Annotated in this window: 86 protein-coding genes and 3 pseudogenes (1 of these 89 only partly in view); 35 read left to right on the forward strand and 54 right to left on the reverse strand. The window is 37.8% G+C overall.

Features of this window, described 5'->3' with window-relative positions:
* Window positions 1-63: 63 nt before the first annotated feature.
* The gene (locus ANA7108_RS0100180) at window positions 64-735 is read left to right on the forward strand and encodes a restriction endonuclease PLD domain-containing protein (RefSeq protein ID WP_016948726.1); all 672 of its coding nucleotides are present in this window, start codon (window positions 64-66) and stop codon (window positions 733-735) included.
* Between the two features lie 514 nt (window positions 736-1249).
* On the opposite strand, the gene ANA7108_RS0100185 is transcribed toward ANA7108_RS0100180, so the two are convergent.
* The 4 genes from ANA7108_RS0100185 to ANA7108_RS29990 form a co-directional block, all read right to left on the reverse strand.
* Window positions 1250-2374 (reverse strand): site-2 protease family protein, encoded by a 1125-nt coding sequence (locus ANA7108_RS0100185; protein WP_016948727.1) that lies wholly within the window; start codon window positions 2372-2374, stop codon window positions 1250-1252.
* Window positions 2375-2599: 225 nt separating this feature from the next.
* Window positions 2600-2989 (reverse strand): hypothetical protein, encoded by a 390-nt coding sequence (locus ANA7108_RS0100190; RefSeq protein WP_016948728.1) that lies wholly within the window; start codon window positions 2987-2989, stop codon window positions 2600-2602.
* A gap of 190 nt (window positions 2990-3179) precedes the next feature.
* Window positions 3180-3605 (reverse strand): hypothetical protein, encoded by a 426-nt coding sequence (locus ANA7108_RS0100195; RefSeq protein ID WP_016948729.1) that lies wholly within the window; start codon window positions 3603-3605, stop codon window positions 3180-3182.
* Window positions 3606-4018: 413 nt separating this feature from the next.
* Window positions 4019-4657 (reverse strand): hypothetical protein, encoded by a 639-nt coding sequence (locus ANA7108_RS29990; protein ID WP_016948730.1) that lies wholly within the window; start codon window positions 4655-4657, stop codon window positions 4019-4021.
* 200 nt (window positions 4658-4857) lie between these two features.
* Here ANA7108_RS29990 and ANA7108_RS0100205 point away from each other — a divergent pair, with 200 nt between their 5' ends.
* The 4 genes from ANA7108_RS0100205 (at window position 4858) to ANA7108_RS0100220 (ending at window position 8248) form a co-directional block, all read left to right on the forward strand.
* Window positions 4858-5082 carry a hypothetical protein gene (locus ANA7108_RS0100205; protein ID WP_016948731.1) on the forward strand — a complete coding sequence of 75 codons (225 nt, stop codon included), beginning with the start codon at window positions 4858-4860 and terminating at the stop codon, window positions 5080-5082.
* The gene (locus ANA7108_RS0100210; protein WP_016948732.1) at window positions 5082-5495 is read left to right on the forward strand and encodes a type II toxin-antitoxin system VapC family toxin; all 414 of its coding nucleotides are present in this window, start codon (window positions 5082-5084) and stop codon (window positions 5493-5495) included. The genes ANA7108_RS0100205 and ANA7108_RS0100210 overlap by 1 nt, the downstream gene beginning before the upstream one ends.
* 120 nt (window positions 5496-5615) lie before the next feature.
* Complete coding sequence (locus ANA7108_RS0100215; RefSeq protein ID WP_016948733.1) at window positions 5616-7202, forward strand: ATP-binding protein; 1587 nt, start codon at window positions 5616-5618, stop codon at window positions 7200-7202.
* 194 nt (window positions 7203-7396) lie between these two features.
* On the forward strand, window positions 7397-8248 hold the full coding sequence (locus ANA7108_RS0100220; protein WP_016948734.1) for a M90 family metallopeptidase: 852 nt from the start codon (window positions 7397-7399) through the stop codon (window positions 8246-8248).
* A 151-nt stretch (window positions 8249-8399) separates the two neighbouring features.
* Here the strand turns inward: ANA7108_RS0100220 and ANA7108_RS0100225 are convergent, their stop codons facing one another.
* Complete coding sequence (locus ANA7108_RS0100225) at window positions 8400-8957, reverse strand: TetR/AcrR family transcriptional regulator (RefSeq protein WP_016948735.1); 558 nt, start codon at window positions 8955-8957, stop codon at window positions 8400-8402.
* Window positions 8958-9061: 104 nt separating this feature from the next.
* On the opposite strand from ANA7108_RS0100225, the gene ANA7108_RS0100230 reads away from it, so the two are divergent.
* The 4 genes from ANA7108_RS0100230 to ANA7108_RS0100245 all read left to right on the forward strand — a co-directional run bounded on the left by ANA7108_RS0100230 (window position 9062) and on the right by ANA7108_RS0100245 (window position 11700).
* Window positions 9062-9664, forward strand: a complete 603-nt coding sequence (locus ANA7108_RS0100230) for a glutathione S-transferase family protein (protein WP_016948736.1) — start codon at window positions 9062-9064, stop codon at window positions 9662-9664.
* Between the two features lie 3 nt (window positions 9665-9667).
* The gene (locus ANA7108_RS0100235; RefSeq protein ID WP_016948737.1) at window positions 9668-10003 is read left to right on the forward strand and encodes an alcohol dehydrogenase catalytic domain-containing protein; all 336 of its coding nucleotides are present in this window, start codon (window positions 9668-9670) and stop codon (window positions 10001-10003) included.
* A gap of 253 nt (window positions 10004-10256) precedes the next feature.
* Window positions 10257-11219, forward strand: a complete 963-nt coding sequence (locus tag ANA7108_RS0100240) for a pyridoxamine 5'-phosphate oxidase family protein (RefSeq protein WP_016948738.1) — start codon at window positions 10257-10259, stop codon at window positions 11217-11219.
* Between the two features lie 64 nt (window positions 11220-11283).
* Window positions 11284-11700 (forward strand): nuclear transport factor 2 family protein, encoded by a 417-nt coding sequence (locus tag ANA7108_RS0100245; RefSeq protein ID WP_016948739.1) that lies wholly within the window; start codon window positions 11284-11286, stop codon window positions 11698-11700.
* A 152-nt stretch (window positions 11701-11852) separates the two neighbouring features.
* Here the strand turns inward: ANA7108_RS0100245 and ANA7108_RS0100250 are convergent, their stop codons facing one another.
* The 4 genes from ANA7108_RS0100250 to ANA7108_RS0100270 all read right to left on the reverse strand — a co-directional run bounded on the left by ANA7108_RS0100250 (window position 11853) and on the right by ANA7108_RS0100270 (window position 16711).
* On the reverse strand, window positions 11853-12635 hold the full coding sequence (locus ANA7108_RS0100250; protein ID WP_016948740.1) for a peroxiredoxin-like family protein: 783 nt from the start codon (window positions 12633-12635) through the stop codon (window positions 11853-11855).
* Between the two features lie 145 nt (window positions 12636-12780).
* Window positions 12781-14586 carry a bifunctional 3'-5' exonuclease/DNA polymerase gene (locus tag ANA7108_RS0100255; protein WP_016948741.1) on the reverse strand — a complete coding sequence of 602 codons (1806 nt, stop codon included), beginning with the start codon at window positions 14584-14586 and terminating at the stop codon, window positions 12781-12783.
* A 101-nt stretch (window positions 14587-14687) separates the two neighbouring features.
* Entirely contained in the window at window positions 14688-15590 is a 903-nt protein-coding gene (locus ANA7108_RS0100260) for a hypothetical protein (RefSeq protein WP_016948742.1), read from the reverse strand.
* 425 nt (window positions 15591-16015) lie between these two features.
* Window positions 16016-16711: a hypothetical protein gene (locus ANA7108_RS0100270; protein ID WP_016948744.1), complete on the reverse strand. Its 696-nt coding sequence runs from the start codon at window positions 16709-16711 to the stop codon at window positions 16016-16018.
* A gap of 531 nt (window positions 16712-17242) precedes the next feature.
* Between ANA7108_RS0100270 and ANA7108_RS0100275 the strand changes: the two genes are divergently transcribed.
* From ANA7108_RS0100275 to ANA7108_RS0100285, 3 genes are all read left to right on the forward strand, one after another.
* Window positions 17243-17548 carry a hypothetical protein gene (locus ANA7108_RS0100275; protein ID WP_016948745.1) on the forward strand — a complete coding sequence of 102 codons (306 nt, stop codon included), beginning with the start codon at window positions 17243-17245 and terminating at the stop codon, window positions 17546-17548.
* A gap of 376 nt (window positions 17549-17924) precedes the next feature.
* Entirely contained in the window at window positions 17925-19844 is a 1920-nt protein-coding gene (locus tag ANA7108_RS26500) for a M23 family peptidase (protein ID WP_237741465.1), read from the forward strand.
* 141 nt (window positions 19845-19985) lie between these two features.
* Entirely contained in the window at window positions 19986-20714 is a 729-nt protein-coding gene (locus ANA7108_RS0100285; protein WP_016948747.1) for a hypothetical protein, read from the forward strand.
* 307 nt (window positions 20715-21021) lie between these two features.
* On the opposite strand, the gene ANA7108_RS30410 is transcribed toward ANA7108_RS0100285, so the two are convergent.
* The 10 genes and pseudogenes from ANA7108_RS30410 to ANA7108_RS0100335 all read right to left on the reverse strand — a co-directional run bounded on the left by ANA7108_RS30410 (window position 21022) and on the right by ANA7108_RS0100335 (window position 29465).
* Window positions 21022-21234 (reverse strand): hypothetical protein, encoded by a 213-nt coding sequence (locus ANA7108_RS30410; protein ID WP_192815403.1) that lies wholly within the window; start codon window positions 21232-21234, stop codon window positions 21022-21024.
* Window positions 21146-21424, reverse strand: coding sequence for a PIN domain-containing protein (locus ANA7108_RS28370; protein ID WP_016948749.1), 279 nt, complete (start codon window positions 21422-21424; stop codon window positions 21146-21148). Before ANA7108_RS28370 ends, ANA7108_RS30410 begins: the two co-directional genes overlap by 89 nt.
* 8 nt (window positions 21425-21432) lie before the next feature.
* On the reverse strand, window positions 21433-21780 hold the full coding sequence (locus tag ANA7108_RS0100300) for a UPF0175 family protein (RefSeq protein ID WP_016948750.1): 348 nt from the start codon (window positions 21778-21780) through the stop codon (window positions 21433-21435).
* A gap of 412 nt (window positions 21781-22192) precedes the next feature.
* The gene (locus ANA7108_RS0100305) at window positions 22193-23278 is read right to left on the reverse strand and encodes a DUF5895 domain-containing protein (protein ID WP_016948751.1); all 1086 of its coding nucleotides are present in this window, start codon (window positions 23276-23278) and stop codon (window positions 22193-22195) included.
* Between the two features lie 211 nt (window positions 23279-23489).
* Window positions 23490-24424 (reverse strand): annotated as a pseudogene (locus tag ANA7108_RS26510) (N-acetylglucosamine kinase).
* 7 nt (window positions 24425-24431) lie between these two features.
* Entirely contained in the window at window positions 24432-25091 is a 660-nt protein-coding gene (locus ANA7108_RS0100315; protein ID WP_016948752.1) for a hypothetical protein, read from the reverse strand.
* A gap of 160 nt (window positions 25092-25251) precedes the next feature.
* Window positions 25252-25611 carry a hypothetical protein gene (locus tag ANA7108_RS0100320; protein ID WP_016948753.1) on the reverse strand — a complete coding sequence of 120 codons (360 nt, stop codon included), beginning with the start codon at window positions 25609-25611 and terminating at the stop codon, window positions 25252-25254.
* Window positions 25592-25942, reverse strand: a complete 351-nt coding sequence (locus ANA7108_RS0100325; protein ID WP_026103907.1) for a DUF5674 family protein — start codon at window positions 25940-25942, stop codon at window positions 25592-25594. Before ANA7108_RS0100325 ends, ANA7108_RS0100320 begins: the two co-directional genes overlap by 20 nt.
* A 158-nt stretch (window positions 25943-26100) precedes the next feature.
* Window positions 26101-28830 (reverse strand): DEAD/DEAH box helicase, encoded by a 2730-nt coding sequence (locus ANA7108_RS0100330; protein ID WP_016948755.1) that lies wholly within the window; start codon window positions 28828-28830, stop codon window positions 26101-26103.
* 224 nt (window positions 28831-29054) lie between these two features.
* Complete coding sequence (locus ANA7108_RS0100335; RefSeq protein ID WP_016948756.1) at window positions 29055-29465, reverse strand: hypothetical protein; 411 nt, start codon at window positions 29463-29465, stop codon at window positions 29055-29057.
* Between the two features lie 394 nt (window positions 29466-29859).
* On the opposite strand from ANA7108_RS0100335, the gene ANA7108_RS0100340 reads away from it, so the two are divergent.
* The gene (locus ANA7108_RS0100340; protein ID WP_016948757.1) at window positions 29860-32124 is read left to right on the forward strand and encodes a dynamin family protein; all 2265 of its coding nucleotides are present in this window, start codon (window positions 29860-29862) and stop codon (window positions 32122-32124) included.
* 167 nt (window positions 32125-32291) lie between these two features.
* Window positions 32292-33542 (forward strand): hypothetical protein, encoded by a 1251-nt coding sequence (locus tag ANA7108_RS0100345; RefSeq protein WP_016948758.1) that lies wholly within the window; start codon window positions 32292-32294, stop codon window positions 33540-33542.
* 162 nt (window positions 33543-33704) lie between these two features.
* On the opposite strand, the gene holA is transcribed toward ANA7108_RS0100345, so the two are convergent.
* The 4 genes from holA to ANA7108_RS0100365 form a co-directional block, all read right to left on the reverse strand.
* Window positions 33705-34700 carry a DNA polymerase III subunit delta gene (gene holA, locus ANA7108_RS0100350; protein ID WP_016948759.1) on the reverse strand — a complete coding sequence of 332 codons (996 nt, stop codon included), beginning with the start codon at window positions 34698-34700 and terminating at the stop codon, window positions 33705-33707.
* Window positions 34697-36214, reverse strand: coding sequence for a DNA polymerase III subunit gamma/tau (gene dnaX, locus ANA7108_RS0100355; RefSeq protein WP_016948760.1), 1518 nt, complete (start codon window positions 36212-36214; stop codon window positions 34697-34699). The genes holA and dnaX overlap by 4 nt, the downstream gene beginning before the upstream one ends.
* A 676-nt stretch (window positions 36215-36890) precedes the next feature.
* Window positions 36891-37337: a type II toxin-antitoxin system VapC family toxin gene (locus ANA7108_RS0100360; RefSeq protein WP_016948761.1), complete on the reverse strand. Its 447-nt coding sequence runs from the start codon at window positions 37335-37337 to the stop codon at window positions 36891-36893.
* On the reverse strand, window positions 37334-37579 hold the full coding sequence (locus ANA7108_RS0100365; RefSeq protein ID WP_016948762.1) for a hypothetical protein: 246 nt from the start codon (window positions 37577-37579) through the stop codon (window positions 37334-37336). Before ANA7108_RS0100365 ends, ANA7108_RS0100360 begins: the two co-directional genes overlap by 4 nt.
* A 239-nt stretch (window positions 37580-37818) precedes the next feature.
* Between ANA7108_RS0100365 and ANA7108_RS26515 the strand changes: the two genes are divergently transcribed.
* Complete coding sequence (locus ANA7108_RS26515) at window positions 37819-38007, forward strand: DUF1257 domain-containing protein (RefSeq protein ID WP_016948763.1); 189 nt, start codon at window positions 37819-37821, stop codon at window positions 38005-38007.
* A gap of 214 nt (window positions 38008-38221) precedes the next feature.
* Here the strand turns inward: ANA7108_RS26515 and dnaN are convergent, their stop codons facing one another.
* Window positions 38222-39748 (reverse strand): DNA polymerase III subunit beta, encoded by a 1527-nt coding sequence (dnaN, locus tag ANA7108_RS0100375; protein WP_144052327.1) that lies wholly within the window; start codon window positions 39746-39748, stop codon window positions 38222-38224.
* 743 nt (window positions 39749-40491) lie between these two features.
* The gene (locus tag ANA7108_RS28375; RefSeq protein ID WP_084776853.1) at window positions 40492-40923 is read right to left on the reverse strand and encodes a helix-turn-helix transcriptional regulator; all 432 of its coding nucleotides are present in this window, start codon (window positions 40921-40923) and stop codon (window positions 40492-40494) included.
* Between the two features lie 436 nt (window positions 40924-41359).
* Here ANA7108_RS28375 and ANA7108_RS30415 point away from each other — a divergent pair, with 436 nt between their 5' ends.
* Together ANA7108_RS30415 and ANA7108_RS26520 are read left to right on the forward strand one after the other, a co-directional pair.
* Window positions 41360-42154, forward strand: a complete 795-nt coding sequence (locus tag ANA7108_RS30415; protein WP_016948766.1) for a hypothetical protein — start codon at window positions 41360-41362, stop codon at window positions 42152-42154.
* Window positions 42151-42651, forward strand: a complete 501-nt coding sequence (locus ANA7108_RS26520; RefSeq protein WP_016948767.1) for a hypothetical protein — start codon at window positions 42151-42153, stop codon at window positions 42649-42651. Before ANA7108_RS30415 ends, ANA7108_RS26520 begins: the two co-directional genes overlap by 4 nt.
* Window positions 42652-43038: 387 nt before the next feature.
* On the opposite strand, the gene ANA7108_RS0100400 is transcribed toward ANA7108_RS26520, so the two are convergent.
* Complete coding sequence (locus tag ANA7108_RS0100400; protein WP_016948768.1) at window positions 43039-44412, reverse strand: ATP-dependent RecD-like DNA helicase; 1374 nt, start codon at window positions 44410-44412, stop codon at window positions 43039-43041.
* A gap of 440 nt (window positions 44413-44852) precedes the next feature.
* On the opposite strand from ANA7108_RS0100400, the gene ANA7108_RS28385 reads away from it, so the two are divergent.
* On the forward strand, window positions 44853-45143 hold the full coding sequence (locus ANA7108_RS28385; protein WP_016948769.1) for an HNH endonuclease: 291 nt from the start codon (window positions 44853-44855) through the stop codon (window positions 45141-45143).
* A gap of 458 nt (window positions 45144-45601) precedes the next feature.
* Here ANA7108_RS28385 and ANA7108_RS0100405 read toward each other — a convergent pair whose 3' ends face one another.
* The gene (locus ANA7108_RS0100405; protein WP_016948770.1) at window positions 45602-46852 is read right to left on the reverse strand and encodes an alpha-L-fucosidase; all 1251 of its coding nucleotides are present in this window, start codon (window positions 46850-46852) and stop codon (window positions 45602-45604) included.
* Window positions 46853-47361: 509 nt separating this feature from the next.
* On the opposite strand from ANA7108_RS0100405, the gene ANA7108_RS0100410 reads away from it, so the two are divergent.
* The 5 genes from ANA7108_RS0100410 to ANA7108_RS31145 all read left to right on the forward strand — a co-directional run bounded on the left by ANA7108_RS0100410 (window position 47362) and on the right by ANA7108_RS31145 (window position 51111).
* A complete protein-coding gene (locus ANA7108_RS0100410; RefSeq protein WP_016948771.1) occupies window positions 47362-48153 on the forward strand; it encodes a ParA family protein in 792 nt (263 codons plus the stop codon).
* 2 nt (window positions 48154-48155) lie between these two features.
* Window positions 48156-49277 (forward strand): ParB N-terminal domain-containing protein, encoded by a 1122-nt coding sequence (locus tag ANA7108_RS0100415; protein ID WP_016948772.1) that lies wholly within the window; start codon window positions 48156-48158, stop codon window positions 49275-49277.
* A 368-nt stretch (window positions 49278-49645) separates the two neighbouring features.
* Window positions 49646-50587 carry a ParM/StbA family protein gene (locus tag ANA7108_RS0100420; protein WP_016948773.1) on the forward strand — a complete coding sequence of 314 codons (942 nt, stop codon included), beginning with the start codon at window positions 49646-49648 and terminating at the stop codon, window positions 50585-50587.
* 83 nt (window positions 50588-50670) lie between these two features.
* Window positions 50671-50967 carry a hypothetical protein gene (locus tag ANA7108_RS0100425; protein WP_016948774.1) on the forward strand — a complete coding sequence of 99 codons (297 nt, stop codon included), beginning with the start codon at window positions 50671-50673 and terminating at the stop codon, window positions 50965-50967.
* Between the two features lie 15 nt (window positions 50968-50982).
* A complete protein-coding gene (locus tag ANA7108_RS31145) occupies window positions 50983-51111 on the forward strand; it encodes a hypothetical protein (RefSeq protein WP_016948775.1) in 129 nt (42 codons plus the stop codon).
* A 267-nt stretch (window positions 51112-51378) separates the two neighbouring features.
* Here ANA7108_RS31145 and ANA7108_RS0100435 read toward each other — a convergent pair whose 3' ends face one another.
* The 5 genes from ANA7108_RS0100435 to ANA7108_RS0100455 all read right to left on the reverse strand — a co-directional run bounded on the left by ANA7108_RS0100435 (window position 51379) and on the right by ANA7108_RS0100455 (window position 65082).
* Window positions 51379-56850, reverse strand: coding sequence for a DEAD/DEAH box helicase (locus ANA7108_RS0100435; protein ID WP_016948776.1), 5472 nt, complete (start codon window positions 56848-56850; stop codon window positions 51379-51381).
* Window positions 56851-57116: 266 nt separating this feature from the next.
* Entirely contained in the window at window positions 57117-57569 is a 453-nt protein-coding gene (locus ANA7108_RS0100440; protein WP_016948777.1) for a type II toxin-antitoxin system VapC family toxin, read from the reverse strand.
* Window positions 57570-57615: 46 nt separating this feature from the next.
* Window positions 57616-57840, reverse strand: a complete 225-nt coding sequence (locus tag ANA7108_RS0100445) for a hypothetical protein (protein WP_016948778.1) — start codon at window positions 57838-57840, stop codon at window positions 57616-57618.
* Window positions 57841-58007: 167 nt separating this feature from the next.
* A complete protein-coding gene (locus ANA7108_RS0100450; RefSeq protein WP_016948779.1) occupies window positions 58008-62045 on the reverse strand; it encodes an N-6 DNA methylase in 4038 nt (1345 codons plus the stop codon).
* 103 nt (window positions 62046-62148) lie between these two features.
* Window positions 62149-65082, reverse strand: coding sequence for a helicase-related protein (locus tag ANA7108_RS0100455; protein ID WP_016948780.1), 2934 nt, complete (start codon window positions 65080-65082; stop codon window positions 62149-62151).
* A gap of 933 nt (window positions 65083-66015) precedes the next feature.
* On the opposite strand from ANA7108_RS0100455, the gene ANA7108_RS0100460 reads away from it, so the two are divergent.
* From ANA7108_RS0100460 to ANA7108_RS0100470, 3 genes are read left to right on the forward strand one after another with little or no spacing between them, the layout of a single operon-like run.
* Complete coding sequence (locus ANA7108_RS0100460; RefSeq protein ID WP_016948781.1) at window positions 66016-68580, forward strand: sacsin N-terminal ATP-binding-like domain-containing protein; 2565 nt, start codon at window positions 66016-66018, stop codon at window positions 68578-68580.
* Window positions 68573-74455: a DarT ssDNA thymidine ADP-ribosyltransferase family protein gene (locus tag ANA7108_RS0100465; RefSeq protein WP_016948782.1), complete on the forward strand. Its 5883-nt coding sequence runs from the start codon at window positions 68573-68575 to the stop codon at window positions 74453-74455. Before ANA7108_RS0100460 ends, ANA7108_RS0100465 begins: the two co-directional genes overlap by 8 nt.
* Complete coding sequence (locus ANA7108_RS0100470) at window positions 74436-75119, forward strand: macro domain-containing protein (protein ID WP_016948783.1); 684 nt, start codon at window positions 74436-74438, stop codon at window positions 75117-75119. Before ANA7108_RS0100465 ends, ANA7108_RS0100470 begins: the two co-directional genes overlap by 20 nt.
* Window positions 75120-75163: 44 nt before the next feature.
* On the opposite strand, the gene ANA7108_RS0100475 is transcribed toward ANA7108_RS0100470, so the two are convergent.
* The 8 genes from ANA7108_RS0100475 to ANA7108_RS0100515 all read right to left on the reverse strand — a co-directional run bounded on the left by ANA7108_RS0100475 (window position 75164) and on the right by ANA7108_RS0100515 (window position 87856).
* Window positions 75164-75880: a hypothetical protein gene (locus ANA7108_RS0100475; RefSeq protein ID WP_016948784.1), complete on the reverse strand. Its 717-nt coding sequence runs from the start codon at window positions 75878-75880 to the stop codon at window positions 75164-75166.
* 252 nt (window positions 75881-76132) lie between these two features.
* Entirely contained in the window at window positions 76133-77791 is a 1659-nt protein-coding gene (locus ANA7108_RS0100480; protein WP_016948785.1) for a TrbI/VirB10 family protein, read from the reverse strand.
* Between the two features lie 34 nt (window positions 77792-77825).
* Window positions 77826-78551 carry a hypothetical protein gene (locus ANA7108_RS0100485; RefSeq protein WP_016948786.1) on the reverse strand — a complete coding sequence of 242 codons (726 nt, stop codon included), beginning with the start codon at window positions 78549-78551 and terminating at the stop codon, window positions 77826-77828.
* 75 nt (window positions 78552-78626) lie between these two features.
* On the reverse strand, window positions 78627-79742 hold the full coding sequence (locus ANA7108_RS0100490; protein ID WP_042490019.1) for a hypothetical protein: 1116 nt from the start codon (window positions 79740-79742) through the stop codon (window positions 78627-78629).
* A 478-nt stretch (window positions 79743-80220) separates the two neighbouring features.
* Window positions 80221-81021: a hypothetical protein gene (locus tag ANA7108_RS0100495; protein ID WP_042490043.1), complete on the reverse strand. Its 801-nt coding sequence runs from the start codon at window positions 81019-81021 to the stop codon at window positions 80221-80223.
* Window positions 81022-81619: 598 nt separating this feature from the next.
* The gene (locus ANA7108_RS0100500) at window positions 81620-84871 is read right to left on the reverse strand and encodes a hypothetical protein (RefSeq protein ID WP_016948789.1); all 3252 of its coding nucleotides are present in this window, start codon (window positions 84869-84871) and stop codon (window positions 81620-81622) included.
* Between the two features lie 171 nt (window positions 84872-85042).
* Entirely contained in the window at window positions 85043-85666 is a 624-nt protein-coding gene (locus ANA7108_RS0100510; protein ID WP_016948791.1) for a hypothetical protein, read from the reverse strand.
* A gap of 90 nt (window positions 85667-85756) precedes the next feature.
* Window positions 85757-87856 (reverse strand): hypothetical protein, encoded by a 2100-nt coding sequence (locus tag ANA7108_RS0100515; protein WP_016948792.1) that lies wholly within the window; start codon window positions 87854-87856, stop codon window positions 85757-85759.
* A 273-nt stretch (window positions 87857-88129) separates the two neighbouring features.
* Here ANA7108_RS0100515 and ANA7108_RS30655 point away from each other — a divergent pair, with 273 nt between their 5' ends.
* Both ANA7108_RS30655 and ANA7108_RS30660 read left to right on the forward strand, forming a co-directional pair.
* Window positions 88130-89860 (forward strand): sacsin N-terminal ATP-binding-like domain-containing protein, encoded by a 1731-nt coding sequence (locus ANA7108_RS30655; RefSeq protein WP_016948793.1) that lies wholly within the window; start codon window positions 88130-88132, stop codon window positions 89858-89860.
* Entirely contained in the window at window positions 89838-91286 is a 1449-nt protein-coding gene (locus tag ANA7108_RS30660; protein ID WP_016948794.1) for a protein NO VEIN domain-containing protein, read from the forward strand. The genes ANA7108_RS30655 and ANA7108_RS30660 overlap by 23 nt, the downstream gene beginning before the upstream one ends.
* Window positions 91287-91358: 72 nt before the next feature.
* Here the strand turns inward: ANA7108_RS30660 and ANA7108_RS0100525 are convergent, their stop codons facing one another.
* The 4 genes from ANA7108_RS0100525 to ANA7108_RS0100540 all read right to left on the reverse strand — a co-directional run bounded on the left by ANA7108_RS0100525 (window position 91359) and on the right by ANA7108_RS0100540 (window position 97912).
* Window positions 91359-91892: a hypothetical protein gene (locus ANA7108_RS0100525; protein WP_016948795.1), complete on the reverse strand. Its 534-nt coding sequence runs from the start codon at window positions 91890-91892 to the stop codon at window positions 91359-91361.
* On the reverse strand, window positions 91892-92461 hold the full coding sequence (locus tag ANA7108_RS0100530) for a hypothetical protein (protein ID WP_016948796.1): 570 nt from the start codon (window positions 92459-92461) through the stop codon (window positions 91892-91894). The genes ANA7108_RS0100525 and ANA7108_RS0100530 overlap by 1 nt, the downstream gene beginning before the upstream one ends.
* Before the next feature lie 228 nt (window positions 92462-92689).
* Complete coding sequence (locus ANA7108_RS0100535; protein ID WP_016948797.1) at window positions 92690-96091, reverse strand: hypothetical protein; 3402 nt, start codon at window positions 96089-96091, stop codon at window positions 92690-92692.
* A gap of 855 nt (window positions 96092-96946) precedes the next feature.
* Window positions 96947-97912 (reverse strand): tyrosine-type recombinase/integrase, encoded by a 966-nt coding sequence (locus ANA7108_RS0100540; protein WP_016948798.1) that lies wholly within the window; start codon window positions 97910-97912, stop codon window positions 96947-96949.
* 137 nt (window positions 97913-98049) lie between these two features.
* Here ANA7108_RS0100540 and ANA7108_RS0100545 point away from each other — a divergent pair, with 137 nt between their 5' ends.
* Window positions 98050-98625: a hypothetical protein gene (locus ANA7108_RS0100545; protein WP_016948799.1), complete on the forward strand. Its 576-nt coding sequence runs from the start codon at window positions 98050-98052 to the stop codon at window positions 98623-98625.
* 124 nt (window positions 98626-98749) lie between these two features.
* Here the strand turns inward: ANA7108_RS0100545 and ANA7108_RS0100550 are convergent, their stop codons facing one another.
* Window positions 98750-98941: a hypothetical protein gene (locus ANA7108_RS0100550; protein ID WP_016948800.1), complete on the reverse strand. Its 192-nt coding sequence runs from the start codon at window positions 98939-98941 to the stop codon at window positions 98750-98752.
* 134 nt (window positions 98942-99075) lie between these two features.
* Between ANA7108_RS0100550 and ANA7108_RS0100555 the strand changes: the two genes are divergently transcribed.
* Together ANA7108_RS0100555 and ANA7108_RS0100560 are read left to right on the forward strand one after the other, a co-directional pair.
* On the forward strand, window positions 99076-102369 hold the full coding sequence (locus tag ANA7108_RS0100555) for a DEAD/DEAH box helicase (protein ID WP_016948801.1): 3294 nt from the start codon (window positions 99076-99078) through the stop codon (window positions 102367-102369).
* Between the two features lie 6 nt (window positions 102370-102375).
* Window positions 102376-103215, forward strand: a complete 840-nt coding sequence (locus ANA7108_RS0100560) for an SWIM zinc finger family protein (RefSeq protein ID WP_016948802.1) — start codon at window positions 102376-102378, stop codon at window positions 103213-103215.
* A 491-nt stretch (window positions 103216-103706) separates the two neighbouring features.
* On the opposite strand, the gene ANA7108_RS26530 is transcribed toward ANA7108_RS0100560, so the two are convergent.
* Window positions 103707-104429 carry an RNA-guided endonuclease InsQ/TnpB family protein gene (locus ANA7108_RS26530; RefSeq protein ID WP_369750689.1) on the reverse strand — a complete coding sequence of 241 codons (723 nt, stop codon included), beginning with the start codon at window positions 104427-104429 and terminating at the stop codon, window positions 103707-103709.
* Between ANA7108_RS26530 and tnpA the strand changes: the two are divergent.
* Window positions 104389-104724: pseudogene (tnpA, locus tag ANA7108_RS26535) on the forward strand (IS200/IS605 family transposase); the annotation flags it as partial. The gene ANA7108_RS26530 and the pseudogene tnpA overlap by 41 nt on opposite strands.
* Window positions 104725-105136: 412 nt before the next feature.
* Here tnpA and ANA7108_RS0100575 read toward each other — a convergent pair.
* Window positions 105137-106765: a TAXI family TRAP transporter solute-binding subunit gene (locus tag ANA7108_RS0100575; RefSeq protein WP_016948805.1), complete on the reverse strand. Its 1629-nt coding sequence runs from the start codon at window positions 106763-106765 to the stop codon at window positions 105137-105139.
* Between the two features lie 353 nt (window positions 106766-107118).
* Between ANA7108_RS0100575 and ANA7108_RS0100580 the strand changes: the two genes are divergently transcribed.
* Entirely contained in the window at window positions 107119-107352 is a 234-nt protein-coding gene (locus ANA7108_RS0100580; protein WP_016948806.1) for an EF-hand domain-containing protein, read from the forward strand.
* A 62-nt stretch (window positions 107353-107414) separates the two neighbouring features.
* Here ANA7108_RS0100580 and ANA7108_RS26540 read toward each other — a convergent pair whose 3' ends face one another.
* The gene (locus ANA7108_RS26540) at window positions 107415-107603 is read right to left on the reverse strand and encodes a tyrosine-type recombinase/integrase (protein ID WP_084776854.1); all 189 of its coding nucleotides are present in this window, start codon (window positions 107601-107603) and stop codon (window positions 107415-107417) included.
* On the opposite strand from ANA7108_RS26540, the gene ANA7108_RS26545 reads away from it, so the two are divergent.
* Window positions 107589-108353 (forward strand): HlyD family efflux transporter periplasmic adaptor subunit, encoded by a 765-nt coding sequence (locus ANA7108_RS26545; RefSeq protein WP_016948808.1) that lies wholly within the window; start codon window positions 107589-107591, stop codon window positions 108351-108353. The genes ANA7108_RS26540 and ANA7108_RS26545 overlap by 15 nt on opposite strands.
* On the opposite strand, the gene ANA7108_RS0100595 is transcribed toward ANA7108_RS26545, so the two are convergent.
* From ANA7108_RS0100595 to ANA7108_RS0100615, 6 genes and pseudogenes are all read right to left on the reverse strand, one after another.
* Window positions 108343-109572, reverse strand: a complete 1230-nt coding sequence (locus ANA7108_RS0100595) for a sorbosone dehydrogenase family protein (protein WP_016948809.1) — start codon at window positions 109570-109572, stop codon at window positions 108343-108345. The genes ANA7108_RS26545 and ANA7108_RS0100595 overlap by 11 nt on opposite strands.
* Window positions 109573-109953: 381 nt before the next feature.
* Window positions 109954-110961 (reverse strand): annotated as a pseudogene (locus tag ANA7108_RS0100600) (transposase); the annotation flags it as partial.
* Entirely contained in the window at window positions 110843-111397 is a 555-nt protein-coding gene (locus ANA7108_RS31285; protein WP_369750690.1) for a DUF4158 domain-containing protein, read from the reverse strand. The pseudogene ANA7108_RS0100600 and the gene ANA7108_RS31285, both read right to left, overlap by 119 nt.
* Before the next feature lie 74 nt (window positions 111398-111471).
* Window positions 111472-113799 carry an AAA family ATPase gene (locus tag ANA7108_RS0100605; RefSeq protein ID WP_016948811.1) on the reverse strand — a complete coding sequence of 776 codons (2328 nt, stop codon included), beginning with the start codon at window positions 113797-113799 and terminating at the stop codon, window positions 111472-111474.
* A 278-nt stretch (window positions 113800-114077) separates the two neighbouring features.
* A complete protein-coding gene (locus tag ANA7108_RS28390) occupies window positions 114078-114623 on the reverse strand; it encodes a GIY-YIG nuclease family protein (RefSeq protein WP_016948812.1) in 546 nt (181 codons plus the stop codon).
* Window positions 114616-114846 (reverse strand): hypothetical protein, encoded by a 231-nt coding sequence (locus ANA7108_RS0100615; protein WP_016948813.1) that lies wholly within the window; start codon window positions 114844-114846, stop codon window positions 114616-114618. Before ANA7108_RS0100615 ends, ANA7108_RS28390 begins: the two co-directional genes overlap by 8 nt.
* Window positions 114847-114926: 80 nt before the next feature.
* Between ANA7108_RS0100615 and ANA7108_RS0100620 the strand changes: the two genes are divergently transcribed.
* Window positions 114927-115343 carry the 5' end (the start) of a hypothetical protein gene (locus tag ANA7108_RS0100620; protein WP_144052329.1) on the forward strand. The gene runs 429 nt beyond the window's last position, so the window shows 417 of its 846 coding nt (coding positions 1-417); its start codon is at window positions 114927-114929; its stop codon lies beyond the right edge, outside the window.

The following is a 115343-nucleotide window of genomic DNA, read 5'->3' on the forward strand; positions in this document are numbered from 1 at the left end:
TGCAAGATGTGAGTATAACAACATTGTTCAATTTCATTTACAGGATGTTTGAAAATTATTAATATGAAAAATTTATTTGATAATGAAAACGAATCTTTTTTAAAAAAACTAAATGAATTGATCAAAAATTCTATACAAGTTGATATTTGTGTTGGTTATTTTAAATTTAGTGGGTGGTGTTTAATTGTAGAATCTTTACAAGATATTTTATATATAAATAATGGTACTATTAGATTGTTAGTAGGAACAGGAGAAAATAATGATATTAATAAAACATTATTTTTTGATGATTTTTTCCACAAAGATATTAATCTAAAAAAAGAAACTCAAAATTTAAATAAATTAGTTCAGTTTCTACAATTTGGTGAACAGACAAAGAAGTTAACTGTTAAACTTATACCAAATACTCATTCTAAAATATATATTTTCACACATGAAAATCTTGAGAACGAAAATAGTATTTTTATAGGGAGTAGCAACCTTACAAGAAATGGGTTAACAAACACTATAAGAGAACTAAATTGTTATTTCACAGATAAACATATTTGCGACGAAGCAAAAAATTGGTTTGAACAAAAATGGAATCTTGATTTAAGCAAAGATATTACTTCAGAGTTATGGAATTCTGTATATGAAAAAAATCTTTTGAAATGTGATGAATATGATGAATATTATGATGTTATAGAAGATGAATTAGAAAAATACTACTATGAACATTATTATGATATGAACTAAAACTATAAGATATCGGCTGCTATGTTGTTTTTAGACAAAAATTAACAGCCGCAATATGGAATATATCAGCTTCTCGATAAGATAAATTAGAACAAGTCAGTTTTCTAGTCAAAGAATTGCCACGTTTGGTGGTGTTGGTTGTGAACCTCTACCTGTACCTGTGAAGAAAAAGTGATTTTTCAACCTAAATTCATGTCTGGAGTTCCGTCCATGACGTAAATTAACCATACATTCAAATGTCTTGTTTATCCCGATGTATCTAGTTTTGAGTAAGTTTTTTAGAGCGGATATATAGCTGTCTTCTTAATTCAATAATTACAGCTTTGTAGCCGCATATTTTTTGAACAAGCTAATCAGCATTTAATTTACATAAAACTTGGCTAAAAACCCATACTAATAGGGAATTGGCCGGGAAACATAGATAACGATTAGCTTACTTAGCTACAAACATAAAAACTCAAAACTGCTTTCTTTTCAAGGCAATTTTGAGTTTTTATTTGGAGAATTGAAGAGGTTATGCAAATTTTGTTTGTACTTTCTTCTGAAGTAAGTTGATAATTGCAGCTTTTTCTAAAATGCCAACCAGAAAACCATTATCACGAATTACAGTCAGTGCTGATAATTTTTGTGTTTCGAGTAACCGTACTACTTCCAGCAATGGTTGATCCGATTGTATGGTGCTAGACTGCTCAATTGGTTTCATTACTTGGAAGACTTGAGTTTCTGACCATAATGTATTTGGGATGGTTCGCAAGTCATCAACTGATATTGCTCCCAGCAATTGTCCTTCCTCATCTGTCACCAAGAAACGACGGTATTCCTGAGCATTTAAGAGATGTTGATCAGCAAACTCTCTTAAACTCAAATTCGCTTTGACAATGGGACTATCGTTGTTTACAGCGTCCGCTGCTGTTAACCCTGTGAGTTTTTCTTGCACTCTAGCAAATTGGGCAGCATTACCAGCATTTTGCAGCAAGAAGAAGCCAATTAACAAGTTCCAGAAGTTAACAAAGCTGCCAAACAATAGTAAAGGAATTAAACCAGAAGCGATCGCTAACCAACCAAAGATTTGTCCAATTCGGCTGGCAACAACCACTCCTTTATAGGATTTACCAGTAATTTTCCAAACTATTGCTTTAAGTATATTCCCTCCGTCTAAGGGCAAGCCAGGAATGAGGTTAAACAGAGCTAATGTCAAATTAACAGAAGCTAGTAGACCCAGGATAGCTGCCAATGGTCCAGATGCAGCAGTTGCAAAACCAACTGTTGTTGCTGTAGCGAATAGCAAGAAACTAACTAATGGTCCGGCAATAGCTACCCAAAAAGCTTCCCCCGGAGTTTGTGATTCTTTTTCTAAGCTGGCCAGTCCACCAAATATAAACAGTGTAATTGATTTAACATCAATTCCTTGGCGAATAGCGACAAAGCTGTGTCCTAATTCATGGGCGACAACTGAGCCAAATAACAACAGTGTCGTCATCAATCCTAGTACCAAAGGCAATCCCCCACCTAATTGGGGAAATTGTGCCGCTAGTCCACTGCTATAGCTCCAAGTTACCAAACCTAGAACTAAAAACCAGGACGGATGTATATAAAAAGGTATTCCAAAAAGGTTGCCAACCCGAATTGTGCTATTCATGGCGTTTACCTGTGACATGGGCATTGAGAAGTTTGTTTTTTCTCTCAATGCCCTTATCGTAACGAAATATTAAGTAAATTTAATTTTTGTAACGGTAGTGGTGTCCGTCCGTTCAGGTGTGGTTATGCGAATTTAGCCTCGAAAATACAGTTTTTACGGGTGAGGGTGGGTGGGCAAAAAGTTACCCCACTAAAATGTGGGGCTGCTGTTTTCACCAGTAGATACTTAAGATGCTTCAGCAAATCTAGCTGCACGTTGTTGTTTGTGAGCCTTGCGTCGTTCGCGTACTGCGTCCAAATCTTTTAATCCATAGAAACGTTTAGCGTAAGCTAACAGTTCATTGATGGGAGTATCAGCATAATCCTGGCGAAACTCTGTGTTGTGTTGATTCCAATCGAATTCTTCTTGATTAAACCGGGCTTTAGCAGCAAGTTCTCGTCCACTTTCCTCTCGTAAAACTTCGAGTACCATTAATCGTACTTTATCTTGATATCCCATTACTTTTTCCAAAGCTTTGGTTTCTTGTTGATTACGTTTCCGTTTAATTGGATTTTGCTGACCTTGATATTCCATCGCTTTTTCTAAAACTTTAGTTTGTTGATGATTACGTTTCATAGTATTGTCCTTTGATTAACGAATTACTTACTTGGATCTCGCATAGATAGCATCGACAGATGCCTTCTGAATTAAAATTCACTTTTTGATTGCTAAAATTCAGTTGCAATTATTGTCTTCAATTCTGTTGGTTGTATTAGCTACGCTCTCCAATGAAATGCCCCGAATTATTGGAATCGGGGCATAATAATTAATCTTCAACCTCTAAATCTTCGTCATCTTCATCCTGTTCAAAATCGTCATCTATCCAGTCATCTGAGTTATTACTTAAACCATTAAGTCCCTCCATGCGTTTAGAACGAGCAGCTTTATGAGCAGCACGTCTATCTCGAATTTCATCCAGATTATTCAAGCCGTAAAGTTTGCGGGCATAATTCACCAATTCTTTCAATGGTGTGTTTAGATAATCGTTACGAAACTGTGTGTTATGTTTTTCCCAATCAAACTCTTGTTCATTAAATCGGGCGGTAGCTGCTAATTCTCTCCCCGATTCTTCCCGTAATACCTCAATTACCATCAAGTGGACTTTTTCCTGATAAGTAATTACTCGCTCTAAAGCTGGAATGTGTTTTTTAGTTTTAGAGGCTGTTTTAGTGGCTTTGCGAGTCTTAAGCATGAGAATTACTCCTTAATATTTTCTGTTTTTCTCATAGAAACCGCATCGAAAGATGCAATTCGCTGAAATTTCCATTCGTTGATTCTTTCCAAAGTTTTACTAGATTTAGTTTTTTATAGGCATTCCTGTTAGCATAACTTGGCGGATGATTCTTACTTGGTCATACAAGCTATGGCTCATGGGATAAATTTTTGTGTTTTTAAACTGAAATTAGATGATTTTAATTTCTAATTTATTCCACATTTAGACAATGACAATTTATAAATTTAAAAAAATGTTTGAGATATTTAAAAACCTGATAATTCTGATTTTTCTGCATTATTTTGTTCAAAATCAATAAAAAAATAACCTGTATTGTTGGTAGCAATACATGGTTATTTGTAGTTATAATTCTGTCACTTGTTGAGAATCAATTATTCGTCATCGTCATCATCCTCATCATCTTCATCTAAATCGTCATCTTCATCCAAGTCCTCATCGAGTTCATCGTCATCATCCTCATCTTCGTCCAAGTCCTCGTCAAATTCATTATCTAAATCATCCAGTTCTTCCACTTCTTGTTCTTGGAATGAGTTGCGACGTTCTAGTGATGCCCGGTTGAATTCGACTAAATCAGCTATTGCTTGCTCCGGGTCTTTGCTGATTGTGTCGTACAGCATACTCATGAAAATAGCAACTACTTCTGGTGGATATTTGAGGGCATCTGGTTGTCCAAACAATTTAGGAAATAATTTGCTGTTCCATTTCTGCCAATCGAACTTTTTATTACCGCCTTTCTTTTTGACTTGAGCAGCAATATCAAGTCCGAGTTTTTCACGGGCTGCATGACCGATTTTGGTAGAAATTCTGGAGTCTCGTAACTGTAATTTAATCCCGTACTCTTTGAAGATTAAATTCCGCAATTCCTTCAATAAGGCTAATGCTTCCTGTTGTGGTGAAGCCTTTACTGCCTTAGATTTAGTTGCGGTAGCTGTGTTATTTGTTTTCGCTGATACTTTACCATTAGCTGTATGGCGAGTATTGCCGTTAGTACGAGTTTTGGCGATTGCCATTTAACAAACTCCTTTAAAAAAGTGAAATTTTCACCTCCTTGCCGCAATCGCGGCTTTCATCTCCATTTATTTCCAATTTCATGATGGAAATTTCAAATCTATCTTTGCTGTGACAACCATTTAAACTACTCGAATGCCAGCAAAGTGCTATCATTTAGGTAATGATCTGGTAGTAGACCAGCACTAGCAAAGGAGGCAGTATGGCAACAATTACGATTCGCAATATATCTGATGAGTTGCTTGAGCGCATTAAACGCTTGGCGGCACAAAAGGGGGTTTCGATGGAGCAAGAAGTCCGCGATTTGTTGCAAAAACGTTATGGGCAAAGGGATGAAGTGCTTGCTCGTATTCGTCAACGAGCGGAGGTATTACCGATGGAAGCAGAAATTCGGGTGCAGTCTTGGAAATCAGAAGGACGACCTTGATGGTAATTGATACGATGGTTTTCGCCTATGCCCTCTTGCACGTAGAGAATAAGTATGAACAGGCGCTCGCTGCTTTAGAAAGTGTAGATCAGATTGTGGTGCCTGATTCGTTGTTTGCCGAGTTGGGCAATGTAATTTGGCAATGGATACAATTTCGACAATTACCATTGCAAATGGGATTAGATACAATGCAAGATGCTGAAGCATTGGTTGATGTCATGATTTCCAGTTCTCAAATTCGAGATGTTGCTCTAAAACTAGCAGTCCAGGAAAATCATTCATTCTACGATACTTTATTCGTGGCAGCAGCAATTCAATCTGATACTCAGGTGTTGACTTATGATAGCGAAGCGCTCCGTAGGAATCGCAAACTGGCGGCTAAGTTTGGTGATAGGGTTCTATTACTGGAATAGATATCGCTGTTATTCAGGTAATAAACATAGCCCACTGGTCACTAATAATTGTCCATAAGGCTAAGGCATCAGTAATCAATTTGCTCTACAAGGGGAAAGGAAGTCGTTAAAATCAAACTCATGAAGTTGACAGACTGGCCTGCTTTAGCTAACCAAAATACGGCAATTGTGGCTGTGGAATATCATACGCCTGACAGAATGCAGATTTTAGAGCAGTATTACCATTGGGGTGAGGAGCAATCTTTGTCAGTCTTTCTCTGGAATCCCGGTTACTGCGAACTACAACAATTAATTCAGCATCAAGGTCAGTACATCTTACAGTCAACTGATAGGGGTAACAATAAGGATATTCTTCAGTATCTTTTGTCAGACTATCAACCAGGTATTTATTTGTTGGAGGGAGTGTTACAGGAAGATAATGGTAGCCAAATTAGTCAAAAACTTAGCTATCAATTACTGAATGCTTATCATCAAGCCTTGTGGAGTCAGCAAGATAATTATTGGGTATTACTAGAAACTTACGTTCAACTACCTCTAGAATTACAGCCTTTTATTCCTGTACTGTCTAATCCATTGCCAAACCAACAGCAGGTAGAACTGATTGTACAGCAGTTTTTTGATTGTTGTTCGCACTCGACTTTAGCCAATGGCTATCCTTACTCAAAAACAAATTCAACCAACCAAGCACTGCAATTGCTAATTCGTGCCTGTCAGGGGTTGCCTGTAGGCGAGATAAATTTGCTACTGAAACAATGTTTAGGTTTTGCAGATCAACTTGAGGATATCGCCCAATTAGTTCTTAATCATAAAGTTAACAAATTAAAGGGACGGGGTTTAGAGTACATTGCTCAACCGGATATCCCTTCATCTGCGGGGTTAGATTTATTGGCAACAAGGTTGGAGACTATTACCTGTTTGCTGCAACCAGAAGCACAAACATATAATTTGCAGTTTCCCACAGGAATGTTGTTATGGGGACCACCAGGAACAGGTAAAAGTTTATCTGCCAAGTTAGCAGCCAAGAAAATGGGCTTGCCACTGTTAGCCGCTAATTGGGGTGTACTATTGGGTAGTCCTCATCCTGACCGAGCTTTAAAGGAATTTATTGCTTTGGTAACATCCCTTGCTCCCTGTGTTCTCTACTGGGATGATTTTGATAAGGGTTTTGCTGGCTGGGACTCGAATGCAGATGGAGGTGTTGCCCGGCGGTTGTCTGCGGGATTGTTAACTTGGATGCAGGAACACCAAGAACCTGTTTATACGATTGCCACTATCAACCGTCTAGAAATGCTACCTGCGGAATTAGTCCGTCGTTTTGATGATGTGTTTTTTGTAGATTTACCCCATGAGGGGGCAAGATACGAAGTTTTCAATTTACATTTAGCTAAGTATTTTTCACTTTTTCTAGGTAATGATTCACCTTGGAGTGATGAGCAATGGCGGAGGCTGTTGGCTGAGTATAGAATTTGCACTCCAGCCGAAATTGGTAATGCTGTCCGTCGTTGTGCTGAGAATGCTTTTGCTCAAGGTAGACCGGGGCAAATTGAGTTTGAGGATTTGCTACAACAGCGATCGCAATTTACTCCGGCAATGGAACGAGAATCAGAACAGATGCAAGCGATTCGCAATCAGGCTATTTATGCTCAACCTGTGTCGAGTCAGGATGTTTCACGCTTTGCTTATCAGCATCGGGAGTTATTTGAATAAGCTGGTTTTATCCTCAACAATTTAGCTAATATAGAATTGGTATTTGATTTGTGAAATTATCTGTGTAGAGAGTGAACAGGGAACTTTTAACAGGGAACAGAGGAAGTGTACAGAGTGTTTTCAATAATCAAATATAATTCCTATATATGATTTTAAAATTTCATAATTTATGGCAGTAATGCGACCAAAAATCAATGATTGAAACAATAATTCTCTTTTTAATCATTGGGCTAATTATTACGGGAATTTTAGTTAATCCCATTCTCATTAAAAGGAAAAGAAATGGTCTCAAACATCGTCCTTTTCCTCCTCTTTGGAATGCCATTATTGAAAATAATTTTCCCATATATCTCTATCTATCATCAGATGAAAGAAGGCGACTTCAAGGACATATTCAAGTATTTTTAACAGAGAAGCAATTTATTGGCTGTAGAGGATTACAGGTAACAGAAGAAAAGAAAATAATCATTGCCGCTGTTGCCTGTTTACTTTTACTCAATGAACGAGGAGAATACTTTCCAAAATTGCGTTCAGTTCTGGTTTATCCCAGCGCCTATATTGTTAAAGAAACGGCTGCTATTAGCAATTATGTTGTTGAGGAAAGGCGTGTCGCCAGATTAGGGGAATCATGGACAAAAGACCAGTTAATATTGTCTTGGGAACAGATAAAGCATGATACTCTTAATTGGCAAGATGGACATAATGTTGTCCTGCATGAATTTGCCCATCAATTAGATCAAGAGGATGGTAAAGCTGAAGGTGTACCGATTTTACAACGCAACTCAGACTATCCGATTTGGGCTAAAGTGATGAGCGAAGCATATCAACAACTTTGTAACGATGTTCTCCAAGGAGTCAATAATGTTATAGATAGTTATGGGGCAACGAATCCCGCAGAATTTTTTGCTGTAGCGACTGAGACTTTCTTTGAAAAACCACACCAATTGTTATCTCATGATCCGGCAGTTTATCAGCAGCTACAACTTTACTATCAATTAGATCCGGTGCAGTGGAATTATCATTCTTCTGTCAATTTTGGCAAATAAGAAAGCGATACAAGAATTGAGGATTGAGCAAAAGAAGCGGTAGCAAGCACTGGTTTTTTAATACCTCTGTTGTCACCCCATCAGATAAAATCGCTCTCCAAATTCGCCTAACTACCCCCTTTTTGATGCCTTCACAAGAACAATAATTCTGTCAGCTTTGAATATCCCGACAGAGTTGTTGCGGTAATTGTTTAATTATTCGCTGAAATGGAGCAAAATCTCGCAATCCGTGGGAAAGAATCAATGCGCCCTGAATGGCAATCATGGCATCTTCTCCGCGTTCCTTGGCTAAGGTTTCATCTAATCCTGCGGTGATGAGAACTTTAGCGATCGCCTCAATCCACCGAGAAAATGTCAAACTAATCTGTGAGTGAAACAGATCATCACTCGATTGTGCCAAGACCAAAGCTGCCAACAGGCAGGAATTTTGCCCTTCATTGAAAAAGTAATTCGCTTCCTTACACATAGACTGGAATTTTGCGATGGGGATTTCCTCTCCATTGAGGATCTGCAAAATGCTCGTCTCTAGCCACTGATTAACATGAGTGAGCGCCGCTTCCGCCATCTCAGCCTTACCACCTGGAAAATGATGGTAAAGACTCGCTTTTCCCAACCCTGTCGCTTGAGAAATTTTTGAGAGGGTTACACCTTCATAACCAAACTGGCGAAATAGTTTTAGCAGCGTTGGTACATAGGTTTCTTTAGACATGGAATAGAAATTTGATTTATCTATTGACAATTGTACCGTTCGTTCGATATATTTTAGTTGTACCGAACGAACGGTATAGAGCAATAATCAAAAGAGAAACCACAATGATTCAACTGCATGGTCACGAAATCTCTGGTAACAGCTACAAAGCCCATTTAATGCTGTCACTGCTCAATCTTGAATATGAATGGATCAGAGTTGATTTAATGAAGGGTGAACACAAATCACCAGAATACTTAGCAATCAATCCATTTGGACAAGTGCCTTTGTTAGTAGATGGAGAAACACAACTTGCTGATGCACAAGCAATTCTGGTCTATCTAGCTCGACAATATGGCGGTGAACAGTGGCTACCTGTGGATGCACTACCGATGGCACAGGTAATTCGTTGGTTATCAACGGCTGCGGGTGAAGTGCGTCAAGGTCCAGAAAATGCTCGTCTCTACTATTTATTTGGGGCTGGAACTAACATAAATATTGAACGGGCAACCCAAAAAGCCGAATTTATTCTCAAGCAACTTGAGCAGCATTTAAGTACACGCAATTGGTTAGAATTTGAGCATCCTACAATCGCTGATGTTGCTATCTATCCCTATATTGCTCTAGCAAGAGATGGCAAGATTGAACTTGATACCTATCCTCATGTTTTGAATTGGATTGAACGGGTTAAACAACTTCCTGGTTATATTCCCATGTTAGGAATCTAGACAATGAAAGCCATAATCTTGAATTCATCTCAATCTATCAATTCTTCAGAATGGTTTGCTGAAACTGAAATGGCAACTTCAATACCCGAACCCAGGGACTTACTCATTCGCGTTCAAGGCATTTCCGTCAATCCAGTGGATTACAAAGTTCGCGCATCCCCTCAGATGCAACATCCCTCACAGATTTTAGGATTGGATGCAGCCGGAATTGTTGAGGCTGTTGGCAAAAAAGTCACTCTATTTAAACCCGGTGATGAGGTCTACTATGCAGGCAGCTTTACCCGTCCTGGTAATAATAGTGAATATCATGTAGTTGATGAGCGGATTGTTTGTTGGTAAAAAACCAACCAGGCTTCCAGCCGTAAAACGTGCCTATGGGAAAGCAGAGGAGATCCGATGAAAATCTTGGCAATTTCCGGCAGTCTAAGCTCTCAATCTTCTAACACAGCAATTTTGTACTAAAAATATAGGCGTTTTGAATATCACAAATCTAGCAAAGGCACATAGCTTATTAGAGTTTGGAAGAGCGATTAGCAAGGTGATCTTATCTGAATTACGGTAGAAGTTTCTTTAATTTCAGGAGCAAAACACGATGGCAAACCCAGGCTGGTCACGTACCGAATCACCCTTTCACGCAGGTGAACTGGCAATTCAGGCTCGATTTGGAGCGCAGGAGCAGATAGACAAGCAAGGACGGCGAATGATTCGAGACTATCTCCCCGATCAGCATCGGCAATTCTTTGCCCAACTGCCATTAGTGATTGTCGGAACAGTTGATACAGCCGATAATCTTTGGGCTTCGATTCTAGTGGGAAAACCGGGCTTTATTTCCACAACTGATAGTCGTACCGTGCAGATTGTGTCCAAACCGCTCTTTGGCGATCCCCTGACAACCACACTCGCTGCCGGCATTAACATTGGCTTTCTCGGCATTGAACTACACTCTCGTCGTCGGAATCGTCTAAATGGGACAGTCATACAAACCCATGTAGATGGCTTTGAGGTACAGGTGGGGCAAAGCTTTGGTAACTGTCCCCAATACATTCAGTCCCGGATGTTTGAGCTAGACGAGTATGATGCCGCAGTACCCAAACCAGTTTATCAGGTGACAACCTTGGGAGACGTGGAACAAGCCATGATTAGGGAAGCTGATACATTTTTCATTGCCACTGCCTATCAAGATGAATCGGCGGGCGTGGCTGGAGGTGTAGATGTTTCCCATCGCGGTGGCAAAGCTGGTTTCGTGCGGGTGGACGACGATTGCACCTTGACTATTCCTGATTTTTCAGGCAATTGTCATTTTAATACTTTCGGTAACTTGGAGTTAAATCCCCGTGCGGGATTACTGTTTGTAGATTTTTCTCAGGGTAATTTGCTTTACCTCACAGGCACCGCCAAAGTAATTTGGGAAGGGGCTGAAATTAGCAGATATCAAGGGGCAGAGCGATTGTTACGCTTCTATGTTGAGCAGGGATATCGGGTGGAAGGTAGTCTTCCCCTCCGTTGGTCAAATCCTGAATTCTCACCCTTTCTCGCTCATACTGGTTCTTGGTAAGAAATGATTAATCGAGTATAAGAAATAACTATTAAGCTGCACACAGATTCAGGAACATGGCTTCATGGAAACTAAACCCCCTCTGCCTCCGTTTACCTTAGAAACCGCTCAAGCCAAAGTCCAAGCGGCTGAAGATGCCTGGAATACCCGTGATCCAGAGCGGGTTGTCCTGGCATACACGGAAGATTCTCAGTGGCGGAATCGCTCCGATTTTTTTAGTGGCCGAACCGCTATTAAAGAGTTTCTTCAACGCAAATGGGCAAAAGAACTAGACTACCGCTTAAAAAAAGAACTCTGGTGCTTTATGGATAATCGGATTGCGGTGCGATTTGAATATGAATGGCACGATGATTCTGGTTCTTGGTATCGCGCCTATGGCAATGAAAACTGGGAATTTGCCGAAAACGGGCTGATGATGCGGCGTTTTGCCAGCATTAATGATATCTCTATTCAGGAGAGCGAGCGAAAATTTCGATGGTGATTAACCATCTTTGGCATTAAGCAGAAATCAGGGCAACCACTGAAATAAAACCTGAAAAAGCTTATCATATATAGCTTTCAGATTTTGAGTATCTCCCCTTTTCCCCAAACATTAAGAAGGCTACAAGCAGACATATGTACGTAGTCAATAGTTTACGCACAGTTTTCGATCAAGGATAAAAATGATAGGGGTTGGCTCATATTAGCAGCAAAGCCGAGAATTCCTGGATCTCGATGTTCGTAAAGTAACTCACCTTTGCTATCAAACAAAAAAGTACCACCACGCTGAGTTAAGTAGGCAGAATTCGGCACATAAGTCTGCCAATTTCTGAGAACTTCCACCATATTCCGTAGCCGCAGAGTAGCTAACTCAAAGGGGCGTTGAAAGCCACTTCCGCCGGCTAATTGGAAAAACGAGCCTTGGAAAGCAGGTAGAGGAGTACCTTGAATGATTTCATCATCCCCAATGAGTTGAGGGGCTTTGCGGTCTCCCTTGTATCCCCGAAAAACTTCCGCCAGCGTTCCCGGACTACCAATCCCTGCACACATCAAAATTAGATTTAGCCAAGCTTTCCCAGACTCAGCAAGCCCAGGGAGAGAAATATTCAGACCAGAATAGAGATTGAGTTGGCGATGTAGTTCTCCATTCGGTTCAACAAATAAATTTTCCGGCGGAAATCCTGTATATTCACAGAATTTTGTGCCAGAAGCGAGATTGCCTATGCCCACCGCACGAATAGCGAGTTTTTTATCTGTCAAATTTTTAGCTTCGCGCTGTAACCACCACGCATATTCAAGACTATCAAAATCTCCAAGTTGTGGCCAAACTAAGATAAGGATATGTGAGGCAGTCTCGCAGTTTTCTAGCAAGGGTCGGATTATGCCATCACTAACACGCTGATATTTGCTCTGATTAAGGATAGCGTAGGGGTTCATGGCAAGAGATTAACTGCTATTTAGCTCTCAAATTTTAGCCCAATTTAACAGAATTTACATTGATTTTATCGAATTGCCGTAATATCCCGTCCCTTTATAGAGCGGGAGCATCAAGACAATTTTTGTTTAAGTTTAAGTTCCGTAGTTACCAGGAATCACCTACTGTAACATCCACCACTACAGGCACAGGGTTAAGAAACTTAAGAGCCGCAGCAACCATACATCTGTGTAGCATTTTGCTCACTCGCTCCACCTCATTCTCTGGACATTCCAGCACAATTTCATCATGAACAACACAGATCAACTTTGCATTAGTTCTACTTAACGGCTTAACAAGCTTCACCATCGCCAACTTATTAATATCTGCATTCAACCCTTGTACAGGATGATTGAGCATTTCAGCAAACCTGGGTTTATCAGCCCATCTTCGTCTTCTCCCTGCTAAAGTCCGACTTTCTTTAATACCCCGCAGATATGCTTGCTTAATCGTTTCGTGCCACTTAGTTACACCAGAATAAGCATCAAAAAACCGCTTTCTAAAAGCCTTCGCCTGATCCAGTGTCATTGTCACACCATACTTAGTTTCAGCATAAATGCGAAGTTTGGCAGCCCCCATACCGTAAATCAGTCCAAAATTAATTGCTTTAGCCAGTCTGCGGTCTTCCTCTGTCACCTCCGTGATCACCTTACCAGTTACCAAAGCAGCAGTCAGTTTGTGCAAGTCAGCACCTTGACGATATGCTTGTTGCATCTTGGCATCACCAGAAAGACGCGCTACTATTCTTAATTCAATTTGCGAATAATCAGCTTTCAGTATTTGGTAGTTAGGTGCAGCAATAAAACAACTTCTAGCAGCATCACGGGGAATAGTTTGTAAAGGTGGTTGACGACAGGAAAATCTCCCAGACCTTGCTCCTAATTGATAATAATTAGGGTGAATTCTCCCAGTTTTTGGGTGAATATGTTTAGGTAAACTTTCAGTAAAAGTGGCAGTAATTTTAGCAAGGTGACGATAGTCTAAAAGAGCCTTAATAATAGGATATTGAGCTACTAAAGGTACTAAATCTTTTTGATTAGTTGATTGGACAGGAATACCCATAGCCTGGAAAGCAGCTAAAACTTGTTGAGAAGAATTAGGATTAACAGTATCAGTCAATTCTGGTAACAGAGATAATTGAGATTTACCCACCAAACGCAATTGTTTAAGTTGTTGAAGTGCATTGACTTTATCAGTTTCTAACTTTGCACCCAACTTATGCAATTGAGACAAATCAAACAACATTCCATTGAGTTCCATTTGAGCAACAACAGGCAGACAATGAAATTCAAGTTGGGCAATTTTTAGCAAATTAGCCTGTTTTAATTTCTTGATTAAAATTGGGTAAAAGTCGAGTAAAATAGCAGCATCTAAAGCAGCATATTGTAATTGTTCTGAAGTCAGAGATTGATGCCAATTGCTAGTTTGTAAGGTTTTATCTATTTGGATACGTAACAGTTTACGAGCGACATTTTCTAAAGATGCACTGGTTTTAATGCCAGCATTTAAAACTTGGTAAGCTAGTTGAGTATCAAAGAAACGTCCAGCAATTTGCAGTCCAGCTTGAGTGAGAAATTGCCATTCAAACTTGGCATTATGAGCAATTTTCAAAGCGGAATTACAGAGGAGTTTGTTAAGTAGTAAACGACTAATGTTAGTGCATTTATTTCCAGTTTTTTGTTCCATATTATTGCGTTTGTAAATAGTTGGTAAATCAATTATTACAACCGGATAATTAGGTACAGCTATTTGAATTAATCGAATTGTATCAGTTAAAGGATCTAGTCCTGTAGTTTCACAATCTAAAGCTAGAACTTTTGCTTTAAACAAAGGTTTGATAACACTTTTGAGAGTTGGAACATCTTTGACTACAGTGTATTTTGGGTATTCAGAGGATTTTGGGGAATAGTTCATAAAGTTTATTGATTTGGTTCTTCATGAGTATTAGTTGGCATTTATTTAATAAAAAAAGAGAGATTTATATATAAAATCTCTCTCTTATTCGCTTGATTCAATTAACCAACTTGGCACTGAGGCTTATCTTTCTGTAAAATATGATGTGGTTGGATATCTTGGTCAGAATCATGAATTGCATTAGGAGCTAATTCTTGAATAATTGGTTGAACAATTTCTGGTGCGATTTCTAAACGATTTTTGATTTGTGCTTGCAACCAACCTAAAGGAACGTTTTTACCATTGACTTTCTGTTTGATAATTAAGTCAGACTTGGGGTTTGTAGATTTTTTAATGGCACTAGCAATTTTTCTGGCTGTGCGTAAATCAATTTTGTCTATGTCAACAGTAATTGAATTGTTGACTTCGAGTTCTGCTTGTAAAGAAGTGCTATCATTTGATTGATTACTATTGTCATCTTCAAGGTTAGTACAAATAGTAGATTCATTCACTTCTTCAACTTTGGTAAAATCATCATCTGATACACTTAGTTGATTACTATTGTCATCTTCAAGGTTAGTACAAATAGTAGATTCATTCACTTCTTCAACTTTGGTAAAATCATCATCTGATACACTTAGTTGATTACTATTGTCATCTTCAAGGTTAGTACAAATAGTAGATTCATTCACTTCTTCAACTTTGGTAAAATCATCATCTGATATACTTAGTTGATTACCATTGTTATGTTCAATATTGGCAGAACTATGAACAACAGAGTTATTATTAGCAGGTGAATGATAATTTTCTTTTTCAAGATTAAGATTGCCATTTGTTGTTTCACGAAATTCAATGCTTGATTGTTCAGATGTGTTAGTGTTAGAACCAACTTCAATTTGAACAGAGACTTCATGCCATAAATGCACTAATCCCCATCCAAAATCAACAAGCATTATGATGGTAAAAGATGCTGTAATTATCAGGATCAGATAATTTAAAACTTCTTGAATTTGTTGAATATTCATGATGATTCAATTGAGATTCATTATCAAAAACAACGAAGCAATAGCTTCCTTCTAAATTTCTTTAAATTTCCAAGATTCGATAAAACTTTTCAACAATGGACAATCCAATTGATAATTGACAATTATTTCTCCCTTATTCGTAAGAAGAAAGGTGGGAAATAGAATTTTTCCTAATAAAGCAGAGGTTAACCACCTTGAATAAAAAATTGTCAATTATGAATTATCAATTGATAATATAGCAATCCTAAATGATTATAGAATGATTAGAACATGAGTACTATGAATATAAGTCAAGCTAGATAAAGGTTTTGAGTATCCTAATTCACCAAATCACTTGTACTATATGTTCACAACTCAAATCGGATTGCTATATTTGCATCCTCAGTTGAAAATCTAAAGTTGTAAACTGAGGATTTTTGGTAACTTTAAAACAAATCCATTTGTACAGATGAATTTACTGAAGTTTCCACAGGATGAGTATTTTCAAGTTCGTCTAATTTAGACTTAGCATTAACACGACGTTTACCCCATCCTTGCTGTGCTGCGTGTTTAACTATGCTGCGTCGAATTGATTGACTAATATCGTGAAAATCATTCTTTACCTGCTGAAAATGGATAATGGATTTACTGCCACTATTCCTTGTATTTCCATCAATAAATTCATAAAAACTCTGGTAATCTTTGGGTAATTTATTGTATTTAGTCAAAACTTCATTACCTACCCAAAGATAAAGGTTAGCGTAATCTCGATGTAAAGGTGCGTCGTAGGTTGCTGGCATCATGTAAGTGAGAACTTCTGTAGCTGTGGCATATTCACCAACTTGATTTTGTTCATACTCATTACAAATCAGTTCTAACCTGTCTTGAATACAAGCAAACTTCAACCATTGAGGAATTGTATCACTCCAAGCATTGCCATAAATAACCAATGGACCTGCTAGGTAGCGAATATGGTGTATAGAAAATTCGGCTATTTCTAATAAAGTTGCTAACAATTCTTTAGGAGTATCTAAACTGGCCAGAACTTGCAGCATTTTCAATGTGTTGTGTGGCAGTTTAGCATTTTTATGATTCTTTAATTCTGTCACTACTTCCGCAGGAATCAAGTTTAGTTGTTCCATTTGTCTTCTCGATATGAGCGCATCATAAAAAATAGCCAATCGGCTAATAATTTATTAGCCAATCGGTTATTGCTGTTACTCAATTAATTTTTTATGCTGGTATTAATTAGTTGACAGTTGACAATTGACAATTAATATTTTTTGGTTTTTTCGTACATATTATGCTAAATGTAAGTCATGAAAACCACGAAACTCTCTCCATACAATAAAAACACGCATTGTTTATTAACATTTTAGAGGTTTTTCGTGAATTTCGATTTTTACCTTTATTTTTCAACGAAATTTCGATGTTGAATTAATAGTTTGGCATAACAAGTACCGAAGAACCCTCTTTTTTCAAAAATTCCTATTTTTCAATCCTCTCCCCAATGAGGAAGAGGTAATTCAATACTGCTCGGTTAACGAAATAAATAAGGCTGTTCCCCTTGGAATATCGTTATTTATAATGCCCAAAAAGGCTTTAAAGAGTAGTATTAAAAGGTAATTGTTAATTGTCCATTATTGAATGGTATTGTTGTTTAGGTAATAGCAATGAATCAAAAACACGCATTAAATCAAAATTTTGAAGATGAAAATAATCAGGTAAAGTCTGTTAACGGTTATCAGTCTCCTGGTTATAGTATTGAGGAATCTGGTGATGAGGATAATAGTAATCCTTGGGAAACAGACAGATTTGAAGATGGTTATCAAGAAAATATTTTTGAAATCAACTTTGGCGATACAGCATATACAGAATCAGTTGCTAATCCCAATCCCAAATTACCAGGATATAGTTCTGGTTCGGGTTATAAATCCAAGAAAAACCAGCAGTCAACATCCCCAGAATTAGAGTTGTAAATCGTAAGAATTCAGGAGTTAGGAGTTAGGAATCAGGAGTCAGAATACTTATACAACCACCGAATCAATAGATTCGAGATTTTAGAATCCTTAATAAGGATGATACTTAAGGTCTTACCTATTTTGTATTATGACTCCTTACTAAACCCCGTCCATTTTTAAACATGGGGTTTTTAAGGAGAATATATTATTCAGTTGTGGTTTAAGTTCAAGCTATTACCCTAATTCCCAAAAACTATAGCTTTCAAGGTACACGCGGTTTATAAATCATATTTTCACTGATACGTACACCCCAATATCAAACAAATACAGCCTTGATTCAAGAAAATACTTGACTGATTGGGGTGTAGTTGTCGTCATTTAAAAACATTGAATTATGAACAATTCAAAAAGATGGATATTTTTGCTCATTGTCATGAGTTTTATTATCTACAGTGTTACTGTGCAAGCTGCCAACAGTACATTGAATAATCGTAATCTGCCAACTCGAATTGTAGAAGTTGCTAATAGTCAATCTCGATTACCTGCTAACAAACTTTTACTACCAAACTGGCAGCAAATTTCTCTTAGTCAATTACCAGGTATCAATCAATCTGGTGCAATTGATGGCAGTCCATATAATGAAATATTAGGTTATAACTTGAGTCGAACTTGGACTGTAGGAATGACTCCTGATGAATATTTAAAATTGGGAGATATTAGTGAAGCATTGCAAGCAGAACAATTTTCTTTACAAGCTATTGCAGATATTACATCTACTGATTTAACCAATGTCCCTTTGAGCGAATTTCCTCTAATTGAAGAACAAACATTGAGTCATTTAGCTAAAGTTGTTCCTCAATTAGCTCAAATACCAGTGAAAGATATTCAACCTGTTGCGGCTTTACTGAAAACTCAAGGAATTCAACCAGCAAATTTAACATTATCTCAGGTAATTAAACAGTACCAAATTGGACAAATGCAGCTGAAAGAAATTGACTTGACAAAATTTTCGCTAACTTCAATTCCCAATTTAGAAACAGTACCCATTCAAGATTTAACCAATTGGATGAATAGCTTTGTCAAAAATATTCCAGGACTGGGACAAGTACCTTTAGGATTAATGCCTAATCCTATCAATGAAATTGGTAATTTAGTAATGCGAATTGATGCGGTTTATGGAACAACAGAAAATCGCCGTCAAAACACTATTTCTGGTTCAGACGTGCAAGGTTTTTCTGTACCTTGTACTCAAAAAGACTGTGCTTACGTAGAACTGGATAATTTAGAAAATGTGGGAAAAAGCGATCGCAATCAATTAGAAGGTAAGCAATGGATATCCGGTAAATACCAGGAGGTTGAGGGAGGTTGGGGCATACTCAAAGCAGTTAACAACGGACGAGAACCAACCGGACGTTTACCCTTTGGTAAAGCGTTTAAAGTTGTGGTAATGGAAACAGATGAAACCACAGATACAGTAGATACGGCTTTATACTTTCGGTTCTGCGCTTGGAAGATGGGCTGCTCACCTTATTTTATCGGTCCGATTCCTTTTTTCAGCTATAAAGTGAATGCTTTGATGTTTGTAGGTAATTTAGACAGTGGGAATGAGCAGAGTATAAATACTACTTCTATACCAACAGGTGCAAATAGAGAGGTGAAAGGTAATCTCAATCAAAGTAATACAGTAACAAATCAAATTCATCCTTGCACATTTACCAGTAAAGGTCGCTCATTCATCAGTCAATCTTTTTACGGTGTTAATTTGCCATTACTAGGAAACGCCATTGCCGAAATTGAAAGTGCTGGTAGTGGGGATTATCAAGCTGTCGGTGTGCATACCTGCGCTGATGGGGGTTTAAACTGTGGTCGAGGACTGGGACGGTATCAGTTCATGAGTTATAACCCCTATGCAGTGCGGTTAATTGCTACCAAGTCGGGAGGGGAAAAGTTTCTTAATCAGGTAAGACAAGGTTATCAACCTACTGAAGCTGAATTATTTGAGTTTTTTCCTCCTGCTGATCAGGATAGGGCATTTATGGCTGATATCGCCAATAAAATTCAAGTAACTCAAACGGAAATTGACCCGATTACAGGACAATTATTCACTGGTGAACGGCTGATTGAACGAGTAGCTCAAAAGCATTTTGGTGGTGATAATAGCAAAGTTGATGCTAGTAGTTCTGATGTTTTTGGTCGTCTTAGTCTTAAAGATTATGGCAGAAAGGCTTTAGCTTTGTATAGCAATAATAACAGCAATAATGAAACTTTGACTTGTATTCCTAGTTTAACTTCGAGATACATTAATGATAATTAAAACACTGGTAATTAGATTAGGAAATACAACATAATTCAGGATTAACAAATCAGAAAATTAAGACGCTTAATATTTAATAGCGTAGCTTTATTGATGGCTTGAATACTTACGGTAATTTTTGCACTGAGTGAGGTTGTTTTTATGACTAATTTATTTAGCCAGTCTATATCTTCAGAAGCAAATACAAAGCAAATACCTGATAATAATTTGCATTCAGAAAAGCAATTTGAGCAAGCAATAGCAGAAAGAGAAGTTGCTTCTTTATCAGCATCTTCTACCCAGTCTATACCACTGAAAACAACAGCATATCAATTACCACAACCTTCTATGAGAATACGTTACAGAGTGCATTGGTTTCGCATTGGTTTCAGTATCTTTTTGTTGCTTTCTATGATTTTGAGTTTAGTAGGGTGTAGCTTGAATGCTGCGACTATCAATTGGAAAAAAGCTGTTGATGTTGTTTCTACTCCTGTTTTGGAACAAGTGATTAGAGATAATATCGAATTAAATACCAAAGCTGCTGCTGAAAATATACTGGTTTGGGATGTGGGAGTAAAAGATGGTAATTTCAGACTTTTTAATTTTAATACTCCAGAAGTTTGTGGTGCTTTGGGTTGTCTGTATGCTGGGTATTGGTTTAAATCAAATCAACCAATTACACAGGTATTTTTGAGTTATCTAAATCCCAATTTACCACCAGGAAAGCAATTATTCGCCGTAGGAGAAACCAGGAATCAGCCCTTACCTTGTATTAAGGTACTGCAAACAGAAAAACAGCAACTACGGCAATTAAATTACTGCTTTAATGGTAATCGTTATCAAGTTGCAGATAGTCAACTTTTAGCAACTATAAATAAATCAATAAAATAATAGTTTTTATTATTCAATAACCCATATTCAGCACTTAAGTCAGTAGTCAGTAGTATCATTCAACTACATTTTAAGAATATCTCAAATTATAAAAATCGGCTCTTCGGTAGGTGTTATGCTGAATTTTTCATTAAAATCCAGAACTTGCCTTTAAAATCAATGCTTACAGGCTTTTGTCTACTAAATTTAATAACCAAGCCGAAAATGTTAACAATAACGGCTGTTATTCTTACCCAGTAAGGATTTTTATCTCATTTGTAGACGTATTTAGCATAATAAGTAATGAAGAATCTAAAAATCTTTGGGATTAAGTGAAAGGGTTAAGAAGGGGGATAGCACAACTATCAAAATCACGAATATTGCGTGTGACTAAAGTTACTTGATAGATTTGGGCTGTAGCAGCAATCATCATATCAGCTTGGGTAACTGTTTTACCGCTTAACCTTTGTTGACCTCTGACCTCGTAATTCACCACAAAGTTTAGCAATCTCAGCCGTAATAGGTAAGATTTGGCAATCATTTTTAATAAAGTTATCAAACCAATTTTGAATTCTTATATTAGGTTTTGATTTTAAAGCATAATGTATTTCTTCCAAAGTAATTACACTAATATTTATCGAAGACAAGTTATTTACCCATGTTAAAACACCAGGATTAGGCTGAGGTCGCACTAATTTGCTAATGATATTAGTATCACACAAAAAAGTCATTGTAGGTATTAAAAAAACGAATTAGGACGGTCTTGACGAGAGGGAATTTCTAAGGAATAATCTTCTTCAATACAGATTTGTTGGAGTTGCTTAATATCATCAGCTAACATCTTTGTTTGTTGAGCTTGTCCTAGATTGTCTTGGTTATAATTTAGAGAAACCTGAGATTGGTTTAAAAACTTTTGAGTTTTTGAAAGTGAATCAAATTTTAGTAACTGTTGAATTTGTTCAGCAGTCATGATACCATTCCGATAAGCTTCTATTGCTAAAGTTTCTAGGATCTTTTGGGGTAAGTCTTGCCAGTTCTGTTGGAGTTGGTTGCCAATATCTTCGGGAATCTCGATAGTGATTTGCATAATTATATTTTTTCCCTCTCATCAGGATTAAACAGATATATCAGTTAGGACATTGTATTTGAATTCAAAGAGAACAGGGTACAGATAATAAATAGAAAAATGTCCTAACAATTTTATCTATTGCTATACTACTATAATTCCCAACGTAAATTCAAGTAAGGAAATAACACAGATTACTAAATCTAGCATTCCTAGTCTAATTAAGTACAAAATTATCTGTGTTTATCTGCGTCCATCTGTGTTTAATTATTACTGCTTGTACCTCACTTGAATAGGAATTGCTATATTTTGTCTATTTACCTAAAAATGACTGTAAATAAAAATAAGGTCTGGCTTTTATAATCAGAAATCTACCATAGTTTTTGACTACAGTAGATTTTCTATTCAAAACAGATGATTTAATAGCATTGAACTACTCGTCATCGCCTTCAAAAACGAAATCATCATCGTCCAACTCCTTTTCTAAATCATCATCTTCATCCAGGAAATCATCGTCATCTTCAATTACTTGAATTTTCCGGGGTGGTTTAGTTGCTGTTTTGGATTTACGGACAGTTTGAGTTTTACTTTTATTCTTGTTTGGTGGTAAAACTTCCACCTCTACAGAAGTTGATTCTCCTGGTAAAGCAGGTAGAGATTGTGGTTCATTAAAACCAGCGATCGCATCATGTTGTTGCCAAACTAAACTTTTAGCTGCGGGTTTACCTAAATACAGTTGGGGGAAATTATCAACTGTAGGTTTGGTGTAAGCAACTGTTTTACAACAATTATGTTTATTCTTACCTTCACCTTCTTTAACTGCTTTAAACTCAACTTCCAGCACACCTAAACTGCGCCATTTATCACTTTTACCGCTAAATGGTACTTGGAAATAATCAGCAAATGTTTTCTCTAAGGAACGATAAAACTCCTCACGCACTGATTTAAAACTCCAGAGAGCTACATTTTTAAATCGGACTACAATAGGAGTAGTATGTAATGGTTTGTTTTTGTCATTCAGAAACATAATTGCGTGTTCTGAACACACATCCATTGTTCTTTTATCCAGACTATTTCTGTAGTCATCATAAAGTCCAACAAACGAACCACCCACATCTTCCACATCTGATTTATAACGGATATATTCTGGTGCAAAAGCTAAAACCAGTAACCGACCTTCAGTAATTAATAATCCGGTAACATCTTCAGTTAAAGTGACAGTAGTTAAGTCATCTTCTGTTGGCATTTCTATCCAACCAGCTTTTTCTAATTGGTCTTCTGGAATCAAAAGTCCAGCAGGTTTATCGTTAACGACAATGCCATAGGGAAGAAGTGGTTTACGGACTTGGTTATAATTATCATTGAAGAGTTCTGGGTCTATTTCAAATTCGGTTTCTTCAAAGTCATAATCATCAGGTTCAGTTGCTTTAGCTTTGGTAGTTTTAGGTTTTGCAGCAGCAGTTTTGGGAGGAGATTGATTAGGGCGATGAGAGTTGTTTGTAAATTTTGATTTCACCATTGGACTGTATAAATATGATTGTCCAATGTCTGAGGCGTTAGCCTCTAAATTCAGTTATTGAGTTTGCTTAACGCTCGTTGTGATTTCAAGTTTGAAATTGCCGCAACGGCAAGGTGATGGTTGAAAATAGCAACGGCAAGATGATGGTTGAAATCATACTCGCTCTATAGAAGATTGGGAATTTCGCATTTTTTTGTTAAACACCCATTACTTACCAATTACCAGATAAAGCCTTTAATGCCAACAAACCCGCCCCATAAGCTGGTTCATGGCGGGGATAAATCACATTTGCCAAAGAATACTGATGAATAATAGAGTTAACAAATCTTTCCCGTAAGTTACATTTTCCCTGCCAGATGCTTCCGGTGGTGACTACTTCCACAACCTGGTTAGAATCAAAAATGTGATCAATAACTGTAGAAGTAGCTATTACCAATTCTTTAATAGCTTCATCAATAATACTATTAGCAATTTTATCACCTTCACTAGCTGCTTGATCAACAATTGGCGCTAAAGCTGCTATTTCTTTTACACCCCATCCTTTTCGATATATCACCTCTATTAAGTTTTCCATGCTTTCCAGTCCAAGATGCTGTTGCAAATTCTCCACAAGACTTGTTGGTTTACCACGTCCATCATAGCCTTTAGTGCTACTTGCATTCCAGCAACAGCTATTTTATAGCCGCTACCTTCATCCCCTAAAATATACCCCCAACCACCGACTCGTTTAGTTTCTCCTTGATGATTTCGTCCAAAAACAATAGAACCAGTTCCGGCTGCTACCACAATACCCACAGCATCACCAATTCCTCCTATTAAAGCAACTAAAGCATCATGACAAATAACAATATGAGATGGTTGTAATTCCCAGGTAATTGGTAGGATATCTTTGCTATTTTGCAATTGACTGACTATAGCTTTTATTACTTCCATATCCTCTGGACGACTAACACCTGCTAAACCCAAACAAATAGCGATAATATTAATATTATTTATGTGATTAAAGGCTGTAATTGTTGCTTGATGAATTGCAGATTGAATTTGTTTTTGGGCGGCTGCTATACCAATACTTTGATAATTAGAAGCTCCTGCTTCACCTCTTCCTAGGCATTTATTGTTATCTATATCTGCCAATGAGAGAGGCATTAGCCTCTTAAATGCTAACTTCAGAAATATTGTCTAAATTTATCATTGATGACGGTATTTCCTGATTTATTTGATTTGATTGGGCATCATTTTCTTGAGGTTGATTCAGGAGTTTAATTAACCATCTTTCAGTCTGCCGATGATACTTCTTGTTCCAACGTATATTTAATCTTTGGGGTGGTTTTACAGGGTCTAATGCTAAAATTACAAGCTGCATTTGCTTAGGAATAACTGAGTATTGAATAGTCGTAGTCCACAACTTTACCCGGTCTTGCCAGCTTAACTGAGGATGACGCACAGCCCATTCATAAAGTCTGGGAATACCTTGCTTAAAAGCTATATTTGTGGTGACTTGAACAAAGTAATTATCGTTATTTACTGTCAAAGGTGCAATGACGGCATTATCAACTAATAACTTTTTGCGAGTGTGAAAAAGTTCTGGTGCAAGTTCCTGTACTTGAGCAACCCATTGAGCAATTTGAGGATGGGCATTTAATAAAGGTTCTATAGGTAGTTGTAAAAATAATTGTTTCATCAGCAAATGGAAGTTATCGGCAATAATAGAATCAACAGCAGAGTGATTTGGATGGTGTTTTTGATACGGAAATAAAAGTTGTTGCTGTGTTTTCTTAATTTGTTGAATGTCAGCCAGATTAATTATTGACATAGTTGGGAGAAAATTGCATCTCTCCCAGGCAGCGGTTAGCTGCTACTGTCTTTTCTAGTATTTTTTGTAATTACATTATTTCACTTTTTAAGCAATTGTTTATTCATTATATATTCCACCTTTCTAGTTTAGTATGATTGTTAGTTTCTTGAGTTAATTACTATGCAATAGATTCAGATAGTAAGCCTGACATATCTAACACTCGTTCAGACCAAATACCAGATTGTTCTGCAACTTCAGCCCGGACTTTTTCATCTGCCCAAATGTCATTCCAAGTTAATTCCCACATCGCTAACTGAACTTGAATATTCACCAATTCCTCAGCTTGAACAGGTTCTATTTCGGCTGCTGTCCACTCAATAAACCACTTGGTTTCTGAAATTACACTTTTCACCGCTTCTTTATAAGCAATCTGAGAAAATGACTTAATTCGTGCTAAATTAGCCGCTATATGTCCTAAGCGATTTGGTATATTGTTGATTTGAAAGCGGGTTTGTTTTTCATTTAAATTCTGGTTCATAACCACCTATTAATCTTTGAGTAATTTGTGTTACACGTTCTCGTATCGCTGGGTCTTGAATTATCATCGACCGATTATTTTGACTAGGCCGAATATTAATAATTGACTCGTAAGCCATTTTTTGCGTAAATGGTATCCAGTCTGCACCCCAAATGTCTTTCTGCTTGCTACCATCTTTCAATAATACTGCTTCGCACTCAGCGTGTAACTGTCCACCTCCCGCAAGAATCCCTTTTTCTATATCTACTGCTATTTTGATATAAACGTCCAAGGTTTGCAGCATTTCCTCAACTTGTTTTAGAGTCGCACGCTCCTTGATAATAAGTATCAAATTTTTACCTCATTTCCCATATTGCTACAACTTTTTACGACACAACCATGAAATAAGAGGTTGATTGTTTTCGCTTTGCTATGATAACTTTTTTAATCCTACCCTATGAGTACGTTGTTCAGGGTAGGTATTTCAGCAAAATTAACAACTATAAAATGCTATGTTTCAGGTCTAGCAACTGCATCCAACAACACTAACCCCATCTGCTTCAATAAAGCAGTATTCCCATCAGGACAGCCGTGTTGAATTAAACATTTAGCACAACCAGTATGACAATTACAATCTCGTGCGATCGCCCCCGCAACCTCCGCAAGTTTTGGCAGATGTTTAAACACAGCTTCAGCCGCACCATTGCCGCCATCACTGGTATCATAGAAATAACCTGTGTAATTGTTATTTTCCCCTAACTCCTTTACCACTGTAAAATTCACCTGTTTGGGGTCAACTCTCGCTACAAGCTGTAATGCTCTCATAATTTGATGTCCAAAGCTGTGGATAGCAATGAAGGGACTGGAATATTCCCACAACTGTTGATAACCAGAAGGTATCGGTTCTTGACTGCGGGTTAAACTGGTTCTAGTTTCCTTAGCAAACTGTTGGATGTATTCTCGCGCACTTGAGTTAATTGTTACTTTTACCATAGGGGCGGAAAATTGGGTGCGAAAAGGCTGCTCAAACTTGGCTTCTGATAGGGTTTTGACAATGACAGCTTTGCGGGTGAGTTTACGACACAGGGGACAACGCGGTTGTTGAGGTAAGGGTTCTTTATAGTTGAGACAGCGTTTATTCAAACAAGTCTGCTCGTAAATTTGCGTCATTAAACTGTAACCGCTGGTAATGTGTTTAACTTCACCAAAACTCAGTTCTAGGGTTAAGTATTCCTGATATTCTTCAACTTCAGACAGAGGTGCAGAGTGCGAAATTTTATCCTCTATTCTCTGTTCCTCCTTCACAGATTTTCCTATGAATACGATGTCAGTCTTGTGCGAAATTTTCCCCTTTATTTTCTGTTCCTCTTCCCCCTGTTTCTTTTCTTCTATATTATCTGGAGAAAACAGTAATGGTAAATTTATTGGGTCAGTTAACACAGTTAAACTACTGGTTTGTGATATTGTAGTTGCAACCGTAAAAATTGCCTTATCTGTTGTTTGTTTTAAAATCGCTCGTTTACTGTTAAGGTCTAAGGAAATACATTGATAAGTTAGCATTTCTCCCTTCGCATTTTGGCGTTTATAAATAGCTTGGGGATGCACTTCTCGATGAGCGATATCTTCAGATATTTCCTCTAATTCTTCCCCAGAAATTGCATCTACTAATTTGATAGTTGTTTGCGATAAACCACCCCGAAAATTAACATCTTTATGGGGATAACCTTTAGCCCATAAACCATTACGACCTTTGTGTAAATGTCCTTGGGCTAATAACAGTTTAGCAACATCAAAAGCGGCTGCACCAAAATAGTGTTTAATTTTGTTAGTGGGAATGCCTGTTTCTGCGGCTGCACACATCAAATGTTTGGCTGCAAAGATGGGATATTCATCATTAAAAAACACTTCTTCAGATTCTCCAGATACCAGCATTTCTGGATGTTCTGCTACATAACAGTCAATGGGGTTGAAAGCATTGGGAAGCAGCACTGTCAGTCCTGGTTGAGAACGTCCGGCTCGACCACTGCGTTGCTGATATGCCATTTTAGAACCAGGCCAGCCACGCAATACACAACATTCTAATTCTGGTAAATCTATTCCTGCTTCTAAGGCTTCTGTGGCAATTATCCACTTGATTATACCAGATTGAAGTTGATTAACTACTTCTGCTCGACGCTCGGCAGTAATGCCACTGTAAAATGCGGTGACTTGATTTGATTTTAACAGTTCTGTGACTTCTCGCACGCTTCGCCGGGAGTTACAAAAAGCGATTCCTGATTTATTTTGATTGAGTAAAAATTGAATTGTCCGGGCTGTGTCAGCAGTTAAATTATAACTTGGTTGAGTGACAATTACTTGTCTGGGTGGTGCAGATGCTCCACTTTTGCGAATCCAAATTAAGGGTTTAGGATTGAGTTTTGTAGGTTTTAAACCGGAGATTTTTAAAGCTAATTGTTTAGGATTTCCACAAGTAGCACTGAGGAAGATAAATTGCAGTTTTTGGGAGTCACCACCGTAATGATCTACTGCTAGTTTAATACGGCGAATTAACCAAGCCATATTTGCACCATAGCTACCGGAAAGGGTGTGTGCTTCATCAATTAAGATGTAGCGTAATCGTTGATAAAAGTTTGCCCAATTTGGTGATTTCCAAACTTGTTTGAGTTGGAAATGAATTAATTCGGGAGTTACACCTAATATATGGGGTTCACTGGCAAGTATTTGTTCTCGCTCATCTGATTTGACATCTCCAGTGATCATTGCTAAGACTGGGCGATATTTTGGGGGTATGGTAGAAAGTAATTGTGAGATTTTATGGAATTGGTCTAGTGCTAATGCTCGTAGTCCATAAAATGCTAAAGCTCGGTGTTCTTGATTGATGCAACCTTCGATAATGCCGGGGTATGTGCTGAGGGTTTTACCACTGGCTGTAGGGGAAGTGAGGATGAAACTTTTACCTGTTCTAATTGCTTGTAAGGCTTTGATTTGATGGGAGTAAAGTTGGGTGATTCCTAATGATTGTAGGGCTTTAATTAATTGTTTTGGTAGGTCTTTGGGGATGGTTTTGAGGTTGGGTTCGGTAGCGGGAATTGTTTGTTGATAGAGTAAGTCTTCTCCTAGAAATTCGGTGATTTCTGTTGGTTCTGGGAGATGATTATTTGTGTGGGAATTTTCGGAAAGGGGTGTGGTAGGTGGTGTCCACAGGCTTTGCAGTAATAAGCTGTAATTGGGCGTGTTCATGGTGGTGTTTTTTGAACATTGCCCTCATAAATCCCCCAGTGGGGGAAGATATTAAGTTGATAGAAGTAAACTCCGAATTAACAAAGTTATTTCTGATAAATGCCATAGTAATTTACTATAAAATTATCATCTGGCAACGATTTTACTCTCTGAAGGATGTTTGTAATGAGGTTGATTACTGGTTGAATATAAATAGTTAAACTAATAGATTTATCCATTTGGTGTTATTCGTCGTCTTTATCTAGATCCAGGCTTTCGTCAAGTTTGACTCCGAATGGTAGGGTATCAAAGCCTAAGTTTTCTAGAGTTAAAATTGCTGTTTCGACTGATGAATTGTTGATTGTTTCTTGATTGATTAGGGATGTAAGTAATTGACAAACTTCCTGGTATTGACTGGCATTATAGTCAATCCAACGGTTAGAATATGCCAGTGCATCATGTAATGCCATTACCACTTCTGTATAGGGATAAAAAGGTAATTTATCGCGCATATTCTGCATAGTCCGCAGTAGGTTATCTGCATAGACAGATGCTATTGGTTCTCCAGAGCAAGAGGAGAGTTTTTGGAAATCTATTAAGATAGATTTGGTGATTTCTATTCCTGAAATTTCTAAGACAGTCTGCTCAATATTCATTGTTTTTATCAATAATTCTTGAGGTTTTAAATTAGATATTACTTTCTATTTTAATACATATTTATCTGTGTCGGGAATTGTTTGTTGCCAGAGTAATTCTTCACTTAGAAATTTGGTGATATCTGTTGGTTCTTGGGGATGGTGATTTTTCTGGAATGGCTGTGGTAGGTGGTGTCCAAAGGCTTTGCAGTAAGTAGTTGGGCGTGTTCATGGCGGTATTTTTCGCTCTTTGCCCTAAAAAATCTCCTAGTGGGGAAAGATATTAAGTTCGGATAATTATTATGGTTTGCATTAAAAAAATATCTGCTTTTACAGTATTTATACTCTTGTATAATTATTATGACTCTAATAGGGTATATAATGTCAATTTATTTACTTGATAAAAGATACAAAAATGAATATCGACTTACTAGGATATCGTCAAAAAGCTGGTATGAAGCAAGTAGATATTGCTAATGCCTTAAATATTTCTACGGAAGAAGTTGATGCTTATGAAAAAGCACCTGATACTTTACCTATGGGGCTTTTAGTAAAATGGCTTCAAATATTAGGAGTTGACCTTACTACAGCTATGTCACCACCGATACAACCACTAAAAGGTATTGATCCTGGTTCTCCATATACTGAGCTTTATCGTAGACTAAATTTACTTGATCAGTATATTGATTCTACTCCTCCTATAGATAAGCTGGATATACCAACACCTCCAAATACTCCTAACAACCTAAGAAAACAACTGAAACGCTACCGAAAAAAACCGAATTTAGTATTAACTGGAGGTTTTGATGCAGGTAAATCACACCTAGCAAACACTATGTTAGGTACTAAAAATTTGCCTGTTGGTTATCAACCAGCAACAAGAGTTATTACATTTGTGCGTCATGTTCAAGATCGTCCTCAATGGTGTGAAGATGATGTATTAATTGTCAATGATAATTTTTGGATCAAAGATGAAAAAGGTAAACTAATTCTCGATTTCTTGCTTTTAGATGATGAAGAACGTTTTGAAAAATATTGTATTCAATCAGGAAGTTTTGACGTTTTACAAAAGTATGGTGTACATGGAGAAAATGAGGATATAGCTGCTCATGCTGCGGTAGTTTACATTAATTCACCTCTTCTAAAAGCTTGTAATTTAATAGACCTTCCTGGTTTTTCAGATCAACCTGATGAAGTTTCCAAAGATGTAGAAAAGGCTAATAGTGCGGCACAAATAGCAGATATAGTGATATATGCTTCACCAGCAACAAGACATATTGAAGCTCAGGATATGTCACGTCTTAGTAATTTATTAAGTTTACTTCCTGCTCCAGAAAATGAATGTAATAATTTTCCTACATTGGGAAATTTATTTATTGTTGCTACTCATGCTCATCCTAGTATTTCTAATGAGCAACTTCAAACAATTCCAGTTGATGCTGCTAGAAGACTCTATAAACAACTGAATGAGGGAGTATTAAAGAATCGTAGAGAATTAATAAATCGTGATATTTCTCAGCAAGATTTACAAAGCAGATTCTTTACTTTTTGGTCAGAAAGACCTGATAGATGTCAAGGTTTGTTTAATGACTTTACTAAATTAGTAGGGGAATTTTTACCTCAAACAGTAATGTCTCGTGTTGAAAGAGAAATCAATGCAATCAAGGAAGCTAATATAGATAAATGTGCCAAAGGAATAGAGGCTTATCAAAACGCCTTTGATGATATTGATTCACGACGTAAACAGCTAGAAGCATTGAAAGAAAATGAAGAAAATCATAAAAAGGAAACTCAAGAAAAACGTGATAATGTACTTAAACTTATCACTAACTTAAAAAAAGATACTCACACTTCCTTCAAAGAGTATGCTAACCAACTACTGACTGTTGATGCTGTAGAACAAATTATTCGTACTCAATATGATGACAAAAAAGAGGCTAAAGAAAGTATTCCTGGTTATTTAATTGAAAAAATTCAACATGAGTTAGGAACTATTATCAATAGTAATTCTGAGAAATTCAAAAATGAAGTAGATATCTTTATTGTAGAATATGAAACTCATCAAAAAGAATATCAAAATTCTAATTCTTATGATTTTAATTTTGACTTTCGTGAATCTTTTATTGCAGGCGCATTTGCAGGTTTAGGTAGTTTTGGAGCTTTGGCATTTTGGGCAGCTAGTCTAGGAAATCTTGGTGGTTATATTTTAGTAGCCCAATTTGTTAGTTTTTTATCAGCATTAGGTATTGGTTTTGGATTTAGTGGTGGTACTGCTGGAATAATTACTTTTGTAGCAGCTATTGGTGGACCAATTGTACTTGGAATAGCTCTATCTTTAAGTATAGGTTTGGCAGTGGCTAAGTTAGTTAGTTCTATCACAGAATCTTGGCAAAAACGTTTAGCAAAGCAGACAGTTAAATATTTCCAAGAACAAGATATAATTAATAAATTTGCAGATGGAATTAATGAATTTTGGGAAGATACAACTAAAAGTTTTAATCAAGGTGCTGATGCTGTTGAAAAAGACTGGCAAAAATATCTTGATCACCTTCGGGAAATAACTTCTCCTGAAATAGATTCTAAAGAACGCATCGAGAAAATTATTAAGATATTGGAGGAACTTCAGAATTTTTTTAAACAAATTCCTTGGTTAAGTTTTAACTTGAAGGATTGTATGTAAATTTCTGGGTAGTTTTTGAAAATGTAGATTAGATTTCAATTTTTCAATTAGACCTACTTTTCTAACATTTCATTTGTAGCCTAAAAACTACTTCAAACTATAAGTATCCATCTTATTAACAGGTGGATATTTTCACGAAATCATCATAAAATAAACATTCCAACAATATGACAATATTTCAAACTACATTTGATATTCCTAATTGGATATTACAGGGTTTAAAAACTGGTGAATATGTAAGAATAGGTGGTGTGATTCGTGATAGCAATACAAAACAAATTGTTGCTATGTTACGTGAAGTATCACCTAATATTTCAGGAGTAAGAAATTTACTGAGTGCTGCTTCTCCTGTACTTAGTATTCTCAATTTAGGCGTATCAGTCATTAATTTAGGTGTTTCTGTAATAGGCTTTGCATTAATTTTAAATAAACTGAAAAAATTAGAAGAAAGTTGTAAAGAAGAATTAAATAAACTTGAAGAAAAAATTCAAGGTAATATTAATAATCTACATCAAAAATTTGACATTTCCGTTTATGCTAATTTTCGTGCTGCTCTTGATTTAGCCAATGATTCTCAGACAATGGTTAATCCTGAGAATCGAATAAATATGGCAACTTTAGCCATTAATAGATTCTTAGAGGCTCAACATACCTATAGTAATTATATAGAATCTTCACTGAAAGAAAATATCAGCTTAACAGATAAATATATTGCCTCGTTAGCATTAACTTATATGGCGAGAGCGCGTTGTTATTTAGAATTAGGAGAGATAAAAAATGCTGTTATTTGTCTTCAAGAAGGTGCTGAAATTCTTCGTTTTCATATAGACAAATATGTAAAAACTCTCCTAATATCTCAGCCAATAGCAAGAACTTGTCCTAGTTTTGTAAATCACGGTTTTGTAATGGGACAACCAACTAGTTTAGATAGCCCTGTCGAGTTACACAGACTAGCTCGAATTTGTAAATGGCTTGAACCAGAACTAAACAAATCCTCAGATGACAAATCTGTATTGTTTGAAGCACAAAGAAAAAATCTGATCAATGTTGTTCAATATCGTGCAAAACAAGAAGTTTTGTATGATGCACTAGTGCCGGCAGCAGTAGTAGCAGCAGTCATACCTATATTTGGAGGATTGATCGCAAATAGAATAGTAGCAGACGCTGTAGAAGAAATGATTAATAAACCTTTTCAAAAAGCAAGCATTGATTCCCTCGTATTAACAATGAAAGTAGAAAAAATTGAAGAAATAATTGAAACTTATCATCGGTTTGAATCTTATCTATTAGAAGTACAACTTATTCAAAAACAAGGAATCAGTTTTAAGAACTGGCTTGAATTAGTTCCTAATACAGAAATTCAAGAAGCTACATCAGAAACTATACCTATCATTTTACTGGAAGCACTTAATCTATAGTCATAGAACTTTTTTATCTGAACATAAAATTTGTGTAAATCAAACGATTACACTGAATAAATACACGATTTCCCTGACTGACTTAAACAACTGAATTTGGATTTTAGACAGACATCAAACATCCTATCCAAAATCCAAAATTATCCCTCAACTTCTTCCTGATTAAACTACCTGAAACAACCTACAAACACCAAGAATCACCACCAATAAATCCCTAGCATCAGCACCCCTCTTAATAGACATCTCCAAATCCAAGATCATAGTCACCGCCTTAGCCAAAGCATTGATATTTGTATTTGCTACCTCCTGACGCAAATAGTAAATACGATGAGGATTGCTGATATTACAAAGTTGAGCTAATTCACCATCCTTCTTCACCCCAGAAACAATCGCCGATTTCACCCATAACCAAGTTCTAAACTGCGTTAAAATAGTGCTGACAATCACCATTAAAGGTTGAGAACGAGACAGTAAATCATCCAGCAACTGCAAAACTTGATGGCTTTTCCCTTCACGCATAGCCGCAGCCAATTGTAGGCTGTTCTGAGTTTGACATGGCACTAATTCTTGTACCTCTGCAAGCTCTAACTTTCTACCCTGAGCATAGATAGACAGTTTGCGTAACTCAGAAGCTGCACGGGTCATATCATTACCAATAGCTTGTGCTAAATATGTCACCGCCTTCTCTGACAACAGCAGTTTAATTTTCTTAGTTGTCACAGCATTATCTGTAGTATTCGTGTAGAGTTTTGCAGCAAGCGAAACTATCGCCTGTTCAATCAAATCATGCCGCCAAGGTGGTATCAACGAAAACTCCAACAACTTGCCATACTTGACCAGATGTTTGTAAACCTTCAACCGCTTATCCACATTATTAGCCACAAACACCAAAATAGTTGAATCAGGCAATTGCATCAACTGTTGCAAAGTCTCCAACTCAGGATCACCCCACTGCTTGAGGTGGCAATTTTCCACAATTACCAGTTTTTTACCACCAGTCAGGGAACGAGTACGAGCCACACTCAAAGCTTTGTCAAGCTGAACAGCCGGAAATCGGTGATAGCATAGAGTCAGCCATTGAGAATCAATCTCTGCTTTGTACTGGTTTAGCTGTTCTTGAATAGCGTATTCGTCATCACCAGTGAGCAAAACAATCATCCTCTGACCCTCCCATTATTACTGAGATTGGCAGTTTTAATCAACACAGTCAGGGGTTTTGGACTTTGAGTAGCTCGTTGCAGCATTTTAGCAATAACCTCTTTGCTATTCTCAAACTTTTGCAGGTAAGCTGGTGTTACCTCTAAAATTGCCTTAGACCCTTGCAATTTCACCAGATTTGCATGAGCCAACAGCTTTTGATGGTTCGGTTTAGCCTTATCCATTACCTGCTGCCAAATTTGCGCTAAATTAGCAGTATTAGAAGCATTAGCGGTATTGGTTGCAACTGCTGGTAACAAGCTATCCGCACCTGGATCATCCACAGGTTTATCAGTTACCTTGTTGATGGTGTACGTGCCATAAGTTGGTAACAATTTGCCATCATGCCCAGGTTTCACATTTACCGTCTTCGTTGCACCCCCAGGCAATAAACCGGGCAGCAAATTGAGTAAACAAACCTCCAGCCACACTGCTGCATTTACCGTATACCGCAGATAATTTTCAGCTTTTTGTAACTCTGCTAAAGACAAATTCAGAGTCTCGAAATTCCAGTGTTTGGTGAAAGCTTTGAGTTGGGTATGGCTGACACAACCAGTTAGTAAAGCTTGTTCCTTGGGTGCAGACTTGATAATCAGTAAATCTCGGTATGTTTGCAGTAAATTTGAGATAATCAACTTGGGCGTTTTCCCAGAGTCTACCAAAACTCTAGCAACTTGCAGCAAATTAAAAGTGTTGTTGGTTGATATTGCCTGTAAAATAGCCATTAGCTCTGCTTCTGTGACACCACCAACGATTTCCATAACATGATGGGCAGTGATATCTACATCTAAAAGACTGGCTTGACCGAGTAATTGTAGCGCATCTCGTAAACCACCATCACTCAGTCGAGCGATCGCAATCAGTGCCTCTTCATTAATAGAAATAGATTCCGCATTTGCTATAATACGGAGATGCTGCACAATAGTTTGAATTGATAAAGTGCGAAAATTAAACACCTGACAACGACTGATAATAGTAGGTAAAACCTTGTGCTGTTCTGTGGTGCAGAGAATGAAGACAACATGAGGTGGTGGTTCTTCAATACATTTGAGTAAAGCATTGAAGGCATTGCCAGTTAAACAGTGACATTCATCTAAAATAAAAATTCGATAACGTCCTGCTATTGGTGCTAAAGTACAGCGTTCAATTAAAGCACGGGCATCATCTACACCATTGTTAGAAGCAGCATCAATTTCACTCACGTCTAAACTATTGCTACTTTCAATTGAACGGCAAGATTGACAAATTCCACAAGGTTTATCAGTTGGTTTTTTGCTATTAAGGCAATTAAGAGATTTAGCAAATATGCGTGCAGTGGAAGTTTTACCTGTACCTCTAGAACCTGTTAATAAATAAGCTGGGGCAATTTGCAGGTGTTTGATGGCATTAGTGAGAGCAGTTTTAATGTAGGGTTGTCCAACCAATTCGGCTAAAGTTTGGGGGCGATATTTTTGATGTAGAGCGACTGTAGACATAGGATTTATTCATCTTAATTCGTCGCTCTTGCCCCTGTTAAGGGGGTGAAATTTTAGTTAAAATTTATAGATTATTTTAGATTGATGAGGTATAGCGACAAAAGTGTGTAAACCTGTTTTTTAACTAATCTCCCCTAGTAATAACAGCCCTAGTAATTTACTAGGGGATATCCAGTTAAGCCCTAGTAATTCTGATATCTCCCCTAGTAATAACAGCCCTAGTAATTTACTAGGGGATATCCAGTTAAGCCCTAGTAATTCTGATATCTCCTCTAGTAATAACAGCCCTAGTAAATTACTAGGGGATATCCAGTTAAGCCCTAGTAATTCTGGTATCTCCCCTAGTAATCAAAGCCCTAGTAAAATGCGGCGGCATAAAGGAGAGGGAAGCGGTAACATTCACTGGCGCACAATTACCAAAAAAGACAAAGACTATCCACGGCTTACTATCATTTTGAATTTTGGACTCAAGGCGATCACCTCCGGTGGGGCGTAGCCCATCGCTTAGTAAAATCTTCTAAGTACATTCCTAAGCGGTTAATACATCGAGTTGAACAGTTAGAGCAAGAAAAAGCACCCGTTAAAGAGATTTTGCAAGTCTTGGGTGTAGAATTGTAGCCCGAATCACGATTTGCAAGATTAAAGGATTTACAGGATAATTGCATTCACAATATTCTTAGCCATTAATATTTTGAGGATGAATAATCGTAATTTCGGGAACAGCTATAAAATCTTTGGGGTTTAAAGTTAAAATATGACTGATATTATGAGCAAGCATCACGGCTAATATGTGTATATCGTGAGTGCGTTTACCAGAAATATTATATGTTGTTACTAAGTTCAACCAAATAGAAAATACATCTGGTGTTTCTTCTAGAAAATCAAATTGATTTATTAACATCTGTACTGCTTGAGTTGTTTGTTCTACAGTCCATCCTAATCCATTGACATTAACAGGACGAGTAGCAACAACCCAAAATTCAATGATTACTTGAGAGGTAATAAAACATTGACTACCTTGTAACAAAATTTGAGAAATAGCATTGCTTATCAGGTTATATTCCAGAGATTGGGAATTTGTAAATCTAAGAATAATATTGGTATCAAGTAAGTAGCTTTTCATATGCCTCTATCATCATAAATATTTTCTCGACGCAGTGCTTCATCCGATAGGGTAATACTACTTTGAGGAAACTGAGATAACCATTCTTGAAATTTTGTGGCTTTTTCTGTTGAGGTTAATTTTTGTTGTTCTGCTGCTGGAATAATATTTCTATGAGAAAGTTTAGATAGAAAAAGTTTCTGATCTTCGGGAGTTAATTTAGAAACAATTTCTACAAGGGAGTCAACAAGTTGTACATTCATAATTATCTATGTTGTTTACTAGGTTATAGGTAATATTGCACTCTATATCAATTATAAACCTAAATTGTCAGAATCACGATATCCAGGATTATCGGATTTACAGGATTTTTCTTGAATGATTTTATCAGAATCACGATATCCAGGATTCTAGGATTTACAGGATTTTTATTTGATGGTTGTAAAAGTTAATTTTTTATTTTCATTTTACAACTATCAAACTGCAAATTAAAACCGGTGAAGTGCTGCATCAAGTTTTGCAAGAATTAGGTTATCAAGTTGAACAGAATACCAATGTCCGTGGTTATAGGGATAGTACAACTAATGCTGAATATGTTATCCGTAAGGCTAACGGTTATGATTTAGGTTTTCGTAAAAATGGAGAAAGTCATGAATTAGTGGCAGCTTTTGGGAGTGCGAAAATTAATTAGCAGGAGTTTTAATCAGCAGGAGTTTATTAATCATAATTAGTCAAAAATACGCCCATAAAACCTTTAGAATTTGGTTATCAATGGGTATTTTATGCGATTGCCTACACCAACACCACTATTGATAGTTTTGGTGGCAAAATCATGGCAACCGCTATCATTATTTTTCCCTCTAAACCTCAGCTAATTTGTCGGATTTACAGCCACAAATTCACAATTATGATGTTTTTGGAATATACAACGGTAGTAAGAAATGACGCATAGACATTTCCACTTCTGGATTTAGTTTATCTCCATCAGGAACTAACATAGCCGGATAATCTGATTGCTGCAAGTGCATTTTGATACTTGAACTAGGAATAGCTTTAGCAGCTTCAATTAAATACTTGAGATTAAACTGAATATTCAACATCATTTCTGTTGGTAAATTAGCAACAATCACCTGATCACCTTTGCCAAATTCTCGTTCAATAGATAACCGTAACTGTTGTAAACTGCCATCAAACTGCAAATAAATTCCCTTCTCTTTCTTATCTGTTAACACAGATAACCGTTCCAGTGCTTTAACTAACGGTGCTTTTTCTAAAATTACTTCTTTCTCAAAGCTGAATTTAGTTAATAACTGCTCACAATCAGGATAAATTCCTTCCACAACTTGACAGCTAAGAACGACATCTTGCCAAGCAAAACCCAAGCGATTACTTTGAGTATCATACAGCAGATTAATAGATTTCACATCATCATTTAAGTTACGGGCTATTTCTCTCACTACACGACCAGGCAGAGTAAATTGCATAATTTCCTCAGATGGCACTTGTTGAGATTGAACTTGTTGAGATGAAACTTGTTGACGAGGTTTTCTGCCAATTCCTTGAGTGGAAAGTTCAGTAATAGCAACTCGATGACCATCAGTACCAATAAACTTTAATTTCTCCTGTGTCAGTTGTAGATGAACTCCAGTCAATATATATTTATTTTCATCAGTGCTGACCGCATAAAGTACACCTTTTAAACCATCTTTGAAAATTGTTGTTGCTAAAGACATAGGAGTAGCATCAATTATGTTAGTAGGTGGGAATTCTTCAGCACTAATGCCTCTAATTTCATACTTACCATCAGCATCAGATAAGCATAGAGAGCAGATTTTTGTTTGCTTATCATCATCAGTAGATTGAGTAATTTGAGTTTGTTGCTTATCGTCATCAGTAAATTGAGTAATTTGAGTTTGACTATTCAGAGAAATAGTACCATTAGGGCAATGCTTGACTATCTCCAATAAAATTTGCACTGGTACAGTAATTTCACCCTTTAATAACACTTGGGCAGCAAAACTTGCCTGAATTGTTAATGCTAGATCTGTGACAGTTAGATGTATCTGTTGTGTTTCCACATCTGCAATTATGAGGACATTGGCAAGAATAGGATGACTAGGTTTAGCTGGGGTAGCACAATTCACTAAAAAGAGGGCATCGTAAAATTTAGCTTGTTCACATATTACCTCCATGCCTAATTCTCTGGGTATTGGAGGGTTTAACTTTGATTTAGACTTTTTTTGCTTATTCCGCTTCTTTTCGATGGTTTCAGTTGGAGTATCAGAGTTTGCAGATGTAGATTTCTTCTTTTTAAGTCCAGGTATTTTTGTGATATCTGTTGATACTTCATTGTCTATTTCAGGATTAGCAACACTTGTTTGTTTTGTCTGCTTTACAGTCTTTATCTTTTGTCTTGGTGCTGTTTGAGTCATAATCATTTATCTCTGTTTGCGTCATTACTAGAAAGATGACTGCGGTAGCAGAAATAAAAGTATCCACCACTAGGGTTATTTCATTATAGATTTAGGTATTCTCAGCCGCTGAGAGATAGAATCCATGAAGCATAAAATGACGCATTCTCGTAAATGCCTAAAATTTTAAAATTTAGAATAAAACAGCCTTGATACAGCACTAATTACAAGTACAAAAATAGTAGTGTATCAGGTAAGTTTAGCAAATTTATTGGCTATTTATGGCTCTTGCGTCACTTTTATGAACTTATCCCACTAATCCAAAAATGCATATTTTTTTAACTCAGATGTGCTGTAAAAGCTTAATTTTTCGTTCTTTATTTACAACCAAATGAAGATTTTTACCGCAAATCATATTAGTGGGATAGATTTATGGAAATTGAGGATTGATTATGACAGAACCCTTGTCCTGCAAGCTTTACAAAGGATTATGCTGAAGTTTTGAATGAAAATGCCCACACGATAAGGCTTTCAATGATTTTTAACCAAGGTTTCCATAAAAATAATTGAAGAACCCTACTTATTTTTACTCTTTAAGTTTTAAAACAGCAAATTTTTACGCGATTCGTTTTGGTAAAGCTTTTTCTTTTTTCTCGGTTTGGTCTGCCTAAACAATTAAAATTTTCAATAAATTTAAGCTTGATTTAAATTGTTATGCCTAGATTAATATTTTCTATGTAAATCTAAATCTGTAAATCAAGATATCAAGCGCAATTATTTACATTCATCAAAGATTGGGCAGAAGGAACATCTGTGAAGCTACGGAGAGAACGAAAACGATTGGTAATTTCAGACATTGCATCTAATAGTTCATCCTCATCCGCAGTTTGAATTACTTCAACGAGCGATCGCTTGAAGGATGTAGATGACTGATTTTCTTGATCTAACACCAGTTGATAAAAGAATTGTTTGGAACCAGGAGCTAAAACTTCCATACCATCCAGCAACTTTGACAGGGTGGTAGTGCTAACGTCGCATTTTCCCCGCCGAAACTCGGAAATGTGATTTTCTGAGACCTTGGTTTCGCCAGACAACCGTTTGGCACTGATCCTATACCGCTTTATCGTCGCATCGAAGGACTGGGACAGGGGGGACACTGGGTAAGAAATAGCCGAGACAGAATTGTTAACTTTCATTACTAAAATTAGCTGATTGGCTAATTGACCGTTACTTTATACAGCGATAGGCTAATTCACAGATTAGTAAATTCCAATTCAATGGTAGATCAACATGAACAAATAAGCATCAGTTGCCATTAGGCATTTTTTGTTTCTTAGCAATGACTACGTAAAAACAAGCTCCTGTTTAGCTGAACGGGGGCAAGCATAGATAGAAATTTATCCAATAGATTATGACACAGGGAATCTCAAAATTACAGGGTGGCTTCTACCCTCTCCACTATCAAGAATGGTCGAGAGACTACTGGGAACTCACACCACCAAAGCAATCTTGTCTGTACCAGAGCATCACAAGCATATTCATTTATTTGGTGTATGCATACCAGAAAAAGCGGCGCTCTTTCCATCTAGCTGCCCAGAATTATCTGTTTGGTTCACATTTGAGAGGTAGAGGATGAATATTAAAGGCAGATTTTATCCTGTGACTCCCGAAGTTGCCAAAGTTCTCCGCCAAGCAAAACTAACTGCTGCCGAATGGAGGATATGGAGCTACCTCATTGAAATTGAGCCTTGGGGTGATGCTTATGAGGATATTGACACATTAGGAGTAATGACAGAGTGCAAAGTCAGCAAAGCTACATACTATAGAGCGATCGCCAAATTCCAAGAGCTTGAATTATTTGACTTTCAAGATAAAGGCTTCAGTATTCGCAATCTCAAAGGTGTATCCAGTCTCAAAAATGAGACAACTGTCTCAGAAATGAGACAAGATTCTCAAAAATGCGAAAGTAGTCTCAAAAATGAGACAACTGTCTCAGAAATGAGACAAGATTCTCAAAAATGCGAAAAACAACGCCCAAAACCCTCTCAGAGCAAGGATTCTAACTCTCCTAAGACTATACAGACTCTTTCAGACTATACAGACTCTCTCTCAGATAGCGAGAGAGAGAGTTTTTTAAAGTTTGGTTTGGAAAAAGCCAAAAGACTCCCTCATCCCCCAGAGCTTCCCTACAAGTGGGTAGAGGCGCACTGGCAGGAAATATCAGCGGAATGGATGAAAATACAGGGTAAGATTCCTGAAATTCAGCAGCAAAAATGGGAGAACCACCCCTATCGCCATGAGTGGATCGAAAAAATTCGCTCTCTTGGACAATTTGGTTTTTATGCTGAGAACCGTCAAGAAGAAAAAGAACGACGAGAATTTTTCAAATGGGCAGATACTAATGACTTAATATGGGGTCAACAATGATTGATGACTTACCCCAATTTGAACCAATTCCTTTGCGGCCTGAAGAGGAAAATAAAGAGGGGGAAATTTTTTATCCCCAGTGGCGATGTTTCTGTTGCCAAGATTCTGGTTTAGTGTCTTGCCATTTAGTTCAGTTAATCATGCCGAAATACAACCCAAATCGAGATAAGTGGGTACTTTGTCAAACAGGCTATTGCAACGCATCTAAACGTTGGGAAAACGTAGGAGTTGAGAATTTTGATACTCGTTTTATTCCCAGTATTTGTCAAAAGCTAGATTTAATCAATCGAGAAAACTGGCGTAACACAGTACAGCAACAAATTAACATTCGCCAACTGGCTAAAAAACTGAAAATGCCTGGAAGTGGCGACCGCACTGACAATGATAATCGCAACGTGCAGCAACGTAAGCAAGAGATTGAAGCAATTTCTCATGAGGAATGGATGAATATCTCAAATGAATATTTAGGGCAAAAACCCGAACAAACAGAAGATTAATTCTCTCAAATTCCCAAATTAAAATGTAACTTGTAGGCGTAACAGCTTAATAACCTTGTCAATTCATTGCTTATTCCAAAATTGTAATTTTGATATAAATGATACCAATTTGCAAAATAATTACAACAGATGGCTATAAAGAAACAAAATGTAAAAATAGATGGCCAATACAAAATACAAGAAATGGTGGCTCTTGCGTTCTTTTTATGGTGATTGAGGATTGATTATAACAAAACCCTTACAGGGCAAGGTTTATAAACAATTATGCCCATATTTTCAATAAAATGCCTACACAATAAGGCTTTCAATGATTTTGAACCGGGTTTTCCATAAAAAGAACCGAAGAACCGAAATGGTTTGAATTCAATTATTCGTTAACTGTGGACATCACCGGATTACCAAAATTCTTTGTCTAGCCCGTGAACTAGAAACATAATACAACCGATTAAACTCCTTAATTTTAGCTAGGACTGCTTTACTATCATCTCCGCGTTCTCGATTCAGCCGCTTACTCAAATCTTGACCATCAATACCCGCTTCCAAGAAAGTGCTACCTTGACTATTATGAACAGTTAATGCAAAACAGTTTCTGATATTAGCAAACTGCTCTAAATGTTTATAATATTGCTTCCAGAGAAAGGGATTACGTTTGGCAATTTTGAGCAAGCGTTGCGTTTCTTGGTGAAATCGCTTTTCTTCATCTTCATGTAGAACGTAGATTTGACGGACAATTCCTTCATCTGTTTCTACTTTCAATCTCCAACTATCATAGTTGTTATAACGGTCTCCAAACACATCTAAAACAGTAAATTCTGTAGATGTGGAAAGAATCGCAGTTTTTCCATCAGGAGCCATGATTGGGTCTTTAGTAATTAATCGTTCTCCAGAGATAAATCGGTTGGCATTCTTCCCATACAAATATGTACGAATCTGCTGATTATAAAAGTCAACTTGAGCATTTGTCCAAGATAAAATACGGAAACAATCTGGATTATGAGCAAATTTTTGAGATATCTTTTTGTAGGCATACCGTAGTAAAGTTTGACGTTTAACCATCAGCGCCCCGTTACTTTTATCAGGTAGATATTTAGAAAATGGTGCAAATGGCAGTTTACTTTTAGTCACTGCATAGCGAGAAGCCGTGACAAACTCCAGCAACGGACTATCAATTCCTTGGCGGACAACTTGAGTCAATACTGCTTTATTTGCTACTTGAAAACTAGGAGATTTTCCTTCATTAACTGGATTTAATTGGGCAGGGTCGCCCATGAGAATAATTTTGATTTTTGTCCAGGTAGATGATTGATTAGCCACATTTTCAATCCAGCGCCATAGTTGTTTTCCAATCATGGAACATTCATCAATAAAGACAACATCAAATAAGTTGATGTAACAGGGTCCTATTTGGTCAAGTATTTTCTCTTTACCTCTAGTCACCATTCCTAGTCCTAGTAATTGGTGAATGGTGAAGAATTCCACACCAGTTACCCCATTTTCTGCCGCCATGCGTCGCAGTACACCTACAGCTTTATTAGTAGGTGCAGTCAGGACAACTCGTTTACCTGTCGCCACCAGAACTTTAACGAGTTGGAAAATTATAGTTGACTTCCCGGTTCCAGCAAATCCTACGAGCAGAAATAAAGCAGCTGTGACAGTTGGTTGTATAAAAGTCCACATTTTATCTAAGGCTTTTTGCTGCTGTTGGGTAAATTGAAATGGAAAAGAATTTGTGGTCAGAAAAGTAGGAAGAGTTTGGAGCATAATCGCGGCATTAATTCCATTAATTTATCCATTCAATGCAGCGATAGCTGTTGGTTTTGGTTCACCACAAAACAACACTCCTTTTAGTATCAAAAATCTGTGGAAGCAGTGGAAAAGAATTATTCAATGATGGGATTCAATACTGCTTGGTTAAGGAAATAAAAGAGGCTGAACCCCCTAACGCAACACGGAAGCGATTCCTAGGTCGCGCTGTACGCTATCACTCGCTAAGTAAGTTGGCTGGATCAAATCATGTAACGGTATGTAAAGTTGATTCAATCCGGTATTTTTATTGAGTTTTAGCCATTTTACCAAACCCAACATATTTGGATCTTATAACACGAACCGAATCTACTTAGTGTTGTCCGTATGTAAGTAATCAGACAAAATTCATGATTTTCTGAGATAATATTCTCGTCCGGCTTCAATAGTTAGTTATCATGAGTGACTACCCCAAGCACTGGAAAGAACTAGCCAAAACCATCAAGGAAAAATCTGATTGGTGCTGTCAAAAATGCGGTCGTGTTTGCTTACGTCCTGGTCAGAAACCTAACACTACTAAACCACGAGCATATAATTTACAGGTTCACCACTGGAATAGGAACCCTTCTGATAATAGACCCGAAAATTTGATACCTTTATGCTCTGCGTGTCACCTTAGTTACCATCGCGGAGGTAAGGGTAATGTTTCTGTGGGGCAGTTGTCGTTGTTTGATATTTCCCAATTTTAGCAATGATAAAATGGTGTCAGCAACCCCGCTCTGAAGCCACAGGGCTTCCAATCTCCCAGGGGGTTTACGTGATATTTGATAACCCCTTACTGAACTTGCTGACTCTGAGCATAGAGCGAAGGGTAAAAATACAATTACGCAAAAATTGTCAAAACCAAACGTGCTGTGTCAAGCTTAAAAACATAAGAGATATTTAGGGTTTGCTGATAGCGTAGCGTGGCGTAAGCCATAAAAGTTGTTTGTGAGGGTAGGGAACTCTTAACAGTTTCAGCTATCTGGATATCTTCAATTTCCCATATCCTACAGGGAAAAATGCAACTGTTTTGAGACACCATAAGCCAAAACCTTGCACTTTTTTGTAATAAAAATCCGCGAAACTCTTATTAATCAAAGGTTTTAGCTTTATATGCCTAACGGCACGCTCCGCGAACAGCAAGCCCTATTTAATATGATGTTACTCAAGATTCAATATCAATACAAATCACTGTCACGTAGGGATCAATGACTGATTCAGGAACATAAATAGTTAATTCTCCCACAGGATTGGGATTGAGAATAGAATCCATAATTGCACAGCGACTTGTAAAGTCCAGTGGTGTACTGTCGGCAAGAACATATACCGATTTTATTTGTTTAATTGGTACACCTCTAACCGATATTGTTTCATAGGGCTTCATTAACAGGTGCAAATAAAGGTGATTGCCCTGACGAGTTGAAGTCCCATAAAATTGCCACGGTTCTAATCCTGGTGTTGTATCGAGGATACTTTCAGAATTGCGAGACATCCATTCAGCGATATCTTGGAGACGTTCCAACTGCTCAGGTGGAATTTGTCCATTGCCCATTGGACTGATATTCAGTAAGAGTTTGCCTCCTTTAGCAGCGACTTCGCACAATGTATGAATCAATTGACGGGAGGATTTAAACTTGCAATCATCTGAGTTATGTCCCCAACTCTCGTTAATAGTCAGACAGGTTTCCCAAAGATGAGCCGGAGGTTGGGGAGGAATAAACTGCTCAGGAGTTGCAAAGTCTCCACAATTTGGGAGGCGATCGTTAATCAGAATATCAGGTTGTAAATCACGAATCATTTTTGCCAATTTTTCAGCTTGCCATTGCTCTGGAGTCCTTTCCCAACTACCATCAAACCAAATAATGTCAATCTGACCATAGTTAGTCAGTAATTCTTTTATTTGATTGAACAGAAACTGGATATATCGCTCCCATTGTTGCTGTGTGGGTTGAGGCAGTTGGTCAAAACGATAAGGTTTATCTGCTTCTGTGAAAGCCGGATAGTCAGGATGATGCCAATCACTGAGGGAAAAATAAAGTCCAATACGCAATCCCTCAGAGCGCATAGCGTCGATAAATTCCCGAACAATATCTTTTTTGTATGGTGCAGATGCAATTGAAAACTCTGATTCCTGGGTATGGAAGAGAGCAAACCCATCATGATGCTTGGCTGTTAATACCGCATATTGCATCCCTAAACTTTTGGCTAAATATGCCCATTCTTCAGGTTTGTATTCCTGAGGATTAAAAGTATCAGATGTGGAGTGATATTTTTCAACTGGAATATTTTGGCAAAAAGGAAGACTGAAGACACCCCCTACTAACGGCCAAGATAACTCACATCCTTGTTGGGAACTGTGTCCCCAATGAATAAACATTCCTAGCCTAGCTGCATCAAACCAGTTATTGATGATCATGAAATTTGGAAATAATTAGGGTGATTGGTCTTTATAAACAAGCCCGTTTCCTGCCTTTTCGGTTATGAGAGGAATTATGGGTTTTAGTTATCTACTTCTTCTATAGCAACTGACAAGGAGATTAGGACATTGTTAATTCCTGAAAGCTTGGAAGCAAAGGTTTTTACGGGCTAAACGCCAAGCGATCGCGTACAGCGCGACCTAGGAATCGCTCTAACTACAGTTATGCCCGCAGAGCTTTACAGCAATTTGCTATAAATTGTGTTCTAATCATCATAATGGTTTTCTTCATCATGACAGATGTAGTATTTTAAAATCCGACATCAAAGGATGGTGATTTCATAGCCGATGTCGATATCTCAAAGCCTTGCAGCAATAACTAAATTGAACTGCTGCTCACACTCTGCTCTCAACGCAGCTATGACCGACTGTACAGCACTTTGTTATAACAATGTACATTTTCCCTATTTCCATGTCGGATTTTAAAATCCGACAGAAAAAATCACCTTATGAAGCAGATAGTTCTTTCACTTATAGCTAATGCCGGTGGTGTAGGCAAAACCACACTGAGCGTACACATTGCCTATGAAATGAGTCGGCTGGGCTTTGATGTCGCAATCATCGACTTAGATCCACAACGTTCTTTGGATGTATTTTGTGGATTGCCTCCGGCTGAAGTATCAACCACTTTAGTTAAGGTATTATCAAAAGATTTCCAAGGAGATTGGGATTTAATTTCGGTTTGGGAACAATCAAAAACTCAAGTTTGTCAGGGACATCCACTTTTAGCGGAAATAGCCAATGAATTAGTTATCCGCAAACGAGGAGAGTACACACTAAGCGATCGCTTAAAAAAATACCCTTTGCCCCACAATCTAGTAATTTTGGATTGTCCGGCTACTTTAGGAATGTTAAATGTTAATGCTTTAGCTGCCTCAACCCATATATTAGTTCCCGTGCAATTGGAAATGAAAGCCATTTCTGGTTCAGCAGAATTAGTAGAGTGGTGTATTTCTACAGGTGATGAGTTACATTTAGAACCTCGCCCACCCATCTTGGGATTTGTGCCAAGTATGTATGATGATACCGTGGCAATGCACAGACAATATTTAGAGCAATTGCCAGAGATTACCGAACATTTACATTTAAAGCTTTATCCTAAAGTTCGCAACTCAAACGAATTTAAAAATGCCAGCGCTCACGGCTTACCTTTACAAAAATACCGTCCCAAACATCCTGCCTGTAGAGATTTTCAACAAATTACAGATGATTTAGCAGCTTTAATTCAGGAGAACAAATAATCGTGGCATTGCCTAAAATTGCTAACAAATTTAGCGGCGCAATACAAAAAACAGAGCAAGAGCAAAAAGTGGCTGAACTGCAAGCCGAGATAGAAAGATTGAGAGCCGCCCAATCTCCAGATTTAGAAAATGAATTGCAAGAACTTCGAGAACAGCTGCAAAACCAATCAGGAGAAGCACAAATTGATTTAGCTCTCATCGATCCTAATCCTGATCAGCCTCGGCAAACAATTACCCCAGAACTTATACAAGCGAAAGCACGGTTGCTAAAAAAACATGGACAAATTTCAGCAGTAATTCTCGTCCCACAGGGTAATGGTCGTTACACCTTACTAGATGGACAACTCCGGACTGAAGCAGCTAAATTGCTGGGTTGGTCAACTATTCGTGCAGTCATAGCGGCAATGCCTAACGACTTAGATCAATCGGCATTACTAACTTTTCTTGGCTTTGAAGATTTGAATCCTTTAGATAAAGCAGAAGCAGTATTTAAAGAAGTAATTAAGTCGGCTGATTTGGAAATGGATGAAGTTGCCACAATGTTAGGCACGGTGATTAAAAGAGTAGAGAGAGATGGCAAGAGTAAAGAACTAGCAAAGTTAACAGCTGTAAACGCCGATGAACAACAGCAAGGCTTAGAACTATTGGGGATTACAGGTAGAGAACAGAGTCTACTACAAGTGTTGCTAGAGTTAGGATTAAATCCGAGTTCGGTGAAAGCTAATCTCATGCCGATGCTGTACCTGGTTCCAGATTTAAAACAAGCAATTCGAGAACAGGGTCTAAAAGGCGCTCATGCTTTAGCGTTGGCAACGCTCTCTGCCAAGACACTAGACATATCAGAAAATCAAGCAGCCTCTGAACGGATGGCGGCCACAGATGAAGTTTTAAAGAAAAATCTGACAGTAGCAGAAACTCGTGAACTCATTAGAAACATTAAGACTAAATATTTGAAGTCACAGAAACAAGAGTTAAAGGAAATAAAAACCATACTTCAAAAAGTTAATGGAATTTCTGAAGATTTGCTCACCAGAGCTAGTAGTAAACAACTTCAAGAAATGCGCTCTCTATTACAGCAAAAATTAGCAGAAGTTGAGAAAGTGATTGCCGTGAATGGTGAGTGATTTCATTAATCCTTTTTAAATAGTGTGCAAATATTCACAAAACCACTATAAATTACTAACTAAAACTAATGTGGGCTGCAAGTAGGTGTTTTATGGGGGTTAAGTATACCCCAAAAAGAAATTAGAGACTTGTATTTATTTCTTTTGACCCCTAAGTAACACCTAAATATATCCTGCATAGGTGTTACTTAGGGTGCATTTCGCTGAATTAAATTAATTTGGGGTATAGGTAGGGGCTATATAGGTGGTATATATACCCTAACAAGAAATCAGAAAATAATTGAGATTTTAGCCCCTATCTAGGGTATATATAGGTGATACTCAGGGTATCTTTTTACAACCCATTTTTTGTATCCCACTTGACCCCCATGCCCAACATTCACGCCTTACAAAAAATTTTTCCAGCAGGATTTGATAACGGTTACGGCAGCCTGAAACTTTTCGTCGATGGATTTGAAGTCGTTCGCATCCCCAGCTATATTTCCACAGCCGAGATGGAAGATGTACCAGGAAGAATCGTCTTCGATGGAGCAGCTTACACAGTAGGAGAATCTGCTTTTCGTACAGGTTATCATTTTGACCGCAACACAGACCACAACGAAAACAAAATTAAAAATGCACTGTTGATGTTATTTGGTGGATTAGCACATCTGCCACATCGTAAAGCTTGGCATTTAAAATTAGTAGTCAGTTTACATGACATAGGACTAGCAGAAAATTTAAAACAAGAACTCAACGGAGAATATCAACCAATACTTGCCGGCAAAAAATCAGATGTCACCCTAGAAATAATTAAAGTTGTGCCAGAGGGAATGGGTGCATTGTTTGGGCATCAACTTCCACCCAAGCTCACCGTCCTAGATTTTGGGAATGGCACCACACTCTATTCTCGTTACAACCAGGGAAAGCGAGAAGTTCACACTCCCTACCCCGCAGGTGTAGAAGTTCTCATCGAAGACATTGCCGAAAAAATGAAACGTCTCAACGGGGGGAAAATCGGCAACGCCTCCCAGATTCGATTTTGTTTGGAAAGGGGACATACCAAGTACAGTCGTGACATTGATATTAAAGATATCTACACTAGTTGTTTGAAAGATTGGTATGAAAAATTCTTAAAGAAACCCGTAAGCCTGACACTAGATGCCAAACACCAGGGGGATGAAATTTGGGCGATTGGTGGAGGCTGCTTGTTACCTGGATTTAAGAAGCTATTGGAGAAGAACGGGTTCAAAATTCTGGACAATCCCGTAGAAGCTAATGCCTGTGGATTGCTAGAGATGGCAAAAGCCATGATCAACAAGAATCTGTAGCCCTGTTGACCGCCCCTGGCTAGAGCTTGAGGGGTAATGATGCGCGAATTTTGAATCAACCAATTTGAATGGGAACGAAGCCAATGACACCGGAAAAAGTTCGGATTAAAGATAGCTACCGAGAACGTATATTTGCCGAATCACAGCAACTAGATAAAAGTTACCTAGAGACGCTTTACTTTATCATTGATTGCTATTTTGCTTTCAAAAAGGGTGCATTCCCTATGCAACAAGTAGTTACACAAGTTACACATACCCCGGCTTTCAACCCGATTGCTACAAACCAAAGTCAACAAGACCAGCTTCCTTCAACTCCATCACCACCGGAAAATCCCAAAGATGCTGATAGCGAAACATTTACCCTTGATTTTGATTTGTAACTATTATGTCTTGGTGTGGGGCTTAATGATCCAGATATTTTGGCTATTAGTGCTGGTGGTGAGGTGTTTGGAGAACGCAAGCTTTACTACAGTCCAGAAGCCCCTGAGAAAGCCGGACGGGAATGGATTGATCTGGGATATTAAGCTATTAAGTAGTCGTGCAAAATAAATTTTATATTTGGGAGAGGAAACAGGGAACAGATAAGGAATACAGAGATTTTTGTTTGTTCCAAAAATGTTAAATTAATTTTGCCCAGGTACTTATACCAATTTTATGTGATGCTGCACAGAATCGTTGAATCCATTAATTTATCCGTCTTTATGTGCGGTTATTTTTCTGGAAATCTAATTGTATACAATTTTATATTAAACTGGTATTATACTAATTTAAATGGATTACCAATTATCAATTCATAAACTCCCTAAAACCTCCAATTTATCCCGCCAATTTTCATCATAGCGCAGGGTTAATATCTGATATCCAGCATTGTATCTCAGATTATCTCTCTCAATTTGGTCTTGCTTTTTCTGTTCAGGACTATCATGAACTGAACCATCACAAAAGAGAGCGATCACCTCCTGATGATAAATAAAATCTGGTTGACAATTCGCTTCAGTAATTAATTCCTGGGCTGTATCAGGTAGTTTATAACCCCGTTGGTAAATCTCTTTTAAAACTTCTCGTTCAAAATCAGAGTTTGCATCTGTTTGTGTGAATAGTTCCTGATATTTTTCATCTCGGAATACACCTAATATCTCTACTGTACTTGCTTGCAGATCATCGAGTAAAGGTTTAATCAGATGACGATTAATCAAAGGATGGTCAAATTGATTTCTGTAGGAAAGTAAGCATTCATAGCAAGCTTGGACACAGCTATCTTTAGGCGTTTTAAAATGACAGATATCTAATGCAGCATTGGCGATTTTTTGAAAAGCATTTGGTTGTTGGAGTAATTGAGATAAAACTCCTGCACCACCTTCTGATGCTTCCCAAAATAAAAGATATTTTCCTTCTCCTAATCGTTCTGAATCTAGTTCATCTGGTTCTAATTTATAAACTGCTTGAATTGCTGTTTCTAGGATGTATTGGAGTGTGGCAATAAAGGCTTCTTTATTGTCTTGGGGAACACTCAAGGGTTCAATGACGAGAATATTACAAGTGTCATCTACCATTAAATTAACTTCAGTATGTAAAGTTTCTGGAGGTAAGTTTGTTGGTGATAAATTTGTTTTTAAATCTCCCCAAAGTCCTGTTTTGATATCTAATTTAAAACCTCTTTCTTCGGTGTTTTTCTTCAGTCCCCGATTAATCCGCCATAAGGTGGCTGTACTACCATAGGTTAATTTGAATAGTGGTGTATGATCTGCTGCTAAAACTGTAGCAGATTCTTGTTTTTGGGCGGCATAGCGGAAATGGGTGGTGATGTTATAACCGTATTTAAGTCTTTCTTCTTCGTCGCAGGTGATCCTTTCTCTTCTGCGGGTGAGGGCGGTATCCATTGCGAGAACACGACTTAGTTCAGAAAGATTTTGATAGGCATCTGGTTTGAACTGTGTACCGCAGTTTTCACAAGTATCACGACTCAAATTATCTGTATGGAAATAACCGCAGTTAAAACAACATTTTACTCGTTGGTACTGGCTATCAATTCCGCCGACAGGAATTTTGGTTTTTGATACCATGAATTTACTACCTTCATAGTAAATAATATTACTGGGTGCAAATTCCCGTAAAGCGACAACACGAGGACGGGAGATAAATTCACCACCATCATTAGTTGGAATATATGCCCTCACAGGTAAGCGGGGGAAGTTAAACCCTGGTAAAAATCCTTCAGCAGCAAAGTAGCGGTAGGGATAAAATTCAAATTCGCTATTACTCTTACCTTGGTTGAGTCCGACTAATAAGCTTCTTTGTCTTAATGCTTCTCGTTCCTGGGCTTTGGCAATGTCATTTTCTTCTTGGCTGACATAGCCTCTAGCATGACGGTCTATGATGTTGCGGGCTTTGTCTAATTGGATCACTGCTTCACGGTATAGTTCCCGCCAGCGATCGCATTTTCTATTTAATGTATTCAGTGCATTCTCTATGGTAAATTGTAGCCAATTCACAGAATACCAAGAGGCTTTTTGTAAATCAGTTTGGCAGAAAGTATCTGCAAGTATTGATTGAGTGGCTTGCAGACATTCAGCTAATTTCCCAGGACTCAGTATTAATTGTTGACGAATGCTGTCCTTGAGGGGATAACCATCAACATCCAAATCGAGAATTTTGTTCATGGAGTCATCTAAGTAAACTCCCGTATGTGCCAGCCAGATAGAATATACGTGAGACTGCACTAAATCTTGGTTGGCTAATTCTAATTTGGGTGGTGCAACAGCCCCAGCTACCATCTGTTCTTGACGTTTAAAGAAATATTGATCATGTCCACTACCAATGGCCGCGTAGGTAATAACTAATGCTTCCTGTCCACTGCGTCCAGCCCGGCCACTGCGTTGGGCATAGTTAGCTGGACTGGGGGGAACGTTCCGCAAATGGACAACGCTGAGGTCAGAAATATCAATTCCTAATTCCATTGTCGGGGAACAGAATAAGCTGGCTAATTCTCCCTTTCTAAACCTTTCTTCCCGTTCCTGACGGGCTTGGGTGCGGACTTGTCCTGTATGTTCTCGCCCTTCCATTGTTTGAATTTTTTGGGCATTGCTTTGATAAAATTCTTGAAAGAAGCTGTTAACAGGTCTTTTTGCATCTTCCTGACCCTGTAACCGCTTAGATGCCAGGGGGTCTGAGGGGATTTCGCTTAATTTGGTAGCTTTCCAAACTAGGGAATCAATTCTGAGTTGAATTCCGGGGTTATCCTGACATAGATAACCCGCATCTGACAAGGCATTAATTAAGGTAACAATTAAATTACTGTACTCTGCTTCTGTTAACAGTTCACTTCTGAGTGACCAAGCTTTGGGAGAACGTAAAAATCTACCAATTTTACTTCTGCTGGTGAGTTTTACTTTCGCTTTTTTATTGGTATTACTGTCTGTGATTGCCCATTCTGCAAAATGCAACTGTTCATTTTCATCAAATACCCAAGGTTCTTTAATAGCTTGAAAAACATCTCTGAGGAGGGAGTCTTTTTGTTCAAATTGGATTAATTTGGCATCAACGGCTAATTCTCGCCGCAAATGATTTAATAACGCTTGGGTAGCAATAAACCGTTCCTGGGGGGTAGCTTGTAATAAGACTGGGTGACGGTGTTTTTGCCACAGGGCAGTTTCCGCGCAGATATCCTGTAAACCATCATATTCGATGATCAGCAGTCCGCACTGTTCTAAATTAGGTTGGACAATGCGCCAACCCCGGCGCAAGTCTTCATAAAGACGATATTCTATGAGTTTGCGAAATGCCTCTTCATTGCGCTGTTTTCCTCTACCAAACTCTGCCACTTCTTTGGCGTAAGCTGCTTGTTTTAGTCCCATTTGTTTGATAACTTCGCTGACTAACTCGCTGTGGGTGAGTTGTCCTTTGGTTTGTAATGCACCTAATAAAGCAGCACGTAAAAAACTGGTTTGCACAAAATCGTTAAAATGTCCCGCTTGTAATGAGGCATCTTGGCGGTTATCGGTGAAACTGAGAATTTTGGCGGCTTGGGCTTTTTCGCCTGTGAAAACTTGTTTGAGGCGGCTGACAGTGGATAAACACAGCAGGGTTGTAGCGGTACTGCGTCCTTCACTGCTGAGGCGGGAGAGTTTGGTAAATTCGTTTTTGTTACCGTCGTGGACAACTCCACAGTTGAGACAAACACGAAATGGTCTAGGGATAAACCAACAGGTTGTTCCCTGTAAAACTGAGGTTGTAATTTTCCCGTTGGGGAGAATTTGTAATTTTTGGGGAATGAATTTAGCATAATCTTTTTTAGCAACTCTTCCTTTATTTTTAGTTTCGGTAAACCAAGAATCAGGAAGTCTTTCTTCATCTTTATAAGAGTCCCAAAGTTCTGGTTCATCTAAGGTTAAATAACCTGCTTGAATATCAGCATATTCGGGACTCATATCTAATGCTGTGGGCAGTTGTGGAAGGACTATTTGTTTGTCGTTGTTGTAATTAACAACATAATAATCATGTCCGCATTCTCGACAAAAGACGAGGGGATAAAGTAAACGGTTGTCTGTGGTGGTATATTGTCCTTCTAAGGTGAGAAACCGTTTTTCTGGAGTTTCGATAGTGGCGTAAACACTACCACCTTGGGAGATAAATTGATGAAGTCGAAATGCTAATCCTTTGGTTGTGCTTCCCCATAAAAACATTTGTTTGAGGACATTTAAACATAGTTGGTAAATACGATTTTCTACAAGTTCGTAGTTGCGATTTATCGCATCTTCTGATATTGCACTTTCTGAATTATTAATTTGATTTATCGCATTTTCTGATATCGCATTTTCAGAATTTTGTGCTAAAGCACAACTACGAACGTAAATTTCAGCTAATTTTTCTGCACCTGCTTCTAGGGTGATGGGTGTACGTCGGACAAGATGACCTTGTTTATCTTCTAAACCAAAGGTCATTTCTATCCAGTAACTCAGGGGATGGTTTTGGAAGTTTTCTAATGTTTGTTCTGTCTCTGGTGGTAAACCTTGTTCAATGCTTTCTCGCAGGTCTTTTATCGTCGGTTCAGTCAGTTTTATAGAACGTTCTAAGGTTTCGTCTATGACGTTATGGGGTTTAATTTCGACACCAAATAATTTACTCGCAACATCTGCTACTACTTGACGGCGTTCTGTGCGTGTTCCTTCTGTGGACATGGTAGCACTTGTCCCAATACATAATAATTTTTGTCCACAACGTTGGCGAAGTTTTCTAATTAAAATGGCTACGTCTGCACCTTGTCTACCGCGATAGGTATGGAGTTCATCTAATACTAAAAATTTTAATTCTGGAGAAGCAACAAGTTTTTCTTCATGGGTGCGGGAAAGCATTAATTCCAGCATCACATAGTTAGTTAATAATATGTGGGGTGGGTTATTTTGAATTTCGGTTTTTGTGGTTAAACTTTCTTGTCCGGTGTATTTAGCAACACGAATATGGGTGTTAGGAATGTTATTGAGAAATTTCTTGATTTCTTCTTCTTGGGAGTTAATCAGGGCGTTCATGGGATATACTAATATTGCCCTGACTCCTTGAATTTCTGGATGACGGAGTAAGTCGTTAAAAATGGGGACTACATAAGTCATACTTTTCCCAGAACCTGTACCTGTTGTTAATACATAAGGTTCTTGTTTTTCGGCGGTTTCAAATGCTTGTTGTTGGTGATAGTGGAAGTGAAAGGGTTTACCGTTTTTAGAAAAGTATTGAGTACATTCAGGATGTAAAATACCGCTATTTACTAATTCGGTAACTGTAGCACCAGGGCGATATTTGGGGTTAAGTTGGACGAGGGGATTTGTCCACAGTTGTCCTTTTTCAAGTTCTTGATTGACGAATTCTCTAACTTTAGTATCACGGATTTTTAAGAAGCTTTTTATATAGCGGCGATAGTCGCCGATAATTTCATTACGGAAGTTAAATATATCGAGAGAATCGGGAATTGGTGATTGGTAATTGGTAATTGTAGAAGGTTGCGGTGTGCGTCCTAAACGGTGATCTATATATGCTATTAATTGATTTGTAAAGGTTTCTGTACAGGTTTCTGGATTAAAGATTTCTGTTAGTTCTTGATAATCCCATGTTGGGGGAATATGGGTGAAAATTAGGTTTAGTTGTTCGGGGGTGAGTTCAGCAATGTTTGTACAATCAACTAATGCTAATTTTTGTCCCATGAGGGAACTAATTGATAATATCGCTGCTTCTGGTTGTGGGATGAGTTCTTGTAATTTGACTGGGATTTTCATTGTATGAATTAGGATTTCCAGGATTTAAGGATTTACAGGATGTTATTGATAAATTATTGGTGAATATTTAAGATTATAAAATACCATTATTCTCATAGGCAACTAATAAAAGCAGATAATATAAAATTCTTTACATTTATTTTTTAAATTTCATCCCAAAATCTCTATTTTTTATAGACAATAAAACACTTACATCCTGTAAATCCTTAAATCCTGGAAATCCTGATATGGCTTGCGCCACGCTACGCTATCAGACAATTCTTTATTTACTCATTTATATGCCAATTTTCTAAAGAAAAATCCCATGCTTGTTTAATTTTTTGAAAATCGCTATCACGAGAAACTACAATTAAATTATTTTCTATAGCAGTAGCAGCAATCCATAAATCATTTTCACCAATACCCAAATCAGTAATTTTTGTTTTCTGGCGTTTATTTCTTTCCTTTGGTGCAAATTTATCCATAATTTTTGCTTTCAGTTTTGCATAAATATGGCTGACGCTATCATTTATATCATAAATAGAAATATCTGCTATAAAATCTTCTATAATCTGCAAATTATCTGCTATTTTTTGAGAATTTTCAGCCATATATAGTAATTCTCCTACAGTTACTACCGAAATAGCTAAATTAGATTCTCCAGCACTTTTCGCATGATCTATAATGAGAGAATCACCAAAAATTAAAGCACTACAATGGTTAGTATCAAGTAAATACATAAAACTCTATATTTAGATTATTTAATTAATTGAATTATTGATTTTACTAAAATTCCGCTACTCCACGGGAATCATAAACTGCTTGTAAACAATCTTTAAGATCATCACCCTGCCATTTACCAGCATGGCGTAAAATTGATTTACCTGAACCTGGGCGTTGAGGAGGTTTTGCTTTTTTAGTTTTCATGTTTTTCACCATCATTAGCAATTCTGCTATTTGTTCTTCTGTCATGGTTTCAATTTCTGCAACTAGTTCTTCTTTAAATGTCATTTTGGTTTCTCCTAGATATACAAAACTCTAATATTATATCATATACAATTGTCAATTACTAAACACTACACCACAAATATCAAAATCACATCCTGTAAATCCTTTCATCCTGGATATCCTGTATCCCTAACGGGAGGCGTTAGCCATATCTGACAATTAATTACAAATTACATCCTATCCCAGGCTTCTAATACTAATCTTTGGGTTCTATATTCCCCAAATTGTTTGATTTCGTTGTTCTTTAATACTCTAAATGTTTCACTGGGAAAATCTGCACCATAGACTTCAGCAGGATCTAAAATATATCGTAGTTCATCGCGGGTGAGTTGGTAAAGTTTGGCGTAATATGCGTCTAATTCCGCTCGAATTAAGGCGCGTTTGTTGGGATTCCAAATAAATGGTTCTCCGTTGTATCCCATGTCTTGCGCGAAGGGTTGCATATCCCAGGATGTGTACACTAATTCCAGGACGCGGGGGGTGATATATTCGATGTCTTTTTCGTTGTATTTTTCTGGGGGAATAACGGGAAGTTGTTTGACTATGAAGAAGCTTAAATTATTACCTCCCATTTTTTGACGAGTTACAAAATCAAAAACTAAACTATTTAAGCATCCATATAAACATGATATTAAATGTGAATTATTTATTGTTGGAAGCATTATAAATACACTATCACCAAATGCGATTTTAGGGGCTAGGCTAAAAATGGCTGTACGTTCATTAGTAGTGTTACTAATACGTCTAAAACATAAAAGCCATTTTTTTTGCCAATTATCTAATTTATTTTCAACTTCAAAATGATTCACCCAATAGCGAGGTTGAACAACAAAAGTTGGATCTTGTAAGTTATCTATTGTAGATAATTCTATCTCCCTAAAATCTGTTTGTTGACTTTTCCGCATTTCTTCTGTGTAAAAACTGTGCCGATGATTATATACATAAAACATTTTAGCCTCATAAAGTGGTACTAAATCTTTACCTGATTGATTTTTAAATAACCCGCTATCATTAGCCATGTGAAACATAGCCATAAATGAAATACCCCAAGGGTTAATTCCGGTTTTCTCATTTTCTAAAACAGGTACACGCTGATATATTTTCTTGGTTAATTCTGCATCTGCATTACTTCTAAAAATAGGACAAGTTCCAGTATTGGGATTAATCAAATTAATATCTTTTGAAGATAAAACAATGATTTTTTCTGTATCAGTTAATTCCTTAACTTGCTTCGACATAAAAGAAAAGTAAATAATATTATTCACCTGCTTAGAAATATGCAGAATACAAAATCTAGTCTTTGTATGTAAAGCTGTAAATAAATGTCCTCGATTTTCAAAATCATACAAACTTGCTAAATTCTGCTTTTGAATTAAATCCCCAAAAAACTTTTTACAAGTATCATCAGTTGCGATACCTGTAGGAACAATTACCCCAACTCTTCCATTATTATTAATTAAATTCCTGGTGGTTTCCGCAAACACAGTATAAGTATTAATATCTCCCACAGCAGTTAAAGGAAATCTCCCCCCTTCCCGAATAAACTTACTCTGTGCTTCCGCATCATGTTTAGCATCTTCAAAAGCTTGCGCTAAAGCTGGATTTTGCTTTGGTAACTCCTTAATCAACTTTTCCCGCGCTGCTTTATTTTGTGCGTTCGCAATATCCAAATTACGAGAAGCGAAAAACTCCTTTTCTTGTAACTTAATTCTCTCCCAAGGAGGATTACCTAAAACACAACTAAAACCTCTATCTTCAAAAACTTCAGGAAACTCTAAAGGCCAATGAAAGAAATACTTTTCCTTTGCTAAATCATTCGCAGCTTCAATTAACCCTTGTAATTCGTAATTAGTAACTCGTAATGCTCCCTTCGGGAGAGCTTCGCTAACGTAATTAGAATCTGAATTAAGAACCTTTTGGACAGTTTCCCGTTTTAACCGATTTAAAGTTTCTGTTGTGGGTAATAACTGTAAATTATGTTCAGTTAATGGTCTAAAAAATGCCGAAGTCCATAAATTACAAGCTACATATTTTAACCACCAATGATTATCTAAAAGATTATCTTGATATTTTCTCTCTTTTTCTTTAACTTCCTGGGGTGTATTTTCGGAAAAGTCCGCTAATTCTTGCCATAACTTTGCAAAGATGTAACTATCATCAGCAGCAGTTTCAAAAATAGATAATTGTCCTTGGGTTTCCCGTTCTTTTTTATTCCGCTTTTTAAAATCAGTGGCTAATTTCTTATCATCACCTGTCACCGCTTTAAAAGCATCATCAGGAATACCTGCATCTAAACAATCTAAATCCAAAACACCAACAAGAGAATTACCACATTTTATCCGATGATCTAAAAAGTTCAAAGGTTTACCAGTCGCAAAACCTTCAATCCATAAAGCCACCTTACACAAATCTACCGCTAAAGGGTTCAAATCTACGCCATAAATACAGTTTTGAATCACATCACGCACCGCTTGACGTAAAGGTTCGGGTGCTGGTTGAGATTCCCCTGTTCTCACCTTCGCTAATTCCTTTCCTATGCGTCTTGCTGCTGCTAATAAAAAATGTCCAGAACCACAAGCAGGATCTATAACTTTTAAACTTAATAACGCTTGTTCTTGGGCGGAAATGACCTCTCCCCCAGCCCCTCTCCTGGTAGGAGAGGGGGGTAAGAAATTCTCTCCATTTCCTTGTATTTCATACTCCCTATTCCCTTGTAGGGAAGGGGGTTGGGGGGTTAGGTTCTTCAATTTCTCCTCAATAACTGGTTCTAATGCTGTCTTAATTAACTGTTGGACAAGTTGGGGAGGTGTGTAATAAGAACCTGTGGTTTTTCTATCACTTCCAAATACTAATTTAAATTCATATATGCCTTGATTTTGTTTAATTTGGGGGTGAAAATCTAATAAACTTTCATAGACACTTCCCAATTCTTCTACATCCAAAGCCGCATAATTTACCCGGCGGATTTGTCCTTTATCCTCATACAAGGATAAACAACGAATGGCAGTTAATAAATCATAATTATCAATACCACAATCATCTAAATCTGTCAAGGTTTGCGAACCAAATAAATCACCGTTTAAAGGCGATAATCCTAATATTCGTCCGCGCCAATTTTCATCAAATAACTTAAATGTCACCCGTAAACCTTGCCAAATATCTTGAAATCCTTCCCGACGATAGCGGGGACGTTCTGCTAATTCTCTCAACCGTTCAATACTGTAATATTCAAGATAAATTCTCGCTTTTTCTGTATCTTCTCCAATTAATAATAAGTTGCGAGATTCAGCCACCATTAAGAATAATAAACGGTAGATTAATCTTAATAATTGTCGGTAATACCTTAGATCCCGGACTTCTCCAAGAAGTCCGGGATCTGAAAGAAGTCGGGGATCTGATGAATGATGTTGAATAAAGCCATTTCCAAGCTGTATCAAGGCATTTTCTACCCCGTCGCGCAGTCTCTCCCGGACTCTTCCCCCTTGTTGCAGACTTTCTTGATGGTAATATTCCAATAGGCATTTATCCGCATCATCCGCAGTTTCCGGTAAACGAGAACGATGGAAAAGCCGATAAAATAAGCCAAATTCGGCAAAGTTCTCACCGTTGAGAATCTGCTCTAAGTCAAATTCGATATAAGTAAGGCGAGTCATTAGGGAAGAGTCGCGTAATAACCGCCAGCGAAAACCATTAGTTGCGATCGCCCAAAGATGCTCTGTCTTGTTAAGATATTCCTGTACTAACCCATGTGCTGATAACCGAGGAGTCCCACTGGGAGGACGTTTATCAATATCCAACCGACAACCAATAATATGAATGGGGGGATAATTCGTAATTGGTAATTCGTAATTCGTAATTGAAGAGTCTGGTTGTGATACAGCACGATGGGAAATGGCGTAGGTTTGCCCTTCTACCACCTCAGCTTTAGCGGTATATACGGGGGTATATCCCAGACTTTTTAACAGCAACACAGCCATTTCACGGGTGATACTGGTGGCTGTATCTTCCGCATCCAGCCTATTTAATTGGCGTTGAAAAGATGCCCAATAGGCTTTTGCATCACCCCAAGCGATCGCAATTTCATCTTCTAATTTATCAGATTTAGGTAAGCCAAAATCCGCTGGTGTTTGTCCTTTAATATTACCGGTTAATAGTTCGGTTGTAATATCTGCTGCGAGTAAGTTGCCTTCAAATTGTACGCCAATCATAATATTTTTCTGAATCAGGATGTCCAGGATTTAAGGATTTACAGGATGTTAGTTAGTGTTGAGGTTTTTGTTGTCTGATAGCGCAAGCCATATCAGACAAAAATTACGAACTATTCTTAGGTTTTGCTGGCTGTAAGATATACACACCTAACAAATCCATCGGTAATTGTGGTATTACCTGAACCTTGCCCTCCTGAGTAATTGCCCGTACACGCTGATGGGATTGGGATAAGGAGTGCGATCGCTCTTTGGCAAATAGTTCTAAATCTGTTTGCAACTCATCTAACCGATTCAACAACTCTTCTACCTCCTGTTTTTTCAGCCCCGCAGGAGCATCAGCCACCGGGTTAGCTTGTTCTAACAATGCTTTTGCTTCTTCTGGTGTTAACCACATCGGATTTGAGGGCGGTCCGGTAAATCCCACTACCGCACATTCTTCTCCTAACAGTTGATGATTACGCTTGAGCGTATCCCCACCTTGAGCTAAAGCCCGACTACTAACTTTTTGTGTCAACAAATGTCGCAATCTTAACAACAATAAAGTTGTCCGTTTAGTTACAGTATCCGTAGTTGTAAACCCGCACCTAGCCGCCAAAGGCTCTGGGGAATTAACCAAAGCTTCTTCGATAATATGACGCGCCAAACCCTCCACCAAAGGATGATTCCGTCCTACATATTCCACCCCAAACGGTGCAGGTGTGGTAAAAGTAATTAACCGTTTTTCATTCCCTAAAGTGGGTTGTAAAAAATTAGGAATTGACGGTAATAACCATCCTTGTTTTTTCTCAATCAAGGCACAATTTAACTTTGCACAAGCATTTTTCACAAACCTGAATACATCCTCTTCACTACCGATAATTTGATCAGATTCCATCAATTCCTGTTCTACTTCTGTCGGTTTAATTGCCTTTTGTGCAAAGCGAGTCCGGCTGGTTTTTTCCCGTTCTACAGCCTTATCCCATTGTTTATGCACCTGTTCAACGGCTGATTCTCCCTCATCTAATAAATCCAATAATGACAACTGCTGCGCGTCCGTACTCTTATCAAATAAAGATTTAAACACCGCTTCAGAAACAGTAGTGCTATCCATTGGGACAGGAACAGTAATACCCAATGTTTTATGTATTTGTACTGCCTTACGAATTAACACTTCTAAAACTGCCCCATCTACGGGATTATCCTGACCATAGAGTAAACAACTTTTTACCTGAGTTGCTACCTGTCCATAGCGGTCAATGCGTCCTTCTCGTTGTTCTAATCTGTTAGGATTCCAAGGTAAATCATAGTGAATCACCGCACTAAAATGAGACTGTAAATTTACCCCTTCACTCAAACAGTCAGTAGCAACCAGCACCCTTTGAGGATAGGATTTCAACTCATTTAATCTAATTTCTCGTTCATCTTCCGACTGTTCCCCTGTAATGGCAATCACCCGAATTTGACCCTGCGGGTTCGCAGTCGCTTCAAGTCGGGAAACCCGCCCACCGCGCTGCTCACCACTTTTCTTTTCTAATTTCTGTTTCAGGGCATTTGCCAAATAATTAGCTGTAGCAATGTAGCGACACCAGATAATCGGGTTGTAATTATTTGCCAGTAGGGATTGAATATAATTAATACAAGTTTGTAATTTTTGGTCTTTATTCCCCTGTAACTCTGCCGCAGATTGGATAAAAGTCCGCAGTTTGCGTTTATCTGCATCCCCATAACTTTGCTTTCCCTGTTCTATTACCACAGTGGGAGCAGCATCTACAGCTTGTTCCTGGTCTGTGGGATCATAAACATAAGAACTCATCAAATCTTCGTCCAAATCAGTCAGCAAACTCTCGTCACTGGATTTACTAACTTGACGGCTTAATGTGGCCACAGCCGCAGCCGGAGAAGACATCACACAACGAATTAATGCCAATGCCGACCAATATCGCCCCCGGCGTTGGGCATGGCTCATTTCTGCGGTAGTAGTTTTGACTAAACCCCGTGCAAAGTTATAAACTTCTTCAAAAAGCTGTTTATATTCCTTGGATAACTTGTAGGGTTCTTCGTCTGACTTGCGTTCAGGAAACGGCGTTTCATTCCCTAACCATAGTTTCACATCTGCCCGTCGTCGTTGGATAAAATGACTGGCTAATGTATCTCGTTCTGGTTCTGTCAGTTTGTCCAACGTTAAATTTTCAAACTCTGGCTGGAGTAACCCTAACAATGACAGGAAAGATTCTTCAATTCCACTATGGGGAGTAGCCGAAAGTAATAATAAGTGGCGGTTTTGTTTTTGGGCAATCTGCTGAATTAATTGATGTCGTTGCTGTTGGGATGTACCCTTACTGCCAGAACGGGTACAAGTATGTGCTTCATCCACAATGACAAAATCTGGACAGTGGGTAATAAAACTAGCTTTACGGCGTTCTGCCTTAGCATAGTCCAGACTAACAATTATGTGGCGATAATAACTAAATACATGAGAACCGTTAGGTATTGCCCGTTCTAACTTGGAAGCTGTACCAGAACGGACTACCACCGCATCAATATGGAATTTTTCTCTTAATTCTTGCTGCCATTGCTCACATAAGTGAGGAGGACATAAAACCGCTATCCGTCTCACTTCGCCTCTATCTAACAACTCACGGGCAATTAAACCAGCTTCAATGGTTTTACCAATACCCACATCATCAGCAATCAATAATCTCACTGTTTCTAATCGCAGTGCCATCAACAGGGGAACTAGCTGATAAGGACGAGGACGCAATGACAACCGACCCAAGCAGCGAAAAGGACCCGCCCCACTCCGTAACAAATGCCGGGCTGCATCCATTAATAACACGGCTGCTGTGTGGTCTTTAATACTGTCAGCAGTAGGCAGGGGAAAGGTTGCAGGTGCTAGATTTTCTAAATTTAGCTGCCGATAAATCCCTACCATTTCCTCTTCGTGACCACTGAGAGGACGGAGACGGATCAGGTCTTGATTTTCATCTGGCAGCACTACCCATTGCCGACTGCGACAACTGACTATAGAGCCTGGGGTGGGGGTTAAGGTATCTGTCATTGTTTCGCTGTGTTGGCAAAGTTAGCAGTGTGAATTGGGTAGAAAGGATACTTCCTAACTACCTGCTGGCATGGGTTGTATTAATGACTATCAATATAACTGTTTAATATAAAGCTATTTAATCAAGTAAAAGTGACAATTTTTACTTATGTGATAAAAAATGTAATATTTCAGCAGATATAGTTCAAGACAGTGAAACCTGACTAACCCTCTTTTGTCTGGGGTGAAACCTTCATTTTTACTAGGCTGTAACCTTTAAAATTCGTTAATTTATCCAATCCTGATAAAAGAGAGCTAAGAATGATGGAATAGCCTTTTTCCAAGACCCTGTTATAGTTTTCTGTAATCAATCACAGATGCAATGTAAATCTTTGTTAAATTTATAAACCAATACAATCTAGTATTTACACTTAGTAATGCTGCTTAACACAGCTTATCTGACGATGGAGTATGAAATATGCAAAGCCGCTATAGTTGGTACGTTTAGGAGTTTAGTATTTACTTGACACCAAGAGACAGAGTTAGACTAACTCACCATAGCAACCGTATTTATACTTAACAAAATGGGTAGTGTTTAGCTGTTTACTGAAGTTTCATTACAGTATTTATCTAATTAGCAATGAAAATAACGCACGAAAGTGTTTACAACTACAATTAAATATGATTATTCTGTTACAGAAGAAGTAAAGCCAATTACTGAAGCTGTTGAAAATTACACGCTGATAATTATACCTAATACCTAAACCAGTTCCTAAGCCAAAACTTGTTAACCGTCAAAGTTCTAACAATTGAAGTTTCTTATTTCAAGCCCTTTTTGGAGGAAAAATAAAGATTATTACATCCCCTCAGTAATCTAGCAAGTCAAGAATCTAGCAAGTCAAGATAGACATTAAATATTGTTGACCATTTACAACCACAGCAAAAGTATTAATTATGGCAGGTTATCAAATTCCACCCGGAACAATTGTTAATAACATCAAAAGCCTATTACGGGAGAGATATAAGCAAGGGTTTCCTATCATTAAAGAAATAATTCAAAATGCTAATGATGGACGCGCCACAACCTTAGAATTTGGCATAGTCAAAGAACTGGGAAATTCAGTTCAGCATCCCCTATTAAAGATACCTGCGCTATTTTTCCTCAATGATGGGACATTTAGTAAATCTGACAGAGAAGCTATATCTTGCTTTGGTATTGATGCTAATGCCAAAGATAAAGGTAAAATTGGGAAATTTGGACTGGGACAAAAGAGTATTTTTCACTTTTGTGAAGCCTTCTTTTATATCGCTCGTTCTCATGATATTCAAGAAGGCTGTGGTGAATTTATTAATCCTTGGGCTAATTATGATGGATTCGATTCTAAGCGTCCAGAATGGGGGGAAATTTGTGCTGAAGATAGGCAGATTATAGAAGATTACTTGATTCGACAAAACTTAGTAAAATCTCAATCCAGTTACTTTCTGTTATGGATACCACTGCGTCAGCAAATGGCAGATGAACGTTGTATTTTGGCTAACTATTATAATGATGCCAAGTCAGTGGAATCCAATCTACCTGAAGATATGAAAATGAGGATTGGGCAATTATTACCATTGCTACGTCATATTAGAAATGTTAGATATTGGTTAGAAAAAGATGGTGGTTCTCTTCAGCCACAATTTTCTGTGGGTTTAGATAGCCATAATCCCTGTGAACGTTGCATTTATCCCAATTCACAAAATGAAATAATCCAGCCAGATGAACACGATTTGCAAGGTAAAATTATTATTAGTGCAGATGCAACAGGAATCCGGTTTGCAGGAAAAGAACGAATTTTACCAGCTAATGACTTTTCATTACTACTAGGTCAAAATCCAGAAAGCGTATCCAATAGTTTTTGGGATGATTTACAACAGTCATCTTATTGGACAAAAAGAGTATCAATTAATGAGTCAGCAGAATCAGAAAGTATACCTGATAAATCAATTCCTCATTGTGCCGTTGTTTTTACCAAGCAATCTCCAAACAATAGAAATAAAGCGAAATTAACACTACAATGGTCGGTTTTTCTACCTTTAGCAAGTGATGATTCTAGTCCAGAAGGAGCAGAACAAGAAGCCTATGAAGTAATTGATTGTGAAGGTGAGCAAGATTATACAGTTTTTCTACATGGTTATTTCTTCCTTGATTCTGGCAGAAAATATATTGAAGGATTACAAAAAATCCGCACTGGTGGATTTATCCAAAAAACTCCTACGAATGAAGATGAAATGATAGCTCAGTGGAATTATTTGCTGGCTACTAAAGGAACTTTAAAACTTTTGCTTCCTGCTCTTGAGAATTTTACTAAAATTCATAGTTTATCTACTCAAGATATATCTAACGTTGCTCAAGCATTTTCTCGTTCACACTTATTCAAAAGCAAAGTATATAAACAGAGTATTTGTAGCGAATATCAGTGGGTGTTTAGAATTAAACCATCTCGTAGTGCTTGGGAACTCATTCCAATCAATGCCAATGTGAAATCGCTGCCTAGTATTCCCCCTAATTGGGAAATCTTCCCGGCATTACGCGATTTAGCAGAAAATCATTATTTAATTCACACGGGAAAACCCAATCTTCTATCAAATGAAACATCTTTAGATTGGCAGGAACAAGAAATTATTGATTTCTTAAAATCGTTAGATTTAAATCTACTTTTTACTCAAGCTACAAATGTCAACTTCTTTGTAAATTTTTTAATCCAGAATAAAAAAATTATTGGACAATCTCAAATTCAAACCTGCTTAATAAATCTAATTAGAGAAGTATTTATAACCATTGGCATTAAAAAGCTTCAACAAGAGCAATTTCATGAAGCTCTTAAAAAGATAATTGCATTAATTCATCCTGAAAAAAGGTGGAAACTTAAACAAGTTACCTTTAATGAACAAGCTATACAACTTGTTTTAAGCGAATTATATCAGCTAGATATTGAGCAGCCACTATTAATTTATGAATTATTTGAGCCAACCTCTGCTGCTAGTAGTGGTTCTTTGAGCAATGAACAAGTCAAATCTCTTTTAACTCGTCTTAGTCAATTATTGACAGCAGAAACTACCCAGAAAGTAGCTAAAGTAATTGTTGAGCAAATTCTTGAGCAGACTAATTCACTAGAGATTGTTTTAAATCTTGTGTCAAATCTGCCATTATTCTTTGGTTACAATCATCAACACGATAAAACCTATATTTACTCATACTTAGGTTTACAGCAATTCAAGCAAAAATATTTCCTATTTCGAGGTGATAAAAGAGACTATGAAACAGCTATTGCTACTGCTGTAAAAGCAGCATTACCTGAATGTAATTTAATTTTCATAGAACCAAAAATTTCTATAATTTTAGGAAAAACTAGTGCTTTTAAAGCTATCCCTAAATTTGATTCTCAAAGTTGCTTACAGCTTTTAGCTACAAAACCAGATTTAGCTAATTCAACACAAAGAGCCAATTTATTAAAGGAGTTAATTAATTATGTCTAATCAATTACGTTATTTATTGCATGGAAATCAAGAAAAATACGAGGATATTACAACTCCTTTGTATATCACTTCGCAAGAAAGTACAGTATGGCAAAAAGTAGGACAACAAGTTTTACAAAGACGAGGTGAAGATTGGCGATTAATTGATCCACTGCTTGTTGAACATATTCCTTCAGCTAAAAGCCAAATATTAGGAATTAAATTATTACAGTCTGAAGAAGTTGTAGATTTAATTCGTGAGTTAGGAGCAGACTGTGTAGATGGTAATTTGCTAGAACAATCCGAGAGATATGAACTATTGCGCTACATTAGCCAATGGCCTAGTAATCAAGATTTATGGAAAGCTCTACAACTTCATGAAACAGTTAATGGAAAGCTAATTGGTATTAAAACAGGACAAATATATTTAGAAAATCCAGATTTTACTCTGGATGAACGCCTGAAAGAATATATTGTGCTAATTCGTCAAAATAGACAAGAAATAAACCAAGATTGGATTCCAGTTTGGACGGCTGATGAAGCAATATCCACAATTTTAAATCTTCCTAATCCTGATAAATATTGTGATTTAATTTTAAATGCTATAGAACAATTGTCTGCATCAGAAAAAGATAAATGGGAAAGTGAACTAAAAAATATTCATTGGTTGGTAAATGTAGATAATAAGGCAATACAACCAAGAGATATAATCAAATTACCGATAAAGTTAGTAAAACATCAACAAATAATTTCCACTTTAGATAATAGCAAATACACTGAAAATTCTCTGCCTAATTGGATAAAAAATAATCAAGCATACGGTTGGGTAAAAAAATTATTTAATTATTGGAATGCACAGGATATAATTGAAAAAGTTTTTTATCATCCCCAAAAGTCACTTACCCATTGGCGTAATTTCTGCTTAGTAATTTTAGACGCATTGGCAGATATAGATATTTCTAAAAACCCAACATTAGAAACATTAGTAAAAACAGAAACATGGCTAATTATAGATGATAGCCTAATTTCTCCAAAGCAAGTAATTGAAATTATACCCAAAGGAATTAATAAACATTTATCTACATTAGTTGAAATCAGTGAATGTGAATATACAGAAGTATCACTTCTCTCTGAAAACATCCAAAATCATGATAGTTTAAAAATCGTTAAAAAGCTATTTTCTCGTTGGGATGAAAATAATGTAATTGATTTTATTCTTAATCAGTCTCAACCTCATTTATATCTTGATATCATTCTTGATGCTTTAAGCAGTTTATTTACTAATGTCAATTCAAGACTCACTAACAATAATATCCAATATCTAAAAACAAAACCTTGGCTTGTGGATATAGATGGAAATGCTGTTTACCCAGAAAATGTTCTTCATTACCCATCTGTAGAAGTAGAAATTGAAGAATTGTTACTAACAGTTTCTAGTTCTTATATAGCATCTTCACAATTAAATCAGCAAAATCGGAATCATGATAGTTGTTGGCAATGGTTAACGAAAGAATTATTTGTAATTGAAGATAAAGCTCTATCAGAAATTGGGATACTTTTACAAGCAGCAGATGATTATCAACTGGGAGAATTTGAAAATGATGAGTTTCCGTTAGATGAAATATTGCAAGTATTTAACAATATTGATGTTAGTTTTCTCCCAGTTTGGAATTTTGCTCAAAAACTTAATCAAGACCAATTTGAAAAATATTTATTGCCTAATTTATTAGGTAAACTTAATGAACAAAAATTAATTAAAATTCTTCAAACTTTGTTTGCTTTAAATGCTCAACCTAATCAAAGCATAATTAATGTTTTTAATAGTTATTTAACATTAGCAGTTCATTATGATATTTTTCCACAAATCCTAGAGAAAATTCGCTTACTTAACCGTCGGGAACAGTGGCAGATACCTTATGAATTAACTTGGGGAAATAGAGAAAATATTGATGATTCTTATCTTCTTAACAGTGATCAAGAAGTAATTATGCACTCTTATTTAAATAATGTGCAAACCAATGATTTACTACCTCAGTTACCACATTCTCAAGCAGCAATAGACGCAACAAACTTTAATGTTCTACAAAATTATTTTCGAGCTTGGGAACAGTATTGTCCTCATGAACCAATTGGTGCGTTTTTAAGTTTATTATGTGGTAGTGAAGGAAGCGTTAAAGATATTGCTAATCTTTATTTAGGTAAACGAAACTTAGAAAACTTGCGTCAAAGATTATTTGAAGATCAACCCATACAAAATCGTTCCTTTCGTATTTATATAGGTCAGGCAAGCGATCGCACTAGAGAAGTACAATCTATTATGGGGGGTACTTTTAAAGCCAGTCTTGTAAATACCCCAAATCCTCCCCATCTTTTTGTTAGCAAACTTGCATCTGATGTCACAGAACTAGAATTATTACCTATTCAACCTCAGCAGTTTATTCCATCAGAGTTAGTCAATCTTCTAGAGAAATCTACAAAAATATTCCTAAAACAAGTCTATGAAGTAACGCCCTCATCACTAAATCAAATTTGGAAAGATTTACTAGAGTCTGATCAACTTGATATTCAAGTAGCAAAAAACTTTTTACTAGAAGGTGCGCCTTATGTAATGAGAATGCTAGGCGCACATGAACGCATTCCTATGGTTAAAAACCTTTTAACAAGTTGGGATGACTGTCGCCACCAGAGAGCAGAATTAAAGCAGGAAAATCGGTCTGTAGAGAATATTGATCAAAAAATTGAGGATCTTATTTCTCAACTCTCAAATTTACTAGAAGCTGAATCTTCGGAAAGTGAGCAGGTAAGAGAGCAATTATTAGCATCTGTGAGAGATAAGATAAATTTACATGGCTACCGATGCCAAAGTATTCCCTTTGAGTTATTTCAAAATGCCGATGATGCAGTAATTGAGTGGAGAGGAATGTCATCACAAGGACAGTTAGATGAAAGAAGAAAAGAATTTATTATCAAATTTGATGACAATAAAATTCAATTTATTCATGCAGGTAGACCAATTGGTTGCTTTCAACATCCTGAATACCCGGAAAAGCAATATCGTGATAAAGGATTTGATCGTGACTTAGAGAAGATGTTGACTTTCAATATTTCTGATAAAGGAGAGGGGGTAACAGGTAAATTTGGTTTAGGATTTAAGAGTGTCTACCTTGCTTCTAGAAGACCTTACGTACTCAGTAAAAATTTAGGTTTTACCGTTGAAGGTGGACTTATACCATCACGATTAAATCCGCAGAAAGCTAGTGAACTTAGAGGCGATTTCAAAAGCTATACTGGTTTAGCCGATGCCACAATAGTGGAATTAACTCTTGAAGAGGATGTAACTTGGAAAAAGGTACTTCAGGACTTTCAATCTGTAGCCTATATTCTGTTAATTTTTTCCAAAGCCATCAAAACTTGTACTTTTGTTGATCATCACCATAAAAAAATTAGTTTATCTTGGCATCCTGCTGCTGTTTTGAATATTTCAGGAGTCGAAACAGGTAAATATAAAACTACCGATGATACTCAAGATTCGACACTACTATGCCTAAAAAGCAGCGGCGAAACAACGGCTACTTTGGTTTTAGGTATTATTGAGCAAAACGGTCGCCTTTATAATGCTTTACCTAAAAATATTTCAACTTTTTGGGTGACAGCACCGACAAGAGAAAAACTATTTCTAGATTTTGTATTAAATGCTGACTTTGACATTACGACAGGACGAGAAAGTTTAGTAAAATCTTCAGTTCGTAATCGTGAGTTAGCACAAAATATAGGAAAAAATTTAGGAGAAGTTCTTGACTATCTTTTCCGTGCTAGTGAAGATAATTGGCAGGGGTTGACAGAAGCTTTTGGTTTTACAAATGTTGATAAATATGAGTTTTGGAACTTCTTATGGGAGGAGTTAGCAGTTCGTTGGCAGCAAAAAGACCCAAGTGAAGGAATTGATATTATCCGTTGTATGTTGGCAGGTGATAATCGCACTATGGGTTATCTCATCACTCGTTGTCAATCTTTACCTAGTGGTTTATATGGTCGTCACCGTCAACTTATCTCACTTGATAATATTAACTACAAAGTAACAGGTAAACTCTCAGAACAAAACACTTTTTTACAAGTTGCTAACTGGGCTGGTTTTCAGGAAAAGTATCAGGATAACCTGATTGCCCGTGAGAAATGGGAAGAAGTTAAGAAACTATTAGGGGAAGATTTTATTAAACAACGTTATACTATCAGTGACTTACGATTACTTGATATCTTAAAAAATGAAATAGGAAATAGTCAACCAAGAGTGGGAGTATCCTCTGCCAGATATATTGGTAGTCTCATTTCCAAAGATTTTTTTAATACCTTTAGTGTAGCTTCTGAACTCACTGAATTTCAGAGTTTTTTAGAGACAGTTCACTTCATATCTCAATCTGGTAGTTATTTACCATGCCAGCAATTATTAATCAGTAATTCCCCTGTTATTGAAGAAAAATTGTTAGTTGATTTTGCACCAGATAGCCGTATTCTTCACCCTGAGTATAAAGATACTGCTTTACATTTATTCTATGCTTGTCGTTCAAGAAGAGATAGTATTTCTAAAGACGAAATTATTAGATGGGCGCTAGAAGCAACAACTGAAGAGCAACGGAAAGCAGTATATATCTACCTCTTGCAAGGAGAGAAACGAGAAGAAATAGCATCTAGTTTATATGCTAATCGGCAGCTTTATTGGTTTGCCAATGATAAACGGATAATAGACATACTTGAGCTTATGGTACTAATTATCATTGAAAGAGGAGAAAGTTTACCACCGATAAATATCAATGAAATTCCTGAAAATGAACTAGAAACAAAAGATTATGATCCTTTGTTTGAAATCCATACTAATTGTACAAGAAATGATTTTTCTTTAAATAGAACGCCAGAAGAATTAGAAGACTTTACACTTAAGCTACAAGCAGGACTTAATAATCAGTATTCCTCTTGGAAAGGATATATATACCACTTTACCCATATTGAAAATGCTGTTTCAATTCTCACAAATGAGAAATTACTAGCAAGGAATCTTTGTCGAAATTTTAATGATTCAGCAGGTGCAACTCTCATAGCTCGCACCAGTAATGATGTGAAAAATTTCGCCCGGTTCTATCTACGTCCAAAAACTCCAACTCAATGGCACAATGAGGGATTGGGCAAACGAAGAGGAAACATTTATGCTCTTTGTCCAGTCCCCATTTTCTTCTGTTTCAATCTGAAGCGAATTCTAGAAACACAAGGTAGCAAATGTGGTATTAGTAGTGGCAATCTTGCGGCTTCAGGCTCTCATTATGGTAACAGTACAACTTTTTTGGAGCAATGTTTTGATTTTGCTCATGTCTACTCTACACTGGAAGTGGGTAAAGAGACTTTTTTGAGAGCATCTCAACAAGAATTTATCATTCATAATTACCTCGATTTTACTGAGTTGAATTTAGAAGATATAAGCATTATTTGTCGAACAACTCAAGATAAAGAAACTTTGTTAAACCTCATCGGTACAGACTCACAATATGCTAGTCGAGTATTTAAAGAACGGGAAATAGTTGGTGAGGGTAGTTTATTTTATCATGATAATCCTTATATATCAATCAAGGATAAGGGAAATTTTATTGATGTCCAAATTGATAATTACGATAAATATGGAAATATCAATGGGGAATTAATTCTAAGTTTTACAGAAGAGCCTCCATTTAATAGAGAAATTATTTCACCGTTCAGAGACATTTCAAGAATTAACCTTGGAGAATCTATGAATATTAGTTCATCTCGTCATCTCCAGTTACAATATAAACCTAATACTCGGATGAGTGTCAGGTTTCAAGAAAACGGTCAAAAATGGTTAATTTATACAAATGAGCCTCAAAATTATTAAGGGCAATTTATTTACGTCAAATTGTCAAACACTGGTAAACACCGTTAACTGTGTTGGGGTAATGGGTGCAGGTATTGCATTAGAGTTTCGCTTGAGATATCCAGAAATGTATGCGCGTTATGTGGATATTTGTAAGCAAAGCTCGATGGAAATTGGCAAGTTGTGGCTGTATAAAGATGACCATCGTTGGGTTTTGAATTTCCCAACCAAACAGCACTGGAAGAAACCATCAAAATTAGAGTTTCTAGAATTGGGCTTACAAAAATTTGTTAATACCTATAGAGAAAAAGAGATAACTTCCATTGCGTTTCCGCTGCTTGGTACACAAAACGGAGGAATTCACCAAAACGAATCTTTGGAAATTATGAATAAGTATTTGAGTCAATGTGAATTGCCTATCGAGATATATATGTACGATCCTAATGCACCTGATGATATCTTTAGTAACCTAAAAATTACTTTTTCATCACTATCGGAAAGAGAAATTGTAGAATTAACTGGTTTAGGTAAAACATACATTAAACGAGTTAAGCAAGCAATGCTAGATGAGAGTATATGTAATTTATCTAAATTTTTATCAACGGAAGGAATAGGGATTACTACAGTACAAAAAACTTTACTCCTACTTCCAAATTTTCACCCAACTATCTTACCTAAAACTTAGCAATAAATTTCTACAAGGGAGATTTGATTGATTTTACATTGAAGTTAACAACCAGGAATAAGCTTTTGGCAATAGCGTTGATGAATTGCCATTTTCCCTAATTCTAAAATTACTTCTAGTGGCACATCAACAGATTTAGCTGCTTCAGAAATAGTAACTTTATTAGTGCGTAACAAAGCTAAAAGTTGTCGGACTTTAGGAACAATAGGGTCATTGCTATTGGTATAACCACGTTTTATAGCAATTTTTAGCCCAGTTTCAATATCATCAACTGTAACTTGACGATTTTCATCTATTAATAATTTTTGCTGTCCAGGAATTGCATTAGCAATTTGAATACCGACATACCCAGGTTTTTTGCGCTGGGGAATGATGTCAAAATTGTAGAGTCGCTTTTGTCCTTGAGAATCTACAGTTTGAACAAGTAAGTTAGTGATAGCAGTAGTGGTAGACCCTGGAAACTTTAGAGGTTGGATTGCTCTTAAAAAGATAGTTGTAGCTTGTCCGCTTTTTAAATCCGTATCTGTGGTGTAGACCAATCGTGAAGGATCTGCTACTAAAATATAAACTATCGCTTCGTTGGTTTGACTAAAGCTGATAGGTGTAGCCAGTCCTGGTGTAACTTGAACCTGAATTCTCGTTTTTGCAGCTATATCCCTGTCAATAAAGCGATAAGCAGGTGTTTGTGCCTGAACAATAGGTGCTGTTATCCCCAGCAATAATGCGCTAGTAGTGATGATAAAAGTAGTAAATTGTTTCATAAAAATAAGTACTCGTGCAAAATAAATTTCATATTGAGGAGAGGGAACTCTTAACAGGAGAAGAATACAGAGATTTCTGTTTTAAAAAAATCTGCAATCAATTTTGCTCAGGTACTTACCTGGTATGCGGGAAACTCACACTTTTGTGGGTGCAATTAGTTGAAGTAATCGGATAGAAATACTTACACATTAGATTTCAGGCTGGATAAAAGTTTTAGGTCAAAATTTGTGTAATTAATTTTGTCTTACTACTTACCGGGCAACTTTCAAAAAATTATTGACAACAACGGAGACTTCCGTACCTTCAGGTAAAAATTGAATATTAGGACGTTGTAATAATTCCTGCACTGCTTGGTCAGACCGTCTCGACAGCCGCTCACTTACTGGACTAAAAAATCCTTCCAATGCAGCAGCCCATATCTGCGGGTCAGAATTAGTAGTAACGGTACTTTGATTAAAATTACCACCAGAAACAATAGTGCTAGATTGAGTTCGGGGTTGATTAACTATACTACCCACTCTTCCTAAACTACTGAGTAATCCCACTAATAAATCTTGTTTGGCAATATCTGACCCTGCATCATGCAGCTTTTGAGCAATTAATGGACGCTTATTGTCACCCCGAATTAATAGCGTACTAGCTGGTATCGTTTCCTGTTTAACTGTACCTTGGGAGTCAGGATAAACCAGAGCGATCGCAGTAGCTGATACTAAATTATTCTTTTTACCCACTGCTGTGGTTTTAGCGACGATAACAGTACCAATAGGAAGTGCCTCTGTGCCATCTGTGGCTTTGAGAGGTTTGGTTAATTCCACAGCAAAGCGGTCATTGGGATTTTTACCACCTTCATCCCAAATCATCGGCATAATCACTTTAGCTGACACAGAAGTACCCAGTGCTACATCTTTAGTATTTGCGGCATTGGAATTGACTAAATTTGCAGAGGTACGGTTGAGGATACCCACCATACCGGGAGTTAAATCAGCTTGAGTATCAACACTTTTAGAGCCAACTAAAACTGTTCGCAGTTCAGCCTCTTGGGGAGTGGGTGTACTTGATTTTAAAGTTTTGAGAGTTTGATTACTTGCTGTCGATGCTGTCGGTTTTTCCTGAGTTGACAGAGTTGAGTTACTAATTTGTGACTGTCCCAAACCGGCTAATTGGTTCCATTGTTGTAAAGCATCAGCATTACTTTCAGGTTTTTCTACTGATTGCTGAATTGTTTGTGGAGGTGTATAACTTACAGGAGAATTTACAAGTGGGGAAGAATACCGTCTAACTACAGGTGCTGGTTCTGTAACTCTGACAGCAGTAGTGCGCGGTGGAACAGTCTGCTGCTGTACTGTACGAACTGGTGGTGGTGTCGGTTGTGTTTTAGCTTGTGATGTTTGACTAGGAGATTTAGTAGGAACTGGTTCTACTTTTTCTACTTTAAGTTGTTGCTGTTGGTCTTGAAATGCTAATCTGCTTTTGAGTTCAGCAGACTCATCTAAAACTGGTTCACTACGGGTACTACTGGGAGAAGGATTAGCGGTTTTCGCCGCTTGTTTAGCAGGAGGTTTGGGTTGCAGAAATCCAAACCAGAGGGTTGAACCAGAAGCAATAACCACTCCCACCAAAGCAATTACCGACACTAGACGGACACCAGGTTTTTCTGCTAACGGTCGTTCTACTGCTGCTTCTTGATCTTGTTTTAAGCGATATTCTTGAGAAATAAGTTGATTTGCAGTAGGATTATACCCCGCCAGTCTTTGCTCGTCTTCAGGACTGATATCTTCGTCTTGTACAGCAGTTTGGCTAGAACGATAATTACCGTTATTAGTATGGGACTCTAGGGAATAATTAGCAGAATTTTCGTAGGAGTCAAATTCGTGGTTTTGATTTGAGTGATTTTGATTTGAATTGTCCATGATTCTACCTTTTTCCTTTTTAAATCCATGATCTTTAACGTCGCTGCTGAGGATTAAACTCAACCATTCTGATAATTTGCAATCCAGACGAGCGCATTTCGTAAATTTTCTGTTCTACCAATGGGGCATCTTTTCCTAATGGAGAACGGGGAATTTCCACTGCTTGGACTGTAAATGTGCGGTTGAAAGAAATACGCTCATCTCTACCAGTGGTGCGGTCAACTAAAATGCGAGTAGCAACCATATCTATTTCCCATTCTCCTAGTCTTATTGCTCTCGGTTCTGATAGATAGGAAATAATAGTTGTACTGCGAAGCTGTCCTGTAAAAACACTAGTAGGAACTAATTCAGCAATCTTAGGTAAAGAAGCTTGGGCGAATTTTGGTTCTAGTAGTAGAGAAGCAAACCAAGCTGTTGTAGGAATGCGCCCTTTTTTACCAACTTGAACACCTTGGTCTAGTTGATTAGTATCAGTGAGTTTATCATCCCAATTAAATGTTAGAGTTGTCCAATCACTAACTACTTTTTGAATCACTCCTGGATAGCGCCAATTGCGGTCTTGTTCGGAAATATAAATTGTTTCGCCATTCAATAATTGAGCAAAGGTAGTCTTGCGTTCAGCAATTTTATTGACCCTAAAAGCAGTGAATAGGATTAACAGAAATATCAGACTATTGAATGCCGTTAAACACAGAAAACAAATAGCTAATAAATTTTTGGATTCCGGCAGCAGTGGTGATTGCAGTCGTTTGATTTTCATAGCTATCTCAGTTCAATAGGACGGTGTGCAGTTGAGTGAGATATAAAAAAAATGCGGTATTTTTTTGGATATACCTTAAACCCTGCGGATCAAAGCAACACTAGTTGCTGTACCAATAGCACTACTAAGAATATCAATTAAACCTTTGACATTAGCAGAAATGCCGTTATAAATTGCCATTCCCCCACCTCCAGCTATTAGCATTGCCAAAATTGGCGCAAAGATACTCAAGAAAAACATGAAAGCCACATCAGATGCTAATGCTGCACCTGATTTGACCAGGACAACGGCTGTTAAACCCACCAAAATGTTGTATCCAAGTTGGACACCAAACAGAGAAATAAACCCAGTTAACCAAGCCCAAATAGGACGACCTTGCAATGGTAAAAGTGATAAACCAACTGCGATTGGTGCAAATAAAGCAGTTAGCAATAATGCTGCTTCTAAAATGTTTACAAATCCCCATTGTAGGGCATAAAGTATTAAGCGAATAATGGGAATAGCAGTATCTCGAAATACACTGCCAGGATCATTCACAAATTGAATAGCAGTACCAATCTGACCGGGCAATGTGCGTTCCCAAAGAAATTTAGCAAAATCTCGTAGTGGTTGAAGTGCAGATTTAGCTTTCTCTTCAGCTTCGGTAACAATTGCTTTTGCTTGTTCTTGCTTTGAATCCCAGCATTCAATTAAATCCCCTCCAACTTGTCCCTGACATTCACTGTAAAGATTTTCTAGCTGTTGTCTGGCAATACTGCTAATAGTTACATTAGAAATCGCAGCCTTGAATGTTAATTCACTAACTTGAATTTCTAGCACATTTTGTACTTGGTTATAAGCAAAGCCTCGGATAAGAAAAATGGTTTTGGCTAAAAAATTGCCATTACCACCAAGAAATATCATAATTACGAGTGGCCAGACAAAAATAGCTGCTAATTCCGACCAAGATTGTTTTTCAATAATTTCCTTCCCCGTTGTTAGTGTCACAAACAAGATACTGGCCGCTCCCAAGGTGATACCCAATCGAATTAAGCCGTACCATAAACTAGATGAGGGGTCTAGGGTAACTTGCCAAACTAAATTCCAAGATTCAACTGTGGCACGAGATAGTTCTAAAGCACTGGAGACAATATCTAAAGCTTGAGTTTCTCCACCAGTAACAGGAAATGATTGAGCGATAAAGTACATCATACTTTTCAAAAGCTTTAGCTGCTAAAATTGAACGTTGCTTTGCTCAAATTATTTACAGCTATTTTCAGGTAAATGAACCACACTTTAATGAAAGTTTCGCCCATAGACACCGGCAGGGTAGACACAAAGTAGCTGTGAGAGGGAGCGGCTTCTCGCAGAGTAGGCACAAAAGAAAAAATAGATTGGTTGTTTAGGGTGTGGTCTAAATACATGAAAACTGCTGTAACTGCTTTGAAAATTTATCCGCAGTAGGATTTTTGGTTCTTCGGTTCTTTTTATGGAAAACCTGGTTTAAAACCATTGAAAGCCTTATTGTGTGGGCATTTCATTAAAAATATGGGCATAATTGTTTATAACCCTTACGGGGCAAGGGTTTTGTTATAATCAATCCTCAATCACCATAAAAACAACGCAAGAGCCGGATTTTTAAAATTTTTATCTCAATGATTAAGATTCTTGCTGAATTTTGATTTTAAAGTTAATTATCGTCGCCCAAAGTCACGCCACCAGGCATCATCAGTAATCCAGCTTGTTGAGTCATGGCATTACCAGCGGCTATACTTTTACGTCGGTCAGCAGTATTGATAGCTGCAAGTTCTTTAGCTGTTTGAGTAATCAAAGTATTGTTTAATGCCCGGTCAACTCTTGCTTGCTGTGCTTCTTTAAATATTCGTTCATTAATTTGACTATTGAGGGCTGTTTGTTGAGACAAGTTTTGTAAAATCTGTTGGGTGACATCCAAGCTTTGGGACTCTTCTCCTAAATTGATAATTGCTTGAGTGTCTTGTCGAGTAGCTTCCTTAATTTGAGCCATTTGAGTTTGGGCTGTTTCTCCTAAACTTGCTTGATTAGCAATTTCAGTCACAACATTTCTAGTAGTATTCTTGCCCATATCTTCTCGAATACCATAAGAACTTTGACCATTGGTTTTATTCTCCAAAATTTCAGACAATATAGAACCAGGGCTTGTACTGGCTGAACCACCCAAAATCTGATTCCACAATTTAGAAATATCGGGAATTTGGAATGCGCCAATTGTCGAGTTAATCAAATCGGTTATGGGACTGAACAAGTCATCTTGGACAAAGTTTGTTACATCTCCAATGAAGTTATTAATCTGGTTTTCAGTATTTTCCACCAAAATACTATTGCCGTTAACTGCATTGTTGTTTGATGTGTTGTTAGGCTGAGTAGCAGCTAAAGTTGGTTTATTAAGTGAACTAATACCCAACACTAAAATCATGGTAATGAATTGAATTGACATCCATTTCAGTTTCATAATCAAAATTCCTTTAGCTAACACTTTTTGGGATTTTAGATTTTAGATTTTAGATTGAAAACACCTAATCGTTCAGGATTTTACTTAGTGAGAACTTAGGCTCACTTTATGATGCAAAAATTTTTAGGTTGTGAATTGAGAACTTAGGCTCACTTTATGGTTCAAAAATTTTTAGGTTGTGAATTGAAAACTTAGGCTCACTTTATGGTTCAAAAATTTTTAGGTTGTGAATTGAAAACTTAGGCTCACTTTATGGTTCAAAAATTTTGATGTAATATCAATTCCGAATGATGAAACAATCGCAAACAGAGAGAATTCACAAGTAAAGATTCAAAAAATAATACAGACAAGATGGGATGTAATTCTGAACTCTTGCCTGTTGCAAAAGTGCCTTTTGCCTGCCCTGATGAATAATACCGATACACCCGGAAACGATAAGTAGGTAGACACTAAAAAACCAAAGTATGCAACGAAATGTAAATTTGCCCAAAAACCTCTTCCCTTCTGCCTCCTGCCCTCTGCCTCCTGCCTTGTCTCAACGATAAATATTTATGCCCACCTACTTATAAGTATTCATAGCTGCTGCTATACTTCGTTTTTAACTAGCAATTAAAGAACGATTTTCAGCCTGTTCACCAGAATTAAATCGAGAATGCGATGTATTCACAGTAGATACATCCTGTCCAATATGTTGAAAACCTTTATTTTCCTTCAAAGCTAAGATATATGCATCTGCAAAGGCTTTGAGTCCTAACAGTCTACCTTTTGCTGTTGGTGGATACTGTGCCATTACCCGTGATCTTGCTTCTCGCTCATTTTGGTTATTAGCAACACTGGCCAACATCATTTCCCCTGGGTAAAAACGACTACGCCAAAATCTGCCCCCTGTTTCTACAAGCCAACAAGAATAAAGGTCGCTAATCCGTGGTAAAAATGCCTCAGTTGCATTCTGGCTAATAATCTGGGCAGGATAACCCAGATAACGTTGAAAAGAAGTAACTCCTGTACTGGTAATCCGTCCAGTGATTCGGTAAGTCATGTTTTGCATGATTTGAGAACCTGTTGCACAATCACAAATGGTGTCTGGGTCTTGAGATAGTAGTAAAACTGCAATACCTTCCTTGCGTCCTGTAGCACAAGTTTCACCGATGACTTGAGCAAAACCATCTTTACGTAAAAGCACTGAAAGCTCATCACCAATAAACAAACTTTTAGGATGGGATAAAGCATTACGAATGCAAGCAGTATGGGCATTAATCGCCATCAAATACGCATCTTGTTCGTTAGTTAATCCACTCAAGGCAAAGAATTTAATCGCTGGTTCAGGGGAAAATGTACTGGGACGGGCGATAGCGAAGCGCTCCGTAGGAATCGCTTTCCCTAACCTCGATGCCAGTAATGCACTCACCTGATTTTGGATTTGATTCAGTGCTTGGCGGTCAATCTCTTCAAATGAACGCAGATTAAGGCGTTCTCTGGTGCAAAACTTGACAAAATCCGGCAACGTGGGGATTTCTTGCCATTCTGCGGAAAGCCAACCCCTGGAAAATGCGCGGTTATAACGAGCAATCATATCTGCGTCTTTGAGAAACACATCCAAAGCCTTGACTAGCATTGCATCAACTCGTTGGGACAGGTGGGGATTTTCAACTTTACCCATTGCAATAGCTACCAAAGCTTTACGTATAAAATCCTTCCAAGATTCCATCCGTCGTTCCCGTTCTGGCTTGTCAAACCTACGTAAGTCCGGTGGTTCTAGCAGATTACTACTGCCACTAGAAATGTCATAATATGCACCTTGTTCACCCAGTAATTCAATCGCTGTTTTAAAAGTGCTGTTACCACCTGCGGAAATATCCATACCGACTACGGGAATATTGTTCACTAAGGCTTCTTGGGCAAATCGCCACCCCAAAACACTCTTGCCTGAGCCAGAAGTACCTGTAATTAAAGCCCGTCCGATTTGTTGATGAAATAAATCTACGTAAATGGGTTTACCACCACGGCTAGTTAAAAACTCTACACCTTGCTGATCAATATCTTTAGGAATGGTCAGAGGCATCAATCCAGCAATTGTCTGGGTATCAAGTGTTAAGCGGCGCTCACTCAAATTACCATCATGTAATAAGCGTTTGCAGGTGATAGGTAAAGTTTGTAACCATATTTCCCAAGCAATATTCCGTTCTCTCAGTACCTTGGCGGTTTCAAAACTGTTAGCCAGTAGATTGCAAGCATGAGTTAATTCCTCGGCACTATGACGGTATACTAAAAAGACTGGCGCACAATGTAAGGCTTTTGTACCTTCGTACAACCGCCGTTGTGCTTCAAATGATTCTTCTTGTTTGATTTCTGCACCAATATCACGTCCCTGCCCTTTAGTAATTGCTACGGTACGGGCGACTTTAGACTGCTTTGCTTGACGGGCTAAGTTGTCTTGAATCAAAAAGTCGTTACCACGGCTGATTTCCACCCATGCTTCTGTATCATGGACATAGCTGGAAGACAGTATTTTCCACACCCATTTGAGTTGTTCTTGGGTATTTGTCCAACCTAGTGGCGGGTCTGTCATTGTCATCACACCGCAGACTTTACCCTTGCCTATGAGATAAACTCGGTCATGATCTCCGCGATGTTCTGGACTTGCAGAGCGCCCTTGTGTACCTTCAATTAGTAAGGTGCAAATATGTTTGTCTGTGGTTACAGTTTCTGTGAGTTGTAGTCCCGTTTCGGTTTCTTCTAAGGTGATAACTTGGGGAATGGCAGGTGCAACACCTTCGTTAAATCTATTCCACAACCATTGCCATAAATCACCTGCGCTACAAGGTGTGACTTCTAAGCCAATTTTAGTATTTAGTAACACTTCCCATTGAATAAATCCCTGTTGAAAGCCTTGCAGTAATAGCTTTTTGAAGAATGTTTCTTGGTATATGCGTTTATTGCCTGTGATTGATTCTACTACCCAAGTGCCAAGATTGCGGCATTTTTCAATCACACTACCGACAAAATCTTTTTGCTGGGAACTACCTTGTTGATCACTGGTCCAGGTACAAAAGGCTATTTGCTGCCACTGTTGGCGTGTACCTGCATTTTTCAATTCTTCTATTCGCAGTTGTTCGTTGCGAATAAGAACGGAAATGGGTTTGAGGTGACAATCATTTGCCAAAGCATTAAGTTGGGTTTGGCGTTGAGTATCATCACTATAGCAGCCTGTACAAAAAGTGATGCGTTCTCCAATTGGTAAATCTTTCATCCCCTCTGCAATGGCATGAGCAAATTCACTAACTTCACTTTCATGTAAGATGTTGTGCAGTCCAGCAATGTGAAAACCAAATACTAGTTGATATTGTGATTTTCCTTGTTCTAATAATAGGGCAGCAACTTGTCGGTCATCTTTTTTAATTTCTGCAATACAGCAGATATTGACTTCATTTTGGAAGGGCATAAATCTACTTTTACCTCCATACTGATTTGGTACAATTAGGGGTTTAAACCTGACGTTGATTTGTGAATCACTGTAGCGACGACGTACCCAAGCTGGACGGTTTTCTGGTAATGGGGAAATGTAAATGTTGTTGCAGTTATACCATTCGTTTCCGGGTGGTTTACGCCATCTATCTAGGAATTGATGGGGTTGGTTGCCGGTTAAAATCCACCAACTGACAATGAGCCAGAATGATGTGGCGAAAAACCAACCCATTCCTAAACTGAGTAACCCATTAGTAATGATGTAGGAAACTATGATGATGGCAATCCAAGGGACAAGTTGCTCTGCTGGTATTGGTCCGATGCTGGCTTGTTTACCTAAAATCCGGTTAACTTTGATAAATTCGTTTTGCGGATTGTTTTCCATAAATCATGATCTTGATTTTGTAATTCACAATTTTTCTGTAGTTTATTCTTTTCAACTTGGTTTAAGTTATCAAAAAAGGCAGCCAGATAAATCCTATTTAATTGGTGCTAATGTAGGATTTGATAGAGCAAAATATGCTGCCTTATTTCTTCTTAAATTGACTGTTTGATATTATCCACCTGCTGTTGTGCCATTACCAATAAAGATAAAAGTGATGACATCTATGGCAATAACAATGGCAAAAGCTAAACCAACTTGAGTCACAATTGGTCGCCAATCATTACCTTGTTGTGCTTGGTTATAAGCAAATAAAGAAGCAGATGCAACCAGCAATAAAAATGCTCCTCGAATCAAGTTAAATGTTAAACCAACAACGTTGGCATCCAATGTGGTAGCACCACCTCCTGCTTGTGAACTCTGTTGGGCTAAAGTAACAAAGAAGTTTTCTAACCCACTTAAAAAAATGGCTTGGGCTGGAGTTGCCAGGGTATCAAGTAAAGCAGTAATAGTGATAATGACGGACACAATATGCCAAAAGCGAATTTTTCTGCCTAAATACTTTTCTAAAATTGGTACTGTCTGAATTACGTACCCCATACTCAAGAAAACTATGCTGGCACATCCCAAAATAGTTACAAATATGGGTTTTGTCGCCAATAAATAAATTCCAATTGCCAAAGAGAGGAAAATAAAAATGAAGTCAGTGTGGTTGATTTTCAGGTTTTTCAAGTTAGTGGAAACTTTGGCAGATGGTAGTAATTTAAACTGAGAATTGGGAGATTTTAGGTTATTCATCTTGCTTTTCTCGGTAAAATTCAACTAATTAAACTGAATCTTGCTTGGTGAATATTTGCTATTACTGCTATTAGATTGCTTACGGTAAACTTAAACTTGCATTTCTGATTTGCTGGTTTTAGTTTGCTTCTTTTGTTGTTTGGCGGTATTTTGATTAGCCTGTTGAGAACGAGTTGATTGCTGATTATCTAACAACGCTTCCATTTCTCTCAAGGAGATGCTACATTGCCTAATCTCCGGTGGTTCTCCTGGTACTAAAGCGGCATCAAGCACTTGTTCATTGTGACGATTGGGGTTAAATCCTTGAAGTATTTGTGTGCCATTAGACAGTTTCACTATTTCAAAGTCGTACTTGGCTTTACCTTTTTCAGCCCAGGTAAAGGTGGGTTCATCATCACCATTAAATTTGTGAGGTAGTTGTGTTTGAAACTCTTGAATCAATTCTTGGGTGGTAGCTTTAAGGGCATATTCTTCTTTTGACTGTGGTAGTTTACAAATGCCAGTTTTTTCCTCAGCGGTAAGATTATCTTGTGTAATTTTCCACTGTCCCTGAGTGCAAGTACCCGCAAAAAGTGTTTCCCCTTGGTTATTTTCTAAAGCAATAGCTACGTCCGCAGATATTCCTGTTTGTGCTGTTTGTTTACCCTGTTGTTTTACTCCTTGTTGTTTGACTGTTAAAGTTTTATTACTGGAAATGGCAATACCATCTTCAGGTGATTGGTCTAATAACTCACTGGCAACATTAGCAAATCCAACTAAAGCCTCAGCACAAGCAATTTGTTGTTGCTTATCTTGGCGTTTTGCTAGATATCCTAAAACATCATTTTCTGGTTGGTTAGTAGGGTTAGATTGAACAGTTTCTTCAGCACTTTTTGATGCAATGACAGAACTGTTTTGTTGTGCTGCCATTTGTTTTTCAAGGCGACTAACTACCATTTCTAAACGGTCAAGTCGCTTGGATATAACTTGCAAGTAATCTTCAATTTGCTGGAGTTGTTCTGTAATGCTGGCATCTTGATCTAACTCAAAAGGTTGCGACTGATTATTAGGGTCTAATTGAGAACCCAATTTATCTACTTTAGAGCCGATTTTCATAGTAGCTACAGCCACTGGATTATCTGCTGTGGATGCTTCAGATACAACTTTATAATCTTGAGAAGTTGGGGAATTTAAAGAAGTTTGAGAATTTCCAGAAGTTTGAGAATTTGAAGAATCTGGAAATTCCGATGAATCAGGCTTTATTTCCTGTAAGCGACTGGTGAGGTTATCAACTCGGTCATTCTGTTTTTGTAGTTGTTTGAGAATTCGTTCTAGCCGCTTTTCATCAGCTTCGGCTGCAAGTTGTTCTAAAACTCCTTGTCCGACAGCAATTCCTAAAGTTGCTAATTGTCCAGCTAATCCTCCCAAATTTACCCCATTTACTTCTCGTCCGTTGGTGGCTGCTGTGGCACTTAAACGGGAAGCTTCGTCTAGTGGTTCTTGGGATTTGGATTTTTTGGCAGCAGTTTTATTAGTTGGGGTTTTATCTTGAGTTTTAGTTGGTGTTTTCGGTTGGGACTTACTTTGGGGTTTAGTTACAGTTTTGGCTTGAGATTTACTTGGGGCTACACTAACACGACTAACAGGTAATTCATCTTCTTCATCTAAGTCGTCTGGGTCATCTAGTTCATTGTTGAAATCGTCGTTTAATAGGTCGTCTAGTTCGTCGTCAATTTCATCTATTTCTTCGTTTTCCTCTTCTAAATCGAGTAGGTCATCATCAAATTCATCATCTAAATCATCAAGTTCTGTTTCTGCAAAACCGCAAATTTCGGCAATGTTGGAAGGGGTAAAGTAGTTTTCGTCTTTGTTAGTGATTCCTTCGAGGTTTTTAATCAGGTATTTACCACTGGTTCTGTGTCCAGGGTCACTGGTAAGGTAGAAGCGATAGCCTCTAATCTCGTCATCATCGTCACCTCCTACGCAAAGTTCTACGGTTATGGGGGCTTTCCCTGATTCCTGGCTATAATTTTCTACACAGTCTTTAAAGTCTTGATGGGACTGGATAGAATCGTTCTGAATTGACTCAGAAATGGCTTTATCGAGTGTGTTTTCTATATGGCGGAGTTTACGGCGGTCTGTCAGGTTTTCCCAGGAGCGAGTTTGAGAGCTTTGTTTGCGCTTCGGTTTGGTCAGTGTTTTGGTAGCCATTATGTACTCAACTCTGATTGCCTTAGAATTAAGCTAACAAGGCTTTGTATGAATTGACATAGACCTATTGGCTATTTATTTATTGTCCATCTGGCTATTAATGTCAGTTGTTAGTTGAGCGATAGGTGATATGCTAAGTATACTCAAAGCGCGATATTACCCAGTGACCTCAACTATCAATCAGTACCCAATATATTCGGTAATCGCTTACAAGTTGATTTACTTGGTAACATTGTTGAATAAACTAGCATTAAGAAGAGGAAATAAATAATTATGCAAAATCCAAAACAAGAGATTCAGAAAATATTTAATGAAACAGGTCAATCTGAAAGAGATGCGGAAAACCTTGCTAATGCTTTAACTAGACTTACTGGTGATCTGTATACAGAAACAGAAAGATTTATCTTTGAACTATTACAAAATGCTGACGATATACCTAACGAAAGTCGGAAGGTAGATGTAGTATTTGTTATTCTTAAAGAACATTTTCTTATTTTGCATAATGGTAAGCCTTTTAATAGCAATAATGTAGACGCAATTTCAAGTATCTCTAAAAGTACAAAAGCTAATAATTCTGAGCAAACAGGTTACAAAGGTATAGGTTTTAAATCTGTCTTTGCAGATTCAGAATGCGTATATATTAATTCAGGTGATTTTTCATTCAAGTTTGATAAACGAGACAAAAAACATACAAATATCGAGAAAACTCCTTGGCAAATCAAACCAATTTGGATGGATAAAAAAGAGTATCCTCTAGAAATTCAGCAATACCAACAATTTTTCACTTCTCCTGTTGCTACTGCTATTTATGTAGGACAGTCCAAAATTCAAGAGTATAAAACAAAGTTAGAAAGACTATTTCAAGATCCTAGATTAATTTTATTTTTACGCCATGTTCAAAAGATTGATGTTATAGGTTTAAATAATACAAAAACAGCTAATATTTCTATTAATAAAGAAAAACAAGGAGAAAAATATAAAATCTGTAGGAATAACCAAATTACTTACTGGTTAGTACAAGATTTTGAATTCAATGTACCTCAACAAATACGAGATAAAATGGAGGGGGATAAAAAAATTCCTGACAAACTAAAATTAGTTCAACGCTCAAAAATTACTTTTGCTGCTCAACTTATAGATAATAAACTAACAGGTGTAAATGAAGAAGATTCGGTTTTATTTACATATTTACCCACTAATGTTAAAGAATATAAATTTCCTTTCTTAGTCAATGCTGATTTTTTAACTACAGCTAACCGTCAAGAGATTCATCATGATAATATTTGGAACATATTTCTTTTTTCTAATATAGCTTACTATTCTTTAAAATGGATGTCTGAAGTTGCTCACAAGGCAGAATATAGAAATCAAATCACTAATATTTTACCATCTAAATTTTCTGCTTTCTTAGCTAAAAGCGAGACTTTTATCGCATTTAATCAAGAATTTGATTTAGCCCTACAACTAATTCCTTTTCTTCCTTCAGAACAGGGAAATAAGTTATTAACAGTAAATGAGTCCATATTAGATGAAACGGAAATTACTAGAATAATATCAGCTGAAACTGTAAGAATATCTTTTGATTCGCAGCGATATTTTACAAGTAATTCATTAATCAATAAAAACAAACTCAAGGATCTTGGTGTTAAAACTTTTGATGTAAAATCACTTTGTAACTTTTTGAAATCAACACATTATAGAAATATTACTCAAAACAATTACCAGATTATTTTTCAAGTGATTTCTCATTTGAAAATAAAAAACTTATCTAATAAAGAATTACTGTCTATAGAATTTATTTTGGATGAAGAAAATAAATTAGCTAGTCCTCAAATATTATATTTCCAAATTAGTGAATCAGAAAAACAATTATTAAATTTTGCCTTTTTTAATTTTATACACCCCGACATAGATAAACAACTTAGAAAAGATGAAGACCTCTTAAAATGGGTAATAAACAATTTAAAAATTAAATTTTTTGATGGGTGTGAAGCGAGAGCTTAATGTAGAAAGTTGTTTAAATATCTTAGATGATATTACTAAAAAATACACTGAGCATACAAAAAAACAAGATAGACGACTAAATCAAGTTTTTGAACATCTTTCAAGATGTATTATGCAAGGGGTAAATAAAGAAGATCAAGAAAAAATCAACAGTTGGATAAACAGTGGAAAGTTACTAACTTATGATGAAAAATTCCGTTCTATCAATGATGTGTTCTATTTTAGTACATCACTGGAATTACCTCCTAAACGTAACTCTAATTTAGTTAAATTTCCTGATTCTAGTGTAAATTGTTCTCAATTTGAAAAAATACTTGATATTTTAGGAGTAAGAAAAATAGATACTGAAGATATGCAAATTGATTTAAATCAAAATGTACTTGATAATTATCTACCACGTTTAATTAAAGCAAGGAGTATATTCATAGGTATATTAATTACTGGGTCACGTAGTATTTCAATAGAAGATCAAATTAAAGATAAAGTAGATAACATTCGATTTTATAATCCTCCTAAAATTACTATGACGTGCAGTTTAATAGACTATAAAGAGTCTTTACCTAATTACTATGATCAAGATAATAATTCTATTTACTATGTAAGGAAGTGGAATAGTATTAAAAATATTAATTTGAGTACATATTTACTTGATGCTTTGAAGTTAGATAGAATGAAAATTACAAATTTGTTAATGTTACAGTTACTAGATGATGATATTGAAGACATAAAAGAATACTTACTAGAAAATGGTTATGATATTGGGGATATTCCTGAAGAAGAAAAATTTACGCCTGATCCAGAAAATATCCAAGAAACACCAGAATTTACAGATAATACTCAGTTAAAACCAGAAAATATATCTAGTAACTCTATATTTGTTTATTCTCCTGATGGTACAGGTGAGAATAAAGAGTATTGGGGAGAATGGGGTGAGAAAAAAGCAAAAAGAATGTATGAATTATTAGGTTATTGTGCTGAAAAACAAAGTGATTATTTAGCTTTAGGTTATGATTTTTTGTGCAAAGCCTCAAAAGGTAAAAATATTTACAGTGAAGTCAAAACTATAAGTTATAACAATCCTATCATTCGCTTAAAAACAAGCCAGTGGAAATGTTTATGTTCAGAAAATCGAAAGGATAATTATGAACTTGTGATAGTAGTTCATGAAGGAGATAGATTAATAGAAATTATTAGAGTAAGTTCAGTTTGGGCTACTTTAAAAAATATTTTAAGTAAACTTAACGACCAAAGTATAACTCAAGCTAATTATCAAGAAATTGTTGAAGTGATACTTGGGTTACAAAAAAATCAGGCAGGAAACGCTAATGAAATTTTAATCAACTGGCAGAGACTTTTTCAATCAATACAACATTCGCATATAAATATATATCCACAAGGCATACCAAATGTTACAAAGGGATCGTGAGTGCTTTCAGAAAATTACTAACTTTCTTTTATCCATTTTACACGCTCGTCACTCACATTTCTCTTTCCCTCACTATACCGAAATCCTTTCAACCAAAACCTGTTGAATAATTTGCTGCTTCAACGAATCCGCCGCAACTGAAGCAATCATTTCCCAATCTTCTTGAGTCAACATTAACCCAAGCAGTTCCCGCAATACCTGATGATTAGAAATAAATTCTTCCCCAAACAGTTCATCCCTCTGCAACACAGCTTGAATATGTTCTTTAACAGTAGGTGTAGGTAGCCTGAATCTTTCCAGCAACTTCTCTCTGGCGGTAGCAGATGCTATAGAAGTGGCAGTTCCTAAATTCCAATCTTTGAGCAACAAACGCACTTCTCGATTCAAAGAAATCCGCAAAGTTTTTAAACGATAAAATAATTCGGGATTAAGTAACAGTTGACTAAAACCAGAACCCCAATCTAAACCAGCACCAATATTACCCCCTACCTCTTCCTCAGCTTGGATGCTTTTTCTCAACCATTCTTCATTAAGTAATAAATCCATCGGGTTTGCTAATTCTTGGTTAGAGGTGAACGGAATATAATTAGATTCTTGCTGATTCATTACTTACCCTCACTGCTTTTGTTATAAGAACGCCATACACCGTACTCAAAATAAACTAAATCATCGTAATCTTCATCTTGCCCTAAATCTAGCATTCCTTGATTATCGTAGAATTTTTCCGTTCCTGGTAAAGAATGCAAGCCTACCCTACCTTCATAACCTAGCTGGAAACTGCGGGTTCGGGCAAATACCAGAAATACACTCCCGACACCTTTATATCGTGGTGGGCGTTGGACATCCTGGCGATTCCAAGGTGCTGTAGCAATTCCATCAATATATACTAAGCCTTTACCGTCTGTGATGCGTGATCCGTGCATCTGAGTTTCCATCAGCATCAATCCTTGGGTTTCACCTTCGCACTCAATGGCATAACCTTCACGGTTTGAACTGCTGGCAATAAATCTCAGTTTAAACTCCCAGTCCCAAAATTTATCAGCTTGTACGTATAAATTTAGTCGGCTTTTCCACAGCAATAGATAATCGTCAACGTGCTTTTGTACCATTTCCATTAAATACGCATTTACAAAAGTGCTATCCTCACCACGAATTAACTGAACTTGCCTTTGCACTCCTTACTCCTGATTGGTGAAAATGACTGTGGTAACAAACTAAAATACTATCATTAATATAGCGTTTTCTAATCTAACGAGGTACAAAATTATCTGCGTTCATTTGCGTTTATCTGCGTTCAATTCTTACTGCTTGTACCTCACTTGAATGGTAATTACTATAGTTGAGTTTCCTGAGTGCAGCAAACAAGATTTACGAATGCTTCTGTACAACCTTCACCAAGTTTATCAGTTCAATTCTATATTTTGACTTTGACTCTGGTTTCTATTATTTGATATTTCCTGTTTATTATTTAGCGATGCCTGGGTTGAGTATAGCGACTTCCCAAAGGATATATTTGCTGATAATCGCTCCCTCTCTAAAATCATCTCCTCTAACTCACTTGCGGCTGCTTCTGAAAGTGGAAATATCTCCTCACCCGTGTGAATATTCCCTCTACAAATCGTTCGCTTATTCTCATTCCGCACAATAAAATCACCACTAGACTGAACATAAGCCGTCCACTGTCCACCAATTTTGAATTGCTCAATTTCCTTACTTTCAGATTGATTGGCTTGTCGCTGTTCGTAGGTAATACCAATTGCTTCTACCAAATTATCAAACATTTCCTGCCGCCAAAATTCACGGTGAATAGCTCGCAATTCCCCAGCATTATCTAACTTTGGTTCTGATTCTGGTAATGTCACATCTGGTAACTCTATCGAATCAGAATTAACCTTGAGGATAATACTAGAACCTTCTGGTTTTAATGTAGCTGCAAATGTAGTTCCCACAGGCAACTTCGGACTATCAGGTGCAAAAGTTCCTAAATTCTGACCATCAATTTGTAATATTGGTGTCCCGTTATAACGATAAAAATCTGGATGTGATTCTGGTAATTCAAAAACTCCTACTTCTAGAGTCACACTCCGCTTTCTCCATTGCTGGCTGGCAAAGTTTTCATCAGCAAAATCATTGTATTTAATCCCCAACACTTTCATTTCTTCAAACTGAAAATCCTGAAGCTGCTGACATACTTCCTCAGTAAATAAATTATATGCCAAAGCCCCCACACCCGCATCCTGACGTGATGTTGCCCAACTATGATCTACAGGAGGGATAATTCGCAAATCTTTGGGGATATTCAATTCATCTAAATCGTGAATGTTGTCACCAAATTTAGCTGCTAATTTCTCAACTAATTTGGGAGATAAATCTTTAAACGCAAATTCAATCACAGGTAATTGGGGATGAATAGTGGCATCAAATTCAATTCCCTTTTGGTCTAAAGATTCCTTCCATTTAATCGCATCTTTCCCAAACGGAACAGTCAATACATAAGTATCTTGTGGTAATGCTGCACTAGGCATTTCATAATTATGCTCAAAGGAAAACGTAATTTCCATCTGTGCTGCCAACTGTAAACAATCTTTACGATGTCGGTCTAATTCTGGACGAGTGTGTTGGGTATGCCATAGTGCTGCTGCACCCTCAAATCTATCCTCTGGAGTGGTGAATAATTCATCAATTTCGGCTCTGTAACTATCGTAAAGTTTGCCCAATTCTTCATTAAATGCTTCTCTATCATCTCCCACCCGTTCTTTAATTTCATCTCTCGATTGTTGAAACCTAGTTTTTAATTCTTCTGCCCATTCTAAAGCATCTACAGATAATGTTTCTTTGGGAAACAAATAACGAAATTCATGTCTATCTCTACTGCGAATCCGTGTTGGTTCCCACAAGGGATTTACTACTTCTCTGGCAATCACATTTATTGCTCCTGGGGCATCTGCTGGCATAGCAAAGGAACGATAAAGCCGGTCATCTTTTTTAAAGTCAAAGAAGTAACTGGGATGGGATTCTGACCATTTTTTAGCATCTGCTAATAAATTTGCACCATCAATTTCTTTGATGTCCTCCAATCTTTCGGCACTTTTGGGTGAATCTACTTCTACTTGCAGTGCCTGAAAAAGACGATTCAGCAGCTTCCTTTGTCGTCTGACAAATCGTTCCGTATTTTCACCTTCACGGGGCGTTGAGGACTGGACACGCCCAATATTTGTCGCCACTAGACCTACTTTATTTTGACTGCTGGCAGCGGCAATTTGCGATAAATCACGGTATTTTAAATTGCCTTCTTCATCTATAATTTCTGTATATGCCAGTTTAGGACGTTGTTTAACTGGTTTAAAATGTCCGGATTCACCTGCGCGGAGTGTTTCTTTGGCAATATTGGGCAGTTTATTAGCAGGACTAACCATTAATTGGTCGCCGTCAAAATCAGCTTGGTGATATTCCTCAGCATCTTTGGGGTGAATCCAAACTACGTTGCGAGTTTTCTTTAATTCTGGATCATGGACGTTACTGTAAAGGCGGATATTGTCTGAGTTGACAATGGGGTAACGGGTGAGAATTACATCTCCTTCTGGTAGATGGGGGACACAAATTGTCCCTCGTGGTAAAGTGTCGCATGGCATGGCCATACCTGAATTATGACTGTATCCACTTTTAATGGCTAAGTCACGCCATTGATTGGCTATATAATCAGTAGCAAATTTGCGAAATTTGGGTGTTTCAATTAATTGACCATATTTATCACTGCGAAGTAGAGAAATCCAGCGAGATTCCTGTACTTGATTGTTAGTATTATCATCTATTCCATTAACAGTTTCTTCTGTTTGTTCTTGTTGAGATTGTTGTTTATCATATTGTTGAATAATGTATTTTGCCAAAGTCAAGGGATTACTTTGTAACTGTGCCAATTCCTGAGCTTTTTTCTCAGTTGGTTGACTTAAATCTTGTTCAATTGCTGCTTCTGAATACCAAATGGTAAACTGCCAACTATTATCGTAACTGGTGGCTTTGGCATTACCTCGATTACCTATTACTGCTTGGGGAAACTGATATTCACCACAAGAGATTAAATCTTGAAGTTGGGATTTTTTGATCCCTTTAATTGAGGAACGATCCATAACAATATCGTAACCTTCAGCATCTGTTAATTTAGCATCTGGTAAAAAAGTTCCTTTGGCTAAAAAGCTGGTTTTTGGAGATTGTGTGGTTAAAAAGCTAGTTTTTGGAGATTGCGAGTTATCACTTTCAGCCCAACATTTCATCCATGCAAATCGAAATTGTAGTGGACAATTGCCTTCTCCTCCCAGTTGTTTAGCTAGTCGCGGTGAAATCTTGCCGTGACAGTCTCCGGTTTTGTAATCAGCATATTGTGGGTCTGTAAAGTCTACGATTTTGACTCGTAAGTTGGTAAATGTTTCTGTACCTTTATAGCAATTACTAACTAATAATGAACCATAACGACAAGCGGTATCTGGTTCGGTGGCAAATAACCGTTTAATTTTTTGACGCAGTGTATCATCAGCGAAGTAATAGTTGTCGCCTGAACTAAAGGCTAATTTGCGTTTAATGCCATCTGTAAATGTTCTTTGTCTTAAATGATTGGCATCGGGATTTTTACTATCAATTTTCACCAGGAGGAGAGATTGTAATTCTGATGGCTCAAATATTTGTGCTAATAGGGAATTTTTGATAATTTCTGGTTCAGATAAATATCTCCCCTTGCCATTGTTGTACGACCCATCAAAGATAGGTATACTCAGTCCAGAACCTTCTATGATTTTAGTAGTTAAATCCATTACCAGTAATCTATTAGACGGCTGATCTAGCAAGCATCAGATTCTAATATTTATCCTGGCATGGATTTACACTCAGCAAAATCGTCCAAGTGGATATTTTACTGATGTCAAAAGATAACTTGGCAAGTGGGAAACGAGCGAACCGATAGCTAGTACAACACAGCATAAGTAAACCCACCATTAAAGTTGGCGAGAAATCTGTGATTTGAAACCCTGGAAGTAAATGATAGTGCAGTGATGATTTTGGGAGATGACACCCTCAAAGCGATCGCCCACCGCAATTATCGCTCCCATACTTCAGAGAAGTTACAAAACCGCACCCCGTAATTAGTAAAAGAGCAATGCAGTATCAGAACTAATGACATAATTTTTGAGGGAAACCAGAATCAGGGACATTGACTAAGGCAGGCATTCTGCGATCGCACATTTTTATTCTTATCAATTTGTAACCGTTCACGGGGGGGATCAGAAAAATGCCTAACAGGAAATTACACAGAATCAATACGAAAACCAATCTAGATTTGATTTTTTCCGGTTAATTGTGAATAGTCAAAAGTGCAGTGCTATAGTCGTCTGTCAATTGTTTTTTAGACATTTCAGGTGCTATTAGTCGATACCATAAATCACTCTAAACCATTACCAAGTAAGAACTTTAGCATTTGGGCGAATGTTTTACCCCCCCCCCTGAACGGTTACAAAAAAACCAAAATACAGCAGTTTGCTCCCGTTAGGAGGTACAACATCTAAATTCAAACCTATACACCAAGCCAGTTTTACTCCTGACTCCTGACTCCTGACTCCTGACTCCTGACTCCTGACTCCTGAATTCTGAATTCTGCTGTATGAGCGAAAGATTCAAACCAAATCCTCCAATAAAGCTGTAATTTTCCCCTGGGCTTTAGTGCGGTTGTCATCATAAATCATTAAAGTATTCAGATTGGCATGGCGGCTCAACTTCTGCACACTCCTAACATCCCCACTACTAGCATCCAACGCCGCTGTCACTGATGAGTGTCTAATTTTATGGGGGCTGACAACTTTGGATATCCCCGCCACACTAGCAATCTTGACAACAATCTTGCGAATTCCATCCCCCGTCAGCCGATGTCCGTAGTGAGGTCGCAGGGAAATAAACAACGGTTGCTTGATATCTAATTCCTTCCTCTCCCACAACCAATCCTGGAGAGCCTTGCAAGTCTTGGGATGCAAGTCAATATTTTCCTTCTGAGTACCCTTTCCCTTGCCCAAGATACTCAAAGTCCGTACTTCTAAATCCAAATCTTCAATATTACAGTGAGAAATTTCCTCGCGTCGCAGAGCATTGGCCCACAACAGCCGCAGCAGTGCATAATCCCGTTTCCCTTTCATTGTTTCCCTGTTTGGCACCTGAAGCATTTTTCTAAATGCTTCGGGAGTAATTCCCGTCGTATCTCGGTAAGGTTGAATTTTCTCGCTCTTAATATCAGCTAACGTCCAGTCACACATACCCACCTTATAGGCGTAGTTAACCAACGCCTTAATTGCCGCCAAGCGGCGGTTAACAGTTGCTTCCTTCAACCCACAGTCAACCAACTCCGCCTTGTACCGCAAAACCAAAGTTACAGCCGAGTACCTGTGCATCTGCAAAAATTGCCCCACTAAAGTTGGTGTTGGCATCTGGTCGCACACAGAGAGGAAAAATTTGTTTAAATCTTTAGCGTATTCATGACGGGTGCTTTTATTGCGCTTGCCCACCAACAATTCTGCCAACAAATCGCGTTCAGCGGCAATTTGGAAGGGGTTGACCTTGGCAAGTGAATCTGACTCTTGGGGCGGCAACATACAATTATCGAAAATGACTCTTTTCGATAATTACTTTATCATTTATCTGGGGGTTTGAGTTCCGCGCACCGACACCTGCTCCCACAACACATCTGGTAAACTGTCTGTACTAGGGTATATATCCGGTGTAGAAAGACATGGCTAACGTGGAACGCGAATCGATTAATTTCAAACTCCCCAAAACCCTCACTAATGCACTCCGCTCCGCTGCACGAGAACGTAATACCACTGCTACTGATTTAGTCATACTCGGCTTGCATCACGTTTTGGGGCAAGTTCCTGGTACAGCCAATAGTTTAGAATTTCGTCTACAGGAACTAGAAACTCAATTTTCCCAAGTCGCCTCTGGTATAGAGCCACGTGTAGAAAGTGGTGTAGATGAGAACTTAAAAGAGAGACTTTCGCAGTGTGAACTCAAACTTGAAGGAATCGCTTTGAGATTGGCACAAATTGAAGGGGCAATCTCCTTACTCGCACAGCGTTCTTCAACTAATTCGAGGAGACAATCTTTTAATTACCACCCACCACAGATGAAACTTGAAGCTTATATGGGAGAAAATCTGGCTAAACGATTGGGTATTGATTCAGCTACTTTGGAACGAGAACAAAAAAATCAGAGTTCTCAGGATTTTGAAAGGTGGAGCAGGTCAAAAGATCCCGGTTCAGTTGGCTGGCGGTTTGGCGACGATGGACTCTACCACCCGATCAAATAAATTAGGGCTTGCTGTATGCACAATACCAATACCTTTGCATTTAATTTTTGAGATGAAATTTTATTTTAATTAGTTTTCTCCGGGGAGTTTGGAATTCCCCTGCTCCCTTATCCCCGGATGTATTTCAGACATCAACGTTAATATTTTCAATTTGTCTAGCAGCTTTCTCCCAAAACTTGGCTGTAATCTCATCTTTCCAATTATTTCGGAGATTTTCCGCTTTTTTGTGGCAGATTCGTTCTAACATTTCTAGGATAGCGGCTAATGTCAATTTATCGACTAATTTTTCCAAAACATCCATATCATCGTTTTTCATCACAGAAACCTCCTGAAGGTTTTAAACTCTGCTCAAATTGATGTATGCTAAACATTAAAGTTTATCTACAGAGATAATTGATATAAAAGCTATAAATCGCTATAATCACCAAACAATCCAGATAGATTACAACTATGAAAATCCTTCATGGCACCTGGATACCTCACACAGAAACTGACTTTATTCAGTCAGGATCATTTTATCTGTGGATAGAAACGCCTGTACCAAAAAGCAGCCGCAATCATAAACAACAGATTCATCCTGGACATCTAGCTAAGGGTGAATTAATCAACTTCTTAGTCCAGGAATTGGGAATTAAAGAACCAGCACCCCAATTAAGCCAACGCATATCTCCTAAATATTTTGCTTTACCAACTGCCGATAATCAACCCCTGCCTTCACCAGAATTAATTAAATATCTAGAAATAGAAATCCCAGAAGAATATACAGAATTTCAATATTGGCAAGTAGATTGTTACCAAACCTTAACTTCTGTTAAAAACAATACACCTGCAATTAATATTATTAGACTACTCAATGATATTCATTTTTTAGCAATTAATAACCTGAGTGAAATTCAACTCGGTTATGATTTATTATTTTGGTATCACTATACGCAATCATTTAAACAAATAATTCTCAAAGACCAATATATCCCAGCCCTTAAATATCGCCAATTAGAAACTCCTCCACCCAAAGGTAAAACTAAAAAACCAATTCCACCTGCATTTGAAATCTATGCTGGTTGGTCAATTATTTCTGAGCAGTATGAAGCCAATATTCAAAAATATATTGAATATATGCCCTTGATTTGTGTGGCAGGTTCAAACGTAAAAAATGAAAATATTGAGTTTTTTGATGAAGAAACCCTATTACGTCACTTTTCTGAATCTATCCTCCATAATATAGTTAATCACACTCCCTCTACTGCTGCCTTTGATAAACAAATTACAGATTCCTTAGTTTACTATTGTTTTTCTCAACAACATAATCCCCGCACAGCAAATATAACTTTAGAAGAATACAAACAATGGCAAACATGGAAAAGTAAAATTACTCGCTCCCAATCAGAATTACCTTTTTATCTGTGTTTTCAATTAAATTCACCTGCTGCTGAACAAATAGATAACTGGGAAATGCAGTTTTTGGTATCTAGTAAACAAGACCCTTCTCTGAAGTTGGATTTGGCAGATTATTGGCCAATGAGTCAAAAAGCTAAAACAGCTTTACATAAGCAATATGGTGAAAACTTTGAAACTAATTTGCTATTAAATTTAGGATATGCAGCACGAATGTATCCGCAGTTATGGCAAGGATTAGAAACAGATACTCCCGTGGGAATGCAACTAACGTTAGAAGAGGCATTTTCATTCCTTCAAGAAAGTGCTTGGGTGTTAGAAGATGCAGGTTTTAAAGTTACTGTTCCGGCTTGGTATACCCCTGCTGGTCGTCGTCGTGCTAAACTACGACTCAAAGCTTCCGGTAAAAGTCGTTCTGCAACTAAGGGAGAAAACAAAAGCTATTTTGGTTTGAATTCTTTGGTGCAGTATGAATATGAATTAGCAATTGGTGAACAAGCTGTTACTAAGCAAGAATGGGAGCAATTAATTAATGCTAAAGCTCCTTTAGTACATTTTCGCGGTCAGTGGATGGAATTAGACCGGGATAAAATGCAACAATTACTAGAATTTTGGCAATCTCATGGTGATGAAAAACCAGAGATGTCTGTGCTGGAATTTCTCCAACGTAATGCTGAATCTGGGGAAGATTGGGATATTGAACATGATGAAGTTTTGTCAGATATGATGGCGAAACTACAAGATAAAAGTAGTTTAGAGCCAATTTCTGACCAGTTAAATCTGCAAGGTAATCTGCGCGAATATCAAAAGCGTGGTGTGGCTTGGTTAGAATATTTGGAACGTTTGGGTTTAAATGGCTGTTTAGCGGACGATATGGGTTTAGGTAAGTCGGTACAAGTGATTGCTAGACTTGTCCAGGAGCGAGAATTGTTTTCCTCTGAGGAAGAGATAGGAAGGTGGGAAGATGAGGGAGATGGTGAAAATAAGGAAAATAAGGGAAATAAGGGAAATAAGGGAGAGAAAAGCGACAGGGGGGACGGACAAACAAGATTATCTAATGTGCCACCAACTCTGTTAATTGCACCTACTTCTGTGGTTGGTAACTGGCAGAAGGAAATTGCTAAATTTGCTCCGCATCTGCAAAGTATGATACATCATGGAAGCGATCGCATCCAAACTACTCCTGAATTCAAAACAGCTTGTCAACAGCATGATGTCGTCATTACCTCTTTTACCTTAGCTCGCAAAGATGAAAAGCTTTTACATGGTATTAAGTGGCAAAGAATTGTTTTAGATGAAGCGCAAAATATTAAAAATCCTAAAGCTGCACAAACCAAAGCTATTCTTAAACTTTCAGCTAAACACCGACTGGCTTTAACAGGAACTCCGGTGGAAAACCGTTTGTTAGATTTATGGTCAATTTTTAACTTTCTCAATCCTGGATACTTGGGTAAAGAAGCACAATTTCGTAAATCTTTTGAGATTCCCATTCAAAAAGATAACGACAGAATAAAATCAAGTACGCTGAAGAAATTAGTTGAACCTTTGATTTTACGTCGGGTTAAAACAGACAAATCTATTATTAATGATTTACCTGATAAAGTTGAACAAAAACTCTACACCAATTTGACTAAAGAACAAGCTTCATTATATGAAGTAGTTGTTAAAGATGTAGAAGAGAAGTTACAAACAGTGGAGGGAATTCAACGCAAAGGTTTGATTCTCTCTACTTTGATGAAGTTGAAACAAATTTGTAACCATCCTGCTCAGTTTTTACAGGATAATAGCGAATTTTCAACAGAACGTTCTCACAAACTTAGCCGCTTAGTAGAAATGGTAGATGAGGCTGTTTCTGAAGGGGAAAGTTTATTGATATTTAGTCAATTTACGGAGGTATGCGAACAAGTAGAAAAATACATTAAACACAATTTACGTTGCAATACTTACTATTTGCATGGTGGCACAAGTCGTCCACGTCGAGAAAAGATGATTACAGAATTTCAAGAACCAGATACAGAAGCTTCGGTGTTTATCTTATCATTGAAAGCAGGTGGTGTAGGGATTACTTTAACTAAAGCTAATCACGTTTTTCATTTTGATAGATGGTGGAATCCTGCGGTGGAAAATCAAGCCACAGATAGAGCTTTTCGGATTGGACAACAAAAGAATGTGTTTGTCCATAAATTTGTGGCTATTGGTACTTTAGAAGAGAAAATTGACCAAATGATAGAAGATAAGAAAAAACTTGCTAATGCTGTGGTAGGAAATGATGAATCTTGGTTAACTGAGTTAGATAATGATGCTTTCAAACAATTAATTGCTTTAAATAAAAGTGCAATTTTGGAGTAAAATATTATGGTTAAATTTAGTAGAACATGGTGGGGTGATAGGTTTATTAAAGCATTAGAAAATTTTACTGATGATGGTCGCTTGCAACGAGGACGTTCCTATGCAAGTAGTGGTAAAGTTCTGAATTTTGAAATAGAACAAAATCATATTACTGCTAGAGTCAAAGGTTCAGTTAATCCTTACTTTGGTGTGTATAAAGAACCAACTTACAATATTTATATTGAAATTAAATCTATTCCTAAAAGCAGTTGGAATGAAGTTATTGACAAGCTATCATCTAAAGCTAGTATTGTTTCTAGGTTGCTACTAAATGAAGTCCCAGAGAATATTGAAGATACTTTTAAGCAATTGGGATTAAATTTATTACCCCATAGTAGTAAGGACTTTCAAACCAAATGTTCTTGTCCAGATTATGCTAATCCCTGTAAACATATTGCTGGGGTTTATTATTTAGTTGCGTCCCAATTGGATAATAATCCATTTCTGTTATTTGAATTGCGGGGGTTATCAAAGGAGGAACTTCAATCTAAACTGGCTAAATCTAATTTAGGTAAAGCACTTTCACAGGAATTGAATACTCAAGAAGTTAGTTTAGAATCTTCTACTTCGTTTTATACTAAGTTGGAAAAACAATCTGTTGATGAAAAGCCAAGTGTGCGGGAATTTTGGTTAGGAACTAAGCGTTTACCCCAAACTATAGAAGTACCAAGTTCTAGTGGTGTTTCGGCAATTCTTGTCAAGAAACAGGGCGATTTTCCGGCTTTTTGGCATAAAGATAATTCTTTTATTGAAACAATGGAGGAACTTTATCAACGGGTGAAAACAAAAAATCAAAGTTTACTTTAGTTTTAGCAGCATAAACTGTTTTTGGTGCAGCAAGTGTGGACAAATACTACATAGGGTTTGCTGTAAAGCCCTGCGGCCATAGCTCCGCTTACCGCGTAGCGTGCCGTTAGGCATAAAAGTTATCTGTGTTCGCGCAGCGTGACGTAAGTCATGGGCTAGGAGTCAGAATTCAGGAGTCAGAATTAGAAGAAGAGAAGAATCGTCTTCAATCTGGTCAAGTGATAGGTAAATGAAAAGTTTCAACGCTTATTCCTTGCACCTGATTCACCTTTTTCACCTTCAAACTTTTGATATATAGCGTTTCCCAGTCTAATGAAGTACACACCAATTTATTCACTGTTCCCTGTTCCCTAAAACGAAAAAACTTTGTACCTCACGAGCATAGGAACGGCTATATCTAAGTTTTAGCTTTATTAAGCAAGCCCTACATAAAGATACCTACTCTTTCGTGACGTACCTACACCGCCTGAGTACAGGTCGGTGTAGGCTTCTCAGAGACTCTTCAACGAAGACATAATCTGAGCTTTAAGATCGTGCGTCCCACGATTCTTTATATTTAGAGAGGCGTTCAGATCCCTACACAAGCTGACCTTACAATCAGGGCAATTGTGTGTTCTTTCTGATAGCACCTTTATTACCTTAGTGCCACAATTAGAGCATTCTTGACTAGTGCCGTTAGGATTTACAGCAATTACCTTCAAACCAGCATTTTCGGCTTTGTTCAAGAGGATTGAAATAAACTGCCCCCAACCTGCGTCATTAATACTTTTAGCCAATCGTGACTTAGCTAGACCTTTGATATTCAATTTTTCTACTGCGACAACATCATACTTTTTGAGTAAGTTATTAGCGGTTTTAAAATGAAAGTCTTTCCGAGTATCAGCGACTTTCTTATGCTGTTTTCCCAACTTCTGAATAGCTTTTTTGCGACGATTAGAACCCTTTTTACGTCTTGATACTCTGCGCTGTGCCGATTTTAATTTACGTTCAGCTTTACGTAAAAATTTTGGTGCAGGAATTCTTTCGTCGTCAGAAGTAACAATAAAGTCAATCAATCCTACATCAATTCCAACAATATTATTAACATCAAAATCATGACTAACAACTGGAACTGTTTTATCTTCTAAGCTCAAAGTTACATAGTATCCGTCTGCTTTTTTGGTTACAGATACAGTTTTAATGTCAAATATGCTGAACAGACTAAATACTGTAATGGAAGAATTGCTAGAAAAGTGGGATTGTAAACTAGTAGAGTTTAATGGTGAGGAGGATCACGTACACCTACTCTTTCAGTATCATCCAGACGTTGAACTTAGCAAGTTAGTCAATAATCTAAAGTCTGTATCATCTAGAAAACTCCGCAAAGAATTTGCAGAACATCTTGAAAAATTTTACCGGAAAGACGTATTTTGGAGTGGTTCTTATTTTGTTGCTAGTTGTGGCGGTGTTACGGTTTCTACTCTTAAAAAATATATTGAAGCGCAGGAATCGCCTACAGAATCAACGTAAGAATTTGTTCGTTTCCTCCATGTCTTCCTCTCTCGCCTACGGCATTGGTCAGAGGACTGTCGTCAACTCACTCGCATTCATCCCACACTCCTAAAAGTGAGATGTGGGACTTCTGCTGAAATTAGTTAAAAAAATGTCCACAAATTGTGGACAAAAATCGAAGTTCTTAATCTTTCACAACCGGGTTAGGTGCTAGTTTTCACAAAAATGTCCACAAATTGTGGACAATAAACAAAACCTATGCAACATCCTATTCCACGAATTATCTAAATTTTCTCCCTCCACCTTTTCAAGTTTATCTCTCCATCCTTCAAACCCATTACTCAACTTGCTTGCGGCTTATCTTAGTGCCATTCGGCTATGATGCTTATACAGCAACTACTTTAACTTCTTTGTCGCCCCCTAAAAAATCTTAGTTCAATGATGGGTTCTTACGTTCAATAGAATCCCTTGTAGCTTTATATGCCTCAATAAAAGTTCGGAATGATTCTTGAGAAATATTTTCTAATACCAAATCACTCACTACTTGTTCGAGAATTTGATCTAACTTTTGTTGAATCAGTACATTTTGATTTTGTTGACGATATTGCAGTAATTTAACCACTATTTTAATATATTTAGCCGCATTCTCTCTTTGTGTTTTTTCAATAGTTTGTTGAGCAATTTGTTTATCTCTTTCTATCGCTTCCCTAGTATTTTTATAGGCTTCGTTAAATGTACGAAATGACTCTTGAGAAATATTTTCAGCAACCAGAGCTTTAGCAGCTTCATTAAAGGTTTTATCAAGCATTTTTTGTCTTTCTTCAAGCTGGTATTGACCTTCTTTCATTAAGCTGATAGCTGATTTAAGATATTCATCAGCTTCATCTTTTTTACTCTGTTCAATCCATAACTTGAGTTGATGAATCCATTGTACTATCAGTAAAAACACTGTTAATAATAAACCAATATAATCGGCGTATTCTTGAATAAAAGATGGTTTATTTCTTTCATAGAAAGCCAAAGCACCAGGATGTAAAAAAATATCAACACCACTATTTTCTCTAGGGCGATTAATACTAGAAATTAAAGGTTTAACTTCAGCATAATTTAGAGGAATTTCATTAGCTATTTCTTGGCGATTTTCATAGATAGCCTGAATAAATTTTCTAATCACATTAGCATCTACTTGATTACTTGTTAATAGTAATCTTGATACTGCTACTGTAGGTAAATTAGTATTAGGAACAGGGTAATTACCTCTATATGCACCCTGAGGAATTATCGCAGCTTCAAAGGCAGGTTGCTTAATTTTCATCGCCTCGGCTTGGGGAATTGATATTAATCTCCCCTGATAATTATTGACAAGATTAGCAATAGATTTATTACCTACAGCACGGACACGAAACACAGCATCGGCTTTATTTTCACGAAAATCTTGATCCGCTATCTGATCATTATAACCAGGAATAGGTTTACCACTACTATCTACACCTGTAATTTTAAAGTCTTTTTCACTCAAACCAAAATGCTTTGCTACGGTCAAAAAAGACTGATATTGTCCACCATTAGCGGCTAAAGCAATAGTTTTCCCTTTAAGTTGCACAAATTGATTAATCTGAGGATTTTTCACAACTAACTGAAAAGTATCTTTATACAATAAAGCTACTGTTCTCGCATTAGCTTTAGACTGAGAATTTAAAGTACCAATTTCCTCAGCAGCAACATCCACCTGAGCCATTGCTAACTGAGCTTTTCCTACTGATAACATTTCTAGATTTTGTGTTGTCCCTCTAGTTTCTTCTATTTCCATTTTGATATTAGTTCTACGTTCAATTACCTTTTTTATAGCTTCACTGATAATATAACTTTCTCCGGTTTTATCTCCAGCAGCTATAGTCAATTGAGGTGGTGTCAGATAATTAAAAATATTCCAAACAATGATGACAAACGTACCAATACTAGTAAAACCAAGTCCTAAAAAAATTAGCCTAGAGAAAGGATCTAGCACTAAAAAAAAATTCAAAAACTTGGATTGATGGTTATTTTTAAATGTTGCCATATCTGCAAACTAGTGTATTTACAAATTGATAGATATGCACTTTTATACAATAACAGAAGACAATATTCCAGGAAAGCAACAGTTACAGTGTGTAGGGTGCGATCGGCGAGTTAGGTTTAATTTCATAAAAAAGGATGACTGAAAATTAGCTGTATCTGGTATTGAGTGAGAACTTTGGCTCGCTCGACCGTGCCGATTGATTTTCATTGTCCCAACTGTAGACCCTGTATCACAGCGTACACCTGATCTAAGCCCCAGCGATACCCGTTTCTACGTCTAAGGATACAAGTTTATTTAATTTTGAGAGATTAATGAGATATTAAGTTGAAAAACGATTCTTCAGATAGAAACTTATGACAACCGAGCAAGAGCTTCAATCTCTTTTTAATACCTTAGATCGCGATCTAGACGGCAAAGTGTCCATTAATGAGCTTTTTTTAAGTCCTGGCTTAAGTGCAATCATCTCATCAGAAACAAATACCAGTAGCCCCCAGGAGTTACTAGCACGGTATGATTCAGACGAAGACGGTAGTATTACCTTTGAAGAGTTAAAGGAAGCAGTTGAGAAAGCAAATAATTTAACCTAGCAGTCAAAAAACCCAATACCCAAAATCCCTCTCTAGCCCACGCTTTGAGGGATCTCGGCTTACTACCAATATTCCCAGAGTTGAGAGATTGCTCCCCTTAGCAACGCCGTTCGCTCATCCGCCCCCAAGGGATGAAATCCTGCCTCACTCCCCTTCAAGCGGTTAATCCACACCGCATTTTCCGCCAACATCACCGCATCCCACTTCAAGCTGCCCGCTTCACTCGCTCTTAAACCGTGTCGAAACATCATCAACAACAAAGTGCGATCGTCTCAGCCCAAGCAGAACTGAAATTAAATCAACGACAGTATGAAGATAGAAAAATTACCACAGTTGCGGAAGTAAGAGAGGCTCAAGCCGCCTTAGAGTTAGCAACAGAAGAACTTGCTAGATATCAACAACTAGCCAACACAGGGGCGATCGCACAACTGCAACTAAAAGAACGGGAAGCAGCCCTGAAAACTGCGGAAGCGAAACTCCAAAGAGTGCAAGCAGCAATTAATCCTAGCAATGCAGCCGTAACAATGGCACAGGAAAAAATTGCCCAAGCCAGCGCCGGTGGGAAAGCAACTCTTGCCCGATTAAACCAAGAAAAGGAAGAATTAGTCCAGCGGCGAACAGAAGTCGAGACTCGACTGAGTAGCGATCGCCTCGAACTCCTACAAATTGCCACCGAACTGAAAAATACAGTCATTCGTGCCTCTGTTTCTGGTATCCTTCAAAAACTCAATCTCCGTAATATTAAGCAAGTCGTTCGTCCCGGTGATGAAATTGCCCAAATTGCTCCCAAGGATGCGCCCTTAATCGTAAAAGCTTTTGTCGCTTCTGCTGATATCGGCAAGTTGGAAACAAACCAAAATGTGCAGATCCGGGTTTTTGCTTGTCCTTATCCAGATTATGGCATTCTCCAAGGGACGGTAAGTGCTGTTTCCCCAGATGTGTTTATGTTTGCAGTTCGCTACAGCTACCCTTCTAGGCGATCGCATGAACTTAACGAGTAATGCGGAGAATTTTATCCCGCTGTGGAGGACAATTTCCGCGTCCATCACAGTTACTGGTGGTGACATATAATTCACCATCTGTCCCCATAATTGCTTCTCGCAGTCGTCCATATTGACCTTGCAAATACACCTCATGACGCTCAATTTTTTGGGGAGATTGGGGGTTGAAAACAACGCGCTGCAAGTGTTGGGAACGGAGACTGGCAATTATTAAGCTCCCTTTCCACTCAGGAATAGAATTGCCAGTATAAATTGCTGCCCCACCAGGAGGTAAAGCTTCACGCCAAACAATTGACGGAGTAACCATTCCTTTCTTTGATTCACAACGGTAGATAGTAGGCCAGCCCAGATTGTCTCCTGCTTTTGCTAAACTGAGTTCATCGTGACCCCTTCTTCCCAAATCCCCACTAGGTCCGTGATCTGTCACCCATAGTGTCGATTTATCCAGCCAATCAAACCCTTGAGTGTTGCGAATCCCAGTTATATAGACAGGATTTTTAGCAAACGGATTGTCTTGCGGTACTTGTCCGTCAGGTGTCACACGCAGGATTTTACCAGCAAGGCTATTAACATCCTGGGAACTTTGCGGTTCTCTGGCATCACCTGTGCCAATGTAAAGCATTCCATCTGGTCCAAAGCGAATGCGACCACCGTTATGAAATTGTGCTACGGGAATATTATCAACAATTACTTTATCAGGGGAAGCAGTAAGTCCATTCTCAGACAGTCGCCATCGTTCAACACGATTAACCTGTGATCCATTTTTATCAGCAGTGTAGTAAATGTAAAAAAATCGGTTTTTAACAAAGTTAGGATGAGTGGCAATACCCAATAAACCATCTTCACCGCTTTCTGTGACATTGATAGTAGCGACTGGTTTGGGAATAAGTTTACCATTCCGCACGAGGCGGACTCGTCCCGGTCGTTCGGTAATTAACATATCTCTATTTGGCAGAAAAGCTATTCCCCAAGGAACTTCTAGACCTGTTACTACTTCTTCTACCCGCAGTTTTACCTGCCCTTGGGAACCGAAGCCATTTTCTACTAAAGTACAGGCTTGATTGTTAGTAGCAGTTTGTTGGCTTACTTGTTGGGCTGTTTGTGTTTGTTGATTATTAGTGTTTGCGGACTCAGTTGTTGCTAAGTTGCAAGCTGAAATTCCTACTAAAACCATGCTAAAAAGTAATTTTCTAGCAAGAATAGTTCTGATCTGTTTCATGATTTTTTATCTCCACAAAATCACTATGTGCATAATTTTTGGTATGGCTAAATAATTTCTGTAAATTGCCAATAAATGATGTATGGACACTGGTAAGCTATTAAATATTTAAGTTGCACATTGAGGCAAGCAGGGGAGGCAGCCGCGTGGGCGGGTTTCCCGACTTGTAGAAGCGTTCGCGTAGCGGTGCGTAGCACTCAGCGGCTTCCCGCAGGGTGCGGACTGCCGTGGTTTCCCCCAGAAGCAACTGCCGTTGAGCTGAGGTGCTTCAGGTGCAGGGGAGAAGGATTCACGGTTTTTCCCTAAAATTAAAAATAGGGGTGAAATGAGTAACGGTACAGAAAGTTACGCTAAGGCTGAAACGGTTATTACATAGGCATTCTAATCATCCTGTTCTAGTGGGTCGTTTGGATCACGCAGCGATCGCATTTCCCCCTGCATAACAGCAACAGGCAAAGAGAAATGATAACGTCCCAACATATTGATGTGAGAATGTCCCAAAGGTGATAGCCGCGCTACATCTTCTTGATTTATGCTCTGTTGGGAGCCAATAGAAGTCAGTGCAGCATCCATATAATATGTATTCCATAGTACTAAAGCATTGACGACCAAGCCCAAAGCCGAAAGTTGGTCTTCTTGTCCCTCCCGGTAACGTTGGCGCAACTCTCCCTTTTGACCATGAAATATAACTCTGGCCAGCCCATGCCGTCCTTCACCCCGATTTAGCTGAGTCAAAATGCGACGACGGTAAGCCTCATCATCAATATAGTTCAATAGGTACAAAGTTTTGGCTATACGCCCCAATTCCCCAATCGCCCGACCCAGAACAGAAGGTTTATCACCTCGGTATAAAGTTCGGATAATATCTATTGCACTCACCGTTCCCAACTTCAAAGAACCTGCAACTCGCAACATATCATCCCAATAATTCTCAATAAAAGAAGTATTGATCCGCTGCCGTGCTATTCCATTAAGAACGCCATAATCTGCTTCCGAGTCCAAACGCCAAAAGCGAGCTTCCCCCACATCAGCCAGTCGAGGGCTAAACTGGTAGCCCAGTAGCCAGAAAAGACCAAATATCACATCACTATAACCGCTTGTGTCAGTCATAAGTTCTTTGGGACGAAGAGAAGTCTGTTGCTCCAAAAGCCCAACCAACACAACCAGAGAGTCGCGGAGCGTTCCAGGAACCACCAAACCGTGAAAACCTGTAAACTGGTCTGAAGTAAAGTTGTAGTAAGTAATACCCCGACCCCGACCAAAATATTTGCTATTGGGTCCTGAATTCAGCGTCTGCACAGGCACTACAAAACGCAACCCATCTGCCGAAGCGACTTCTCCTCCACCCCAAGTCTGCGCCAATGGAATCTGAGTTTGAGCATCGACCAATCGCCTGAACTCGAATTGTTGCTGCATGGCGGGCAAGAGCTTTTAATCTGCTGGCTGGGATACCAGAGAAATTTAAAGTGTTGATACCCAGGGAACGCAATTTTACTAGACGATTTAAAGCATTAATCAAGGCGGGACTGCTGTGACGAGTTGGCGCTCGCCGTAACTGATCTAATGGCGTGTACCAAGTTTTCTCATCAGGTACTAGTAAGGCTTCAAGCTTTTCCTGCTGTGCTGAAGAAGGAAATTTGGATAAAATTCGCCACAGCCTTTTAGCCGTTCGTTCCCGTACACTGGCAACCAGACGCTCCAGAACTGTAACTCCAGGTAAAAGAATTTTATGTTCAACCAACCTTGCTGTCACCAAGTCAAATAAAACACTTGGACTTTCCGAACCAACCCAGGCACGTCCGTACAGCCAACGAACTAAATGTATGTATTAGGATTAAATTATTACAAATCAGCCTGAAAAACTTGAGCATATTGACAGATTGACTGTAATTTTTTAGGTTAATTTTGTACAGACTTGCGCCAAGCCTGTACAAATATAATACTAGTTTCCCAGTTCACTGTTTGGTTAAGCAAATACTGCGTGAAAATCTCCTTTATAGCTTTTAATTCCTGTGGTTTTAGAGTCAGAGCTAAACGGTCTAAATAACTTGGTCGTTTTGCATTGGTAGCAAACAAACGATTGAGAAAGGCTGGTGTAATGTGCATTGGGGTGGAACTTTGCTCCAGAACCGCTGCCACTTTCAAACCAGCTACTTCAAAAGCCTTTCGCAAATCCTCTACATCCCAATTCAGCATTGGGTCTGAGGAATGAGTATAAATAGCTTCTTCAGCCGTTACTAGGCGTTCGCCTAGGTTGGGGCGTAGTCCATCGTACAACTTAGCACCAAGCTTTTGCTGTTCCAGCAAACGATAAAGTCTTTGTGTATGCCGTGGCACAGTTTCTGCCAGTACAAGTCTTCCTGACTGGGGTAGGATTTGAGCTAAAACTTGGGCAGCCGCCATTTTATCAGGCTCATTTAATAGCGCATTCCGACCGATGATACAGTCAAATTGCACACTTGGTACTTGGGAGGCTAATACAGCAGGTAAGTCAGTTATCTTTGCAGTTATCACCATTGGTTGCCTTAATTCGTCCAGCGTCGCAGCCTGTTCCAGTAAAGCTTGGACATCGCTTTCACTGCGAACACAAGCATACACTCCACCTTCTGGGACATGGCGGACTGCTTCCCAGGTCAGTAAACCAGTACCTGCATTGATATCTAAAACGACATGATGACGCTGTAATTGAGCGATGGTGAAAATGCGATCGCGTACCGCTGCTAACTGTGTACCTATTTGCGAAAGTGTGCGTTGCAACCAACGTTCTGAAGCTGCATCAGTATTGCCGTAAGTTAGGACTTCTAGTGGTTCAGTACCTAAGCCGGACATCATAGCAGCAAGTTGAGCTTCACGACGACGTGCTACCTGTGTATTAATTTCCCCCTCAAAACCTTGGGTTGAGGGTTGGTAAAATACCTGTCCTTGCAGGCTAGCTGGTAGATATTGTTGTGCCACCCAGTGGTCACGGTAAGCATGAGGATAGAGATAACCTGCTCCATGCCCAAAACCTTTTTGATCACGATTGGCATCTTTGAGGTGGGTGGGAACTTCTGCTTCTCGTTCCTGCTCAACTGCTGCTAAAGCATCGAAGAATCCCATGATACTGTTGGACTTAGGTGCAGTTGCCAAATAAAGGGCTGCTTGGGCTAAATGATAACGTCCTTCTGGCATTCCTACACGGTCAAAAGCTTCTGCACAGGCATTGACAACTACCACAGCCTGGGGGTCAGCTAGTCCCACATCTTCGCTGGCTAAAATTAACATTCGCCGGAAGATAAAGCGTGGATCTTCTCCAGCATAAACCATTTTTGCCAGCCAATATAGTGCTGCATCTGGGTCAGAACCACGCAAACTTTTAATGAAGGCACTGATAGTATCAAAGTGAACATCGCCTTCTTTATCGTATAAAACGGCTCGCTGTTGAATGGATTCTTCTGCAACTGCTAATGTGATATGAATAACGCCTGTGGTATTAGCTGATGTTGACTGTTGACTGGTAGCTGTTAACGGTTGGCTTTTAACAGTGAACGGTGAATCCTCAGCAGTTAAGGGTGTTGTTCCTACTGCCAATTCCAAAGCATTTAATAATGAACGAGCATCACCGTTAGCAACATTAATAAGATGAGCCAAAGCATCAGGGTCTATGGTTATTGCTAAGTTGCCATAACCACGCTGTTTATCAGTTAATGTTTGTTCAACTACCCGATATAAATCTTGCTCGTTAAGTGGCTTGAGTTGAAAAATACGTGAACGACTAATGAGTGCTTTATTGACTTCAAAGTAAGGATTTTCTGTAGTTGCTCCAATCAAGATGACTGTACCATTTTCTACCCAAGGTAGTAGGGCATCTTGTTGGGATTTATTGAAACGGTGGACTTCATCTACAAAAAGAATCGTTTTTTGGTGGTGGTACTTGCGTTGTGCTTGGGCTGTTTCAATGGCAGCGCGAATTTCTTTAACACCAGACAATACGGCATTGATAGCAATGAAATGAGCGCGGGTAGTGTTGGCAATTACACGGGCAAGAGTAGTTTTACCAGTTCCTGGTGGCCCGTAAAAAATTAGTGATGATAATTGATCTAAACTAATGGCACGTTGCAGGAGTCGTCCCTGTCCGATGATATGGTCTTGACCAATAAATTCATCCAGAGTTCGGGGACGCATCCGTGCTGCTAGTGGTGCTTCCGTTTCTGTTAGTTGAATCAAATTTTGGTCAAATAAATCCATAAAATGCTGTGGTAAAAAATTTTTGTAGCTCTGGCGTTGCTTTTATAGAATCGAATAATAAATAAACCAATGTTATAGGCTGTAATCTTTATGAGGTTTGGGTTTTAAGGTTTTGAGTCCCTATAAACCTGTGATTTTAATGACGCAGCATAAAGTAGCGGAAGAACCAATAATTCTATGAGGAGCCTTGCAATAATAACTTGAACACTTTTGATAGAGAAGTTAAGCTCACAACTTGTTCCAGATTAAATTTGTACAACTTATTTTTACATGATGCCTTAACTTATCTGAGTTGTTTGTTTAGCAACTAAATATTGCTCGATGGCTTCACGAATCAAATCAGGTACTGTGCATTTTTCTAGATCAGCGATATTTTTAAGTTGCTGCTTCATCTGTGGATGCATCAATACTTTCACTTGTTCTGAAAGTGGCTCATCTCTGCCATAATCAAAGCGATACTTGGTTCCAAAATCGGGATTACCACCAGGTCTACCTCTTCCTAGCCCGTCAGTGTCTTTTCCTTCAACAGTGGTTCGATTAAGTGAAGGTTGAAACCATTCAATCAATGCTTTTTCAATTTCTGCCAGTAACGAGCAATCACTGATGTTTAACCAAGCTATTTTAATATTGTGATGTTTATCTAACTGACTCAATCTATGATGCTGTTTCCATCTGTTTCTTAGATTGTTAGTACGTCCAATATATCGGATAGTACCTTGCTGATCAATGACAAAATAAATAGCTGATATTTCTGGTAGGTTGTTGCGATTTACCAGCGGAAGATGGGGTAGAGCATGAGGATTTATTAATTCTGGACTATTCATCAAATTTGATCCCAAAATTTACGCCCAATACGAATTCAATGCGCCTAAGAGTTTCTATTGGTAAAGCTTTTGTTTCTTCGGCTTCTATTTTGTACCAGTTCATCGTGGTCATAGGAATTTGACGGCAGATTTCAGCCAAAGAACGCTTGTCTGCTTCTCTGACTTCTCTGATTTTTAGACCTAAGTTGGGAATTTCAATGTCTGTAATCTTCCTGACTTTCATTGCTAACTTTGCAGTAAACCTCCCGTCATAAACTGCCAACTGTTAGTTTATTATAGTATATAGTTTAGTAATTTTAACTTTTGCTTAACTTGTTACCAGATACTACGGACAAAACCATTATCTCAAAGAGCGCAGTTGAAATTCTTACCACTAAAGAATTAACTGAGGAAGAAGAGCGCGATCGCTTCCGTTTAGAGCGTCAAGTAGAGAGGGCGTTCTCCGCAGCTGGGAAAGCCTTGAGAGAATTGAGAGACAGAAAGCTATATCGCAACTCCCATCAAACTTTTGAGGAATACTGCAAAGACAGGTTTAGCTATAACCGTTCCCGTTCCTACCAACTCATCGACGCGGCCGATGTTGTGGACAACCTGGAAGAATGTCCACAATTTGTGGACATTTTGCCAACCGCTGAAGGACAGGTGCGACCACTGACAAAACTGGAAGCAGAGGAACAAGTTAGCTGTTGGCAGGAGGCAGTAGAGGCGGCAGGTGGTAAA

The organism is Anabaena sp. PCC 7108 (assembly GCF_000332135.1).
GTDB lineage: Bacteria > Cyanobacteriota > Cyanobacteriia > Cyanobacteriales > Nostocaceae > Anabaena.

Bases quoted from the DNA above. Each gene is read 5' to 3' on its own strand.
- ANA7108_RS0100180 (WP_016948726.1), top strand. From the start codon at position 64: ATGAAAAATTTATTTGATAATGAAAACGAATCTTTTTTAAAAAAACTA.
- ANA7108_RS0100185 (WP_016948727.1), bottom strand. From the start codon at position 2,374: ATGAATAGCACAATTCGGGTTGGCAACCTTTTTGGAATACCTTTTTAT.
- ANA7108_RS0100190 (WP_016948728.1), bottom strand. From the start codon at position 2,989: ATGAAACGTAATCATCAACAAACTAAAGTTTTAGAAAAAGCGATGGAA.
- ANA7108_RS0100195 (WP_016948729.1), bottom strand. From the start codon at position 3,605: ATGCTTAAGACTCGCAAAGCCACTAAAACAGCCTCTAAAACTAAAAAA.
- ANA7108_RS29990 (WP_016948730.1), bottom strand. From the start codon at position 4,657: ATGGCAATCGCCAAAACTCGTACTAACGGCAATACTCGCCATACAGCT.
- ANA7108_RS0100205 (WP_016948731.1), top strand. From the start codon at position 4,858: ATGGCAACAATTACGATTCGCAATATATCTGATGAGTTGCTTGAGCGC.
- ANA7108_RS0100210 (WP_016948732.1), top strand. From the start codon at position 5,082: ATGGTAATTGATACGATGGTTTTCGCCTATGCCCTCTTGCACGTAGAG.
- ANA7108_RS0100215 (WP_016948733.1), top strand. From the start codon at position 5,616: ATGAAGTTGACAGACTGGCCTGCTTTAGCTAACCAAAATACGGCAATT.
- ANA7108_RS0100220 (WP_016948734.1), top strand. From the start codon at position 7,397: ATGATTGAAACAATAATTCTCTTTTTAATCATTGGGCTAATTATTACG.
- ANA7108_RS0100225 (WP_016948735.1), bottom strand. From the start codon at position 8,957: ATGTCTAAAGAAACCTATGTACCAACGCTGCTAAAACTATTTCGCCAG.
- ANA7108_RS0100230 (WP_016948736.1), top strand. From the start codon at position 9,062: ATGATTCAACTGCATGGTCACGAAATCTCTGGTAACAGCTACAAAGCC.
- ANA7108_RS0100235 (WP_016948737.1), top strand. From the start codon at position 9,668: ATGAAAGCCATAATCTTGAATTCATCTCAATCTATCAATTCTTCAGAA.
- ANA7108_RS0100240 (WP_016948738.1), top strand. From the start codon at position 10,257: ATGGCAAACCCAGGCTGGTCACGTACCGAATCACCCTTTCACGCAGGT.
- ANA7108_RS0100245 (WP_016948739.1), top strand. From the start codon at position 11,284: ATGGAAACTAAACCCCCTCTGCCTCCGTTTACCTTAGAAACCGCTCAA.
- ANA7108_RS0100250 (WP_016948740.1), bottom strand. From the start codon at position 12,635: ATGAACCCCTACGCTATCCTTAATCAGAGCAAATATCAGCGTGTTAGT.
- ANA7108_RS0100255 (WP_016948741.1), bottom strand. From the start codon at position 14,586: ATGAACTATTCCCCAAAATCCTCTGAATACCCAAAATACACTGTAGTC.
- ANA7108_RS0100260 (WP_016948742.1), bottom strand. From the start codon at position 15,590: ATGAATATTCAACAAATTCAAGAAGTTTTAAATTATCTGATCCTGATA.
- ANA7108_RS0100270 (WP_016948744.1), bottom strand. From the start codon at position 16,711: ATGGAACAACTAAACTTGATTCCTGCGGAAGTAGTGACAGAATTAAAG.
- ANA7108_RS0100275 (WP_016948745.1), top strand. From the start codon at position 17,243: ATGAATCAAAAACACGCATTAAATCAAAATTTTGAAGATGAAAATAAT.
- ANA7108_RS26500 (WP_237741465.1), top strand. From the start codon at position 17,925: ATGAACAATTCAAAAAGATGGATATTTTTGCTCATTGTCATGAGTTTT.
- ANA7108_RS0100285 (WP_016948747.1), top strand. From the start codon at position 19,986: ATGACTAATTTATTTAGCCAGTCTATATCTTCAGAAGCAAATACAAAG.
- ANA7108_RS30410 (WP_192815403.1), bottom strand. From the start codon at position 21,234: ATGATTGCCAAATCTTACCTATTACGGCTGAGATTGCTAAACTTTGTG.
- ANA7108_RS28370 (WP_016948749.1), bottom strand. From the start codon at position 21,424: ATGACTTTTTTGTGTGATACTAATATCATTAGCAAATTAGTGCGACCT.
- ANA7108_RS0100300 (WP_016948750.1), bottom strand. From the start codon at position 21,780: ATGCAAATCACTATCGAGATTCCCGAAGATATTGGCAACCAACTCCAA.
- ANA7108_RS0100305 (WP_016948751.1), bottom strand. From the start codon at position 23,278: ATGGTGAAATCAAAATTTACAAACAACTCTCATCGCCCTAATCAATCT.
- ANA7108_RS0100315 (WP_016948752.1), bottom strand. From the start codon at position 25,091: ATGTCAATAATTAATCTGGCTGACATTCAACAAATTAAGAAAACACAG.
- ANA7108_RS0100320 (WP_016948753.1), bottom strand. From the start codon at position 25,611: ATGAACCAGAATTTAAATGAAAAACAAACCCGCTTTCAAATCAACAAT.
- ANA7108_RS0100330 (WP_016948755.1), bottom strand. From the start codon at position 28,830: ATGAACACGCCCAATTACAGCTTATTACTGCAAAGCCTGTGGACACCA.
- ANA7108_RS0100335 (WP_016948756.1), bottom strand. From the start codon at position 29,465: ATGAATATTGAGCAGACTGTCTTAGAAATTTCAGGAATAGAAATCACC.
- ANA7108_RS0100340 (WP_016948757.1), top strand. From the start codon at position 29,860: ATGAATATCGACTTACTAGGATATCGTCAAAAAGCTGGTATGAAGCAA.
- ANA7108_RS0100345 (WP_016948758.1), top strand. From the start codon at position 32,292: ATGACAATATTTCAAACTACATTTGATATTCCTAATTGGATATTACAG.
- holA (WP_016948759.1), bottom strand. From the start codon at position 34,700: ATGATTGTTTTGCTCACTGGTGATGACGAATACGCTATTCAAGAACAG.
- dnaX (WP_016948760.1), bottom strand. From the start codon at position 36,214: ATGTCTACAGTCGCTCTACATCAAAAATATCGCCCCCAAACTTTAGCC.
- ANA7108_RS0100360 (WP_016948761.1), bottom strand. From the start codon at position 37,337: ATGAAAAGCTACTTACTTGATACCAATATTATTCTTAGATTTACAAAT.
- ANA7108_RS0100365 (WP_016948762.1), bottom strand. From the start codon at position 37,579: ATGAATGTACAACTTGTTGACTCCCTTGTAGAAATTGTTTCTAAATTA.
- dnaN (WP_144052327.1), bottom strand. From the start codon at position 39,748: ATGACTCAAACAGCACCAAGACAAAAGATAAAGACTGTAAAGCAGACA.
- ANA7108_RS28375 (WP_084776853.1), bottom strand. From the start codon at position 40,923: ATGAAAGTTAACAATTCTGTCTCGGCTATTTCTTACCCAGTGTCCCCC.
- ANA7108_RS30415 (WP_016948766.1), top strand. From the start codon at position 41,360: ATGAATATTAAAGGCAGATTTTATCCTGTGACTCCCGAAGTTGCCAAA.
- ANA7108_RS26520 (WP_016948767.1), top strand. From the start codon at position 42,151: ATGATTGATGACTTACCCCAATTTGAACCAATTCCTTTGCGGCCTGAA.
- ANA7108_RS0100400 (WP_016948768.1), bottom strand. From the start codon at position 44,412: ATGCTCCAAACTCTTCCTACTTTTCTGACCACAAATTCTTTTCCATTT.
- ANA7108_RS28385 (WP_016948769.1), top strand. From the start codon at position 44,853: ATGAGTGACTACCCCAAGCACTGGAAAGAACTAGCCAAAACCATCAAG.
- ANA7108_RS0100405 (WP_016948770.1), bottom strand. From the start codon at position 46,852: ATGATCATCAATAACTGGTTTGATGCAGCTAGGCTAGGAATGTTTATT.
- ANA7108_RS0100410 (WP_016948771.1), top strand. From the start codon at position 47,362: ATGAAGCAGATAGTTCTTTCACTTATAGCTAATGCCGGTGGTGTAGGC.
- ANA7108_RS0100420 (WP_016948773.1), top strand. From the start codon at position 49,646: ATGCCCAACATTCACGCCTTACAAAAAATTTTTCCAGCAGGATTTGAT.
- ANA7108_RS0100425 (WP_016948774.1), top strand. From the start codon at position 50,671: ATGACACCGGAAAAAGTTCGGATTAAAGATAGCTACCGAGAACGTATA.
- ANA7108_RS0100435 (WP_016948776.1), bottom strand. From the start codon at position 56,850: ATGAAAATCCCAGTCAAATTACAAGAACTCATCCCACAACCAGAAGCA.
- ANA7108_RS0100440 (WP_016948777.1), bottom strand. From the start codon at position 57,569: ATGTATTTACTTGATACTAACCATTGTAGTGCTTTAATTTTTGGTGAT.
- ANA7108_RS0100445 (WP_016948778.1), bottom strand. From the start codon at position 57,840: ATGACATTTAAAGAAGAACTAGTTGCAGAAATTGAAACCATGACAGAA.
- ANA7108_RS0100450 (WP_016948779.1), bottom strand. From the start codon at position 62,045: ATGATTGGCGTACAATTTGAAGGCAACTTACTCGCAGCAGATATTACA.
- ANA7108_RS0100455 (WP_016948780.1), bottom strand. From the start codon at position 65,082: ATGACAGATACCTTAACCCCCACCCCAGGCTCTATAGTCAGTTGTCGC.
- ANA7108_RS0100460 (WP_016948781.1), top strand. From the start codon at position 66,016: ATGGCAGGTTATCAAATTCCACCCGGAACAATTGTTAATAACATCAAA.
- ANA7108_RS0100465 (WP_016948782.1), top strand. From the start codon at position 68,573: ATGTCTAATCAATTACGTTATTTATTGCATGGAAATCAAGAAAAATAC.
- ANA7108_RS0100470 (WP_016948783.1), top strand. From the start codon at position 74,436: ATGAGCCTCAAAATTATTAAGGGCAATTTATTTACGTCAAATTGTCAA.
- ANA7108_RS0100475 (WP_016948784.1), bottom strand. From the start codon at position 75,880: ATGAAACAATTTACTACTTTTATCATCACTACTAGCGCATTATTGCTG.
- ANA7108_RS0100480 (WP_016948785.1), bottom strand. From the start codon at position 77,791: ATGGACAATTCAAATCAAAATCACTCAAATCAAAACCACGAATTTGAC.
- ANA7108_RS0100485 (WP_016948786.1), bottom strand. From the start codon at position 78,551: ATGAAAATCAAACGACTGCAATCACCACTGCTGCCGGAATCCAAAAAT.
- ANA7108_RS0100490 (WP_042490019.1), bottom strand. From the start codon at position 79,742: ATGATGTACTTTATCGCTCAATCATTTCCTGTTACTGGTGGAGAAACT.
- ANA7108_RS0100495 (WP_042490043.1), bottom strand. From the start codon at position 81,021: ATGAAACTGAAATGGATGTCAATTCAATTCATTACCATGATTTTAGTG.
- ANA7108_RS0100500 (WP_016948789.1), bottom strand. From the start codon at position 84,871: ATGGAAAACAATCCGCAAAACGAATTTATCAAAGTTAACCGGATTTTA.
- ANA7108_RS0100510 (WP_016948791.1), bottom strand. From the start codon at position 85,666: ATGAATAACCTAAAATCTCCCAATTCTCAGTTTAAATTACTACCATCT.
- ANA7108_RS0100515 (WP_016948792.1), bottom strand. From the start codon at position 87,856: ATGGCTACCAAAACACTGACCAAACCGAAGCGCAAACAAAGCTCTCAA.
- ANA7108_RS30655 (WP_016948793.1), top strand. From the start codon at position 88,130: ATGCAAAATCCAAAACAAGAGATTCAGAAAATATTTAATGAAACAGGT.
- ANA7108_RS30660 (WP_016948794.1), top strand. From the start codon at position 89,838: ATGGGTGTGAAGCGAGAGCTTAATGTAGAAAGTTGTTTAAATATCTTA.
- ANA7108_RS0100525 (WP_016948795.1), bottom strand. From the start codon at position 91,892: ATGAATCAGCAAGAATCTAATTATATTCCGTTCACCTCTAACCAAGAA.
- ANA7108_RS0100535 (WP_016948797.1), bottom strand. From the start codon at position 96,091: ATGGATTTAACTACTAAAATCATAGAAGGTTCTGGACTGAGTATACCT.
- ANA7108_RS0100540 (WP_016948798.1), bottom strand. From the start codon at position 97,912: ATGTTGCCGCCCCAAGAGTCAGATTCACTTGCCAAGGTCAACCCCTTC.
- ANA7108_RS0100545 (WP_016948799.1), top strand. From the start codon at position 98,050: ATGGCTAACGTGGAACGCGAATCGATTAATTTCAAACTCCCCAAAACC.
- ANA7108_RS0100550 (WP_016948800.1), bottom strand. From the start codon at position 98,941: ATGAAAAACGATGATATGGATGTTTTGGAAAAATTAGTCGATAAATTG.
- ANA7108_RS0100555 (WP_016948801.1), top strand. From the start codon at position 99,076: ATGAAAATCCTTCATGGCACCTGGATACCTCACACAGAAACTGACTTT.
- ANA7108_RS0100560 (WP_016948802.1), top strand. From the start codon at position 102,376: ATGGTTAAATTTAGTAGAACATGGTGGGGTGATAGGTTTATTAAAGCA.
- ANA7108_RS0100575 (WP_016948805.1), bottom strand. From the start codon at position 106,765: ATGGCAACATTTAAAAATAACCATCAATCCAAGTTTTTGAATTTTTTT.
- ANA7108_RS0100580 (WP_016948806.1), top strand. From the start codon at position 107,119: ATGACAACCGAGCAAGAGCTTCAATCTCTTTTTAATACCTTAGATCGC.
- ANA7108_RS26540 (WP_084776854.1), bottom strand. From the start codon at position 107,603: ATGATGTTTCGACACGGTTTAAGAGCGAGTGAAGCGGGCAGCTTGAAG.
- ANA7108_RS0100595 (WP_016948809.1), bottom strand. From the start codon at position 109,572: ATGAAACAGATCAGAACTATTCTTGCTAGAAAATTACTTTTTAGCATG.
- ANA7108_RS0100605 (WP_016948811.1), bottom strand. From the start codon at position 113,799: ATGGATTTATTTGACCAAAATTTGATTCAACTAACAGAAACGGAAGCA.
- ANA7108_RS28390 (WP_016948812.1), bottom strand. From the start codon at position 114,623: ATGAATAGTCCAGAATTAATAAATCCTCATGCTCTACCCCATCTTCCG.
- ANA7108_RS0100615 (WP_016948813.1), bottom strand. From the start codon at position 114,846: ATGAAAGTCAGGAAGATTACAGACATTGAAATTCCCAACTTAGGTCTA.